This window comes from Bradyrhizobium sp. AZCC 1577, assembly GCF_036924575.1.
Lineage (GTDB): Bacteria > Pseudomonadota > Alphaproteobacteria > Rhizobiales > Xanthobacteraceae > Bradyrhizobium.
In genome coordinates this window covers 6,140,064-6,255,406 of sequence record NZ_JAZHRQ010000001.1, presented here as the reverse complement: position 1 = coordinate 6,255,406, position 115,343 = coordinate 6,140,064, and the positions used below count along the sequence as shown (strand labels likewise).

Sequence of the window (115,343 nt, the reverse complement as noted above, 5' to 3'; positions counted from 1 at the left end):
ACTCCGCCTAGCCAAGGGACACGCCGGTATGGTTCGTGTGATCAGGATAATGCCACGGTGGAAAAGGGTCGCTCAGATTGCGCCAGCTCTCCGGATCGAAGCCAAACTCCGAACGGGCAAGGCAGGCATCGAGCGAGGCTCGGATGTACCCTTCGTCCATGCCTGAACCGATGAACACGAGTTCCTGGCGACGGTCGCCCCAATTGCCATCCCACCGGCTGTTGAGATGTTCTTGAAATTGAGGATGGCTTGGCCAGCTCGGCTTCGGGACCGTCGCCCACCAAAAGCCCATGGGCTCGCACCGACGTTGTATCCCGGCAACGGAGAGAAGGCCCACCCAATCCGGACGCGTAGCAAGCCAGAAATGTCCTTTGGCACGTATGACACCCGGCCAGGGCTCGTTGAGAAACGACAAGAGTCTGGCGGGATCGAAGGGACGTCTTTCCCTGTAAACGAAACTGGATATCCCGTACTCCTCTGTCTCCGGCACATGAGAACCGGGGCTATATAGTTCCCTATACCAGAGCGGATGTGTCGCAGCCTTCGCTTCATCGAAAAGGCCGGTGTTCAGAATCGCCTGGAGAGGAATCTTGCCGAAGTCAGTCTCGACTTGGCGTGCCTGGGGATTGAGCGCGGTGATTACCTTGCGAATTTCCGCACGCGTCGCCTCCGTCGCTTCTGACGCTTTGTTGATCACCACCACATCAGCAAACTCGATCTGCTCAACCAAAAGATCGACGAGCGTCCGCTGGTCGTACGTATCGCGCAACTCGCCACGGTCGCGCAGCAGATCGCGACTGCCATAGTTGGCGAGCAGGCTCAAGGCATCCACGACGGTGACCATCGTGTCGAGTCTCGCAACATCGGAAAGGGAGACACCGGCCTCGTCGCGAAACGAGAACGTTGCCGCAATGGGAAGGGGTTCAGCAATCCCAGTTCCTTCGATCAGTAGATAATCAAAGCGCCGTTGTTCAGCCAATCGCCTGACCTCCACCAGGAGGTCGTCCCGTAACGTGCAACATATGCAACCATTGCTGAGCTCCACGAGCGACTCGGTCGTGTGTGAAAGATTGGCACCACCGTTGCGGACCAGATTCGCGTCTATGTTCAACTGACTCATGTCATTGACGATGACCGCAACGCGCAGGCCTTCGCGATTCGTCAGTACGCGATTAAGCAATGTTGTTTTGCCCGCGCCCAGAAATCCGCTGAGCACCGTTACTGGCAGCCGATCGGCCTCGCTCGGTCTGTCCTTCATGCGTCTTCCCGGCTCAAGACCTGCGGGCGGAACAGTACGCAGGCATGCAATTCTACTGCGTTCGCAGTTCGCTCCGCGATTAAATGTCGGAATTCATTTAATATGGCTCCTCCGATTATGTAAAGTTTAGTCGGCTCCCCCGGAAATTAAATAACAAGTAGATGCTTGGTGCCCTGCTGCGAGTCGATTTGGGTCATCAATTGCTTTTTTGACAAATCGCGAGCGGCCAGGTGGTGCAGCCGCATACGTGCGCATGGAGAGGCAGAACGCTGATTGCCGAATGCGTCGGAACACGCCAGCGGCGGAAATAATCGCTAGCAACGTCATTCTCAGTTTGAAGTGATTATGCATGTTTCCATGCATATGAGCGCAACGCAAAGCAGAAAGGCAACGGTTGCCACCGTCCTCTCCAACTCTTGCCAAGATTGCTGGTCAGCAGAGCAGACCAGTAAAGCAAAGGAGCATCGAGGACCTGGCCGTGACCATCAAGAATGCCGTGACCATCAAGAATATCGTCATCCCCTTGGAAGTTGAATATCTCCAGGCGGCTGCAAAGCAGCGCGGTATCTCGCGTACGCGACTTGTGCGGGCTGTGATGGAGAAGGTCGTTAAGGATGAACTGGTCGCAGATATTCTGGGAGAAAACGGAGTGCCGGCCGAGCCGGTCCCAACCAAGTATCGACGCTTTCGGGATCCGGCTACTTAGTAGGTTCTATCCCTTTCATGGACATGAATGCGTGCGCTGCCGGCAAGCTGGCTCTCTGCTATCGCGGTTGTAGTCGAGCCGCAGCGAAAGTTGCAGCGCCGACGACCGATTGATCCCGCAACGCTACTGACCGCGTGCGAAATCTAAATCCTGCGCAGTTGGCCGAAGATGATAGGCGGGGGCGATATCAATCAGGCAGGACAAGAGTTGCGTCGGACCGGCGGCAAACCGCGGTCGAACCACTGCTTGTCGCTTGATAAGCTTGAAGCCATTTGGCACTCTTCGGCGTGTGCGCTCCAGATCGGGGTTCTTATGAAAAAATCGTTCTTTGCAATTGCTGGCGCAGCCATTTCGCTCGTGGTCCTTTCAAGCAGCAGCGCTTACAGCGGTCCTTATCCCTTCGGGGATGAGCCTTATCGGCTGGATTGGGGATATGATTCTGCGGTGGAATCCGGATGCTTGAAGTGGAATTGGCAGTTGCAGCAGTGGAATGATCACTGTGCGCGCTATGTCCAGCCCAAAGCCTATATGCGCCCCAGCGCTTCGCACGTCGTAGTCCGCACAAAGGGGTAGGGGCTGGCCTATTCGGCCGCGATTTTACGTGGAGTCAGTGCGTGATCAGGAGCGCTGGATCGTGCATGCGACCTGGCTGTGCTTTCCGAAGTTGAGCAGCGCGTTCTCGCGGAAGCCGTCCAGCCATACTCCGCGCCCGGCATATCGGTAGCCGACGCCCATCGGGACCAACCGAACGTGAATGCCCCCGCGGTGGCCCGTGTGCAGCGATGCGGTAACGACTTCACCGACGACGCTCGTTGCAATCGGGCAGAGCGGATACTGCCTGCCATTCTCGCAAGTGAAAACGATTTCGGAGCAATTACCTATTGAGCCGGGCCCAGCGGTAATCAAACCGAGGTCCGCTGCGCCGGCCGGATGCGCGCTTGCCCATGCGGTGAATCCCAATGAAGCTGTGATCAAAACGAATTTGCCCAACGCGGCGCGCATGGCTGCCCCCGAGTAAAAAAGAGAATAAAGTCAACAGAGCAAGAATCAGCCGTACCGTCAAACTGATAATCCGCTGCGCACCGGCAGGACCGTGACGTTGGCGGTGGTTGCTGCTGGTCAACCTGGATCGACCCCGGCCCTTGCGATTTCCCGTTGCGGACAATCTCCCGACGAATCCGTCATCAGGGTCGGTGCTGACCAATCAAATCGCGGCGATTAGATTTTTTGCTCCCCGCCCGCCCTCATCACGTTCACAGTAATCTTCTGGACTTCCGTTCGGCCGCCGGCATATTTGACCTCGATCGTCAACACGTCATTACCGAGGAAATCCGCAGGCGACTTGTAGAACGCGACATAAGCCGGCACTTCCAGCGCAAGGCAGGCCTTGTAGTTGGTAGCCTTAACCTTCGCGTTCTTGACGACAACCTTGCCGGAGGCGGGCGGGCTGACCAGTCGAATCGTTGGCAGTGGCCCGGATGTGCAATCGGGTTGCACGTTGAGGTAGACCCCGATCCGGGTGTCCCTGTTCGGCACGCTTTTGACCGTTCGCTCGACCGTCCGGGACTGCTCCTGGGCCGAGGCGCAGCCTGCCAGGCCGGCGAAAAACAGGGCGCCGGTGAGCAATAAAACCTTCATCTGATGTCCCCGCTCGGCCGCCAATGTTGGTCAGTTCGAGGCAAGCCGCTCATTTCAAAGCCATTTTCAAGGCGATGGCCGCCGTTTCAAGTTTACCACAGAAGCAAAAAACGGAGGTTAACCAATTGATTTTGTTGACCCCATGGGCTGGTTAACAATAGCTTAATACGTCAAAAGTTTGGAATATTTTTTGCAAACTTGAATTAAACGCATTTTTTGGCGGAGTACTTAGACTAATGAACGCGCAATTTCAGGTCACTCAGCTTTCCGGTTCCACTCTCGCCAACAGTTCCGCACCTTCCCGAATTTTCAAGCTGACGAAGCCGATGGGCGACCAGGCGGTGGTCGTCAATCTCGGTTACGACCAGAAGGTCAAGGTCGATTTTTCAGGGATCGCGAATGAGAAGATCACGCTCGTCCATGTCGGCGATAGGTTGATCATCCTGTTCGACAACAAGTCGACCGTGACAGTCGAGCCGTTTTTCGATTCAAGGCATGATGCGCTGAAGAACCTGACTATCGAAGTGGCGCCGGGGCGCGACGTTTCGGTCAGCGAATTCGCAAGCCTGTTTCCGATCACCACGGACCAGTCGATTTTGCCGGCGGCCGGCGAGGGCGGCGGCAATGCCCAAGCCAGCGGCGCGAACTTCAGCAATAGCTCCGTCGATTCGCTGGCAACGGGCAATCCGCTCGACCTGCTCGGACAGGAGTCGCTCGGCACTTTCGCCCTTACTCCCGAGACTTTCAACGGCACCCCGAACGTCGCGCCCTCGGGCAGCTTCACGCTCGCGGGCGTCTTGACGGTTCATGACGAGACGCTCGGTGTACAAGTCACCGCAGATGATCAAGCCAATCCACTCTTGCCGGCCGTCTTCCAGCAGGCCGGACTGATTGGGTGGGCGCAGAGCGCCGCGTCCGAAATCGCCGCGGCGAACGTCAACTTCGGTACCAATGGTCCCGGTACGGTGGCCTATGTGCTGACTACGTCGGCCGGCGCCGCATTTGCCGGAGTCGATACCGGATTGAAAGCGACCGCAACCGGGAATGAGATCTTCCTGTTCACGGAAGGAAATCTCGTTGTTGCGCGTGAAGGGAACGGCACGACCCCCAACGCCGGCGGCGCAATCGCTTTTGCGCTCTATCTGGATCCCGTCTCCCTCAAGCTGAGCGTCGCACAATATGAGGCCGTTCAGCACAGCAACACGCTCGATCCGAATGATCGGATCGAACTCGCGGACGTTGTTTTCGTTCAGCAAGTCGTCACCGATGCGCTCGGCGTGGTCGTTACGCACGTATCGACAGATTCCATCGGCGTCGCATTCGACGATGACGGTCCGGCCATTTCCGTATCGGTGGTCGAGCCGGTAGAAGGTTCTGCGCAACTGGCGACTTTATCGCTCGATGAATCGATCGGCTTTGATCCCAATCCCGACGGCTTCCCGGGACCGCTTGATGATACCGGCTCGACAATGCCGGATCCGACCGGCTCCGTTCCGATCGGCGAAGTGAAGACGGCCGTTGGCGGCGAAGAGCAGGGACAGGGCGCCCTGCAGGCGCTGTTCAACGTGGTCAAGGATCCCGGAACTGACGGCGAGAAGTCGACCACCTATCAGTACAGCTTCTCGCTAACGGGGGGCTCCGGTCCGTCTGGCAGCGTCGCCAGCACACTGAAGGTGACCGATCCCAGCGGCCTGTACGGTGACGACACCATCTATCTGTTCAAGGTCAGTGACACAGAGATCGTGGGTCGTGTCGGCAACGATCCCAATGGTCCGATCGCGATCCGCGTCACGCTCGTCGACGCAGGCAGCCTGTCGGGCGGTCAACTCGTGATCGACCAATACATGGCAATCGACCATGGCCAGGACGGCAACAATTTCGATTCCAGCAAGGCGCTCACGCTGCTCAGTTCCAACCAGGGTGAGGGCGAGGTTGTATTTGCAAGCCTTGGCATTACGCTGACGGCGACTATCACCGACGTCGACAACGACACCGCGACGTCTTCCGCGACGATCCAGATCGCCGGCGGTGAAACGTCCAGCATCGTCTTCCAGGACGATGGTCCGGTGCTGATCGGCGAGGACGCAGTAATTGCACGTGTCGACGAGGACGGGTTGGTCGGTCACAATGCCGACGCTGCCCGCACGGGCGAGGTCACCGGGCCGGGCTCTGCCGTTGCCACCGGTTCGCTCACCTCCCTGGTCGATTTCGGAACCGATGGCGCTGGTGCGAACGCATTCCATCTGGCCACGCAGGCTACGCCGGTCAACTCGGGTCTAACGTCGCAAGGCGCCCAGGTCCTGATCGTGTCTGACGGGACCGCGCTGCATGGCTATGTCGAGACCGGCGCTGCCGGATCGGGCTTTGGGAACGGCGACCGCGAAGTCTTTACCCTGACGGTCGGGGTAGATGGCTCCTACACCTTCACGCTGAAGGATCAAATCGATCATCCATCGCTGAATGGCGCGGCCGGTGACAATAGCGAAAACGCGCTGACGACAGCGCTGGACCTATCGGCCTTTGTCATTGCCACCGACGGTGACGGCGACAGCATCACGCTTGGTGCTGGAACGTTCAAGATGGAGGTGCAGGATGACATTCCCGTTCTGACGGGCGCCTCCATTGCCCGCACGGTTGATGAGGACGACATCCTGACGCCGTGGTCGCAGGGCACCAGCCCGTATGACGGCGGCAATGTCGACGGCTCGACCACCGAGATCTTTACCGGTGCCGCGTTCGTGTCGGGCACGCTGGCTGGCCTGGTTTCGGTCGGTGCTGACGAGACGGGGACATTCGGCTTCTCGTCGGATGCCATTGCGAAACTGAGCGCGCTTGGCTTGTACTCAAAGCAATCCGCCCAGGGCGACGGCGAGAACGGCAAGCTGCTGACCTATGTGATTTCGAACGGCCCCGTTGGCTCCCACGAAATCATCATCACGGGCAACGAGCCCAATCCCAATGGCAACCCGGTTTTCTCGCTCACCCTGAACACCGAGACCGGCGCGTACGAATTCCGCCTCTATGACGAACTGATTCATACGGAGGGTAGCGGCCAGAACAGCGATCTGCGCTCCGGCCCGCTCGACAATGGCGTCCAGCATTCGATTCCCAACATCGACCTTGGCTCCATCGTCACCTTCACTGACAAGGATGGCGATACCATCTCCTTGACCGGCAAGTTCACGATCAACGTAACCGATGACGTTCCGCATGCCGATATCGATCTTGGTTGGGGTTCAGTCACCATCGACGAAACTCCAGGCAACCAGGCGGACGATACGACGGCAAGCAGCGTCAGGAATCTGTTCGCCAAGCTCGAAGCGACGGATGTCGTCGGCGATGATCCGGACGTGCCGGGCGACAACAATGGTGGCAATTCGGGCAACGGCGCAATCGCCTACGCGCGGTCGGATTTCGCTGTTGTTATTGACGATTCGACTATCGGCGCCGACTATCCGCCTTATCCGCACACGTTCTCATTGAGTGTGGCAGGCGGCAACGGAACGGATTCCGGCCTGTTCGTGACCGACGGTGGCAAGATCGTCCTTTCCGTCAATGCCGACGGCCTGATCCTTGGCACGGTTTCCGACGCCAACAGCGCCTTCAACGGCAATATTGCGTTCGCGATTGCCATCGCTTCCGACGGCAGAGTCAGCGTCGCTCAATATCTCTCGATCAAGCATGACGACCGCGGCGACTCCAACGAAACCAACGACAACGGCAACAATTGGAACGACGCCTCGCCAGACGACCCGCTGACGGTTCAGCAGAATCTCGACGGCAAGATCATTGCTACGCTTACCGTCACCGATTCCGACGGCGACAAGTCGTCCGACTCGGTCAATATCGGCAAGCTGATCACCTTGCTCGATGACGGTCCGTCGGTCGAAGTACATACCGCGAGCGGCTTCTCCGTTGTTCATGACGAGACGCCGGACGTTCAGTCATCCGACGACGATACGACGGTGCAGGCGGTCAGGGATTTGTTCGCCAATGTTCACCACAAGGGCTCGGATCCGCATCTTACGAACGCCCAAAAGGTCGATGGCGCGATCGGATTTGCGCAGAGCGAGGGCGCGGCGCTGACGGTTTCGACCAATTTCGGCGCCGACGGTGCGGCGAGCTCCACTTCCAAGGTGTTTTCGCTCACCTTAAATGGCGGAAACGGCACCAATTCCGGCCTCGAAACGACTGATGGCAAGGACATCTACCTGTTCAAGGAAGGCGATCTGATCGTCGGCCGCTACGACGGTCCGGACTCTGGATCGAGCTCGACCAACACCGGAAGCGATCCAGCGGCGTTTGCGATCGCGATCGATCCTGTCACCGGCAAGGTTTCAGTAGTCCAGTACGTCTCGCTGGAACACAATAATACGGGCGACGCGGACGAGTATGTTGCGATCGCAAGCAATAAGGTTTTTGCCACGGTTACGGTCACCGATGGTGACGGCGACTCCGCGACGGATTCGGCGGATATTTCCGGCAAGATCCGTTTTGAGGATGACGGCCCGACAATCACCGGGGCCACGATCTCGGTTGCCGTGGATGAAGACGGATTGCCCACGGGCAATCTCGATGCAAATCGTACTGGCGAAACCACCGGCACGGGTTCGGCCATTGCCGTGGGCGCCGCGGGCGCGCTGAATGCGCTGGTCAATTTCGGTGCGGATGGTCCGGCTTCAACGGCATTCGATCTCGTCGTTCAGAACAGCCCGATCAACACCGGCCTGGAGTCAAAGGGCGGCGACATATTGATCGTATCCGACGGCAATACGCTGCGCGGTTACGTCGATCAGGGCGGGAACTCCGGTTACCAGCCCGGCACCGATCGCGAGGTCTTCACGCTCACGGTTGGGTCCAACGGTTCTTATGTCTTCACGCTCAAGGACCAGATCGATCATCCGTCGCTGAACGGCCAAAACGGTGACAACACCGAAAACCTGCTGACGACAGCGCTTGATCTGTCCAAGTATATCATCGCCACTGACGGCGATGGCGACACGGTCAAGCTGGCGGCCGGTGCGTTTACGATCCAGATCCGCGACGATATTCCGATCCAGGTCAGCGGCGCGTCCGTTACTGCGACCGTTGAAGAAGACGATCTAACCAACGCCAACAGCGGCAATAATTCTGTCGGCAATAACGAAGACGGCTCGAGCGGCAAGGCAGTTGCGAACGGCTCGCTGACCTCGCTCTTCAAAGTGGGCGCGGACGAAAACGGAACGTTCGTTCTCGATAGCAGCGGCATCCCCGCTCTGCAGAACCAAAACCTGACGTCTCACAACACCGCACTGAGCTACAGCATCTCGGGTGACACGCTGACCGCCAAGGCGGGCAGCATCACCGTGTTCACGCTGCAGATCCAGTCCAACGGCAACTACACGTTCACGTTGAAGGACCAACTCGACCATGCCGCCGGCAATGGCGAGAACACCCTCAGCATCAATCTCTCGTCGGTGGTACGCTTCGTCGATTACGACAGTGACGGCGTGACGCTTTCCGGCGGCTTCACAATCACCGTCCAGGACGATATCCCGGTTCAGACCCAGAATTCGGTTTCCGGTGCGGTTCAGGAAGATGCACTGACCGACGCCAACTCGAATCTTCAGTCGATCGGCAATGCCGAAGGTGGCCAGACCACCGTCGCGACGGGATCGCTGGCGACGCTCGTTTCGGTCGGCGCCGACGAGCAGGGAACGTTCTCGCTGCTCGCCAATCCGTCCGGCCTGACAGCGGTGACGTCCAAGGGCGCTGCGGTGCTCTACAGCGTCTCGGGAACGGTGCTGACCGGTTATGTCGACAGCGATGGTACGGCCGGATTCTCCGGCGGCGACCGCGTGGTGTTCACACTCGACGTCCAGCCGAACGGCAACTACACGTTCACGCTGAAGGACCAGATCGACCATCTGCCGAACGCGCCGGCGAATGACGACAACCAGAAGCTGATCCTCAATTTTACGGGCGCGATCCAGTTCACCGATCAGGACGGTGATAAAATCCAGCTCCAGGGGCCGACCACCACAACGACGGTGACCACCCCGCTAACCCTGCAGCCCGGACACTACGACACCTATACGGTGGGCGGCGTGACGTTCGACGGCCTGACGTTCACCGGAACGGCTGCGAACAGCTTCGTCAATACGGCTGGTGACAATGCAGCCTCGTTCAACGTCTCCGGGCAGGGCGTCGGGATCGGCAATAACCTGATCCAGGACAACCAGGGCTTCATTGTTGAGCGAGCCGGCACCGACTCGTTCAGCTTCACCATCAATGGGAGCGGCACTGGAACGATTTCCTGGGTCGCCTATCACGGCGGCGTGCCGGTATCCGGCAGCGCGGGTTATGACAGCGGTACGCTGACGCTGCCCAGCGATGGAAGCGCGGTGACGATCGACCCGTCCGGGACGTTCGACCATCTCGTCATTCGCTTCGATCTTGCGGATGGCGACAAGATCCGCGTCAATAATTTCTCCTATGCCTCGACCACGACCACCAGTGGCGGCGTGTTCACGATCGGAATCGAGGACGATATTCCGGTCACCGGACCGAACGCGACGGTAACGGTCGACGAGGACGATCTGGCGTCCGGCAACCACGACACCGCGTCTGCGGGCGACGATGCCGCATCGGTGTCGCCGGCGACTGGCACGCTGAATTTCTTGGTCGGCGCGGACGAGGCAGGCACGATCAGCTTCGCGCCGCTGGGCGGATTTGCGGTTGTCGATGCCGGCAATCATGCGATTACGGCTGGCAACCAGGCGCTTCAGTACTTCTGGGATGCCGGGACTAACACCCTCTATGCCTCGACGCTGACCGATACGCCGTCGCATGCGTTCGCGACGGCTGCGTTCAAGATTCAGGTCAACCCGTCGACAGGCGCGTACAGCTTCTCGCTGCTTGGTCAGGTCGATCATCCTGTCCATGATGATCTGAACGTCGGCGGTACGCAGACGGCCTATGAAGACAACATCAAGCTCAATCTGACCTACACCGTCACGGACCGTGACGGCGATACCGTCAAGGGCACGCTCTCGGTTTCGATCGACGACGATATGCCGATCATTGGACCGGTGGCCGCGACGAACAATCTCGTCGTCAACGGCAGCTTCGAAGTCGGTCACGGTCTCGGCAACAATCAATGGTCGATCTACCACTCACTGGCTGGCTGGACCTCGGCCAATCTCGGCCCGGCCGGCCCACACGGTGATGTGCCGTTCGAAGTGCAGACCGGCAATGTCGGCGGCGTGTCCGCACAGGACGGCAACGCGCTGATCGAGCTCGATTCCGATCTCAGCAGCGGGAATCTGTCCGGCGGCGACCACTATAACGACTCCGGCCACACCAACACGATCATTCAGCAGGTGATCGCCGGTACGCATGCCGGCGAGGCCTATGAACTGACGTTCTATTATTCTCCGCGTTCCAACGAGGGTAACGCCGACAGCGGTAGCCTGAATGTGTTGTGGAACGGGCAGGTGGTGAAATCGATCGACTCGACGGGCATGACGGCGGGTGTCTGGCAACTGATCACCGTCAGCGTGATCGGGACCGGCCCGGGCGATGTGCTTGGCTTCCAAGGGGCCGGGCAGGAGAATTCGCTCGGCGCCTATATCGACAATGTCAGCCTCGTTCCCGTGACCTTCGTCGACGAGGACGGTCTGACAGGGCCGCTCGCGTTCGGTAGCCACGACACTCTCGCGGGCGACAACTACGTTGCCAACACGGATGGCGACGCCAATGAGACGACGTCAACAGGCTACCTCAACATCAAGTGGGGTGCCGATAACCTCGATAGCGGCGCGGACATCACTTCGGGTTCGTTCGGCACGCTGACCCAGGATCATCCGGATGGTGTCGGCGATCGCAGCCTGACGTTCACCAATGCGAGCGTCGGCGTGTCGGGCGTGTCCGCGCTCACCTCGAAGGGCGAGGCGGTGGTGTTCTCGACCAATGCCGATGGCACCATCCTGACTGGCGTCGCCGGCGGACGCACCGTCATTGAAGTATCGTTGTCCGATGAAGGCGCCGGTGCATTCCGCGTCGTGCTGAAGGATCAACTCGACCACGCTACAGGCAACAACGAGAACGACATCCGCCTGACGTTCAACTATACCGCCACCGATTCCGATGGCGACGCGGTGAACGGCAGCTTCACGGTCGGTGTCGACGACGACGTTCCGGTGGCGAACGCGGATATCGATTCCGTTTCAACTGCCGTGCAGACCCTGAATTTCGATGACGTCGTGCTTGGCGAGAATGGCGAGACGCCGATCGTGTCGCCCTATCATGGGTTCAATTTTATCCAGACGGGTATTCACAATCCGCCGGGCTCCGGGCCGTTCGCGACTTATGCTCCGCACTCGGGCAGCAACCTTGCTTTCGTCGGTGAAAAGAACGGCGTGGAGCAGCCGGGTTATACCGGAACTGCGGGCGATCCCATCACCATCGCCCACACCGATGGCAGCAGGTTCACGGCGCTCGGCGCCTGGTTTTCGTCGCACGGCTCTGAGCCGATGACGATTGCCATTTCCGGTTATGTGGATGGCATGCTGGTCAGCAGCTTTACCCAGGACATCCATCAGGGCGCAGCGGGCGGGCCCATCTATGTGAGTCTCTCCGTTCTGGGCAGCGTCGACAAGATCGTTGTGGACGGCCCCGGTTACTTTGGCTTCGACGATTTTGCATTCGCCGACAATTCAAGTGCCACGGGCAACGTCGTCACCGGGGTAGGCACGACCAATTTCGGCGCAGACGTGCTTGGCGCAGACGGCGCGAAAGTTACGGGCGTCGTCGGCGTCACCACTGTCACGACGCCGGACGGCTCGCAGAACTTCCAGGTCATCGGCCAGTACGGCACGCTCGTTCTCAACGAGAACGGCGACTACACCTATACCCGTTTCGACGGGTCGCCGGTTGTTGCGAACGACGTCTTTACGTATGCGCTGACCGACGGCGACGGGGATGTCTCGACCGCGACGTTGACGATCGGCATTTCCGACCACGGCGTCACGATCTCGGGGATCAACCGCGAAGACGGCGACATCACCGTCTATGAAGACGATCTGCTGGCGAGCCGTGGCGTAGGCGAGTCGGCCGGCTCCGGCCCGGACTCCGGAAACCTCTCGCAGAACGGAACATTTACTATTGCGGCGGCCGACGGGCTCAACAGCCTGATGATTGACGGTCACGCCATCGTCACGAACGGAGTTTTTACCGCCACTTCGTTTACGACAGCAACCGGAAATATCTTTGCAGTAACCGCGTTCAACGGCACCACCGTAAGCTACAGCTACACGCTTGTTGACAACGAGCAGCATGCTTCGCTGCAGGGTAACAACGGCCTGCCCGAAAACCTGAGCGTCGTAGCTACGGACAGCGACGGCGAAACTGCTACGTCGACGATCAAAATCAATATCGTCGACGACGTTCCAACAGCGGTGAATGACACCTGGGCAACGACCATCACCGGTGCGACGCTCTTGACCGGCCTGTTGGCCAACGATGAGTTCGGCGCCGATGGGGTCGATACGGATAATTCGCCGCTCATCGGCCAGGTCACCGTCACAAACGGCGCGCACGGCACCGTCGTGTACAACAGCAACGGCACCTTCACCTATACGCCGGAGGCTGGCTACACGGGTGCTGACAGCTTCACCTACACGATCAGGGACGGCGACGGCGATACCTCAACGGCAACGGTCACGCTTAGCAGCGTCCAGACAAACTCGTTGCCGACCGCAGGAAACACCTCGGCTTCGGTGGACGACGAAGGTTTTCCGAACGGTATTGCGGGCAGTACCTTCGGCGATGACCTGTCCGGGCAGGCCATCAGCGCCAGCGGTACCTTGCCGCACAACTACAACACGGACGGCAAGGCGGCCTCGGATCCGATCAACTTCGCGCCGATGAACGGCACGCCGGGTCTGGTTGGTTCCGAGAGCGTTACTTATAGCTGGAACGCTACCAACAATACCCTGACCGCATCGTCCGCTGCGCGCGGCGCGATCTTCACGGTCGTCGTGGATGGCGGGTCGGACAATGGCAACGGCAACTATGTGTTCACGCTGCTGAAGCCGGTTCTCCATGATGCGGGCAACAACGAGAACGACGCGACGGTCCACCTGACCTACCAGGTCAAGGACGCCACGTTGCCCGTCGGCGACACGGCTACCGGCACGCTGGCCATCACCATCGATGACGACATCCCGGTCGCAGCGCCGATCGTCAAGACCGTGACCGAGGGATCCTCGGACACCAACATCCTGCTGATCCTCGATCGTTCCGGAAGTATGGACTTCAATTCAGGCGTCTCCGGTTACACAACGCGCCTCGACCTGCTCAAGGCCGCCGCCAAGGAACTGTTGGACCAGTACGACGCTGCCGGCGACGTCAAGGTCCAGATCATCCAATTCAACGACTCCGCGCAAAAGCAGGGCGACGTGTGGCTCTCGGTCGCGGATGCAAAGACCTACATCGATGGCCTGACGGCGGATAACGGCACCGACTACGACGATGCCACAGCGCTTGCGCCGGACGCTTTCAACGATCCGGGCAAGCTGACGACGTCCGGCGTGCGCAACGTCGCCTACTTCATGTCGGACGGGCAACCCGATCCGACGAGCGAAGCGGTGACTGATGGCGAACTGACCGACTGGATCAACTTCGTCAACGCCAACGACATCGTATCGTTCGCGATCGGACTTGGTCCCTCTGCGCCGGATACCTACCTCGATCCGCTGGCCCATGACGGCCGGGGCGCGGGCTCCGGCACCGATACGGACGCCCTGATCGTCACCGACCTCAACCAGTTCCAGTCGACGCTGGCGGGCACGGTCAATCCGTCCATCTCGGGCTCGGTGATCGACGGCAGTATTCCGACTTCGTTCGGTGCTGACGGCGGATATGTGAAGTCGATCGAAATCGGCGGCAAGACCTACACCTACAACCCCGTGACCGATGCTATCATCGCGTCGGGTTCGGGTTCGAACGCCGGCACTTTCAACGCCACTTCCAACCAGCTGACGATCACGTTCACCGGCAGCGCCGGCGAAAGCTTCGTCATCGATCTTGATGACGGCACTTATGTTTACATGCCGCCGACCGCAATCGTGGCCGATTTCAGCCGCCCCTTCACCTACACCTTGACGGACAATGACGGCGACACCGCAACTTCGACGCTGACGATCAACGTCGATAACGTGAACGGCGCGCCGGTTCTCGATGCCACGGATTCACCGGTCGTTGCGGCCGTCAACGAAGATGCGGCTGCGCCGTCCGGCGCCGTAGGCACGCTTGTCTCCGCACTGCTCGATACGGCCGGCGGCGGCGGCTTCGACAACGTGACGGATGCAGATGGTCCCGGCCTCGGCATCGCTATTACGGCTACCAACAGCGCGAACGGTACCTGGTACTACTCGACCAACAATGGCGCCACATGGACTGCGGTGGGAACGGTCAGCAACGCCAATGCGCTGCTGCTCGAAGCCGACGCCAATACCCGGCTGTATTTCAAGCCGGCCGCCAACTTCAACGGCACGGTGACGGACGGCATCACGTTCCGCGCGTGGGATGCGAGCACCGGCACCGCCGGCACGAAGGTGGACACCTCGTCCAACGGCGGCAGCTCCGCGTTCTCGAGCGCCACCGATACGGCAGCGGTCACCGTCAATGCGGCGAACGACGCGCCGACGGCGACGATTACACCGGCGTCCTACAGTGCAACCGAGCAGACGAACCTGAACCTCCACAACACCGGCATGTCGGTGGGCGACATCGATGCGGGCAACAATGTCATCTCCATGACGTTGTCGGTCGGAACCGGAACCCTGACAGTGGGGGCCGGCAACAGTGGTGTCGACAGTATCACCGGCAGTGGGACTTCCTCTGTCACGGTCACCGGAACGCTCGCAGAGCTCAACAATCTGCTGGCCGGCACCGACACCAATGGCGGATGGTTCGGAAGTGGCGGTACGATCGTCTACAACGCCAATGTGAATGCGCCGCCGGCGAGTACGACGCTAACGCTGCTGGTCAATGACACCGGCGACACCGGCAGCGGTGGCTCGCAGACCGCCGCCGATGCAGCGACGATCAACATTACCGCGGTGAACGATGCACCGACTGCTGCCGCAGATACGGTCATTACCAATGTCGGCAACAATGCAGCCGTGGTGATCCCGGAATGGGCGCTGGTAGCCAACGATACCGACCTGGACAACGTACTGGATGTCACTGCGGTCAGCGCAGGCACCAGCGGTACGACCTCTCATGCGACCGGGACAGGCAATGGCGGGTCCGTCACGTTTACGGATGACGGGAGCAACTTGAACGGCGGTAACAACGGCTCGTTCACCTATAAGGCCACTGATGGCTCCGCCACGGCGGCGGCTGTCACAGTGACGATCGACAACAGATCGACGGGCACAACGACCCTGACCGGTGGTAACGCCAATGAAATTTTGATCGGTAGGTCTGGGGCTTCCAACGCGCTTAACGGCGATAACGGAAATGACGTTCTGATCGGTAACGATCTCGCCGATACACTTAACGGTGGCGACGGTCGCGACATCATGGTTGGTGGTGCTAGCGGGGATACGTTTAGCATCTTTAGCGGCGAATCTGCAGTTACTATCGGAGCCAGCGGAGACGGCGGAACGATTGCCGGCTACGATATTATCAAGGACTTCAATGTTACTGCTGACAAGCTCTCGCTCAACGGCACGCCTTTTGCCGCGTCGAATACGGCGGGTACGAACGGATCCAACTCGGAACTGACGATCGGCGGAAATCAGGTAAGATCGCACGCCATTTCGAACGGCATTATCACGTTTGATGATGCGGACTCCTTCAGTAGCGCGCTCACGCTTGATTCAATCCAGGATGTCGCTGCTGTAGTCGACTATCTACGGCAAAACGATTTGGGCAGCGGCGGCGCTACGGTGGCTTTCACGGCCACGATCGACGGCGTCAACCACACCTATGTTTACGAGCAGGTGGGCAATGGTCAGAGCAACGACAACGATATCCTGGTCGATCTGGAGAATGTTACCCTGACGAGTGGCGGGACCAGCCTCGCGACGTTGATCGGGAACGGGCGCGTCGATCCTGTAGTTCTTGATCTCGGAGCTCACGGCATTTCGTTCAGCTCCATCAGCGACGGGGTCCAGTTCGACATCAATGGCGACGGCGCACAAGACCAGATCGCCTGGACCGCCGGTGGCCAGGACGGCATCCTAGCTGTGGATCTCGACGGCTCCGGCAAGATCGAAAGCGGCAACGAGCTGTTCACGCCGAACTTCAATGGCGGTCACTTCGCCGACGGTATCGCCGCGCTGGGGAGCCTCGACGGTAACCATGACGGCGTGATCGACAGCAAGGATCAGGCGTTTGGCGATCTCGTGACGTGGCAGGACGCCAACCACAACGGCGTCAGCGAGGGCGGCGAACTGATCAAGCTCAGCGATCTCGGCATCAAGAGCATCGATCTTGCGACGACGGCTGGTGCTCCCATCGACGGACAGACGATTGCGGGGGTCGGTTCGTTTACTTATGCCGACGGCACCATCGGCACCTTCGTCGAGGTCGATCTCGATGCGTCGCTCGGGGCATCTGCTCCGGCCGATACGGCCTACCACGAGCTGCCGCATGGGTTCGACCAGATCCTCGACTTCGGGCCGGGCCATGGCGAGCTGAGCTTCCCGCCGGGGGGACTGGGCTCCCAAGGCGAAGGCGAGCTGACGCATTTCACGACCGTCGACCAGCCGCTCACGCACGACGCCTTCGGCGACACCTCGGCAGCGGCTGCGAAGATGGCTCTTGCCGTCATTCAGGCCGGCGGGACGGTGGATACGGCTCATCTGCAGCCGGGTCTCTGAGCTGACGCACCGAATTGAAGAAGCCCGCCGGATCGGTCCGGCGGGCTTTTTTCCTTGCCGCTCCGATGGGCGCGGAGCGTATGCGCTACATCAGCAGGGGCAGGGTGTTCAGGGCGGATGCGCTATCTGCTGGCGCACCGACGCCAATAGCCTTGCCGCTGACGGCCGCGGCCGGCGCGGCCTCGAGTTCGCCGCCTACAAGCGGGCGGTTCGCATAGGGCGTGGCGAAGAGGTGAACGCCCTGATGATCGATCGCGAACAGCGGCGTGAAGCGCGTGGCTTCGGAATCCGCCATCAACGTCGAGAACCGGTTGTCCAGCAACAGCCAGTGGCCGTCCACACGTGCCGCCAATAACGCATGGTCCTGACGGACCATGCGATCACGGACCAGCACGAGCTGCAGGTCGTTGCGGGGAAAGCCCGCGGCGCTCAGCGCGACATATTTGGCGACCGCATAATCTTCGCAGTCGCCTTTCGCCGAGGCGAACGTCGCAAGCGGCGTGCTCCATCGATCGGGCTCGCCGTGCTGGGAGAGGTCGCTGACGTAGCGGACGGCCGCGTTGACGCCCCGGTTGGCCTCATCAAGCTTGTCGCGTCCCAACTTCGCCCCGACCGCGTTGACGAGCCGCAGGAATTGGGCGGCGTGGGGCGGGACAATTGCCGGCGTCCGCCCGGCAATGATCGAGGATAGCCTGCTCCTTCACCATGGCGGCTTCGACTCCGCGCCATTTGCGCCAGAGGAGGCCGTCGGGCGCGCGGAATGTGAACAATCCGAACGGTTCGGCACCTACCGCGGGCGCTTCCCTAAGCGCAGGCGGCGCATCCGTTGCCGTGTTCGAAGGGGTGAGGGCGGCGAGGCGGACCGCATCGGTGATGCTCCGATCACGCTGACGATCATGCTTGGCAAGGACGGCATTGATGCTGAAGAATTTCGCCGGCGACGCCTGGTCGCCGCCCGGCGCGAGATCTGCCCTGGCCTCTTCCAGCGACGCATCCTCGGCAGCCAATGCTTCGGATGCAGCGCCAACACAGAGCGCGAGAATGATCCCCGCGGCCGCATGCAAGCGTGGGCTCCGCAGTTTTACGCGCGGCGTCATGACGTCCCCTTTTGTCAGGAGCGTCAGTCAACGTCTTTGCGTCGATCGGCCGGCCCCAATCTGTTATCGGGACGGAAACTGCGGCCTTCGCCGCTTATGGTGAGTTAAGGGGAGGCAAGGATAGAGGGAATGTCGGAAAAGGCTGTCAATCGCCGGTTTTCCGGATGCCTCAAAATCACTTCAAAGTTGAACGGGTGACAGCAACGTTCTGTTAAGCAAGATGCTCACCGCTCGCGCATGGCCTCGTCCCGCAGGGTACGGGCCGGCTTGAGAAGGTAATCGAGCACGGATTTCTCGCCTGTCAGGATCTCGACCGTGGCGACCATGCCGGGAATGATCGGCAAAGAGTTTTCGGTCGTGCCCAGATGGTTTTTATCGGTACGAACCATCACGCGATAAAAGGTTTCCTGGCGCTCCGACCGGTCGGCCGCCTTATCATCGACGATAGTATCGGCGCTTATCCGCTCCACCTTGCCCTTTAGCGAGCCGTATACCGACGAGTCATAGGCCGAGAGCTTTACCACCGCGTCCTGATTGGGGCGGATGAAGGCGATATCCTGGGGCCGTATGCGGCCTTCCACCAGCAGCGTGTCATCCAATGGGATGATATCCATCACATTGGCGCCGGGCTGAACCACCGCTCCGATCGTCGTCACGTTCAATTTATTAACGATGCCATGCACCGGCGCCTTCAGGTCAGTGCGTCGCACACGATCTTGCGCGGATTTGATGTTTTCATCGAGCACCGCAAGATCTCCCTTTGATTTGGCCAGATCTTCGTCTGCCTGCGATCGAAAGGACGCAAGGGTATTGGCGATCTTCGATTGTGCCTCTGCGAGCTGCCCGCGCATTTCGGTGGCCTGGCGGTCGAGCCGCAGCATTTCGATCTCGGGTACGACCTTCTGCTCATAGAGCTTGCGGGTGAGTTCGAGTTCGCGTTCCAGAAGCTTGAGCGTGCCCGTCAGTCTGGTTACCTGTTGCTTTAGGACGTCCACATCCTGCGCCAACTTTTGTCCACGCATCTTGAAGACGCTGGTCTCGGTAGCGACTGCCGCCGGAACCACTTGGTCGAGTTGTTCGGGGAACGTGATCTCGCTTCGTCCGCGCGCCTCTGCCTCTAGTCGTGCAACGCGCGCCGCCATCGCACCGCGTCGTTCCCTGATCTCACCAAACTCGGACGCGAATTTGGTGTCGTCGATTCGCATCAGCGACTGGCCCTGATTAACGATGGCGCCTTCCTGAACGAGGATGTCACCGACGATACCGCCTTCAAGGGTCTGGACGACCTGGGTCTGGCGGGAAGGCACGACGCGGCCATTGCCCCGTTTGACTTCCTCGAGGACCGCGAAATGCGCCCAGACCAGAAACGTCACGAGCAGGGCGAGGAAAGCCTGCAAGAGCATGCGCGAGGTTCGCGGCGTGCGCATTGCTGCTGCCGCACGGATGTCATTGGCGAAGGCAAAATCAGATGCCGGCATTAGGATTTTGCACCAGGGCTGCTGCGCGAGGCGCGACAGTGGGTTGCGCCACGGTTTCGGGCGGAGCTGTCGCAGGCTTGCCTTGCAGCAGAGCGAGGACCTTGTCCCGTGGTCCGTCTGCAACCAGCCGACCATTGTCAAACAGCAGCAGACGATCGACCATTCCGAGAAGCGAAAGGCGATGGGTGGAGATGATGATGGTCATCTGTTCTCCGCGCATGCCCTTGAGCCGTTCCAGGAATTCAGTTTCGCTGCGCACATCAAAATGCGCGGTGGGTTCATCCAGGAACAGCACGCGAGGCTTCCTGATGAGCACGCGCGCCAGCCCGATCGCCTGTTTCTGCCCGCCCGAAAGACTGCGGCCACCTTCGGCGATGGGCATGTCGTATCCCATGGGATGGCCGGCGATAAAGCTCTCGACGCCGGACAAACGTGCCGCAGCAAGCACCTCTTCGTCCGTCGCCTCGGGCTTGCCCAGCGCAATGTTGTCGCGCAGCTTCCCGAAGAAGAGGTCGGTGTCCTGCATCGCAAATCCGATGCCGGCGCGCAGGTCCGACGGGTCATATTGCCGGGAGTCGACGCCGTCGATGAGGATGCGTCCTTCTTCCGCCTCGTAGAAACCGAGCAGGAGACGTCCGACCGTTGTCTTGCCGGAGCCGACACGACCGATAATTCCAATTCGCTCGCCGGCCTCGATCTTGAAGGAAACCTTGTCGAGCGCTTTGCCGGGCGCGTTCGGATACGAGAAGCTGACGTTTTCGAAGCTGATGCGGCCCTGCTCGATTTTGCGGGCGACATAGGCGCGCTGCGGAGACCGCTCGCGTTCCAGCGACATGATACGGTCGATCGACTTGAGCGCAGACAATGTCTGGGTGCCGCGTGTGATGACGGACGCGATCCCGGCAATCGGCGCCAAAACCCTGCCAGCCAGCATATTGGCAGCAACGAGGGCGCCAACGCTGAGCTTGCCGTCGAGAATGAGAAACACGCCGACGATGAGCAGAAGGAGGCTGGTAAGCTGTTGCGCCGCATTCGCGCTCGTCAACGTCAGCGACGACCAGAAATGGACGTCTTCTCCCGACCGCGCGGTTGCTGCGACCGACCGTTCCCAGGCCGTTTGCATCCGGGCCTCGGCGCCTGTTGCACGGACCGTTTCCATCCCCGCGAGGGACTCCACCAGCACGCCATGGCGCGCCGCGGACTCGGCCTGCATTCGTTTTATGGCGCGGTCGAGCGGACGCTGCATGGTAAATCCGAGCGCGATCATGATCGGCAGCATCACGAGCGGAATCCACGCCAGCGGACCGGCAATCGTGAACAGGATGGCGATGAAGAGCACGGCGAAAACGAGGTCCGTTGCAGAGACCACGCTGCCGGACGTGAAGAACTCGCGAACCGAATCGAAGTCACGAAGCTGATTGGCGATGATGCCGACTGAGGTTGGACGCTGCGCCATCTTCACCGCCATCACGTGTTCGAAGATGTTGGCGGCGAGAACGACGTCTGCGGTCTTTCCGGTCATGTCGATGATACGGCTCCGCACGGTGCGCAGCACGAAGTCGAAAACGATCGCGATACCCATTCCGATCGCCAGCGCGACCAGAGAAGGGAGCGCGCCGTTCGGAATGACTCTATCGTACACGCTCATGGTGAACAGCGGCGTCGCCAGCGCGAGCATGTTGATCAGAAAGGCTGCGAGAGCGACGTGCCCGTAGCTGCGCCAATGCACCTTGACGACCGACCAGAACCAGTGGTTCCGGGGAAGATCTCCTGCGGCAACCGCTCGCGCATTGGCTTCGGCCGCGGCTCTCACCAGGAAGGTGTAGCCCGTGTAATCCGCATAAAGCGCTTTGATGCTCTGAACCTGCGGCGCGGCAGGCTTGTTCGTCGGGTCTAGGATCTTGGCGCTTTGGCTGGCCTGATCGATTCCCAGAAGGATCAGCGCCTTGCCGGTCTTCATGATCAGGACCGCAGGGAGAACGATGGCGGGAATGTCGAGGATGTCCCGCTTGATCGCCTCCGTTTCCAGTCCGGCGCGCCTCGCGGCACGGTCATAGAGGGCGACCGACAGCCGTCCATCAAGGATGGGCAGCCCGCCCAGTAACGCCTCGCGACTTACCGCTCGGCCATGATGGGCAGCCAGATAGGTCAGAGACGCTGCGAGGGGGTCCTGACCTGGCGGATGGACGTCGGCGGCGCTAACGACCCCGTCCGCCTCGTCTTTGGCCGGCCGGGCTTGCGCCTGTTTGGAGGTCCGGGAGAACAACCTAGTGCCTCTGATCATCAGTAAAGTAAATAAGACCCGCGCAACCGACGCGGCTAATAAGCCGTCAGAATATAATACATCGCCGTCCGAAGCATGGGCTGGATTCGGCTATTCTTTCAGACAGTTAATTAGCAGACACTTCCGGCGCCATTAACCGCGCCTTATATTAACTGCTCACTTCAGATAAACTGTCGTTTACTTCTTCTCGGAGGGGAAGGCCGACAGCAGCCAATACGGCTTGCCCTCATGCGCCGAAGCATATGACATCGATAGCTGCGCCGTCGGGTCGACGTGAGCGACGACCGCTTGGCTTGGGCTACGGCCATGCTTCTGGGCGAACCATTCCGGCGCTCCGAGCATCCTTGCTGCGACTGCCCCACGCGGCCAGCGATCGGTAAAGCCTTCCCGCGGTTCCGCGGCGGCAAAGGCCAAGGGAGTTGCGGAAGCGTCGATGGCCGCATTTGCGACGCGCAGCGGCTCCGATCCGGATTGCGGCAAGGTCACGCGTGGCGTCGAAAACTTGTAGACGGGCAGGCCAAGCGGCGCCAGATCGACCGGTGCTGCATCTACGGGGGGAGGAGCCTTGAGATATTCAAGCAGAGTCCCCATAGCCGCCAGCATCTGATAGTCGGCGAAGACAATGACGCCACGCGAAGAGGTCAGCGAGACGGCGGCATTGAAGTACTGGTTTTGCGCATTCAGCAAATCGATCAGCGAGCGTTGACCGAGTTCGTATTCCTTGTCGAACGCTGCGATCGTCTTGCGGTCCGCCTGTAATTGACGGGTCAGGGCCGCGACACGTGTCGCTGTTACCGTTCGCGCAGCCCAAGCCTTGTCGATGGATTCCAGCGCATCTCGCTGCAACCGCGCGTGACGCATGGTCGCTTCGGTGTGACGCTCGGCCATCTCGGTACGGCGCCAAGAATCCTGGCCGCCGCGGAAGACGTCCCAGGACATCACGACCTTGCCGCTGTAGTCGTCATGGGTGACGCCCAGATACGGATAGGTATTGTCGCTGTGGGTCGCGCGGCCCTCGAGCGAGAGGTTTGGCACGAAAGCGCCGTCCGTGACCCGGAAAGCGTGCTTGGCCGCGTCCACATCTGCCTGCGCGGCCCTGATGGTTGGATTGAAGCGAACCGCGATCGCCAGCGCTTCATCCCTGGTTGCCGGCAACCCAGCCAGCGGGGCGGGGAAGCGCAGATTATACGCCTCGAGTCCCACGACCTTGCGGTACTTGGCCCGGGCCTCCTCCAGATTCCTTCGAAACTCCGCGAGCGTCGCCCTCGCGTTTTCCACGCGCTCCCGCGCCTGTTCCAAGTCGCCTTCACCGGCCCGGCCGCCCGAGAAGCGGGATTGCACGTTGGAGAATATCCGCTCGTGGTTGGCAATGTTTTGCTGCCCGAGATCAACCAGCCTCATATACCGGACGACGTCGACATAGGCTTCCGCTGCATCCAGCGCGATGAGTTCTGTCCGTTCCCGGACCCGGAAGGCGGCCGCGTTAACCCTGGCCGTTTGCCGCCAGATATCATGAATGGAAGCAAATCCGTCGAACAGTACCTGTCGTACGACAACCGACCCCTGGGTTCCATTTCGCCAAGTGCCAGTTCCGGGCGCGGGAACCGGCAACGCCGAACCGCTCACGACTGCAGCGCTCTGGTCGAATTTTTCAGGACCGTACCGGGCCTCCACCCGAACCTGTGGCAGCAATGTGCTCTGTGTCTGGCGGAGTTCTGACTCTGTTGCGCGCCGATTTGCAGATGCCTCGCCGACGCCTGGATTGGTCAGGGTAGCCTGCTTCAATGCATCGTTAATGGAAAAGGGTTCCGCTGAAACAGGCGCGGTCGTCGCCAAAAGCACACTGGCGACCGCACAAAACCACGATTTCATTGCCCCCGTCCCCACCAACTAAAAAACTTGCCGTCAAATGACGCTTCAATTGCGTTAAATTAGGCACAAGCTAGCAAACGGAACCGGATTCCCCTATGACATTTCAGCCACAGGTTCGCCCAACTTAAGGCATCCTTAAATAACTGTGAGTTCCGTTAATTAGTAGCTTTAATTCCGACCAGCCCACGGGATCGGCGGGAACGGCTCGCAAGCATCTAGCGAAACGGCCCCAGTTTCTGGAAAGGAACTGGGGCCGCCTTCTTCCGGGTTGGGCTTGGGGGCTGGTCCCCGGAAGCCACGCTGGCTCAAAGAGCGGGATAGTAACGGCGGCCGATGACCGTGGCCCTTCGTTAGCGGTACTTGTCATCCTTGCCGTTTGGGCTGCCGTCGCCGCCGCCGTTGCCGTAGCCGTTGTTGCCCGAATTTGCGATTGCGTCGGATGTCAAAGAAGTAGACAGCAATAAGGTAATGGCTGGAGGAGTTACGGCTGCAAACCTGCCTGCCGAAATGAGAAAGTTCCGGCGGTCGTTGAGCTCTTCTTGTTCGGGGGTATCCATGACGGCCTCCGACCGGTTATTTTGACAAGGATTATCTCATTTAAATTCCGCCGAGTAGCAGTATTTAATTCGTTTTAATCACCATCTGTTGACACGTCTGCCCGGCAGGTGACGCACGCTGCGAAGGGCCTCGGTGTAGGCGTTGTCGTGTACGTGCGCCGCGCTGAATTCTTGAAGGCGCCTTCAGAGATACCAGGCGAGCACGGCCTTGAGCAGGGCGTTTTCGATCACTGGCAGCACAACGATCTGGTTCATGCCGGCTGCGCGCGCCTGCTGCGCCGCGATCGATTCGTCGACCTTCAGATGTTCGTTGATCGCGGGCATGCCTGTCGCCCAAGCGCCGCCGATACTGCCTTCGCCCTTGCGTATCGTCTTTTCGGCATAAAGCGAGGCCAGATCGGCATTCCTGCTACAATCGCCGGACTGAAACACCAATTCCGTTCGCGACGGATCCGGCACCCAGATCTCGAAACGTCTGGCGATCGGCGTTGCCTGCGCGGACAGGAAGGTCATGACCCAGGTCTGATCCGGCGGCGTCGTGTAGGGAATGCCGACGCCGCAATTGATTCCGATTTCGCTCGCTTCCTCCCAACGGAGGAAACTCCTGGCATTGTGCAGGTCCTTGATAATGAGCGGCATGCACGCCTTCCACGCACGGCCGGGCAGGCCAAACCCGCGCGGGAACTTTGTGTGCCGTGAATTGAACTCGAACATGTCGGCGGTGCCGTAATAGCCGTCGACCAGTCCCATTTCGTGGGACTTCTCGGGATCGTTGTGCCAGAGCTCGATCGCGCCGACGTGCTTGTCGTCGTCGCCGCAGAACAGCACCATCACAGCCATGAGGAATTCGCCGGCAAAAACCGGCAGCGCCACGCCGCAGGTCAATCCGGCTTCGATCGCCTCATCCGTGCGCTTGAAATAGGAGTTTGCAAATTTCGTGAGGATGACGGGATGGCCGCAAGCCCAGGCCTTGCCGGGCAGCCCTTCGTCATAGGCAAACAGCGCGTTCTCGCTGACAGCCTTGAACTCCGAATACTCGTTGCTGCAAAGACAGCCTCCGAACTCCAGGCGCGTGCGGGTTCGGTCGGGCACCCACAATTCAACGACGCGAATGAATGTCTTCATCGGACGCACCTGTCGCTACGCCTGACGTCAGCATCGGCGATCTGGCGACGATATGTGCGATCAAATTACAGGCAGGCGCCGCCCAAAGATCGTGCGGGGGTCTCGGCCCTTGTCTGCGATCTCACGTCCGGTGACGACTGCCGAGCGCCGTCGCGATCGATTCCGGATTCCGGATGCGCTCGATCAGCATGTCGATGCGATCGCCGCCCCAGAACAGTTCGCCGTTGAAGACCATGGTCGGCACGCCGAACACACCGAGCGCTTCCGCCTCGTCGATGATGCGGTCGTGTTCTGCCCGCGCGGGGCCGTGGACGTAAGCTTCGAATTCTTCTGACGACCCGCCGAGCGAGGCGATCACGCCGGAAATATCGGACAGCTCGTCGATTTCGAGATCATGACTCCAGAACCGGCGGAATACCGTGTCGTGATAGGGGCGGAACAAGCCATGGCGCTGCGCGAACAGCATGCCGGCGCTGGCATAGAAGGCATCATAGATGCGCCGCGGCCCCTTCATGGTAAGGCCCTGCGCGTTGGCATAGCGGCGCGCGTCCATATAGGCGTAGCGCACCTTGCGCCAGAAATGCGGTGTGCGCTCTTCCACCGTGCCCATGAATTCCGGAATGCGCAGCGTGTAGGGCAGCCATTCGAGTCCGACGCCGTAAATCTCCTCGAGCTCGAACAGCCGCTTGTTGGCGACGAACGCGTAGGGGCTCTTGTAGTCGGTGTAGATGCGGACGCGGGGGATATCCATGGCGTTTCCCTGTTCCATCGGATCAGTATCTCCGATCCGAATAGAGCATGGAACCATGCGACACGGTTTTGACATACCAAAATGAACGAGCCCGCCAAAACGAATGGGCCCCGGTGCATAAGAGCATCGCGGGGCCCTACATCTTCGTTATAGGCGAAGGATTTCTGGTAGACACCAGTATGTTCTCAGGATCCGGCTTGCGCGTGGCCTTTGCGCTCCAGTCCCGCGGATAGGTTTGGATTGTTGAAGGCGCGATGAGGCTGGCAGCTGCTTATGACCTCAACCGCACCTGGACCTTGCGCTGAGCAAGGTCACCGGTCTGATCCGGTGGCGTCATGCTCCTCTCCAAGAGTTGGCCCACGGACGATACGTCCGCTTCCGCTGCGTGTCGTCTCGATCATCGAACCGAGCCGCCAATGCCTACGAAGCGGGGAGCCCAACGCTCCGCGACTCCTACAGGTGCAGCGTGCTAAATGCTGCGGCAGATGAAGGCAGGTGTCAAGTAAACATCCGCCGGGTTCCCGCGGGCGCCGGATGTCAGGCCTTCGTGTGGCGGTAATCGTGTAAATCAGGCTCGTGGGTCATCGCCCAGTAGTCTACGAACCGCCATGGCATCGCCGAAAAAACTCTACCTTGCTTGTTGCGGTAATAGGTCGTCATCCCGGGATGCGTCCAGATCAGTTGCTCATGCTCGGCATCCACTTTCTTGATGTACGCATCGTGCGCTTCCGGATGAACGTCGATCGCAGCGATGTCTTGCTCGATCATCTCGACGAGGCACGCCGAGATGTAGCGGCTCTGGCACTCCGACTGGAAGATCACGCTGCCGCCATGTGCGGGACCTGAATTAGGGCCGAGCATCACGAAAAGATTTGGAAAGTCCGGCACCGTAAGCCCGAGATAAGCGGTCGGGTTGTCGTTGGCCCAGGCTGCCTTCAGATTTTTTCCATCGCGCCCCGTGATGTTGAGGCGAGCCGCCATTTCCGTGACCTTGAAGCCCGTCGAGATGACGATGATGTCCGCGGGCCGCAACTTGCCGTCGGAGGCGACGATGCCGTCGCGCGCGAAATGGTCGATCCTGTCGGTGACCAGTTCGACATTCGGCTTCGTCAGCGTCTTGTACCAGTTATTGTCGAGCAGGATACGCTTGCCATAAGGCGGATAGGTCGGCACGCATTTCTCGATCAGATCGGGGCGGTCCTTCAACTCCGAGAGAATGAAATTGGTCAGCTCTTCGCGATGCCGGTCATTACCTTTGTTGACGGCGCGCTCGGGATGCGGCCATTCGGGGTCCTTGCGCAGGAACGGCAAGAGGCCGTCGCCGTATCGCCAGAACATGTTGAAGCGATACCACTGCACATAAAACGGCAGGTGCGCGAGCAGCCATCGCGCGCCCTCGGTGATGGGATCGGAATAGCCCGCCACCGGGCGCGCCCATTGCGCGGTACGCTGATAAACGGTGACCGACGCCACACGGTCGGCGATCGACGGCACCAGTTGCATGGCGGTAGCGCCGGTGCCGATGACGGCGACGCGCTTGCCGTCGAGCTTGATGTCGTCGGACCACAGGGCGGAGTGCAGCATCACGCCCTTGAAATCTTTCTCGCCCTTGAAGTGCGCCGGGTGGGGGTCGTTGAGTTGACCGATCGCACTGACCAGCGTGGTCGACTCAAATATCTCTTCGCCGTTGGCCGTCTTCAACGTCGATATCCAGCGTCGCTTGCGCTCGTCCCAGCGCGACGATGTCAGCTCCGTGTTGAGCCGGAGATGCTTTCGGATGTCGTGTTCCAGCGCCACCTTCCTGAGGTAATCGAGCAGTTCCTGGCGCTGGGCGAAATAGCGCGTCCACGGATTACGCCGGCCGAATGAGAACGAGTACGAGTGGTTGGGCGTATCGACGCCGCAGCCGGGATAGCGATTCACATACCAGGTGCCGCCGAGTTCGTCGTTCTTCTCGACGATGGTGTAGGGGATGCCGAGGCGGCCAAGGGCGACGCCGAGCGCGATGGCGCAGACACCCGCGCCGACGATCAGCACGTGCTGCTGCGCCAGCTTTTCATCCGATGGCGGTTTGGTCCAGCGCGCTTCCCGGGGAATGAAGCCCATTTCCTCGCGCATCAGCGGCGCATATTCAGGTGCCACGTCTTCGCCGAGCGTCGCCCGCATCATCCTCAGCATCAATTCGTTGCCGGGATCGGTGATGACGGGCTTCGGTTCACCATTTGCGAACAGCTTCAAGACGGCCGCGCGGATCTTGGCCTGGATTTCCGGGGGCAGACCGGCTTGCGGATCCGGAATCAGGCGGACGTCGCGCTTGGGCCTGCAAGGCGGTTCCAGCCAACGCGCATCGCCGGTCATGTGGACCAGCACCATCAGCAGGACGCGGATATCTCCTTCGGCGATGGCCGATGACAGATCGAGTTTCTTGCGCGGCAGCTCGACATTCATGCTGGTGTCCTCGTTTACGCGCCTGGTGCTTCCGGCAAGCCGCCATAGGCGCCCCAAGTGGTGCCGGCGATATAACCGGCATCGACAGGAAGGTTGATTCCGGTGACGCCGCTGCTCATTGGTGAAAGCAGCCACGCGATTGCCTGCGCGACCTCGACTGGCTCGACCAGCCGGTTCATCGCGGTCGGACTTTCGAGCCACTTTTTGTTCAGCGCGCCCGAAGCGATGCCGGCTTCCAGCGCCGCCGTGCGGGTGAAGCCGGGCGAGACCGCATTGACGCGGACGCCACTGCGTCCCCATTCGGCCGCCAGCGTCTGCGTGATCTGGATGACACCGGCCTTCGCCGCGGTATAGGCGTGGATCGGGCCTGAGGTCATGCCGGCAACGGAGGCGACATTGACGATCGCGCCGCGCCGGCGCTCGGCCATCTTCAAGCCGACGCTGCGGGCCACCAGGAACGTGCCGCGCAGATCGATATTGATCTCGCGGTCCCATTGTTCCATTCGCACGCGTTCGATTTTGTGCATCTTGCCGAACACGCCGGCGGCGTTGACCAGCCCGATGATTGGGCCGTGGGCGGTCTCGATGTCGGCGATGCCGCTGACAACAGCGCTTTCGCTCGCGACATCGAAGGGCGCGGGCCACAGGATGCTTTGCGTTTCCGCGAGCGGTTCAGGCGCAATATCGACAATAACGACCTGCTGGCCTTGTCCGGCGAGAAGCGTTGCGGAGGCGGCGCCAATGCCGCGGCATCCGCCGGTGACGAGAACGATGCCGTCAGCGGTCATGGCTGTTGCCTTTATCCGGCGTGAACAGCCCGCGCGTGACGAGCTTTCGGTAGGCGGAGATGACATGGTCGGGCGCGGCCGTTACCGCGCCGCCGGTGTATGAGTATCGCCGGCTCAGGTAGCCGCGTGCGCCCATGAACATGTGAACGATGGCTTCGAACTCATCGTCGCTGAAGTCAACGATGGCGCCGGCCGTGCGGGCGCGCTTGAGAATGCGTACATAGGCGGTCGCGATATTATCGAGATGCTTCTGGTACCCGACCGGTGCGAAATACTCGGCCTCGTTGAGGATGCGCAGGAACTCCGGCACCTCGCGGATGAAATCGAAGAAGGCGCTGAAGCGCTCGATCTCCTGCCTCGCGGCATCTGCGGTGCCCGTGCGTTCGCGGATGAAGTGAACCATGTCGATGCCGATCTTCGGCAGCAATTGATCGAGCAGTTCCTGGCGGTTTTCGAAATGATTGTAGAACGTGCCTTGGGCCACGCCGGCTGCCTCGGTGATACGGGCGACGGAGGCTTCGGCGTAACCGTACTTGCCGACGATCTTGGTGGCGGCGTCGAATAATCTGCGCTTGGTCCAAGCGTTGCGCTCGACGCGATTCAACTTCGTGACCTTACCGGATGCAGCTTGCGATGATTGCGTCATGCGTGAGGTTCCAGTTCGGCGCGCAGTACGCGCTTGAGCACCTTGCCCGATGGATTGCGCGGTAGATGATCGCGGATGATGAGTTGCTTCGGTACCTTGAAGCTGGCGAGGCGCGTGCGGCAATGTTCGATGAGATCAGGCAATTCCAGCGTGGCGCCATCCGTGAGGACCGCGACCGCAACCGGCTTCTCGCCCCAGCGCTCGTCCGGCATGCCAATCACGGCGACTTCGCGCACCTGCGGCAGATCGTAGATGACGCGCTCCACCTCGGAGGAGGCGATGTTCTCGCCGCCGGAGATGATCATGTCCTTCTTGCGGTCGGTCAGGTAAAGGAAGCCGTCTTCGTCGAGATAGCCGATGTCGCCGGTGCGAAACCAGTCACCGAAGAACGCGGCCGCGGTTTTCTCGGGATCGTTCCAATAGCCCTGCGTGACCTTGGGGCCGCGGAGGCAGATCTCACCGTTCTGGCCTGATGGCAGCCGGTTGCCGGCGTCATCGCGAATTTCGATTTCGACATGGGCAATGGCGCGGCCCGTCGAGCCGATCTTTTCGATCTCGCGGCCGGCTTCCATGAAAGTGTCGCCGCCGCAGGTTTCCGTCAGCCCATAGGCGTCGATGTAGCGGGCATTCTTGAAATAATCGGAGAAGGCGCGAATGCGTGCTTCCGGGGTTTTCTCGCCGCCGCCGATCGCCCATCGCAGGCTGGAGACATCGTAGCGGTCGCGGGTCGGGCAGGTGAGGATCGCGGTCGTCATGACCGGTGCAAACCAGGCGGCGTTGAGCTTCTCGGCTTCGATCGCGGCGAGCGCCTGCTCGGGCTCGAAGTTGCGGTGGATGGAAAGCAGGCCGCCATGCCAGAGCACCGCAATACCCGGCAGGTCGAGCGCGCCGACGTGATAGAGCGGACCGACCACCAGCAGTCGCGTCTCCGCGCTTAATCCCAAGACAAGCGTCTGATCGGCCGATTTCCAATACAGGTTCTCGTAAGTGAGCATCACGCCTTTGGGGCGGTCGGTGGTGCCTGACGTGTACATCAGCCGCATCAGATCGCGCGGCCGCCGGACCTGCATCGGGGCGGGCGCGATGTCGGGCGCAAGCCGTGTGACCGTGGATTGCGCTGACGCATCGAGCAGCACCACCGGTGCGCCGCCTGCGGCAAACCTTGCGAGTTCTTCGTCCGCAATCAGGATGCGCGCACCGGAATTGAGGACGATGTAACCGACTTCATCTGCGGACAGGCGATAGTTGATCGGCAGAAACACCGCGCCGATGTGGCTGGTCGCAAATGCCAGTTCGAGAAAGGCCGTGCTGTTCTGCATCAGCACCGCGACGACGTCGCCGGGGCCGATGCCGCGCGCAGCGAGCCAGCCGCCGACCCGTCGGATGCGGTCATCGAACGCGGCGTAGGAGACATCCTCCCCGCGGTATTTCAGCGCACAGCGTTCCGGCGTCCGCCTGGCGTGAAAAGCGATGAAGCTCGAAAGGTTGATCATTTGCCGCTCGAAACGCCGCTTTCGGTCTGGCTTTCCCGATATATGAATTCTGACTCGTAATTCATCTTTGGCTTGACGTAACCCCCCTTGCTCTGAAACCCTTAAGGGCTACGGAGGCGTCACGATCTCCGGCAGGGATTGGGAACGCCAATCCACAGGGAGGAAGCAATGACGAGAACCCGCAAACCGGGCGTGAGCCGACGTGCGACGTTGGCGATGATGGGCGCCGGTGCCGTTTCATTCGCGACGCCCTGGGTGGCGCGCGCGCAAGCCAAGACCATTAAGGTCGGGATGCCGACCATTCTCTCCGGCCGCGTGGCGCAGCTTGGCACCTCTTCGCGCAATGGCGTGATGCTGGAAGTCGAGAAGGTCAACGCTGCCGGCGGTCTCGCTGGACGCCAGATCGAGATGGTGATCCGCGATTCAAAGGGACAGCCGCAGGAAGCCGCCCGCGTCGCACGCGAACTCGTCAACACCGACGGATGCGAAATCCTGATCGACGCGGAAGCGTCATCGGGCGCGTTCGCCGTGCACGAGGTGGCGCGCGATCTGGGCGTGCTCTGTCTTCACACCAATTCGGAAACTTCCGCGCTGACCGCCGATCCCAAGCAGCACATTCCGAACGCCTTCCGTACCGCGCGCCAGGGCGTGCATGACTCGATCGTCGGCGGCAGCTATGCGGCGGCGATTGCCAAGACCAAGGGGCTGAAAAAGTGGGCGACCTGTTCGCCCGATTACGCCTATGGCCGCGATACCACCGGCGAGTACGTGACATATCTGAAGCGCTTCGCGCCCGACATCGAGATCATCAGCGAGTCCTGGCCAAAGCTGTTCCAGCCCGATTACACCGAGGTCGTAACAAAGATCCTCCAGGCCAAGCCGCAGGCGCTGTATTCCTGCCTGTGGGGCGGCGACCTCACATCCTACATCGACCAGGCCAACATCTACGCGCTGTTCAGCCAGATGGAAGTGTTCGCAGTCAACATGGCCGACTACACCGCGCTGACTGTCGTGAAGAACCTGCCGAAGGGCATTCACTCCGGCAACCGCTACATCAAGACATATCCTGCAACGCCGGAGAACGCCGCGTGGGGCGACGCCTATAAGGCAAAATACAACGAATATCCTACCAACTGGTCGTGGGAGAATGCGACGGCGGTCATGCTGCTCGCGGAAGCGTCCAAGAAGGCGAATTCGGCCGACGGCAAGAAGATTGCGGAGGCGCTCCGCGGCCTGAAGATCAAGTCGCCGTTCGGCGCCGACGGCACCGTCACCATGCGCGCCGAGGACCAGACGCTGGTGGGCTATGCGATCGGCTGGGGAACCACGATTCCGCAGGAGCCCTACGTGCCGCAAGTTCAAGCGGGCGACTGGAAGACGATCTTCGAACTCGAAGCCGAGTGGAAGAAGAGCAAGGGCTACACCTGATTGACCGCGACGGCGGAGGTGGCGCAAGCTGCCGCCCGTTCGCCGCCGAATGATCTTCGCGTGCTGTTCCGGCGCGCTGGAATGGATGTGTTCCCTTGGACCTCGATGCGCTTACCGGCTGTCTCGCCAGCTCCGCCTGTCTGGTGACGCAAACCACCAGCGGCTTCATCATCGGCATGTTGCTGTTTCTCGTCGCCGTCGGGCTGACGCTGATCTTCGGCGTACTCAAGGTCGTCAACTTCAGCCACGGCGCCTTCTATATGTTCGGCGCCTATTTCGCCATGACGGCCTATCAGTTCTCCGGCAGTTTTGCGCTGGCGATGCTGTGTGGTGCGGCGGGTACCGCCGTCCTCGGTCTGATCTTCGAACGCGTCTTCATGAGCCGGGTCTACGGCGCTGACGTGTTGATGCAGCTTCTCGTCTGCTACGCCTTCGTGCTGATCTTTGATGACGTGGTGCGGATGATCTGGGGGCCCGAGTTCAAATCGATGGGCATGCCGGCGGCGTTCCAGGTGGCCCCGCTGTTCATCGCCGGCGGGGTGGTGCCACCATATTATCTGCTCCTGATCGGTGTTGCGCTCGCGGCCGCCATGATCCTCGGGCTCGGCCTTGCCCGCACCAGGATCGGCAAGGTAATCCGGGCGGCCGCCCATAACCCCGGCATGGTATCCGCGCTCGGCATCAACACCGGCCTGATCTACGGCGGCGTGTTCGCGCTTGGCGGCATGCTGGCGGGATTGGCTGGGGCGCTCGCGGCGCCGGTGCGTTCGCTGACGCCGGGCATGGGATTTTCGGTGCTGATCGAATCCTTCATCGTTACCGTGATCGGCGGCATGGGCTCGATCCTCGGCGCGTTGATCGGTGCGCTCTTGATCGGCCTGATCCGCTCGTTCGGCTCGCTCGGCTTTCCGCTGTTTACCGAAGGGCTGATGTACCTGTTCATGGTGATCGTGCTGGTGTCTCGGCCGACCGGCCTGTTCGGCAAGGAGGTCGCATGACCGAATTGCAGGCCGAGCAGGGCGCGCAGGCACTCGAGGCGCCCCATGAAGCAAAGACGCGGCGCAATCGGGATGCCCTGATCGCGCTTGCGGTCTTTGTCGTGCTTGCGCTGTTGCCGACGGTCTTCAGCAGCAAATTGCTGCTCGACTTCGTGATCCGCTGCGCCGCCTACGGGCTGTTTGCGACGTCGCTCAACCTTCTGGTCGGTTACACCGGCCTGATTTCGTTTGGCCACGGCATGTTCTTCGGCCTTGGCGCCTACGGCTTCGGGTTGATGATGCAGAAGACCGGCGTTCCCGTCCCGGTGGCTTTTGTTGCAACGCTGGCGATTACGCTTGTCGTCGCCCTCGTCATTGGTGCCATCTGCGTGCGGCTGAAGGAAATCTATTTCGCCTTTGTTACACTGGCGTTCCAGATGCTGATCCACTCGACGATCCTGTCCTGGGTATCGCTGACCGGCGGCGATCAGGGATTGCGTGGTGGCATTCCGCGACCGCCATTTTTGGGCATTGATCTATCGAATCAATTGCATCTCTATGTCGCGAGTTGCGCGTTGCTGGTGATCGGGCTGTTCTTGATGCATCAGATCGCGCAGTCGCCGTTCGGCTACACGCTGCGCATGATCCGCGACAATGCAACGCGTGCGAGCTTCATCGGCATCGACGTCTGGCGTGCCAAACTGACGATCTTTGTGCTCGCGGCGCTGTTCGCCTCGACCGGCGGAATCATCATGGCGCTATTCGTCTCCGGGGCCTATCCGGAATTCGCCTATTGGACCATTTCGGGCGAGGGCATCTTCATCAACATGCTCGGCGGCGTGACCACATTCCTCGGGCCCATGGTCGGCACCGTGCTGCTCCTGATCCTCAACGACACCGTCACCCGCCTGACCGATTATCACGGCCTCGTGCTGGGGATCGTGATCCTGTTCTTTGCGATCGGCCTGCGGAAGGGCCTGATGGATTTCGTCGTCGAATGGTACGCGCAACGCCGTAATGGTGCTGGGGAGCGCGGCTAGCCATGCTGGAGATACGTTCGCTTTCGAAGTCGTTCGGCGGCGTCAAGGCGACCGACAATATCACGCTGGATTTCGCGGACGGTTCGCTCAGCGCAGTGATCGGCCCCAACGGAGCCGGCAAGAGCACGTTCTTCAACCTGATCACCGGCGCGTTGAAGCCGGATTCCGGCCAGATCCTGCTCAACGGCACTGATCTCGCCGGTAGCTCGCCCCCGGAAATCGTTCGCCACGGCATCGGCCGCGCGTTTCAGGTTGCGAGCATCTTCCCATCGCTGACGGTGCAGGAGACGATGCTGGCAGCGGTCTGTGCCGATCAGCGCAAAGCCGGCGTCCTGCACCGTCGCTTCCCGCTGGCGGAGACCCGCGACCGCGCCGAGCATGCCATGGAATTGCTGGGACTGGCCAGCGAGCGAAACCGTACCGCGGCGACGCTGTCGCATGGCGACCAGAAGCTGCTCGATATCGCACTCGCGCTGGTACTCGATCCGAAGGTGCTGCTGCTCGACGAGCCAACCGCCGGCATGGGCACCGAGGAACGCTGGCGCATGATCGAGAAGGTGAGGGAGCTCTGGGAGACGCAGAAGATCACGGTGGTGTTCATCGAGCACGACATGGATATCGTGTTCAAGATCGCGCCCGAGATCGTCGTGCTCTGCTACGGCCGCATTCTTGCAACCGGCAAACCGGATGCGATCCGCCGGAATGAGGCGGTGATCGAGGCCTATCTCGGCACCGAACATCATGCGGGGATCACTGTATGAGGGCGCAGCCGGTCGTGCAGGTCGAGGACCTCGACGTCTATTACGGCACCAGCCAGATATTGTTCGGCGTCGGCCTGTCGGTGCGGCAGGGCGAGACGATGGCGCTGCTCGGCCGCAACGGCGCCGGCAAATCGACCACCATGAAGGCCATCATGGGGCTCGCGCCGGCCCGCCGCGGCACGGTCACCTTGCAAGGCAGGATTGTCTCCGGGTTGAAGCCGCATCACATCGCGCGCGCCGGCCTCGGCTTCGTGCCGGAGGATCGCCAGATCTTTCCCGAACACACGGTCGAGGACAATCTGGTCATCGGGGCCAAGAAGGGTCCCAATGGCGAGGATGAATGGCCGATCCGGCGCATCTATGATGTGTTTCCGCTGCTGGAGCCGCTGCGGCATCGGATCGCGGGAAGGCTGTCGGGTGGCGAGCAGCAGATGCTGGCGATCGCGCGCACGCTGATGGGCAATCCCGCATTGCTGCTGCTGGACGAGCCGAGCGAGGGGCTGGCGCCGATCATCGTGCAGCGGATCGGCGAACTCTTGCGGCAGCTCCGCGGCACCGGAGCCACCGTGCTGATCGCCGAGCAGAACATGCATTTTTGCCTTGGCCTTGCGAGCCACGCGACGGTTATCGACAAGGGCCAGATCGTCTACACATCCGGGATCGAAGAGCTGAAAGCCAACGAAAATATTCGGCAGCGCTATCTCGCGCTGTAGCTTTCGGCCCAGCACTATCGACGATCTGGTCGAGGCCGGCGCGGTGCGCCAGGTCAGGGGAGGCACGGCATGAGTACCGATCTGGTTCGTTATTCCGTATCTAGCAATATTGCCGAGATCGTGCTGGATCGCCCGCCGGTCAATGCGCTCAGCATGGACCTGATCGATGCGCTGCTGGCGGCGCTTTCGAAGGCGAGGGACGACGAAGCGGTGCGCGCCGTCATCATCGGCAGTGCGCACAAGGTGTTTTGCGCCGGGCTCGATCTGGATATTGTTCGCGGCAAGCCCGGAATCGAGACCAAGAAGTTTCTCGAACGGCTGTATTTTGCGCTCAACGATATCCAGTATCGCATGGGCAAGCCGACGATTGCTGCAGTCGACGGCGCGGTTCGCGCCGGCGGCATGACGATTGCGATCTCCTGCGACATGATCATCGCGGGCGAAGGCTGTACCTTCGGCTATCCCGAGATCGATGTCGGGCTGATCCCGGCCATTCACTTCGTGCAACTGCCGCGGCTGGTTGGCAAGCATCAGGCTTTTGGGCCGCTGTTCCTCGACGAGCCTTTCGATGCCGCAACTGCCTTTCGCATGGGGTTGTTGAGTGAGGTCGTTCCGAAGGGAACCGCGCTGGATCGGGCGCGGGGGATCGCGCGCAAGCTTGCTGCCAAATCCCCCATCGTCATGAAGATCGGGCGCGATGCTTTCATGCGAGCGGTCGACGCCGATTTCCGCCGTTCGGTCGAAAATGCCGCCGAGAGCTTTGCACTCGTTGCAACGACGGAGGACTGCCAGGAAGGCTTGAATGCGTTCGTCGAGAAGCGAACGCCGAACTACAGGGGGCGCTGATGGCTGGATTGTATTTCGAGGAGTTCGAGGTCGGCCGCGAATTCCATCACGAGTTCAGCCGCACGGTGACCGAGATGGACAACACGCTGTTCAGTCTCCTGACCATGAATCCGCAGCCGCTGCATATTGACGCGCATTTCGCCGAGAGTACCGAATTCGGCCAGCGGCTGTTCAACAGCCTCTATACGCTTGGCATCATGATCGGCATGAGTGTCTACGATACCACGCTCGGCACCACGATCGGCAACCTCGGCATGACCGATGTGAAATTTCCGAAACCGGTATTCCACGGCGATACGCTCAGGGCGCACACCAAGATCATTTCCAAGCGTGAGAGCAAGTCGCGGCCGAACCAGGGCATTGTGGAATTCGAGCACACCATGACCAATCAGCGCGGCGAGGTGGTGGCGAGCTGCCGCCGGACCGGCCTGATGCATTGCAAACCAAAGGCGTAAACTGATGCGATCGTTCCTGTTCGTTCCCGGTGACAGCCTGCGCAAGTTCGAGAGCGCCAAGAAGACGGCGGCTGACGCGCTGATCCTCGACCTCGAGGATTCGATTGCGCCGGATGAGAAAGTCGGCGCGCGGCGGATCGTGCGTGAGATGCTCGATGCCCGGAATCCGAACCAGAAGATGTATGTCCGAGTCAACGCGCTCGATACCGACCTGACGCTTGGCGATCTTGCGGCCGTCATGCCGAGCCGACCTGACGGCATCGTGCTGCCGAAATGCGCCGGCGCTGCCGACGTGAACTGTCTATCGCTGTATCTCGATGCCTTCGAGGCGGCTGCCGGGATTGAACAGGGATCGACGAGGATCGTCACCGTAGCGACGGAGACGGCGAGGGCGGTGCTCAAGTTGCTCGACTTTGAGAACATGAGCCCGCGGCTGTGGGGCATGATGTGGGGCGCCGAGGATCTCGCCGCGTCGCTCGGCGCGTCGCGCAACCGGACCGCCGGCCGCTTTCATGGTCCGTTCCTGCTGGCGCGCGATCTCTGCCTGATCAGCGCGGCTGCGGCCGGTGTCGTCGCCATCGATACCATCGCCACCGACATCAACGATCTCGACGCGCTCCGGGAAGAATCCATTGCCGCGCGACAGGATGGGTTCCTGGCCAAGGCGGTGATCCATCCCAAGCACGTCGATGTCGTCAATGCCGCCTTCATGCCGACGGATGAGGAAATCGCCTGGTCGGAGAAGGTCGTCAAAGCGTTCAACGACAATCCGACGTCAGGTGTCGTGAAGATCGACGGCAAGATGATCGACAAGCCGCATCTGCGCGCCGCGGAGAAGATTTTGGCGTTGCGAGGACGGTAGCGCGCTCATCTGCACCGTCCTTAACAAAGTGTTGCCATCGCGCCCTCAACGCATATCGGCATCCTGTTTTCGGACCTAGTCGCATTGGGCGAATTGGTGTTTTTTACAACCTCGCCCGATTCGAAAAATTGCTGCCTTCGAGATTGCCGTGACACCGCCCCCCGCCGCAGCCGCCAGGCTGGACAGCGCTCCAATACCTTTGCCATCGAAGGAAACCGCCACCGTCCGCAAGGCGCCCGCGCGCGCCGATCGGCCGTTCAAGGGCATCGTGCTGGTGCTGGCCTCGACGGTGTTTCTCGGCGCCTCCGACGTGACGGCGAAATATCTGTCCGCGACCCTGCCTTCGATCGAGATCGCCTGGATCCGCTTCCTGGTATTCGCGATGATCATGACGCCGGCGATGCTGCCGGGTTCCCCGCTCTATGCGCTGCAGACCAAACGCCGCGGCCTGCATCTGTTGCGCGGCGCGGCGCTGTTGGGCTCGTCGCTGTTCTTCATCTCCGGCCTGCGGTTCCTTCCCATTGCGGAGGCCTCCGCCACCGGCTTCGTCGCGCCGCTGTTCGTCACCGCGCTGTCGATCATCTTTCTCGGCGAGAAGGTCGGCATGCGCCGCTGGATCGCGACCGGCGTCGGCCTCGTCGGCGTGTTGATCATCCTGCGTCCCGGCACCGGCGCGTTTCACCCCGCGGCGTTCTTTCCGCTGGTCTCGGCGCTGGCCTGGGCCTGCACGCTGATCATGACGCGAATGATGAGCGGCACTGAGCGCGCCATCACCACCATGACCTATTCGTCGATTGCGGGCCTGTTCATTCTCTCCGCGCTGGTGCCGTTCGTCTGGGTGACGCCCACTTGGCACGATATCGCCTTCGGCATCCTGATCGGTGTCGCATCGACCGCGGGGCAGTGGATCGTGGTGCTGGCGTTCCGCTATGCCGACGCCTCCGTGCTGGCGCCGTTTTCCTACACTCAATTGCTGTGGGTCAGCGTGCTCGGCTTCCTGATCTTCGGCGAAGTCCCGGATGCCTACACGATCACCGGCGCCGCCTTCATCGTCGCCTCAGGCCTCTACACCGCCCATCGCGAACGGGTCCGCCGCTCGCAGCTTCTGACGGTCTCGGGCGAGTCGTCGCCGAACGCTTGATCCGGGTCACCCGCAAGAAGGCACCAGTTCCTGCGCCGGCAAGGGCGTTGTACGCTATTCGTGGTGATCCTCCCGCTAGCGTTTTCGAGCGAAAGCCTGCCCCGGACTTGATCCGGGGTGGCTCCCGGTTCGCGTGAAGAAAACGCGTCAAACAAAAAACCTAGCGCATCGGTTCTGATTTCAATCAGAACCGATAGTGCTCTAAGGTGAAAGAAAACCGCGGGAGAATCCTTCGTGCGCGCAGCCATTTTCCGCAACGGGGAAATTGTCGTCGACGAGATGCCGGAGCCGAAACCCGGTGCCGGGCAGGTGCTGGTGAAGTCGCTGGCCTGCGGCATCTGCGGCTCCGATCTGCATGCGCGCAAGCACGCGCACCGCATGGTGGAGCTCGCCAAGCATTTTCCTGGCCGCAAGCCGATGGACCTTTCGCGCGACGTCGTGTTCGGCCATGAATTCTGCTGCGAGGTGCTGGACTATGGTCCTGGCACCACGGGCAAGTTCAAGGCGGGCACCAGGGTTTGCTCGCTGCCGGCGCTGCTGACCCCGGAAGGCGCGACGGGCATCGGCTATTCCAACGACAATGTCGGCGCTTACGCCGAGCGCCTGCTGCTCAGCGAAGCCTTGCTGCTCGAAGTTCCGAACGGCCTCGCCGCCGAGCACGCCGCGCTCACCGAGCCGCTCGCGGTCGGCGTTCACGCCGTGGCAAAAGCCAACATCAGGGGAGGCGAGGTGCCCTTGGTGATCGGCTGCGGCCCGGTCGGGCTCGCCGTCATCGCAGCGCTGAAGATCAGGGGATTGCACCCGATCGTGGCCGCCGATTATTCGCCGGCACGCCGCGCGCTCGCCGAAAAGCTCGGCGCCGATGTCGTCGTTGATCCCGCACGCTCGCAGCCGTACGCGACCTGGGCCGAGCACGCCCAGATGTCGCCGGAGGAAAAGGCCGCGCGCCCGCCGCTGCAGGCGCTGTTGCCGGCGCTGAAACCCGCGCTGATCTTCGAATGCGTCGGCGTGCCCGGCCTGATCCAGCAGGTGTTCGAAGGCGCGCCGCGCGATGCGCGCATCGTCGTGGTCGGCGTCTGCATGGAGACCGACCGCTCCGAGCCGATGCTCGGCATCATGAAGGAACTCAACGTTCAATACGTGCTCGGCTACACGCCCGAGGAATTCGCCTATTCGCTCCGCCTGATCGCGGAAGGGCAGGTGGACGCCGCCTCGATGGTGACCTCCACCGTCGGCATCGACGGCGTCGCCAAGGCGTTCGCCGATCTCGCCAACCCGGAAGTGCACACCAAGATCATCGTCGAGCCGTGGCGGTGATCGTTGGAGCGCGGTCGCTTTGCCCACCCTACGGCGCCGCCCGATGTCTCGGATATTCAAGCTGCATCGCGACGAAGTCGGTTGTCTGCGTCCCGTAGCGCGCCGCAATTCCCTGTAGCGCATCGTCCAGCGCTTCCGCTGGCTTGCGATCCCCAACCGTCGACAGCAGTCGTTCGGCCGGCCAACTCGCCGCGACCTGATCGGGGTGGATACGAATGCCGCCACGACTTTGCTGCGCACCGGCGGCGCGTGCAAACGTCACCGCCTGTGAGCGATAGGTCCGCGACCAGGCATCGGTGACGAGCGCCAGTGACACCTCGTCGACGCCGCCCTTGAGTTCGATGCCGAGCTGCTCGTGCGCCCAGAACGCGGCCGTGTTGCGGATGGCCGTCAGCGCAAACGGGCGCGTGAACTTGAATGCGTCGCTCTCGTGGCGCGTATCCCACTCGGCGAGGCCGATGTCGCGGCCGACGGCGCGCGCCTTGTCGGGGCCGGCAATCGCCTCGATCAAGGTGAGCGACATCGGCATTGACGCCGTGATCCCGGTGGTCGTCGCCACGTCCTTGTCGACCACCAGCCGCCGGTCTTTGACATAGCGCATGGTGGGATGCCTGCCGCGCAACTCCTTGACGGAATACCAGTGCGTCGTGGCCTGCTTGTCGTGCAGCAGCCCGGCATCGCCGACCACCTTAGCGCCGGCGCAGACGCCGATCACGATTGCACGCTTGGCCGACTGGCTTCGGATCCATTGCAGCGCATCGGGATCGTCGTCGCGGCTCATGGCGGGGACGATGACATAGTCGGCGCCGTCAGAATGCTGCGCATCGAATTCCGCGACGGTCGCCTGCGGTTCGACCTTGAGCGTCGGATAGAGCGTCACCGGACCTGGTTTCGTCGCCAGCGTGACGACATCGGCGACGTCGGCGCGCTTGAGGATGCCATAGGGCATGAGATAGTCGGTGGTCTCGGTGGCGTCGTTGATCCCAATGATCGCGATCAGCGGGCGCTGCCGCTTCGGCGGCTTCAGCGCCGCGACCGTTGCGTCACGCTCGTCCGGCGCGATTGCCGGCGGGGCCGCGGCCGAGGGCGCCGGTGGCAACGAGAAAATCCAGGCTCCGCCGATCACGGCGACAAGCGCGACTGCGCCGAGCGCGCTCCACAATACACGTCGCGAATTCATCAGTTTGCCGGCACGCGCCTCACTCATATCGACCAACCGCAGCCTACAGCCGCAATGATCCGCCTGAAATGACGTAAATCCGGCGAAAACCGCCAAGCGCCGAGAGATGCGCTGCGCAGCGTCCGGGGAACGAGCGGCGATCGCTGCTGCCGGGATCCTCCCGGTTTTCGGGAATGTCCATCCGGCCCGGCGGCCATTGTCTCACGCGGGGTGAGGCCGCAGCTTTGCGGGCAAGCATCACGGCCTCTGGGCAAGGAGGGCTTCATGCCGTCGGACAGACGTATGTTCTTGGGCGCAGGCCTCGGCGTCACCGCCGCGCTCGCTTCGCGCGCCAGCGCCTTGGCAGCATCAGCGCAGGCGGTATCGGCAGACGGTCCGCCTCTGCCTGCCAATGTCCGCCTTGAGCCGGAGGTGCGCGCCGCCGCAGCCCATGATTTTGGCCGCCTCATCCACAAGCAACCGCGCGGCGTGCTCAGGCCCGCATCGAGCGCCGACATTTCGAGCCTGATGCGCTGGGCGAACGGCCGCGGCGTCAAGGTGGCGGCGCGCGGGCAGGGCCACTCGATCTATGGCCGCCCGCTGTCCGCGGACGGCGTTGTAGTCGATATGAGCGCGATCAACGCGATCCACGATATCCAGCACGATCGCGTCGTGGTCGACGCCGGAGCGACGTGGAAAGATCTGCTCGACGCAACCCTGGCGCAGGGACTTACGCCGCCAGTGCTGACCAACTATCTCGGCCTATCGGTCGGAGGAACGATCGCAGTGGGCGGCATCGGAGCGACGTCATCCCGGCATGGCATGCAAACCGACAACGTCATCGCGCTGGATGTGGTGACGGGCGATGGCAATGAACTGAGTTGCTCGGCGGCCAGTAACGCCGATCTCTTCGACGGCGTCCGCGCCGGCCTGGGCCAATGCGGCATCATTACACGGGCAACGCTGCGCCTGGTACGCGCTCCCGAGCGTATCAGGCGCTTTCAGCTCTTCTACCGCGATTTGCCGTCGCTGACAGCGGACCAGCGGCGCCTGCTGACGGAAGGGCGCTTCGACCAGTTGCAGGGGGCCATTCTTCCCGATGGCAGCGGCGGTTGGCGGTACCAGCTCGACGGCGCGATACCTTACGGCAGCAAGGCGGTGCTTTCCGGATTGTCGGATGAGCGCGGCGCCGCCGTCATCGCCGACCTGAGCTATCGCGAGGATGCCCTGGCGTTTGGAAAATTTGAAAATCTGCTCCGCTCCAAAGGCCAATGGACCAATCCGCAGCCCTGGCTTTTGACGTTCCTGCGCGGCAGCAACGCCGAACGGGTCGCCGGCGATATTCTGGCTGGCCTGAAGGGCGATGCTGTTGGTCCGTTGGGGCGGATAACTCTCTACCCTTTGCTCACGAGAGCGTTTCATACGCCGCTGGTTCGCCTGCCGGAGGAAGATGTTGTTTTTGTCTTCAACCTCATTCGCATCCCCGCATCGAACGATGCGGCGGCGGCGGAGCGGATGGTTGCGGCAAATCGTACGCTCTACGATCGCGTTCGCGAAGCCGGCGGCGTTCAGTATCCGGTCGGTGCCTTCGCCATGTCGCCTGGCGATTGGGAGGTTCACTTTGGATCAAGCTGGCCGCAGCTTCGCGAAGCCAAGCGGCGCTACGATCCACAACATCTGCTGGCGTCCGGATATAATGTATTCTGACGTGCTGAGCTAAAGCAGATCGGTCTTCAGGCTGCTCGTCAGAAAATCCGAGAAACGCCGGACACGCTCCAGCGGCGCCCGTGTCGGAGGCCAGACCAACTGGATCTGCATTCCCTCGGGTTCGAATTCCGGCAGAACGATCGTGAGCGCGCCCTGCGCGACAAGATCGCTGATCTGCCACAGCGGCAGCCGGGCAAGGCCGGCGCCTTCGCGCGCGGCAGCCCGGATCGAAGCGGCGCTGTTTGAACGAAAGCGGCCGTGCACCCTGATCGACTGCAGCCGGCCGTCGATCCGAAACGTCCATTTGTCGATGACCTCGGCGCCGGCCCGCAAGATGCAGGCGTGCCGCTCGAGATCGCCTGGATGCTGCGGCCGGCCATGTTCGGCGAAATAGGACGGCGCGCCGACGATGACCACGCGCAGCGTATGCAACCGCCGTGCGATCAGGGATTCATCGGCGGAGTCGCCGATCCGCACGGCGATATCGAGGCCCTCAGCGACGAGATCGACCTGCTCGTCGGAGGCGCGAAGCTCGACATCCACGTTGGGATAGAGCTTTAGAAAACGGCTGACGATTGGCGCCACGTAGGACGACGCGAACAAAATGGGCGCACCGATTTTCAACGGCCCCAGAATTTCGCCGCGCAGGTTGGCTGCCTCGGCCCGCGCCTCGATGATTTCTGCAACCGCCGGCTTGATGCGTTCGTAAAATACCCGCCCGGCCTCGGTTGGCTCCGACCGCCGCGTGGTGCGTTTGACGAGCTCGACGCCGAGCGCACGTTCCAGCGCCATCAGCGATCGGTTGAGGGATTGCAACGGGCGCCGAAGATGACGTGAGGCCGCCGCTTGGCTGCCCTTCTCGATGACTGCGAGGAAGGCTTCGAGATCGTCCAACCGTTCCAATTCGATATACCGTGTCTGATATACCGCCCCTTCTGATGCTGCATCGAACATCCAGCGATTGCAAGGTCGGCAGGGCCGACCAGGCAAATCACTTCTGATTTTCAGAAATCGTGTCAAGCCCAAGAATCAGAAATATTCCGCTTCACGCGAGAGGCAAATCAGCCGCATATTTCCGCCCGTCTCACCCATTGAGGGGCGCTCGCGATCGTCACGACCGTGCGGTGAGATGCGATGGACGCGGAAGGCGCAAGACGTAGGCGCCTGACGCGTACGGCGAAGTCGTGTGGTTCGGGCGCCGCGGTGCTGGCGTTAAGCTGCGTGAAACTATTTGCGCAGCGACGGAGGCAAAAGAGCCGTTCTCCGGGAAGCGCACGAAGTAAGCCGTAGAGCCATTGCGCAGGGAAGGCCGGGATGCTCCCGCTGTACCTGTATGCTCGTGTGCGCTTTTGCTATGCGCAATGGCACACGAGACCGCGGGTGCAGCCAGCACCCGGTCTTCCCTGCGCCCTCTGATCAGAGGGCGGGAAGTTGAGAGCAAACCTCGGGCGCATCGTGCCGCGAGAACGCGGAGTCATATTTGTATCGCGACTATCCCCATCTCCGTCGTCCCTGCGAACGCAGGGACCCATAGGCCGCGGCGGGTGTTGTCTTGGGAGGATGATCGACGGCTTTGCTTCAACAATGCAGATCTGTGGTTATGGGTCCCTGCGTTCGCAGGGACGACAGCTACACCGGCAGCGCAATCGAATACTTCACCTGGCTCAGTGCAAAGCTCGACTCGATCGAAGCGATGCCGTCGAGCCGCGTCAGCTTGGTCTTCAGGAACGCTTCATAGGAGGAGAGGTCGGCCGCCACGACGCGCAGGAGGTAGTCGCGATTGCCGGTCATCAGATAGCACTCCAGCACTTCGTCCCATTTCGAGATCGCTTTGGCAAAGCGGTTGAGGTCTTCCTCCTTCTGCCGCGCCAGCTTGATCGAGATGAAGACGCTGACATGGAGCCCCAACGATTTCTGGTCGACGGTCGCAATGTAGCGGGTGATGACGCCGCGCTCTTCCAGAAGCTTGACGCGGCGATGGCAGGGCGACACGGACAGGCCGACCTTGTCGGCGAGCTCCTGCATGGTCATGCGGCTGTCGGATTGCAGCAGGGCAAGAATCTTGCGGTCGATGGCGTCGAGGGAGGGCATTGGGATGAACTCAGGGTTTGGAGGCGGATTGTGGGAAACTATCCCAATATCGGGCGGTATGTCGCAGGAAATTGAGAATTTTGGTAGCCCACCGCCCGCTAAAATCGGCGCATACTGAACGCCTCCGGAGCATGGCCATGCCGATCGAGCCCGCACGCCTGGAAATGCTGACCGCGCTGGCGCGCAAGGTTTTGTGGTTGTCGTCATGGACCATCCATCACGCCAATCACGTCAGGCCTAACGTCGATGGTTTGAAGGTCGGTGGACATCAGGCGTCATCCGCCTCGCTCGCCAACATCATGTCGGCGCTGTATTTCTCAGTGCTACGGCCGCAGGACCGCGTCGCGGTGAAGCCGCATGCGAGCCCGGTGTTTCACGCCATCCAATATCTGTTCGGCCACCAGACCCGCGACAAGCTGGAAAATTTCCGCGGCTTCAAGGGCGCGCAATCCTATCCGTCGCGCACCAAGGACGCCGACGACGTCGATTTCTCAACCGGCTCGGTCGGCCTCGGCGTCGCGCAAACCCTGTTCTCCTCGCTGGTGCAGGATTACGTCACTGCCCACGGCTGGATGAAGGAGCGCCCCGAGGGGCGGATGATTGCGCTCGTTGGTGACGCCGAGATGGACGAGGGCAATATTTTCGAGGCGCTGCTCGAGGGCTGGAAGCATGCGCTGCGCAACACCTGGTGGGTGGTCGATTACAACCGCCAGAGCCTCGATGCGGTCGTCCGCGAAGGGCTGTGGGCGAAGTTCGAGACGATGTTTCGCAATTTCGGCTGGGAGGTTGTGATTGTGAAATACGGCCGCCTGATGCAGGCGGCATTCGCCGAGCCTGGCGGCGAGGCCTTGCGACGCTGGATCGATAGTTGCCCGAACCAGATGTACGCCGCGCTATGCTTCCAGGGCGGTGCGGCGTTTCGCAAGCACTTGCAGGACGACATCGGCGATCAGGGGCAGGTCTCGCAACTGATCGACCGCCGCAGCGACGACGAATTGCTGGCGCTGATGTCCAATCTCGGCGGACACGACATGGCCAGCATGATCGAGGCGTTTGAATCGATCGATCACGATCGGCCCGTCTGCTTCATCGCCTACACCATCAAGGGCGTCGGCCTGCCAATGCAGGGCCACAAGGACAACCACGCCGGCCTGATGACGGTGGCGCAGATGGAGAAGTGGCGCGCCGCGCAGAACATCCGATCCGGCCATGAATGGGACAAGTTCGAAGGCCTGTCACAGACGCCGGCCGAGCTCGAAGCATTTTTGGCGGCAGCGCCCTTCAACCAGGAAGGCCGCCGCCGCCTGACCGCGCCAGTGATCGAAGTGCCCGAGCGGCTTACTTTCAAGCCGGCGGCGCAGATGTCGACGCAGCAGGGTTTTGGGCTGGTGCTCAATGAGCTCGCGCGCGGCGATACCGAACTGGCCGCGCGCATCGTAACCGCATCGCCTGATGTCACCGTCTCGACCAATCTCGGCGCCTGGGTCAACCGCCGCGGGCTGTTCGCCAAAGCCGAAAACCACGACCTGTTCCGGCAGGAGAAGATCCCGTCCGCCTATAGTTGGGAGTTCTCGCCGAAGGGGCAGCACCTCGAGCTCGGCATCGCCGAGATGAACCTGTTCATCATGCTGTCGGCGCTCGGGCTGTCGCATCAGATTAACGGCGAGCGGCTGCTGCCGGTCGGCACGTTGTACGATCCTTTTATCGAGCGCGGCCTCGATGCGCTGAACTACGCCTGTTACCAGGACGCGCGCTTCATGGTGGTGGCGACGCCATCCGGCATCACGCTGGCGCCGGAAGGCGGCGCACATCAGTCGATCGCCACGCCCTTGATCGGCATGGCGCAGGACGGGCTGGCTTCGTTCGAGCCGGCGTTCGTCGATGAACTTGCCGTGATCATGGGGTGGGGCTTTCGCCACATGCAGCGCGAAGACGGTGAGGGCGGTTCGGTCTATCTGCGGCTGTCGACCCGCACGGTCGACCAGCCGCAGCGCATCATGACGCCGGCCTTGCAGAGCGACATCACCGCGGGCGCTTACTGGCTGCGCGAGCCAGGCGCCAATTGCGATATCGTGATCGCCTATACCGGCGCGGTCGCGCCCGAGGCGATCGAGGCGGTGGGCTTGATCGGCGAAAGCCACCGCGATGTCGGTTTACTGGCGGTAACCTCCGCGGACCGGCTGCATGCGGGTTGGTCCGCTGCGCGGAACCTGCGCCGTGACCGCCGTGGCATCCAGCATCTCAGTCATATCGAAAAGCTGCTGGCGCCGCTGTCGCGCGATGGCGGCCTCGTCACCGTGATCGACGGCCATCCGGCCGCGCTCGGCTGGCTCGGCAGCGTCCGCGGCCACCGCACTGAAGCGCTCGGCGTCGAGCAGTTCGGCCAGACCGGCACGATCGGCGACCTCTACCGCCACTACGGCATCGACGCCAACGCCATCATCGACGCCGCAGAAAGCCTGACGGTAGGTGCGCCGGTGCGGCATCGGAAGATGGCGGTGTAGCCGTCATCCCTGCGAACGCAGGGACCCATAACCACAGGGAGTAGTTGCGTCAGGAGGTATCTGCCAGCGTGCCCAGAGATAGGCCGCGGCGTATGGGTCCCTGCGTTCGCAGGGACGACGGTGAGGTACGCACCTTGCCACCCTCACACCGCCGTCCTTATATCCAGCGCCTGCCGCATTGCGGCACCCCGCATATGGCGGGTTCAACTGCCTTGGCTTTCGTGCAAGGATGCCTGCCGAACGCTTCCGTTCCTCCCTCCATTGCTCCGAGATTAAAGAGGTTTCCGATGGTCAATCGCATGCAATTCTACATCGATGGCGCCTGGGTCGATCCTGTCGTCAAGAAGTCCACACCCGTCGTCAATCCGGCGACCGAAGAAACGATGTATGAAGTTGCGCTCGGCTCCAAGGCCGACCTCGACAAGGCCGTTGCCGCCGCCAAGCGCGCCTTCGTGTCCTATTCGCAGACCAGCCGCGAAGAGCGCATTGCGCTCTTCGAAAAGATCATCGAGATCTACAAGGGCCGCATGAAGGAGATCGGCGCCGCCGTGTCCGACGAGATGGGCGCGCCGCTGCCGATGGCCGAACGGCTGCAGGCCGGCGCCGGCCTCGGCCACATCGCCTCCACGCTCGAGGTGTTGAAGAACTATCATTTCGAGGAGACGCTTCCTTCGGCCGTCGTCGTGCGCGAGCCGGTCGGCGTCGTCGGCATGATCACGCCCTGGAACTGGCCGCTCAACCAGATCGCCTGCAAGGTCGCGCCCGCGCTCGCCGCCGGCTGCACCATGATCCTGAAGCCTTCGGAATTCACGCCGACCTCGGCCCTGATCTTCGCGGAAATCCTCCATGAAGCGGGCGTACCGAAGGGCGTGTTCAACCTGCTCAACGGCCTTGGCCCCGAAGTCGGCGCCGCGATGGCCGAGCATCCGGACATCGACATGATCTCGTTCACGGGCTCGACCCGCGCCGGCGTCGACGTCGCCAAGCGCGCTGCGCCCACCGTGAAGCGCGTCAGCCAGGAACTCGGCGGCAAGTCGCCGAACGTCATCCTCGAAGGCGCCGACCTCACCAAGGCCGTCACCGGCGGCGTGATGCACATGTTCAACAACTCCGGACAGTCGTGCAACGCGCCATCGCGGATGATCGTGCCGCTGTCGAAGATGAAGGAAGTCGCCGCCATCGCCAAGGGTGTCGCCGACAAGACCAAGGCAGGTGATCCGCGCGCTGAGGGCACCACCATCGGCCCCGTCGTCAATCGCGGCCAGTGGGACAAGATCCAGGCGCTGATCAAGAAGGGCATCGACGAAGGCGCAACGCTGGTGGCCGGTGGTCCGGGGCTGCCTGAGGGCGTCAACAAGGGCTTCTATGTCCGCCCGACCATCTTCGCCGACGTCACCAACGAGATGACGATCGCGCGCGAGGAAATCTTCGGGCCGGTGCTGACGATCATCGGCGCCAAGGATGAAGCCGATGCGGTGCGCATCGCCAACGACACGCCCTATGGTCTCGCCGGTTACGTCTCCGGCGATACGGTAGAAAGCGCGCGTCGCGTCGCCCGCCAGATCCGCGCCGGCAACGTCAACCTGCAGGGCGTGCCGAACGACCGTACCGCGCCGTTCGGCGGCTACAAGCAGTCCGGCAATGGCCGCGAATGGGGCAAGTACGGCCTCGAAGAATATCTCGAGGTGAAGGCGGTCGCCGGCTACAACGCGGCGTAAATTGATGCGGCGCTCGCGCCGATCGTGAAAGATGCCGGCTGCGGAACCGCGGCCGGCATTTTTTTGACCAGAATCGTCGGCAAGCTGAAGCCAACGTCAATGCGCGCCGATACTGCGACGATCTAACAAGAAAAGTGTGGAGGATGCCCGTGAAGAAGATTGCCGTTGCGCTCGTCGCGCTGATGTCGCTGACTGTCGCCGCGGAGGCTCAGACGCCGAAGGACCTGATCGCGGCCCTCAAGGTAAAGTGGAACACGCCGACCGAGCCGTTCAAGATGATCGGCAACGTCTATTATGTCGGAACCGACGGCCTGGCCTCCTATCTGATCACATCGCCGCAGGGCCATATCCTGATCGATACGGTAATGCCGGAATCAACGACGCAGATCAAAGCGAACATCGAGAAACTCGGATTCAAGATCACCGACGTCAAATATCTGCTCAATACTCACGCGCACATCGATCACACCGGCGGCCTCGCCGAAATGAAGCAGGCCAGCGGCGGCCAGATGGTCGCCGGCGAAGCCGACAAGCCGCTGCTTGAAGGCGGCTACTATCCGGGCGCGCGGGAAGACACCTCGCTCGCGTTTCCGCCCGTTAAGGTCGATCGCACGGTTCGGGAAGGCGACACGGTCACCGTAGGTGACGTCACGTTGACCGCCCGCGAAACCCCCGGCCATTCGCCGGGCTGCACGAGTTGGTCGTTCTCGGTAAAGGACGGTGATGCCACGCGCTCGGTCCTCATCTTCTGTAGCGGCACGGTGGCGCTGAACCGCCTCGCCGGCAACCCGACCTATTCCGGAATCGTTACCGATTACCGGAAGACGTTCGTGCGGGCAAAGGACATCAAGCCGGACGTTCTGCTCGCGCCGCATCCGGAAATGTACAAGATGGCGGAGAAGCGCGCCAAGCTCGCTGAAGGTGGACCCAATCCGTTCGTCAGCCCCGGCGAGTTCAACACCTATGCGGCGACGCTGGAGAAGGCGTTTGAAGACGCGCTTGCCAAGCAAACCGCCGCCGCGCAGGAAAAGAAGGGGTGAACGAAGGCAGGGCTCTGCCCGCGTGGAACCGCGCAAGTGGTTAATGCAAAGCTGCCGAAGGACAGCCTCGGATCTCGCAGCCGCAAGGAGACGGTACGAAAGAACGCAATTCGAATGGATTTCGTCGATCGAATAAATCAATCGTTCGTCTTCTACCTTCACTATACCGCGTCAGTTGGGTCTGTTGTTGGGCAGGTATGAAGACTTTCCTCTGGATTACGCGGACAACGCTGCGCGCGACGCTTTGGCAGAGCACCGCCCCCGAGCGTTCGGTCTCGGTGTTCACCGTCCTCGTCTTCGCGACCTTAGCGATGGGTTCTGAGGCTGCGCGCCAATATCTTGCGATCGCTGGTCCGGCGGCCTTCAGCCTCTATGGCATCAATTCGATTGTCGCTGCGATGGCGGTCTTCGTCGCGGCCGCCTCGTTGTTTGTTTCAAGGGATCGTGCGGTCGTCCTGGCGCAGCTTGCGGCGCTGGCCGCGCTTCTGGAATGGCTGCTGATCGCTGCCAGCCGCGTACCGGTCCCTATCTATAATCCGATGCCGGGCATCTGGACCGAATCGGACAAGGTGGTCCTTGCCATCATTATCGTGGTGGTCTGGTGGATCGGTGCAGTTGCCGCCATCTTCCGCGGCGCTGGCATCAGACCTTATCAGAGTCCGGTGCTACGGGCCTTCTGGTTATGTGCGGTGGCCGGATCGGCGATTGTCGCCTTGCCAGCATACCCGACCTTCGTCGGCGGCGATTTCAACCTGTCATCCTACAATATCTGGGAATGGGGTTACGCGAGATTGTTCAAGCCTCCTTCAGCGGACGATTCGGCTCCAATCGACGCCGCGGCGGTCGAGCTCTCGCAGCCACATCTTGTCGAAGCCGAAATCAAGAAGCTGTTGCCCGAGCGCAAGGGCAGAACCGACATCTATGCCATCGGCATTGCAGGCTGGTCCGACCAGGACGTGTTTATCAAGGAATTGAACAGCGGTTTGTCGATCCTGAGCAGGTCGCTCGGCATGGATCGCGGTGCGATGCGGCTTGTGAACCATCGCGATACCCTTGCGACCACCCCGGTGGCTACACGCACGAACTTTGCCGCCGCCGCGCATGCCGCTGCTGGGATCATGAACAAGGACGAAGACATCCTGGTCGTCTTCATCACGTCGCACGGTGGGCCGATGGGCGTCGGACTCTTCCTGGGGAACGCCATGACCGCGGTGCTTGGGCCGGATCATGTCGCATCCGTTCTCGATCGTGAAGGCATCCGGAATCGGGTGGTGATCGTTTCAGCGTGCTATTCTGGCATATTTGCCAAGCGGCTTGCGTCGGCGGACAGCATCGTCCTGACGGCCGCGGACGAAAACAGCACGTCATTCGGCTGCTCCAACGAGCGCGAATGGACCTATTTCGGCGATGCCTTCTTCAATCAAAGCCTCGGCGAGAGCGTGTCGCTGGAACAGGCTTTCGAAGATGCAAAGGTGAAGATCTCGCAATGGGAGGCCCGCGACGAGCTGCCTCCGTCGTCTCCGCAGGGCCATTTCGGCGCGGCGATTTCCGAGAAACTTGCGAAGCTGAAGCTCGGCAAAAAGATGCAGGCGTCCACCGAGGACCGTTAGCTTTTCGGAGGGCTTATCGATCGCGTCAGCCGCCGGGCGCGCCTTGCGTGTTCACGTAGAGCGCGTAGATCGACTGGCTTGCGGCCATGAACAGTCGGTTGCGCTTGACCCCGCCGAAGCAGAGGTTGGCGCAGCGTTCGGGCAGTGCGATGCGGCCGATCATGACGCCGTCGGGAGCGAACACGACCACGCCGTCGAGTTCGGGATCGCCCATGCCCCAGCCGCACCACAGATTGCCGTCGATGTCTATTCGAAAACCGTCCGGCGTGCCTGGTCCCGCATCGACAAACACGCGCTTGTTGGACAGCTTGTCGCCGGAAGGCGAGACGTCATAAGCGAGGATCTTGCGGTTGGGCACACCACGGGACTCGATGATATAGAGGATTTTTTCGTCCGGCGAGAAAGCGAGCCCGTTCGGTCCCAGCACGCCCTCGGCGACGATGGTGGCTTTGCCGGTCGCGATATCCAGCCGATAGACATTGGCGTCGATCTCGGGTTCGGCCTTGTAGCCCTCATAGTTGCCGAGGAGGCCGAACACCGGATCGGTGAACCAGATCGAGCCGTCGGACTTCACCACGACGTCGTTCGGAGAGTTCAGCCGCTTACCGTCGAAGGAATCGATCAGCACCGTGATCGAACCGTCATATTCGGTGCGCGTCACCCGCCGCCCGCCGTGCTCGCAGGTGACCAGGCGTCCCTGCCGATCACGGGTGTTGCCGTTGGCGAAATTCGACGGCTTGCGGAAGATGCTGACCGCGCCGGTCTCCTCCTCCCACTTGATGATACGCTGGTTCGGGATGTCGCTGCACAACAGATATCGCCCGTCGCCGAACCACACCGGCCCTTCGGCCCAGCGCAACCCTGTGGTCAGCCGCTCCACCGCCGACAGCTTGAGCCAATACTTCTCAAAGCGCGGATCGAGCGCGCGGATGGCCGGATCGGGATAAGAAGTGGCCGGGCGCCAGCCGGCTGAATGCGATGCTGCATCGGACATTTGCTGTTCTCGTTGGTGCGTTCCCAGAGCGTTTGGGTTAGCTATCATTACCTGCTAATGACCGCAAATCGATCGCGAGACTAAGAGGAAACAAATGCCACGCATATTGATGACCGGCGCCGCCGGCGGGATCGGCACATCCTTGCGCAAGCTGTTGCCGCCGATCTATCCGGACCTGCTGCTGAGCGACTTGAAGCCGCCGGCCGATCTCGGCAAGGACGAGAAGTTCAAGCCGGCCGATCTCGCAGACATGGCGCAGGTCGAGGCGATCTGCGAAGGCATCGATGGCATCCTGCATTTCGGCGGCTACTCGGTGGAAGGTCCGTGGGATTCGATCCTGCAGTCCAACATTATCGGCGGCTACAATCTGTTCGAAGCGGCGCGGAAAAAAGGCGTCAAGCGCGTGGTGTTCGCCTCGTCGAATCACGCGGTCGGCTTCTATCCGCGCCATCACCGGATCGGCACCGATGTCACCGCACGGCCCGACAGCCGCTACGGCGTCAGCAAGGTGTTCGGCGAGGCGGTCGGCGCGCTCTATGCCGACAAGCACGGCCTTGGCGTCACCTGTATCCGCATCGGCAATTTCGGCGAGATGCCGCTCGACCACCGCCGCCTGTCAATCTGGCTGAAGCCGGAGGACCTGGTGCAGCTCTGCCGCATCGGGCTCGATCATCCCGACATTCACTTCGAAATCTTCTACGGCGCCTCCTACAACGAGCGCGCCTGGTGGGACAACCATCGCGCCTACGAGCTCGGCTATCGGCCGACCGGCCGGGCTGAGGATTTCCGCGAGCATGCGATGGCCGAGCAGGCCAAGTTAAAAGCGGATCCGGTCGGCGATTACTACCAGGGCGGCACGTTCTGCAGCATGGAGTTCGACGGCGACGAGAGCCGGATCGTGGATTGGAGCAAGCGCTAGCGCTTGCCCTCATCCTCGGCGATCCGCCCGAGATAATCCGACTTGCTGAACTGCATATGATCGACGCAGAGCTGCGCCAGCGCCCAGTTATCGCGGCCCTTCAACAGCTCGATCATCAATTCATGCTGCCGGCGTGACAGTGCCAGTCCCGCCCTGTCGGCGAGATTCTTGGCGCGCATCGGCAGCGTCAGGTTCATGTAATCCTGCAGCGAGCGCACCAGATACGGGTTGCCGCAGGCGGAGAACAGCGCGAGGTGAAACGCATCGTTGGTCTCGTGAATGCCGCGCAAATCCTGCGCGTCGGCCCTGGCGCAATATTGCCGCTGCAGCTCGTTCAACTGCTCGATCAGGCTGGCCGGGGCGGGCAGCGCAATCATCAGCGCCGCCTGCCGCGTCAGCATTTCCCGGACCTCGTAGATCTGGCGCACCTCCGCGGCCGAATAGAAACGCACGGTGGCGCCGATGTTTTTTTCGCGCCGCACGATGCCTTGGCGTTCGAGTTGGAATAGCGCCTGGCGGACGAAATGCCGGCTGGCGCCGTAGCGCTGCATCAGCGTGTCCTCGACCAGCCGCGAGCCTGGCGCGAAGCGGCCAAAGATGATGTCCTCTTCCAGCCGGCGGATGACTTCCGCCTGTTCCTCCTCGCGTGAGAGGGCAGGCGTTTCGGTGGACGTTTGCTGCGGCTTCATCGCAAGGCCTCCCAGCCCGACAGCCGATAGCAATCCTCGACGCGGGCTTGATCTGATATGCTCTCCCAGGCGATGAGATGATGGCGGCTCACCATCCGGCCCCGACGACGCCAGTGCGCAACGGTTGGTTCATGAGCGCGTTTCCAGTTGGACGGAAAGTCAGCACGCAAGCGCATTATTGTCAATAATACCGCGGTATATTGGGCGCCGTACCCCGCTGGCGGCGCCAAATGATCGAATATTGACAATAATCTGCCGGGCTCCTTAAGTGCCCATCGACGACGACAGGAAGAAGAAAATGGCCGATGGACTTCGCAAGGGACTGACGAGTTATGGCGATGCTGGCTTCTCGCTATTCCTGCGCAAGGCCTTCATCAAGGCCATGGGCTACTCGGATGATGCGCTGAACAGGCCGATCGTCGGCATCACCAATACCTACAGCGACTACAATCCCTGTCACGGCAATGTTCCGCAGATCATCGAAGCGGTGAAGCGCGGCGTGATGCTGTCGGGTGCGATGCCGATGGTGTTCCCGACGATTTCGATCGCCGAGAGCTTTGCCTATCCGACCTCGATGTACCTGCGCAATCTGATGGCGATGGACACCGAGGAGATGATCCGCGCGCAGCCGATGGACGCCGTGGTCGTGATCGGGGGATGCGACAAGACGTTACCGGCGCAGATCATGGCCGCAGTCTCGGCCGATCTGCCGACCGTCGTCATTCCGGTGGGCCCGATGGTGGTCGGGCATCACCGGGGCGAGGTGCTCGGCGCCTGTACCGATTGCCGCCGGCTCTGGGCGAAATATCGCGCGGGCGAAATCGATGACGTCGAGATCGAAGCCGTCAACGGCCGGCTGGCGCCTTCGGTTGGCACCTGCATGGTGATGGGCACCGCCAGCACCATGGCGTGCATCACCGAGGCACTCGGGCTGTCGCTGCCGATGAGCGCGACGATCCCGGCGCCGCATGCCGAACGTTTTCGTTCGGCCGAGGCGAGCGGCAGGGTGGCGGCCGGAATGGCGAAAGCCAAGGGACCGAGGCCGAGCGAGATTCTGACGTCGGCATCGTTCCGCAACGCGCAGGTCGTGATGCAGGCGATCGGCGGCTCGACCAATGGCCTGATCCATCTCACCGCGATCGCCCATCGCTCGCCGCACAAGATCGACCTCGAGACATTCGACAGGCTCGGCCGCGAGGTGCCGGTGCTCGTCGATCTGAAACCATCGGGCGAGCATTACATGGAGCATTTCCATCATGCCGGCGGCGTGCCGAAGTTGATGGCGCAACTTGGCGATCTCGTCGATCTCGACGCCAAGACCATCACCGGCCAAACGCTGCGCGACGTTGTCGCTGGCGCGGAAGATGTTCCGGGACAGGACGCCATCCGTCCGCGCGACAATCCGATCAAGGCCGAAGGCGCAATGGCGGTACTGCATGGCAACCTCGCGCCGCGTGGCGCCGTCATCAAGCAATCGGCGGCGAGCCCAAAACTGCTGCAGCACACCGGGCGCGCCGTGGTATTCGAATCGGTCGAAGACATGACGCTGCGGGTCGACGATCCCGATCTCGACGTCAACGCCGACGACGTGCTGGTGCTGCGCAACGCCGGCCCCAAAGGCGCGCCGGGCATGCCGGAAGCGGGCTATCTGCCGATCCCGAAGAAGCTTGCGCGTGGCGGCACCAAGGACATGGTGCGGATATCGGACGCGCGGATGAGCGGAACGGCGTTCGGCACCATCGTGCTGCACATCACGCCGGAGTCGGCCGTGGGTGGGCCGCTGGCGCTGGTGAAGAATGGCGACATGATCCGGCTCGACGTCGCCAAGCGTAGCATCGACCTGCTCGTCGACGAGGCGGAGCTGGAAAAGCGGCGAGCGGCGCTGGCACCGGCCGTGACGCCCGATTGGGCCAAGCGCGGCTATGCGCAACTGTTCAACGAGACGATCCTGCAGGCCGACGAGGGTTGCGATTTCGATTTCATGCGCGGGCAGGGGAAGGACTAGCTTGTCGAACCAAGCTGTCGTCCCTGCGAACGCAGGGACCCATACCGCGTTGCTCTCGCGGTTAGAACAAGACGGCTGACGCCTTCGAAAACAACGAACGCTTGTGGTTATGGGTCCCTGCGTTCGCAGGGACGACAGCTAGTTTACTTGCTCGGCGCTCTCATTTCGATTTGCTGGTGAACTTCTTCACCGCAACGCGAAATTCATCCGTTTGCATAGCATTGATGATCTTCGCCTCCTCGGCATCGAGCTGCTGCTTGGTCGGCGTGACCGCGGCCTGATAGACCAGCGACTTGGTGCCGCTGATCGCCGCTGGCGGGTTCTGTGCCAGCCGCTCGGCGAATTTGCGCGTTTCAGCCTTCAACTCTGCCGCCGGAACGACGCGGGCGACCAGGCCCCACTCATAGGCCTGCTGCGCGGTAAAACTGTCTTCGGCCAGAAAGATCTGCAGGGCTCGGCGGGTGCCGACGGTACCGACCATGCCGACCGTGCTGCCGCCATCCGGCGAGACGCCGATCTTCGCATAGGCCGGCGTGAAACGGGCGTCGTCGGCTGCGATGCACAGATCCGTGACGAAGGCGAGCCCCATGCCGGCGCCGGCGGCGGAGCCGTGGACGCTCGACAGCACGATCTTGGGCATCCGCCGCACGGCTTCGATGAAGGCGTGGTAGTGCTTCAACAGTTCCCCGACCACGGGCGCAACGGTGTCGTTCGCAGCGGCGGCGCCGATGGTCTGCAGGTCGCCGCCGGCCGAGAAGGCGCGGCCTTCGCCCTCTATCACCAGCACCCTTACGTCGTCATTGCCTTCGACCTCCGCGCCGAGTTGCTCGAGCTTTTGCGCGATCGACAGATTGATCGAGTTGAAAGCGGCGGGGCGATTGAGCGTGATCGTGGCAATCGGGCCCTCGATCCTGAGCAGGGCAGGGGCGGCGGTATCATCGGAAGTCGACATGGCAAGGCCTCCGTGGCGCGCGGATGGGCCGAACATTTAAATAGAGAAGGCAACAGGTGACAATCCCCGGCCAGGCCCGCAAAATGCGGCAAAGGCCGCCCTCAAGGCCGCCACCGCCCTTGCGTCTGTTCGTATCATGAGGTCAGATAGCGCCCGTCATCGTTCGGGACGGACACGAGCGCCGCTCCCAAGGGACGAGGCAGGCAAGCCAAAATCACTGGAGAGGAAACGACATGGGTCATTCCCGTGCGCTCGAACGTAGGATGTCCCTATGACGGCAGGAGCGGTTGTCATCATCGGCGCGGGCCACGCCGGCTATCAGGTTGCGGCCTCGCTGCGCCAGCACGGCTTTTCGGAACGCATCGTGTTGTTGAACGATGAAGGCCATCTGCCCTACCAGCGCCCGCCGCTGTCCAAGGCCTATCTGAAAGGAACCGGCGGGCCCGACAGCCTGATGTTCCGGCCGGAAAAATTCTATCTCGACCAGAAGATCGACCTGATCTCCGATCGCGCGGTGTCCATCGACCGCGCCGCCCGCAAGGTGGCGCTCGCCTCCGGCGCTTCGCTCGATTACGGCCATCTGGTGCTGGCGACCGGCGCGCGCAACCGCCTGCTCGACATTCCCAACGCCAATCTCGACAGCGTGCGTTACTTGCGCACGCTCGACGAAAGCCAGTCGCTGCGCGACTACATCACCGAAGGCCAGCGCGTCGTCGTCATCGGCGCCGGATTTATCGGGCTGGAGTTCGCAGCGACGGCCCGGGCCAAGGGCCTCGAAGTCGACGTCGTCGAACTCGCCACGCGCGTGATGGCGCGCGCGGTGACGGCAGAGATTTCGGAATTCTTCCAGGCGCGCCATACCGCGGCGGGCATTCGTATTCATCTGGGCGTGCAAGTCACCAGCATCGAGAGCGACGGCCACAAGGTCACGGGCGTCAGCCTCAGCGATGGCCGGCACTTGAAAGCCGACCTGATTGTGGTCGGCGTTGGCGTGTTGCCGAATGTGGAACTGGCGGCGGACGCCGGCCTTCCGGTCGCGTCGGGCATCATCGTCGATGAGCACCTGCTGACCGCCGATCCCAATATCTCGGCGATCGGCGACTGCGCGCTGTTTGCGAGCCCGCGTTTCGGCGGCTCACTGCGGCTGGAGTCGGTGCAGAACGCTACCGACCACGCGCGCTGCGTCGCGGCCCGGCTGACCGGCGATGCCAAGCCGTATGACGGCCTGCCCTGGTTCTGGAGCGATCAGGGGCCCGACAAGCTCCAGATTGCGGGACTAACCACCGGCTACGACCGTGTGGTGGTCCGCGGCGATCAAGCCAAAGCGGCATTCTCGGCTTTTTGCTACAGGGGCGGGCAACTCGTCGGCATCGAATCCGTCAATCGCGCGGGCGATCACATGTTCGGACGGCGCCTGCTTGCCGCCCATGGCTCGATCACGCCCGAGCAGGCTGCCGACGCGAGCTTCGACCTGAAGGGTGCACTGACTTAGCCCACCCTGCGAAGTCAGGCTACGAGCGCAAAACCGCCGCCACCTCCGCCGCCGTCGGCATCGACGGCGCGGCGCCCATTCGCTGCACGCAGATCGATGCGGCAGCATTGGCGTATTCAAGCGCGTCGCGGAATACCTTGCCGTTGGCAAGCTGCGCAGCGAGGGCGCCGACGAAACAATCGCCGGCGCCGGTGGTGTCCACGGCCTTTACGGCCCGTCCCGCAATCAGCGAGGGCTCGCCGCCGACAAGCGCGAGCACGCCGCGCTTGCCGAGTGTAACGCAGATGATTTTCTCGGAGCCCGTCGGCAGGCGCCGCGCCGCTTCGACGAATCGGGAAGGGTCGTCAGTGTCGTGAAGCTCGGTCTGCGCGAGAAGCCCCAGCTCGGTTTCGTTGAGAACAAGGATGTCGACGAGATCGAGCAGTTCGTGGCCGCAGACGGTCGCCGGCGCCGGATTGAGGATGGTGGTCGCGCCGGCCGCGCGTGCCCGTTTGAAGAAGGCGATGATCGTGGCTTGCGGAATTTCGAACTGACTCACGGCAACGTCGCCTTTGGCAAGCACGGGGGCTGTGACATCCCCGACGCTGACCAGCGCGTTGGCGCCGGGTACGACGACGATAGTGTTGTCGGCGTCGGCGATGGTGATCACGGCCGTTCCGGTATGGACATTCGCGGTGTCCTTGACCAGGGCGAGGTCGACGCCTTGGGCGGTGAGAAACTGCCGCAATTGCTGGCCGAACGCATCCGCGCCCAGCCGGCCGATCAGCGTTGACGGTGCGCCGAGTTTTGCGGCGGCCACGGCCTGGTTGGCGCCCTTGCCGCCTGGAAAATAATGCACCGCTTGGCCTGCGACGGTCTCGCCGACCTTCGGATGGCGGTCGGCCGTCGCCACCACATCCATGTTGATGCTGCCGGCGACGAACACGCGCCCCATGCGTACTAACCCCCGTTCGCTTCCTCAGGCGCTGACCTGAAACTCCCGCGTGATCGCCTCGATGTCGGCGAGCGTTGGCAGGCCGGCCTCGTTGCCGAGACGCTGGACCTTGAAGGTCGAGGCGGCGCGCGCAAGCTCGAAATGCTCCTGCCAGCTTTTAGCGGGATTGGCGAGATAGGAATAGACATAGGCGCCGTGGAAGACGTCGCCTGCGCCGTTGGTATCGATAACGCGTTCGGGTGTAACCGGAAGTGCGGGAAGGCGGCGGACGGCGCCGGTCTCGTCATACCAGAGCAGGCCCTTCTCGCCCATGGTGACGCCGCCGATCCGGCATCCGCGGCTCTTCAGATAATCCAGCATGGCCTCCGGCGTCTTGTCCATCTGTTCGCACAGCCGTTCGGCCACGATCGCGACATCGATGAATTCCAGCAGCTCATGGGTGTTGGTGCGCAGGCCGCCGCCGTCGAGCGATGTCAGAATGCCGTCCTCGCGGCAGAGTTTGGCATAATGGATTGCAGCGTCCGGCTGATGGCCGTCGACATGCAGCGCGCGGCAGCCCTTCAAGTTCAGCATCGGGAAGGGATGAATGTGCTCGTCGTCGCGGCAGCGTACGATGGCGCGTTTGCCGTCTTTCGGCATGATGAACGACAGCGACGAGGAGTTGACTTTGCGTGGATGGATCGAGATGCCGTATTTCGCGGCCATGTCCTGAAACATGCGGCCGAGCCAGTCGTTGGCCATGGTCGCGATCAGGTCCGGCACGATCCCGAGCTTGGCGCAGCAGAACGCCGCCGTCACGGCGTTGCCGCCAAACGATACCGCGTAGGCCGAGGCCACATGTTTTTCGTCGCCGGTCGGCATGTGGTCGGTGATGAAGGTAACGTCGATATAGGTCTGTCCGATGAAGAGGGCCTGCATGCGTTTTCCGTCATGTCCTGCAGAGTGTTGGGCGAAGATGGTCCCGGCGCGGCGCACACACATTAGCACTGGTTATCGGATGCATTCGCTGAAATTATTCGCAACCGTGCCGTCTTTGCTGCTTGAGATCGGAGTATAGAGGAGACTGCGACCGCCCTTAAGGGGGGCTTGGGCATACCGTCGTATAACGGCTGACGGCTGCCCGGGTTTCCCTACCGGCGCGACAAAAGTGGAGAAAATGATGACGGTTTATTCCGGTCCCGTGTTCGACATGGCGGTTAATCAGTTTGGCGTCATCGCCAACCATCTGGAAATCCCGATGGATGAGCGCGGCCGCATCCTGATGCCGAAGCGGGCGGTTACTGTCTCTTGCCCGATCCACCGCGACGATGGCACGGTCGCAGTATTTGAAGGCTATCGTGTCCAGCACCATCTCACCCTCGGTCCGACCAAAGGCGGCACGCGGTTTGCACCCTCTGTCGATATCGGCGAGGTCGCGGCGCTCGCGATCTGGATGAGCTGGAAATGTGCCCTTGTCGGTTTGCCCTATGGCGGTGCCAAGGGCGGCGTCAATGTCGATCTCTCCACCATTTCCAAGCGCGAATTGGAGGGGCTGTCGCGCCGCTACATGCAGGAGATGATCCCGTTCGTCGGTCCGCATACCGACGTGATGGCGCCGGACATGGGCACCAACGAGCAGGTGATGGCCTGGTTCATGGACACCTATTCGATGTACCAGGGCCAAACGGTGACCGAGATCGTGACCGGCAAGCCGGTCTCATCAGGCGGTACGCTCGGCCGTCGCGAAGCAACCGGGCGCGGCGTCGCCTATCTCGCCAAGCGGGTGCTCAAGGAGCTATCGATCAATCCGGGCAGCGCGACCGCCGTGATCCAGGGCTTTGGCAATGTCGGCTCCTACGCCGCGCTGGAACTGCAACAATATGGCCTGAAGATCATCGCGGTCAGCGATCACACCGGCGCGCTGCATGATCCGAAGGGACTGGATATCCCGGCATTGATGCGACATGCGGGCGCGCATGGAAGTATCGCCGGGTTCTCCAACGAGTTGACTTTCGATCCCGAGCAAATCTTCACGCTGCCCTGCGACGTGCTGGTGCCGGCGGCGATGGAGCGGGTGATCGATGCCAGGGTCGCCGAGAACCTGAAGTGCCGCGTGCTGGCCGAGGGCGCCAATGGGCCGACCACGCCGGAAGCCGATCTGGTGCTGGAGAAGCGCCAGGGTGAAGTGTTCCTGATCCCCGACATTCTCTGTAATTCCGGCGGTGTCGTGGTCAGCTACTTCGAATGGGTGCAGGACCTGCAGCAATTGTTCTGGGAGGAAGAGGAGGTGACGCGGCGCGAATATGCGATCCTCGATCGCGCCTTCGACCAGATGCTGCAGCGGGCCAAAGCCGACAAGATCCCGCACCGCACGGCGGCGATGGCGATCGGCGTCGAGAAGGTGCGCGCCGCCAAAAACGTCCGGGGACTGTTTCCGTGATCACCGGCCTAGATCACGTCGTCGTTCTCACCGGCGACATCAACGCAGCCTCCGCCGCTTACCAGACCTTGTTTGCCCGCGCACCGGCTTGGCAGAACAGCGGGGACGGCGCTGACCGCGTCCTGTTCACGCTCGACAACACCACGCTGGAATTGATGGCGCCGAGCGGCGAGGGTGCCAATGCCGAGCGCATTCGCAGCGTTCTTGCCGCGCAAGGCGGGGGGCTCGCAAGCATCTGCTTCAGAACCAGCGACATCGCCAAAATGCATCGCAGGCTCGACCGGCTGACGCTGAAGCCGGACGTGATCGCCGACGTCGAAAGCCGCGACGCGGTCTCGGGTGCTGTGTTGTCGTGGAAGCGCACGCGCGCGGCAACAGATGCCACGCGCGGCGTCCGCATGTTTTTCCTCGAGCGCGACAAGGAGCGCCCGCTGTCGGTTAGAACCACGCCCGGATCGATCACGGCGCTGGACCATGTCGTGGTCTCGACGTCGGACCCGGAACGGGCCGCAGCGCTCTACGGTGCGCGGCTCGGCCTCGACATGGCGCTCGACCGCTCGCACCACGATTGGGGCCGGCTGATGTTCTTCCGCTGCGGCGACCTCATCGTCGAGGTCACGCACCGGCCGGGCAAGGAGACGGATACGCCGCAGGACAAATTTCAAGACAAACTTCAAGACAAGCTTCGCGGCCTGTGCTGGCGTGTCACCGACATCGACGCCACCCATGCGCGGCTCGTACAGGCCGGCGTCGACGTCTCGGAAGTCCGCACCGGCCGCAAGCCGGGAACGCGGGTCATGACGGTGCGGAACGGCACATGCGGGGTCCCCACGCTGCTGGTGCAGCCGTCGGCGGGAAAGCCCGACTGAAGTTCACCCTCCCCTGGAGGGGGAGGGTCGACGCTCATGAAATGAGCGGCGGGGTGGGGTGAAGGTCTCTCCACATCCAACAGTGCCCGAGTGGAGAGATCACCCCACCCCGTCTCACGTTTCGCTGCGCTCAACGTGAGCCGACCCTCCCCCTCCAGGGGAGGGTGAAGGAAACGCCGCGCGATTCATTCTCAAACGCTTCCCTGCATGCTACAGCTTGCCCGATGCGACCAACGGGCGATTGATTTGGCAAAGGCAAAACGCGTTCAGAAATGGCAGCGCGACCCCGAGGGGATGCGGCTTCGCATTCTCGAGGCCGCCAAGCAGGAATTCGCCGCCCATGGCCTAGCCGGCGCGCGCGTCGATCGCATCGCGGCCAACGCCGGCGCCAACAAGCGCATGCTGTACTACCACGTCGGCAACAAGGAAGATCTCTACCTCGCGGTGCTGGAAGGCGCCTATGAGAAGATCCGTTCCGAGGAGCGCGGGCTCGATCTCGAACACCTCGATCCGCCCGAGGCGATCGAACGGCTGATCGATTTCACCTGGAACTATTTCCTTCGCAACCCGGAATTTTTGGCGCTGCTCAACACCGAGAACCTTGCAAAGGCGCGCCATCTGAAGCGCTCGACCAAGGTGAAGTCGATGCACTCGCCGTTCGTCGAGATGATCCGCACCGTGGTGACGCGCGGCGTCGAAAGCGGCGATTTCCGCGTCGCCGTCGATCCCGTCCAGCTCTATATCTCGATTGCCGCGCTGTGCTTCTTCTATCTCTCCAACAGCGCGACGCTTTCCGTGATCTTCGGCCGCGACCTCCTGAAGAAGGAAGCGAGGGACGAGCGCCTGGCGCATATGGTCGCGCTGGTGCTGGCGGCGCTGACGGGGAAATCGACCGCGGATTTCGGCAAGCCTGCGACACCGGGCGTGCGGCCGCCAGCGCATCAGCCGGTCTAACCGTCGTTCCTGCGAACGCAGGAACCCATAACCACCGATCTTGATTGTCGTGCCCGGGACGGCGGCCTCAGCCTTCGCAAAACAGTCGCCTGTGGTTATGGGCCCATGCGTTCGCAGGGGCGACGGGGTCGTGACGCCGGGGGCGTTTGCAAGGCGACGGAACAGGCCATTTCGCCGCACAAAAACCCGCTTGCCAGTATTTATCCAACGGGTTAATTTCCCGCCATAAGACGATGACCAGGGAGCGGGACGTTGGCCGAACTGAAGCGCGAGAGCGGTGTGTCGAAAGCGCTGAACGCGGCGTGGCTGCGGCCGTTTTTGTTCCTGCTGTTCATCGTGGTGATGTGGGACCTCACCATCCGCCTGTTCCAGATTCCGGCCTACCAGATCCCGGCGCCGGGCGATGTCGTGGCGGTGCTGCGGACGGATTGGCCGGAACTGCTGCGGCAGGCCTGGCCCACCACTTACGCCACCATCTGCGGCTTCCTGTTGTCGGCCGTGTTCGGCATTCCCGTCGCCATGCTGATCGCGGGATCGAAGACGGTAGAGAGCTATGTCTATCCGCTGCTGGTGTTCTCCCAATCGGTGCCGAAGATCGCGATCGCGCCGCTGTTCGTGGTGTGGTTTGGTTTCGGCATCATCCCAAAGGTGATCTCGGCGTTCCTGCTCGGGTTTTTCCCGGTGGTGGTCTCCGCCGTGCAGGGTTTTAAGTCGGTCGATCCTGACATGGTCGATCTCGCCCGCGCGATGCAGGGCAGCCGCTTCCAGGTGTTCCGCGCCGTCAACCTCCCGCACGCGATGCCGGCGATCTTCTCCGGCCTGAAAGTCTCGGTGACGCTTGCCGTCGTCGGTGCGGTCGTCGGCGAGTTCGTCGGCTCCAATTCCGGCATCGGCTATGTGATGCAGCGCTCGATCGGCACCTTCGACCTGCCGACGATGTTTGCGGCGCTGGTGATCCTGGCGCTGCTCGGCGTGGTGTTGTTCTGGGTCGTCGACCGGATCGAACGCCTCGTGATTCCCTGGCATGTCAGCCAGCGCGAGGACATCATTTTTGCTTCCTAAGCCAAACCAACAGGCGGCCTATCCAAGGGCTGCATCACCAAACGGGAGGATGACCATGATACGAGTGATAACGGCGATCTCCGCCGCCCTGATCTGGACCGCGCTTTCGGTGCTTCCGGCATCGGCCGCCGACAAGGTGGTGCTGATGCTGAACTGGTACGTCTATGGCGAGCACGCGCCGTTCTATTACGGCAAGGCCAAGGGCATTTATGCCGCCGAGGGCATCGATCTCGAAATTCAGGAAGGCCGCGGCTCGGCGGCGACCACGCAGGCCGTTGCGGCCAAGACCGCCAATTTCGGCTATGTCGACGTGCCCACCATGATGCGCGCGGCGGTCAAGGGTGCCCCGATCGTGGCCACCGGCGTGCTGCTGCAGACCAGCCCGATGTCGGCGATGGGCTTCGTCGAAAAGGACATCAAGAAGCCCGAGGACATCAAGGGTAAGACGGTGGCGATCACGCCTGCGGACTCGATGACGCAGATCTGGCCGCTCTTTTTGAAGAAGACCGGCCTGAAGGAAAGCGACTTCCAGACGGTGGCCGGCGACGGCCAGACCAAGCTCAACGCTGTCATCAACGGCCAGGCCGATCTATTGCTCGGCTATGTCATGGACCAGTCGATGAAGATCAAGGACGCGACCGGTAAGGACGTCAACGCGATCAAGTTCGCCGACTACGGCATCAACATGGTCTGCTCGGGCGTCGTCGCCAACACCGATTTCGTCAAGGCCAATGCCGATCTCGTCAAGCGCTTCATGTCGGCGACGACGAAAGCGGTCGAAGCCGCCGAGAAGGATCCGAAGGGGGCGGCGCAGTCGATCCTCGATGCCAATCCGAAGGGCGGCAAGATCGAGACGCTGACGAAGGGTTTTGAGCTGACGATCCCGCTGTACCGGACGGCTGAAACCAAGAACAAGCGGCCATTCCAGGTGACCGACCAGAACATGACCGACACGGTCAATCTGATGGTCGAATATGGCGGATTGGATGCCAAGGCCAAGGACAATCCGAAGGCGTTTTATACCAACGACTACCTGCCGCAGGGCGGTTCGTAAGCTATCGATGACGCACCTATCGTCGTCCCTGCGTTTGCAGGGACGACGGGCGGACAGGGCTTTCCTGAAATGGACTTTGCTGAATGAATCCTGCGACCAAACCAACCGAGGTCGACCAACCAGCCGCGCATCTGCGCCTGGTGTCCGATCGCGCCGGCTCCGCGGCACCTGGCATCACGCTATCGGGCGTCTCAAAAACCTATCGTTCGCGCGACGGCGACGTGCCGTCGCTGCGGCCGCTGGATTTCCATATCAACGAGGGCGAGTTCTTTGTCGTGGTCGGCCCGTCCGGCTGCGGCAAGTCCACGCTGTTGAAGATGATCTCCGGGCTGCTCGCGCCGTCGACGGGGGAGATTCTGGTCGAAGGCGAGCAAGTTACAAAACCGCACGGCAATGTCGGCATCGTGTTCCAGAACGCGCTGTTGCTGCCCTGGCGCAACATCCTGTCCAACGTGATGTTGCCGATCGACATGAAGAAATTGCCGCGCGACGAATATCTGCCGCGGGCGAAAGCGCTGTTGAAGCTGGTCGGCCTGGAGGGCTTTGAGAAAAAATTGCCCTGGCAATTGTCCGGCGGCATGCAGCAACGCGCCTCGATCTGCCGGGCGCTGGTGCATGACCCCAAGATCATGCTGATGGACGAGCCGTTCGGCGCGCTCGATGCCATGACGCGCGAGAAGATGAATGTCGAGTTGATGCGCATCCAGCGCGAGACCGGCAAGACCGTGCTGCTGATCACGCATTCGATTCCGGAAGCCGTGTTCCTGGCCGATCGCGTGCTTGTCATGACCGAGCGGCCCGGTGCGATCGCCGCGATCTACGACGTACCGCTGCCGCGCCCGCGCTCGCTCGACGCGATGGCCGATCCCGCCTTCACCGAACTGGTGCAGCGGATTCGCAAGCACTTTTTCACGCAAAGCGCGCTGGACTGAAAGCTGGCTCGATGCCGTTACGCTTAGCCGTACGAGACATCTCCTTTTTCGAACGTCCGGTCACCTTTGCCCGGCCGTTCCGGTTCGGCGCGGTCGTGATCAACGCAACGCCGCAGGCTTTCGTGCGGGTCGAGATCGAGGTCGAAGGCAGGGGAACGGCAACTGGCGCCAGCGCCGAATTTCTGGTTCCAAAATGGTTCGACAAGCGGCCGCATCTCGCGCCAGAGCAGACAGTCGAGGAGCTGCGTCGCTCGCTTCTGATCGCGCGCGGCATCTATCTGGCGCATTCCGGCTTCGAGACTGCGTTCGGCCTGCATGCGGCCTGCATCGGCGCGCAGATCGAAGCCTGCGCGCGAGAAGACATTCCGCCGCTGGCGGCGGCCTACGGGCCGGCCGAGATCGACAAGGCGATTCTCGACGCGCTGCTGCGTTGCACGGGAGCCAGCTTCTTCGACGGCATGGCCGACAACATCGCAGGCGTGGATGCACGCCTGTCGCGCGACCTCGGCGATGATGACGTGTCGCGCTTTCTCGCAGGCCGAAAACGGCTGGAGCGCGTCGCGATCCGGCACACGGTCGGCATGGACGACAAGGTCGAAGGCGAGGGCGGCGTTGCCGACATCAGAGAAAACGCCGGCGCGCGCTACTTCAAGCTTAAGCTGAACGGCGACCCCGCGCACGATGCCGATCGGCTGATCCGGATCGGCAATGAACTGGCGATGCTGTCGTACGATTACCGCGTCACGCTCGACGCCAATGAACAGTACGCCGACCTCACTGCATTGAATGCGCTTGTCGAGCAACTCGACCGCGATGTCGCGCTGCAGACGATCGCGCAGAAGCTCCTCTACATCGAGCAGCCGATGCCGCGCGACATCACACGCCAATCGCCGCTCGGCGCGCTGGCGCGGCGCGATTTCATCGTCGACGAGGCTGACGATTCTTACGACGCCTTCCCGGTGGCGCGGGCGCTCGGCTATCGCGGCATCTCCTCGAAATCCTGCAAGGGCATCTACAAGTCCATCATCAATGCTACGCGCGCGGCCAGATGGAGTGCCGCCGGCGAGAAATGTTTCATCGCCGGCGAAGACCTGACCTGCCAGGCGGGCCTTGCGTTGCAGCAGGATCTTGCGCTCGGTGCTTTGATCGGCGTCACCCATGCGGAGCGCAACGGCCACCACTATGTGGATGGTTTTAGCGATACGCCGGCCACTGAGGCGGAGGCGTTTATCGCGGGCCATCCCGATCTCTACGTCCGCGATGGCAATAAAGTTCGTCTCGCGATCCATGACGGCGATCTCCTGACGGGATCGCTGACCACACCTGGCTTCGCCACGGCCACGCATCCGGACTGGTCCGCGATGTCGCCGCTCGCGCAGCCCACAGCCAGAATTCCTTTGGAGAAAGCAGTATGACGACCAAACGCCTCGGCCTGATCATGAACGGCGTGACCGGCCGCATGGGGCTCAACCAGCATCTGATCCGCTCCATCATCGCGATCCGCGACCAGGGCGGCGTGCTGCTGTCGAACGGCGACCGCATGCTGCCCGACCCGATCCTGATCGGCCGCGATGCGGACAAGGTCGAGCGTCTTGCGAAGCGCTTCAACGTGGAGCGCTGGTCGACCGATCTCGACAAGGCGCTGGCCGACAAGAGCGATACGATCTTCTTCGACGCCGCGACCACGCAGGCGCGTCCGTCGCTGCTGACCAAGGCGATCGAGGCCGGCAAACACGTCTATTGCGAAAAGCCGATCGCGACCAACCTGGAGGAGGCGGTCGCGGTGCTGAAGCTCGCCAAGACCAAGGGCGTCAAGCACGGCACGGTGCAGGACAAACTGTTCCTGCCGGGGTTGAAGAAGCTCGCCTTCCTGCGCGATTCCGGCTTCTTCGGCCGGATGCTGTCGGTGCGCGGTGAGTTCGGCTATTGGGTGTTCGAGGGCGGCTGGCAGGAAGCGCAGCGGCCGTCATGGAATTATCGCAGCGAGGACGGCGGCGGCATCATTCTCGACATGGTCTGCCACTGGCGCTACGTGCTCGACAATCTCTTCGGCGAGGTCGAGAGCATCTCCTGCCTCGGCACCACCGACATCCCCGAACGTTTCGACGAAAAGGGCAAGAAGTACACGGCGACCGCCGATGATTCCGCCTATGCCACCTTCCGCCTCAAGGGCGGCGTGATCGCGCATATCAACATGAGCTGGGTGACGCGCGTCTACCGCGACGACCTCGTGACCTTCCAGGTCGACGGTACCCACGGCTCGGCGGTGGCGGGCCTGACCGACTGCGTGATCCAGGCGCGCCAGGCGACGCCGCGGCCGGTGTGGAATCCGGACGAGAAGCGCACCCATGATTTCTATGCCGACTGGCAGAAAGTTCCCGACAACGTTGTCTACGACAACGGCTTCAAGGAGCAGTGGGAAATGTTCATCCGCCACGTCTGCGAGGACGCGCCCTACAAATACACGCTGCTGGAAGGCGCCAAGGGCGTGCAACTCGCCGAATGCGCGCTGCAGAGCTGGCGCGAGCGGCGCTGGATCGACGTTGCCCCGATCAAGGTGTGAGGAGGCTTAAGCATGAACAAGCCAGTCCTGCCGATGTCGTCGCTGTCGCTGAAGCTGCCGACGGCGGATCGCAAAATCGAGGATTATCGCTTGGCGGCATCGCGGACGTTTCCGGCGAAGCTTGAAGGTGCGCTCAACCGCGTGGCCTTCTCGGCCGCGCACGTCGTGGCGGACCCACTCGCCGACAAAGACCCGTGGCTGACATCCGTCATCGACTGGGACCGCACCATCGCGTTCCGCGAGCATGTCTGGGATCTCGGCCTTGGCGTTGCCGAGGCGATGGACACCGCGCAGCGCGGCATGGGGCTGGATTGGCCGACTTCGCTGGAACTAATCCAGCGTTCGGTAAAGGCTGCGAAAGCGAAGGGCAATGCGCTGGTGTTTTCCGGCGCCGGCACCGACCACCTCGCAGTGGAAGACGCAAAGAGCCTCGACGATGTGATCCGCGCCTATGAGGAACAGATCGCGGCGGTCGAGAAGGCCGGTGGCCGCATCATCTTGATGGCCTCGCGCGCATTGGCAAAGCTTGGCCGCAGCGCCGACGACTATGCAAAGGTCTACAACCAGGTACTGTCACAGGTTCGCGAGCCCGTGATCATCCACTGGCTCGGCGACATGTTCGACCCGGCGCTATCGGGCTATTGGGGAACGGCCGATCTCGACAAGGCGATGGATACGGCGGTTGCCATCATCAACGCCAATGCCGCCAAGGTCGATGGCGTAAAAGTCTCGCTGCTCGACAAGCAGCGCGAGATCGACATGCGCCGTCGCCTCGATCCCAGGGTGAAGATGTATACCGGAGACGATTTCAACTACGCCGAACTGATCGCGGGCGACGAGCAAGGCTTTTCGCATGCGCTGCTCGGCATCTTCGATGCCATCGCTCCGGCGGCGTCCTATGCACTGTCGCGGCTGGCCGCCGGTGACGAGGCCGGTTTCCATGACGTATTGAGGCCGACCGTGCCGCTGTCGCGCCATATCTTCAAGGCGCCGACGCGGTTCTACAAGACCGGCATCGTGTTCATGGCCTATCTCAACGGCCACCAGGATCATTTCACGATGGTCGGCGGGCAGGAGAGCACGCGCTCGACGCTGCATCTGGCCGAATTGTTTCGCCTTGCGGACAAAGCTGGGCTGCTCTCCAACCCCGAACTGGCAACGCGGCGCATGAAGACGGTGCTGGCAACGCGCGGCATCGAACCCTGATGCGTGATTTCTCGAGCGATCATCGCTGGCTGTCGCTGAACACGGCAACCGTCCGCAAGCAGGGCGATCTCGTTGCCATCATCGATGCTTGCGCGCGGCATGGCATCCGCGCCATCGATCCCTGGCGCGACCAGGTTGCGGCCATTGGCCTCGAGCGCGCGGTGCGGGCGGTGCGCGACGCCGGGCTTGAATTATCCGGCTATTGCCGCGGCGGCATGTTCACGGCGGATGCGGCGCATCGCATCGAGGCACGCGACGACAACCGCCGCGCGGTGGACGAAGCCAAGGCGCTGGGTGCGCCCTGTATCGTGCTGGTCGTCGGCGGCCTGCCGCAATATTCGCGGCCGGGAAGCGCGGCCTCAAAGGACATTGCGGCCGCGCGGACGCAGGTCCATGACGCGATCGCGGAAATGCTGGAGTATGCGAGAGAGGCCAACATGCCGCTCGCGATCGAGCCTTTGCATCCGGCCTACGCCGCCGACCGTGCCTGCGTGAACACGACGAAGCAGGCGCTGGACATTTGCGATCAGCTCGACCCGCTGCGCACCGGTGCGCTGGGCGTTGCGCTCGACGTCTATCACATCTGGTGGGACCCGGAATTGATGCCGCAGATTGCGCGCGCGGGGAAAGATCGATTGCTGGCGTTTCACGTCTGCGACTGGCTGGTGCCGACAAAAGACATCCTCAACGACCGCGGCATGATGGGTGACGGCGTCATCGACATCACATCTGTGCGATCAGCGGTCGAGGCGCAGGGCTTTGCCGGCTATTCCGAGATCGAAATCTTCTCCAACGAGTGGTGGACAAGGCCGATGGACGAGGTCCTGCAGACCTGCATCGCGCGGCATCGGACGGTGGTCTAGCAGCCGTCACTCGAAGACGCCTGTTCCGCTGTCTCAATGACGGACGGTGTTGTCTCGTATGTGAACTGACGCGCGTTCTGGTCGTGATAGCGTCGCATGAAGAGACAGCGCGCGGTTCCAGATTTAACCTTTTCCGCGGGTATTTAGATTAACAAAGGGTTACCGTTGCGCCTCGATAAACTCCGGCGCTAGCTAGTCGCACGGAGAAAGTCTCCTCGAGCGATGAGCGACAACATGAAAATCCTTTACGCAATTGCAACACTGGCCCTGCTGTCGACATCGGCGCAGGCCTGGCAGGTCGTGGAACGCTGCACCTACAGCAAGTTCTACGGCAGGGTGTGCACGACATCCTATCTGGACGATCCGGTGCGCAGCGAGGCGCAGAATCAGGAAGACGCGAAGGCAAGGCGCGCCAGCATCGAGAAGTGGGAAGCGTTCTGCAAGCCGAAACGCACCTACGACAACGAAGGTGTCGTCCGCCTGGTGTACGCCCGCAAGGGCTGCGAGTTCGGCCGCAGCGAGTAGCAAGATTCTCCTCGCCGCGAGCGAGGAGAATTCCGAGCCCTACAGCTCGATGAACGGTGGGCAACGCGCGCCCGAAAGACCGCTAAACCTTTATCGATCAAATTGCGATCCGGTTAGTCACACAGCTTTACGCCGCCTCAATGCTTGTCGGTCATTCCTGACAGACGCATTCATCAAGGGGCAGTGTCCATGCGCGTCTTCATCGCAATCTCGATCGTCGTCGCTTCGGTATCGTCCGCGTCCGCGCAATTCGCGATGGACCACGGCCATGCCGCAGATGCCGCCCAGGCCGCCCGCGCGGAGCGGGCCGAAGCGAATGCCAAGGCCGCGGCCATTGCTTCGGGCGCGCCGCTGCTTCCCAGCCAGCAAACCAATTTCTACGTCGGCAGCCGCGGCACCGTGAAGATCACGCCCCGCACCGCGGAAGAACTGAAAGCCGATGAAGCGGCTCAGGCTGCCTGGAGGGAACGCTGCCGGCCGACCGTGGTCGAAGACCGCGAGGGCCTGCGGCGCGTGAAATATGCCGAACGGGATTGCGACCTTTCCCGCTTCAACACGGCCGGCAATTAGAACTTCCCGACACCTGTGGCGGAATCGAGCCGCGTCGAACGGCCTGCTCCAGGCCGGCAATCCGGGTTCCGGCTAGGCCCTCCCGGGCCGAAATGCTAGAGCTTCCCCAACCACCGTTGGGGCGGCATGACTTTCACATCCTGGCAGTTCGGCATTTTCGTCGCGATCGTATTCGCGGCGTATTATCTTCCGGCACTGCGAGCATTTCAGGTCCAACTGCTGGTCTTCGCCAGCCTGTTCTTTTACGGCTATGGCCAGCCGGAACTGCTGGCGCTATTGGCTGTCGCGGTTCTCGGAACATATCTTTTCCTGGTCCTGGCGTTGCGAAACCGGCAGCTCTGGCTGCCGGCCGGCATCGCCTTCAACCTCGCGCTGCTGGCGTTCTTCAAATATAAACTGCTGTTTATCGATCCGGCGTCCCCCAGCCTGGTCGATTTCGCGCCGCTCGATTTTCTTCTGAAGCTGCCGCTGCCGATCGGCATTTCATTTTTCGTCTTCCACAACATCAGCCTCTTGGTCGACTTGACCCGGCAGAAGGGCGCGCCGCCGACGCTGACCGGCGTCTTCCTCTACATCATCTTCTTTCCGCAGCTCGTTTCGGGTCCGATCACGCGCGCGGAAATGTTCATGCCGCAGATCAAGCCGAAATACTTTGCGGACATTCCGTTCGTCGAGGCCGCGAAATGGATCCTGACCGGGTTTTTCTTCAAGCTCTACGTTGCCAACAACCTCAATGAAATGACGTCTTACATGAGCTTCCCGCTCTACGAGACGCTGCAGACCCAGGATCGCTGGCTGCTGGTTTTCCTCTATAGCTATCAGATCTATGCGGACTTTTTCGGCTATTCCGCGATCGCGATCGGCCTTGCCCTGCTGTTCGGATATCGTTTGCCGATCAACTTCAATCTTCCCTACATCTCGACCTCGTTCTCCGAGTTCTGGACGCGTTGGCATATCTCGCTGTCGACCTGGTTGCGGACCTATCTTTACGTCCCGCTCGGCGGCAATCGTCATGGCGTATGGCGCACCTATTTGAACCTGATGATCGTGATGGGGTTAGGCGGCCTCTGGCACGGCGCCGGCCTCAGCTATCTGATCTGGGGGCTGTTGCACGGCCTGTTGCTGGTGGTCGAACGCCCCTTGTTGGCGCGTTTGGCGTCGATCGACTTTGCGGTATTTCGAGCGGCCCGGATGACCGTCGTTTTCGTCTGCGTCACCATGCTCTGGATCTTCTTCAAGCTACCGAACTTCGATCATGCGGTCGGCTACCTCACGGGTATGTTTACGCCGAGCACGAATCCCAACCCGACGAAGCTGTTCTACAACCTGGCGCTGCTCTATTCGCTGCCGGTCATGATTCAGCACCTCGGTCTTCGTCCGCTGTCGGAGGGAAAGCTTCGCTGGGCGGAGCCATATCTCTACGGCTCGATGGCCGCGCTGACGTATCTGGAAGCCGGCCCGGAAACGTCGTTCATCTACTTTCAGTTCTAGGGAGCGAGGAAGACGTGTCTGCCGTTCGGTGGTTGATAAAATGCGGTGTCGGCGCGGCGATTGTCTTGAGCGCCTGCGGCTTCGCTACCATCCGCTTCGGCAGCGGGCTGCAAATGCCGGCAACGACAACGCGGGACGGTACGCTGATTACGCTCAGCCGTTACCTGCGCGAGCCGTTGCCTGACGTCGTGCTCGTGGGCAGCTCGATCACGCTCCGCCTCAGGGAGGAATATTTTGTAACGCCCAAGCTGAGAAATCTGGCGCTTTCGGGCGGCTCGCCGCTCACCGGGCTGGAGATCGTTGCGAACCAGCCGCAGCTTCCGAGCTTCATTCTGGTCGAAGCGAATGTTCTCGTCCGTCAGACCGATGCCGCGCTGGTTGAACGTTACTCACGCGGCGATGCCGAGCCATTGTTCTTTCGCCCGATCAGGGCCGCGGTAGCCGCTTATGAGCAGCGGCTTCACGCGCCGCTGACGCATGAGCAGGTTTCGCTCGAACTGCGCAGATTGATCGGGCAGCGGCCGAGCGATTTCGACAACCGGGTCTACACGGATCGAGCGCTGCAGCAATCCAATGCGGAGGATCCGACGGATGCGGTGCAGATTAGCGCGAAACGGATTGGGAAGCTGATCCGGATCATGGAACAACGCGGTGCGCGCGTTTTGCTGTTCGAGCTACCCTATTCCGAGCCGATCGAAGGCTCGCGGCATGCGGCGATCACGCGGGAAATTATTCACGCCGCGTTTCCGGATTCCAATCGATGGCTATCTATCGAAGTGAACCGGGGCGAGCTACGCTGGGCCGATGGTGTTCATCTCGACGAGCGCTCTGCGGTCATCGTAGCGCAGGCGATGGAGCGCGCTTTGGCATTGGCGCGCGCGGTGAAATGACGGGGGCTTTTCTCGAAAAGGCGGGCTACGGCGCTATCGTGATTGAGCAAGAAAGGCGATGATCTTTTTTCTATCCTCGCTCGATGAGAGGCCGCCATACGGCTTCATGCTGTTGCCGGGCACGACCTCATCGGGGTTGGCAATGAAGCGATCGAGCTTCTCCTCATCCCAGACGAATCCTGCCTCCTTCATTGCGCTGGAAAACCCATAGTCTGGTAGCGATCCCGCTTTGCGTCCGACAATCTTGTGCAGGTTGGGGCCCAGCCGATTGTCGCCCTCTCTCATGATGTGGCACGTTCGACAGGCATTGTTGAACGCCTGTTGTCCTGAGACGCCCTCCGCGCCTTGCGGCGCCTGGGGCAGGGCGGAAGGCGAAGCAAGCATATACGCTAGTCCGCTCAACGCGCCTATCAGGAACGTCCGACCGTGCCGTAAACGTGCGTCTCGCCGGCTGGATTTCGGCCGGGCGAGCAGCATGACAAAATGCGATTGCCTCATTCGATCCTCGTCAAGAAGGATGCCGGGCATGTTTCGGTCACTGGCCTGCGACCTGCGGCATCGTATTGAAGCGCGCCTTCTGCTCGTTGCTCAGCGTGGCATAGAACTTATCCAACGCCTCCTGCACCCAATCGGCTGCCTCGAGCATGGCCTTGAGCCGCTTCTCCATCGCATCCAGCCGCCCGACCGGCGTAAGCGGCACGTCGTCCGGGCAGACAGCTTGCAGCCCTGCAACCGCCTTCTTGGTCACGTCGCTCAAGCGGTCAAGCGCCTCCTTTTGCTCGCCCGCCGGCCGTACGACAGCCTCGATCCGATCAATCGGTAGCCGCGTGAGGCTGGATTTCGGATCGCCGCAAGCCTCGGCTTGCGCATTTGCTTCCTGCTGCGGCTGTTGCGAGCGGTCGCCGACGTTCGGGCCGAGTGCGTTGAAACGCGCTTTTTGCTCATCATTTAGCGAATTGTAAAATCGCTCAAGCGCCGGACGCACGATCCTTACCGCGTCGAGCGTAGCCGTCACGCGGTTCGTCATCGCCCGCAGGCGACCAGGCGGCGTCATGGCAAAGGAGTCGGCGCAAGTATCCTTGAACACGTCGGCGGCCTTTGCCGCGGCGGCCTTCAACTCGTCGAGCAGGGCGCGCTGCTCGGGCGTCGGCTGCACTGCGCGCACGATCGATGCAATCGGCCAGGCGGTCACGCCCTCGTCCGGTTCTCTGCACACCTGCCGAAGCGTCTGCTGGCTCACGCTTGCGCGCTTGCCCGCTCGGAAATCGGTGACCGCCGCCCCGGGATCAGGATATCTGGCGTAGGCGGAATAGGGGCTGTCCGTACCCCAAAACACGGTGTCGACGAAGTCGTCGTAGGCATACGCCCAATAGCCCGGGTCGTAGGCGTGGGGCCAGAACGTGTAATTGAAGATGTCGGAATAGGCGTAAGGCCAGAAGACCGGGCCGAGCCAGGCCACGAACGCGGCGCGATGGCCGTGCCGCCAGGCGTGGCGCGGAGCCCAGCGGTTCTCCCGGGCGGTCAGCGCCGCGCGGGCTTGCAGGGCATCATTGCTGCGGAACTGCGCGGAAAATCGCCCGCGGGCGGCGGCCTGCATGGCCGCGGCAGAGGCGGATCGTTCAGCCGAGGGCTGTGGCCCCAGCCGCTGCAGGCGTGCCTGGTCACGTTCCTGGATGCGCTGCTCGCGCTGGAGCAGGCGGTTTTGAGTCTGCAGCGATCTTTGCTGCTCGCGTTGCGCCCGGAGACCTTCCGGCTTTTGCGACTGCAACTGCTGGACGCGCTGTTGCAAGCGATCGATGCGGCTCTGCCGCTCCGTGCTCTGGCGCGACAGGACATCGCGCTGGCGCTCCTGCACCATTTGCTGCCGCTGCTGGAGGCGCTGCTCACGCTGCTGCGCACGCGTTTCGATCTGTTCCCTTCGCGACGGGGCTTCGCCTACGACAGGCGATGCGCCGGCCCGCGAAGGTGCGGTTATGCGCGGTTCGGGCTGCCTCGCCATGGCCGGTCGCTGCGACGGCGCGGCACGATGAATCTCAGGCCGCGGTGCTACGACACGCGGCGCAGCCGGCCGCGGTGGCGCGGCGATGCGCGGTGGTGCGGCCTGTGGGGCCATCGCTGGACGTTGCGGCGAAGGAGCTGCACGGATCGTCGGGGCGGCGGGTCGCGCCATGGCCGGAGGCGCTGCCGGGCGAGCCATCGCGGGTGGCGCCGCTGGGCGGGCCATCGCCGGTGGCGCCGCCGGGCGGGCCATCGCCGGTGGCGGTGCAGCCGGTCGGGCCGCTGGCGCAGCTCCGCCGGCGGGACCAACCGGACCAACGCCACCTCGATGTTGGGCGGACGAGCCGGTGCTCACCGCTATCGCGGAGATACCGAGCAAAAATGCTGCGATGCGAGCGCTGCTCGAAAGCATGATCTCACTCCCTCGCTTCGTCGCCCAGGAGCATCAACGCGCAAGCGCAGGAATCGTTCGTCGCGGCTATGGCTTACGTTGCGATTTTACGGCGCAGGACTGATACAGTTCGCTTGCGCCTTAGCTGACCGTGCAAGGCACGCTCAGAAATCCACGGAAGCGCACGCGGCCGCCGCGTACCGGTTCGCCGTCGAGCGCATAATCCGGAAAGCGCGCGAGGAAACGCGAGATCGCGATGGCGCCCTCGAGCCGCGCCAACGCCATGCCGGCGCATTGATGCGCGCCGGTGCCGAAGGCCAGATGCCGGTTCGGCGTGCGGCCGACATCGAAACGTTCGGGATCGGCGAACTGGGCGGGGTCGCGGTTGGCGGCGCCGATGCACAGCGTCACTGGTGTGCCCGCCGGCATCGCGACGCCGCCGAGTTCGAACGGCTCGACGGTCATGCGGTTGCCGAGTTGGTTGGAGCTCTCGAAACGCAGCATTTCCTCGACCGCGGTCTTGATCAGCTCGGGATTTTCAATCAGCCGGCGTTTCTCGCCTGCGTGGTTCAGTAACGCGACGAGTCCGTTGCCGATCAGGTTGGTAGTGGTCTCGTGCCCGGCATTGAGCAGGAAGATGCAGTTGTGCAGCAGCTCCTTTTCGGTCAGCCGCTCGCCATTGTCTTCGCCCTGAATCAGTCGCGTCAGCACGTCGCGGTCGGGATTGCCGGGCTTGGCCCGTCGCCGCGCCACCAGCCCTTCGAGATACGCCAGGAAATCCTTCACCGCCGTGTTGCCGCGGGCGAAGGCGTCCGGGCCGATCACCGGCTCCAGCGCGCCGAGAATGGCCAGCGACCAGTCGCGCAAGGGATCGCGCTCGCTCTCCGGCACATCGAGCAGATTGCCGATCACTTCGATCGGAATGGCAGCAGCGAAATCGTCGATCAGGTCCACCTTGCCCTTGGCGGCGATGGCGTCGAGCAGGCGGTCGACCAGCCGGACCAGGTTGGGCTCCATGCCGGCGATCGCGCGCGGCGATAGTGCGCCCATGATCAGCCGGCGGACGCGGGTGTGGGCGGGAGGATCGTTGAACACGAGGCTCGTGGTGTGGTGCTCGTAGAGCAGGGAGTCGCCATACTTCGGCGAGAACTCCTTCTTCTTGTCGGACGAGAAGGCCTTGGTGTTCTTGTAGGCTGCAACCAGGTCGTCGTAGCGGGTCAGGAAATACGACCCATTCGGCAACCGCTTGACCGGTTCGCTCTCGCGCAGCGCGCGATAGGTCGGGTAGGGGTTGGCATAGAACTCGGGCGTCAGCTTTTCGAGGTCGAATGTGGCCGCCAGTTCGCGCGCATCCAGATTCATGGCTCGCCGTACTCGTTGGGACGGAAAGGTAAGCGGCCGTCAAATTAGTCGCATTTGCAACTATCTTAGACGTCGGTTTCAAAGCGTCAAGTCGGCGCAGCTTTCAGTCCACACCATCCAAGCGCCTGGATCCAAGCGCCTTGGGGTTGCGACCAATTCGGGATAAGTCTGCAACGCGAGGACCGTTTTCCAGAAAAAGCGTGCTTAAACAAAGTGATGAGGCCGTGTCTTTGATGCCACCCGGTGGCAGAATCCGCCTGGTGCGCTGCAATGTATCCTTGACTCCGCAAAGGTGAGTGATTACTCACGCCCCCATGTCTACCCTGCGCATGACCAGTGACTTGCGGCGGCAATTGATCTTGAGCGCCGCCAAGCGGTGCTTTGCCCGTCACGGCTTTGCCGGCACCACCACCAAGAGCGTGGCGGCGGCTGCAGCCATTTCGGAAGGGCTGTTGTTCAAGCATTTCCCGTCCAAGGCAGCGCTCTATGCCGAAATCCTCGCCGAAGAGTGCGAGGCCGATCCTGATTTCGCGCACCTGCTGGGCCAGGAGCCTTCAAGTGCCACACTGGTTGAGCTGGTCAAGAGCATGGTTGGCCATTTCATGGAGGTGTCGGACGGCTCGGATCAGGAGGAAGCGCAGCGGCTGCGGCTGATGACGACCAGCCATCTCGATGACGGCGAGTTCGCGCGTTTGCTCTATGACAAGGTCGCCGGCCTGATCGGGCCGGTGTTCACCGCGTCGATCGAGCGCGCTGTAACGGCCGGCGACGCGGCGCGGATCGGCAGCGATCCGCTCAACCTGTTCTGGTTCGCGCACCACACCGTGCTGATGGCGGCGCTGACGAGGCTTCCGCCCGTGCCCTGTCTTTCTTACGGCAACGCCGCCGACCTGGAGCGGCAGTTGTGTCAATTCATCCTGCGCGGCATCGGACTTACCGAAGCCGCAATTGCTTCTCATCTGGACGGCGAGCTGTCACCGAATTCGGGACAATCGGTAACTGCAGAAAGTGCATGACATGAATATCGTGACCGAACACAAGATTTCGGGCAAGCCGATAACGGAAAAGCCGCACAAGCGGCCGGTCCGCATGGTGCGGTGGCTCATCATCGTTGGAACGCTGCTGGCCTTGCTGGTTGGTGGCCTGGTCTGGTTCAACTACTTCCGCGGCAAGATGATCGCGCAGTTCTTCGCGACCATGAAGCCGCCGCCGACCAGCGTCAACATCGCCACAGCGAAGTCCGAAACGATTCCGAATCTTCTGACCGCGGTCGGCGATCTTGCCGCCGTGCACCAGGTCAACGTGACCTCCGACGTCAACGGCCGCATCACCGATATCCAGTTTACGGCGGGCGCCAGCGTGAAGGAGGGCACGCCGCTGGTGCAGTTGTTCGACGGTCCCGAGCAGGCGGATCTCGCCAACTACAAGGCGCAGCAGCGGTTGGCGCAGCTCTCGCTCGATCGCGCCAAGCAGTTGGCCGAGCGTCAGGTCGGACCACAGGCGACGGTGGATAACGCCCAGGCTGTGTTCGATCAGGCCAGCGCCGGCATCGCCAGGACCGAGGCGATCATTTCGCAGAAGCTGGTGCGGGCGCCGTTCGATGGCGAACTCGGCGTGCGCAGGGTCGAAGTCGGACAATATCTGACGGCGGGTACGCAGATCGTCTCGCTGACCGATCTGTCGATGCTGTATGCGAACTTCACCGTGACGGAAAAGGACTCCGGCCAGCTCAAGGTCGGCCAGATCGTTCGGATCGCGGTCGACGCCTATCCGGGCCGCACCTTCGAGGGCAAGATCACCACCATCGAGCCGCAGATCGCGGCGGACACGCGCAACATTCGCGTGCAGGCGACGATCCAGAATCCGGACAAGATCCTCAAGCCCGGCATGTTCGCGACCACCACCGTCGTGCTGCCGGACAAGCCGCCGGTCGTCACCGTGCCCGAAACCGCGGTCGACTACACGCTCTATGGTGACTCGGTCTACCTCCTCAGTGAAAAGAAGGAGGAGGACGGCAAGACCAGCCTGATCGCGACGCGCACCTTCGTGCAGACCGGAAAGCGCCTTGAGGGCCGCGCCGAAGTCCTGAAGGGCTTGAAGGAGGGCGACCGCGTCGTGGCGGTGGGCCAGCTCAAGCTGCAGTCCGGAGCCGCCGTGACGATTTCGAACGATCCGGTGCCGGCGATTCCGGCGAAGCCGCCGCGCTACTGATAACGCGCTACTGATAAATGGTGCGGCTCCCTTGAGGAGCCGCGGCGAAAGAAAGATGGGCGGCGGTCTTATGGCTCGACCGCCCCACGGAAATGCTGAATTCAGCGGGATATTTTACGATGGTCTTCACCGATATTTTCATCAAGCGCCCGGTTCTTTCGGTCGTCGTCAGCCTGCTGATCCTCCTGATCGGTCTGCGCGCCGCCAGCGTATTGCCGATCCGGCAATATCCGAAGCTGTCGAACACGGTGGTCAACATCACCACCTCATATCCGGGCGCGTCGGCTAACCTGATTCAAGGCTTCATCACCACGCCGATCGAGCAGGCGGTCGCTTCCGCCGAGGGCGTCGACTACATCACTTCCTCGTCGGTGCAGGGCACCAGCACGATTCAGGTCTACATCAAGCTGAATTTTGATCCGAACCAGGCGCTGACCGAGGTTCTCGCCAAGGTGAACTCGGTCAAATACCTGATCCCGAAGGAATCGAACGACCCGGTCATAACCAAGACGACCGGCCAGACCACGGCCGTGATGTATCTGGGCTTCTCCAGCGAAGAACTCTCGGGGTCGGCGATTTCAGACTATCTGACACGCGTGGTGCAGCCGGTGCTGTCGACGGTCGACGGCGTCGCATCCGCCGACATCCTCGGCGGCCAGACCTTTGCGATGCGGCTGTGGCTCGATCCGGTGCGAATGGCGGGCCGCGGCGTGTCGCCGAGCGACGTTTCCGCGGCGATCGCCGCCAACAACTTCCAGGCAGCAGCCGGCCAGTCCAAGGGCTATTTTATCGTCTCGAACGTCCAGACTAATACCGACCTGCGGAACCTCGAGCAGTTCAAGAAGATGATCGTCAAGTCCAAGGACGGCGGCTTCGTGCGGATCGAGGATATCGCAACCGTCGAGCTTGCGGCGCAAAGCTCGGACGCAAGCGTCGCGTTCAGCGGCGAGCGCGCGATCTTCATCGGCGTGCAGGCGACCCCGCAAGGCAACCCGCTGACGCTGGTCAAGGGCGTGCGCGCGTTGATGCCGGAGATCGAACGCAACCTGCCGCCGTCGATGAAAATGAAAGTGGCCTACGATTCCACCAAGTTCATTCAGTCGTCGATCGACGAGGTGAAGAACACGCTGATCGAGGCCGTGCTGATCGTGGTGGTCGTGATCTTCCTGTTCCTGGCCTCATTCCGCTCGGTCATCATTCCCGTGGTGACGATTCCGCTGTCGCTGATCGGCGTGTGCAGCCTGATGCTGATGATGGGATTCAGCTTCAATCTTCTGACGCTGCTGGCAATGGTGCTGGCGATCGGGCTCGTGGTCGACGACGCCATCGTGGTGGTGGAGAACATCCATCGCCATCTGGAGGAAGGAAAGACGCCGGTGCAGGCGTCGCTGCAGGGCGCGCGCGAAATCGTCGGCCCCGTGATCTCCATGACGATTACGCTTGCCGCCGTGTACGCGCCGATCGGCTTCCTCGGCGGCCTGACGGGCTCGCTGTTCCGCGAATTCGCCTTCACGCTGGCGGGCTCAGTGATCGTGTCGGGCGTGATCGCGTTGACGCTGTCGCCGATGATGTGCTCGGTCCTCCTGAAGAGCGCGGACGAGGGGCGGTTCTCGAGGCTGGTCAACAGGGTGTTCGGCTCAATGACACGCTGGTACGGCCGCCAGCTCGACCGCTCGCTCGACTATCGCCCGATCACCGGCCTGTTCGCGCTGACGATCCTGGGTCTGGTCGGTTTCCTCTACATGAACACCTCCAAGGAGCTCGCGCCCGAGGAGGACCAGGGCATCGTGTTCTCGGTGACCAAGGCGCCGAAATACGCCAACATCGATTATGTCGACTTCTACGGCGACAAGCTCGACAAGGCTTTCGCCAAGTTTCCGGAAACGGACCTGCGCTTCGTCCTCAACGGCATCAACGGCCCGCAGGGCGGCATTGCCGGCATGCTGCTCAAGCCGTGGGACGAGCGTGAGCGATCCTCGATCGCGCTGAAGCCGCTGGTGCAGGCGGAGATCAGCAAGATCGAAGGCGTCCAGGCCTTTGCGTTCAACCTGCCGCCGTTGCCGGGCGGACCGGGTGGCCTGCCGATACAGATGGTGATCAATTCGACCGCCGGCTTCCAGGCCGTCTATGACCAGATGGCGAAGCTGAAGGATGCCGCACGCAAGAGCGGTATGTTCATCGTCTCCGACAGCGACCTCGAATTCAATCAGCCGGTGGTTCGCGTCTCGATCGACCGCTCCAAGGCGAGCGACCTCGGCATCAACATGTCGCAGGTTGGCGCTACCTTACAGACGCTGTTGGGCGGCAATTACGTCAACCGCTTCAACCTCGAGGGACGCTCATACCAGGTGATCCCGCAGGTGTCGCGCGACAAGCGACTGTCGCCGGAATCGCTTGGCGGTTACTACGTCCCGACCAACACCGGGCAGCTAGTGCCGCTGTCCACCATCGTGTCGATCGAAACCGCCACCGATCCGAATGCGCTGACGCATTACAACCAGCTCAATTCAGCGACGTTCTCCGCGGTGCCGATGCCGGGCGTGACGGTCGGGCAGGCGGTGGATTTCCTGGAGGGCGAAGCGAAGAAGATGCCTGCCGGTTTTGGCCACGATTATCTGGCCGATTCCCGGCAATATGTGCAGGAAGGCAATCAGCTCGCGATCACCTTCGGCTTCGCGCTGATCATCATCTTCCTGGTGCTGGCGGCGCAGTTCGAAAGCCTGCGCGATCCGCTGGTGATCATGATCAGCGTTCCCATGGCGATCGTCGGTGCGCTGATCCCGCTGTTCTTCGGCGTGGCGACCATCAACATCTACACCCAGGTCGGATTGCTGACGCTGGTCGGCCTGATCACCAAGCACGGCATTCTGATGGTGGAGTTCGCCAACGAACTGCAGCTCAAGGAAGGCCTCGACAAGCGTTCGGCGATCGAAATGGCTGCTCGCATCCGGCTGCGGCCGATCCTGATGACGACGGCGGCGATGGTCACGGGTCTGATCCCGTTGCTGACCGCCACGGGCGCAGGCGCTGCCAGCCGGTTCTCGATCGGTCTCGTGGTGGTGGCCGGCATGTCGATCGGCACGCTGTTCACGCTGTTCGTGCTGCCGGCGGTCTATGTCTGGTTGGCCACCGATCACCAGGCCAAGGTCGGCTCCAAGCGGACCAAGGAGATCGCGGATTTCGATCTTGGGAGGCCGGCGCTCAAGCCGACCTGAGCCTTTGTAACCGCAGAATAGCAAGCGGCGGCAGCGGGAAACCGTTGCCGCCGCTTTTTCATGCCGGGATGCGACGCCGGTGTGTCTCCATGCTAAAAGATAGAAAAACAGGGAGGCAACATGACAAGCGACTTTCCCGCCGGCAATTACCGCTTCATTCCCGCCGTGTTCCAGTATTCGGGCGGTGTCGCAGCAAATCCCGGATTTGAGATCGAGCGGGTGCGGTTCGACAAATGGCTGCCGCTGGCCGAGGGCTTTGCGCGGATCGCAAGGTACATCGAGGCGGCGGGCAGGCCGCTGACGTCGTTCTGCGCCTGCGAGCTGCGCTCGCCGGCGGCATTCACCGACGAAGGGTTCCGCAATTTCAACCTGCATTACGTCAAGACGCTCAGCGAATGGGGCGTCTATGACGGCACGATCAATCCGGTGGCGCGCAGCAATGTCTGTCCGGAGATCGATCCGCCGGCTGAACCGTCATTCTACGCCTTTTCATTCACGCGGCCGAGTCAAAGCACGGCGCCGAGCTTCGTGATCGCGGGCAGCGGCGAGTCGCAGGAGGGCAATGCGAGCTATGCTGAACGCACCGTGCGTTACCGCGATGTCAGTCCCGAGGGTATTGCGGACAAGGTCCGCTACGTCGCCGGCGTGATGGAGCGGCGCATGGGCGAGTTCGGGTTCGGCTGGAAAGACGCGACTGACGTGCAGACCTACACCATCCACGATTTCCACCACGTCTTTGCGGATGCACTGGTTCGCCGCGGCGCCGCGCGTTCGGGTTTGACCTGGCATTTTGCCCGGCCGCCGGTGATTGATCTGGAATATGAGATGGATTGCCGAAGGGTGCTGCGGGAGATCGTGATCTAGAGAGGCCACCGGCGGGCCTCATGGTTCGAGACGCGCGCGAGCGCGCTCCTCACCCATGAGGGTCTCAACTACCGCTCCCTCGGATCGAGCGCGTCGCGCAAACCATCGCCGACCAGGTTGAACGACAGCACCACGAGAAAGATCGCCAGTCCCGGCCAGACCGCCATCCACGGCGCATTGGTCAGGAAGCGCTGCGCGGCATTCAGCATGCTGCCCCAGGACGGCGCGGGCGGCTGCTGGCCGAGGCCGAGGAACGACAGCGCGGCTTCGGCGATGATGGCAGCAGCTATCGACAGCGTCGCCTGCACCAATAGCGCCGGCATGATGTTCGGCAGGATGTGAAACAGCGCGATGCGCCAGCGCGGATTGCCCATGGCGCGCGCGGCCTCGACATAATCCTCGACCTTGACGCTCATCACCTGGCCGCGGGTCAGCCGCACGAAGATCGGCGTTGCCGAGATGCCGATCGCGATCATGGCGTTGCCGAGGCTGGGCCCCAAGAATGCCGCGAGCGCAATCGCCAGGATCAGGAACGGGCAGGCCAGCATCGCATCCGTGATGCGGCTGATCAGCGCGTCGATGAAGCCGCCGCGATAGCCAGACAGGAGGCCGAGCGGCACGCCGATCGACAACGCGATCCCGACCGATATGGCGCCGGCCAGAAGCGAGGCCCGCGCGCCGTAGATCACGCGGGCGAGAATGTCGCGGCCGAGTTCGTCGGTGCCGAACCAGTGCAGCGCGGAAGGCGGCTTGCGCACCAGCGACCAGCTTGTCGCGATCGGCTCATAGGGCGAGATTAGCGGCGCAAACACGGCGAGCGACATGAAGGTTGCGATCACGACAAGCCCGGCCACCGCGCCCTTGCGCTTGAAGAGCCGGCGCAGCGCGCGCCGCGCCGGGCTCTCCAGGTCGTCGGAAACAGCAATCGGTAATGCATTGAGCGTGGTGTCGGCCATGGCTTTAAGCCCTCAGCCGCGGATTGACGAGGACATAGGCGATATCGGCAATGAGATTGAGCGTGATGTAGATCGTCGCCGTCGTCAGCACGACGCCTTGCACGACCGCATAGTCGCGGTTGAAGACCGCGTCGACGATCAGCTTGCCGAAACCGGGAATCGAGAAAATCTGCTCCGTCAATACCGCGCCCGACAACAGCGTGCCCAGCTCGAGCGCGCCGAGCGTGATCACCGGCGTCAGCGCGTTGCGCATGGCGTGCTTGAGAATGACCGAGCGCTCGAGAAGCCCCTTGGCGCGGGCGGTGCGGACATAATCGCTTTCCAGCACCTGCAGCATGGCGCTGCGGGTATGCCGCATCAGGATCGCGGCAATCGCGTTGCCGAGCACGAAGGCCGGCATGATGGTGGAGGCGATGCTGGCGCGCCAGTTTTCGGTCAGCGGTACATAGCCCGACGCCGGCAGCCAGCCGAGCTGGATCGAGAACAGGAAGATCAGCATGATGCCGAGCCAGAAATTCGGCGTCGAGATCCCCCATAGCGCAAAGAAATTGGCGCCATAGTCCCAGGCCGTGCCTTTCTTCACCGCCGATATGATTCCGGCCGGAATGCCGATCAGGAAAGCGATCACGATCGCCATCGACGCAAGCTGCATCGTCACCGGCAGCTTCTGAGCGATCAATTCGCGCACCGGCACCTTGTTGCGAAGCGACTCGCCGAAATCGCCCGACAGCACGCCCTTGACCCAGTAGACGTATTGCACCGGCACCGGCTGATCGAGCCGGTACTGCTCGCGGATCTGCGCGATCACATCAGGATCGCGTTCCTCGCCGGCCATCACCAGCGCCGGATCGCCCGGCAGCAATTGCTGCAGCGAGAAGATCAGGATCGAGACGAAGAACAGCGTCGGGATGAGCTGGACGATACGCCGCGCGAGGAAGTTTAGCATGGTATTATTCGTGTCCCGGGCGCAGCGCAGCGTGCAACGCTGCGCTGCAGAACCGGGACCCACCTCGTTGAGATCGGGAGCGTCGGATCGATGGGTGTCCCGGCTCTGCGGAGCAGCGCTGCCGCGCTGCACCGCGTCCGGGACACGAGAGCGTGTAGGCGCGCCTCACTTCAGCTTCAGCCCGACCACCCGCACCAGCCCGTCCGGCATCTGCTTGTAGCCTTCGAGCTTCGTCGTATGCGCGATCAGGATGCGGCGGTGGTAGATGTAGAGCAGCGGCTTCTCCTCCAGCACGATCTTGGCCAGCTTTTCGTAAATCGCCTTGCGCTGCGCCTGATCGGTGACGAGGCGGCCGTCATCGAGTGCCTTGTCGGCCTCCTTGTTGGACCAGCCGCTGTAGTTCTGCGGCGCGTCGCTCTTCTGGAAGACATAGGAGTTGCCGTCCGGGTCGATCCGACCGCTCCAGGCCAGGAGAAAGGCCTGGTATTCTCCGGCCTCGGCCTGCTTCAACGACGTCGCGAACTCTGTGACCCTAAGCTTCATGTCGAAGCCGGCTTCCGCCGCCATCGATTGGATCACCTGAGCCGCCGCTTCGGTTTCCGCGCCCTTCGAGACCATGAAGTCCACGCTGACCGGTGGCGTGACGCCGGCTTCCTTCAACAGCGCCTTGGCCTTGGCGACGTCGCGCTTCGGTATCGGAAAGGCTTTCTGGTAATAGGGATGATCCGGGTTGATCCACTGATTTCCAGGCTTGAACTCGCCGTTGGATACCACCTGGCTGATCGCGTCGCGGTCGAGCGAGAGGTCAAGCGCCTGCCGCACCTTGGCGGACTGGCTGAGCGGCCCCTTGGCTTTGTCCTTGCCGACGTTCAGCGTCACGCCCTGATAGCCGAGCTCGATTGCGCTGGACAATTTCAGCTTCGAGTCCGCCTGCACTTCCTTGAGGTCCGTCGCGAGCACGCGTTCGATCAGGTCGAGCCCGCCGGATTTCAAATTGGCCAGGCGGACGGTCGCGTCCACCAGCGGCAGATAGACGATACGGTCGATATGGACACTGTCTTTGTTCCAATAGTCGGCGAATTTCTCGAACACCATGCGGTCCTGCTGCACGCGCTCGACGAATTTGTAGGGACCGGCGCAAACCGGACGCAGGCCGAATTTGTCGCCGGCCTCTTTGGCCGCCTTCGGCGACACCATCATCCCGGCGCGATCGGTAAGCTGCGCGACCAGAGGGGAATAGGGCGCCTTCAATGCCAGCTTGATGGTGAGGGGATCGACGACGTCGATATGATCGACGGCTGCCAGTTCCGGTTTGCGGAACGAGCCCTGCATCGTCAGGTGGCGCTCCAGCGAAAATTTTGCGGCCTCCGCATTGAAGGCCTCGCCATCGTGAAACTTGACGCCTGGCCGGAGCTTGACGGTGACTTCCTTGCCGTCGGCCGAGGTCTCGTGACTCAGCGCGAGCTGCGGCACGATGTTGAGCTTGTCGTCGATGTCGAACAGCTTGTCGCAGAATGATGCGAATACGATGCGGCCGACATAGGTGCGGGCCATGGTCGGGTCGAGGATATCGGGATCCTCGGCGAGCCCGATCCGCAGGGTGGTCTGGGCCTGAACTGTTGCCGGAAGCGACAGCAGCAGCGCCGCCGCGGTGACTGCCAAACGAAAGATTATCATGCTGCCATCCCTTATCCTCGATTACACCGCATTTGGCCGTGTCCTTGATACATCAACCCCGACGCGGCCTGCACCTTCCGTGCCACCGCTGAAGGCCGCGACCAACTTTTCCAGCACCGGCGAAAATCCGCCATCGGCGGGAACGATGGCCCCGGGTGACGGCAATTCGGCGGTGCGGTGACACGCCGTCGCGTGTCCCGTGCCGTCGGCGAGCAGGGGCGGAATTTCGGTGCGGCAGCGCTCGATGACGTAAGGGCAGCGGGTATGAAAGCGGCAGCCGGAAGGCGGATTGAGCGCGCTCGGCATCTCGCCTTCCAGCACGATGCGGCCGCGCCGGGCCTGCGGTTTGGGTACGGGAATGGCCGACAGTAGCGCACGGCTATAGGGATGCCGGGGCGCGGCGAACAGCGCTTCGGCGTCCGCCGTCTCGACGATACCGCCGAGATTCATCACGGCGACGCGGTCGGCGATGTGCTTCACGACCGCCAGATCGTGGGAGACGAAGATGTAGGCGAGGCCGAGCCGGTCCTGCAGGTCGCGCAGCAGATTGAGAATTTGCGAGCGGATCGAGACGTCGAGCGCGGAGACCGGCTCGTCGCAGATGATCAGTTTCGGCTCTACCGCCAGCGCCCGCGCAATCGCGATGCGCTGGCGCTGGCCGCCGGAAAATTCGTGCGGGTAGCGCCGGGCAAAGCGCGGCTCGAGCCCGACTAGGCGCAACAGCTCCTCGACGCGTTCGCGACGGCGCGGGGCCGGCACCAGATCGTGCAGTGCCAGCGGCTCGCTCAGAATCTGGCTCACCGTCATGCGCGGATTGAGCGACGCATAGGGATCCTGGAAAATGATCTGCGCATCGCGGCGGAAGGCGCGCAATTCGTTGGCGCCGAGCGCGCCGAGGTCGCGGCCCTCGAAGCGAACGTTGCCCGCATCCGGCTCGATCAGCCGCAGCACCAGCCGGCTGACGGTGGACTTGCCGCAACCGGACTCGCCGACCAGCGCCAGCGTCTTGCCGGCCTCGACCGTGAAGCTGACGCCGTCGACTGCCTTTACGTAGGCCGTGGGCCGGCCGAAAACCGACCGCGTGGCGACGAAATGCCTTACCAGGCCTTCGACTTCGAGCAGCGCGGTCATGATACCAGCCGCTCCAGCGGCGCGCGGATGCAGCGCGAGGCGTGGTCGGGGCTTACCGTCGCAAGCGGCGGCGGTGCGGCGATGCAGGCGTCGAGCACGAAGGGACAGCGCGCGGCGAAGCGGCAGCCGGCGGGCGGGTTCGCCATGTTCGGCACCATGCCTTCGATCGTCGCCAGGTGCTGGGTACGGCGGCCGAGCCGCGGGATCGAGCCGAGCAGGCCGACGGTGTAGGGATGCTGCGGGCTGGCAAAGAGTTCGTCGACCGGCGCGCGTTCGACGATCTCGCCGGCATACATCACCGCGACTTCGTCGCAGACTTCGGCGACCACGCCGAGATCGTGGGTGATCAGAATGATCGCGGCGCCGCTGGCGGCCTTCAGCTCGCGCATCAGATCGAGGATCTGCGCCTGCAGCGTGACGTCGAGCGCGGTGGTCGGCTCGTCGGCGATCAAGAGGCGCGGGTCGCAGGCCAACGCCATCGCGATCATCACACGCTGGCGCATGCCGCCCGACAGCTTGTGCGGATATTCGTCGACACGTCTCTCAGGCGAGGGGATGTGCACCCGGCGCAACAGCTCGATCGCGCGCTCGCGCGCCTGCCGCCGCGACCCGCCGCGATGGCGAAGGATGGTCTCGATGATCTGATCGCCGATGGTGAAGCTCGGATTGAGCGAAGTCATCGGCTCCTGAAAGATCATCGCGAGCCGATTGCCGCGCAGATCGCGCAGCGTATCGTCGGGAATGTCGAGGAGATCAAAACCGTCGAAACGGATCGAACCCGACACCTCAGCGGAACGCCTTGGCAATAATCCCATGACGGCGAGCGAGGTCACGCTCTTGCCGCAGCCGGATTCGCCGACGAGGCCAAGCGTCGCGCCATTGGCCACGCTGAGATCGACACCGTCGACCGCGTGCGTGGTGCGGCCATCATCGCCGTGGAAGACCACGCGCAGGCCCTCGATTTCGATCAACGGGTTTGCCGTCATGCCTTGCCCGCCGTGGCCGCTTCGATGCGGGCATCGATGACCATGCGGTCGGTGATCCCCGCCGGATTTTTGCGCGTCGGCAGGAAGGGACGGAAATGCACCCAGCGTTCGCGGCTCACTTGTTCCAGTCGTTCGAGTTCGGCCAACGGATCGGTATGGTCGTCGACACGCAGGTCTAGATCTGACCATTCTTCCTCGCCGTGGATCAACAGCGCCGCCGATTGCTTGCCGCGCTTGTCGCCGCCGGCGGCTTCGCCGGCCTTCATCGCTAAGATCAGCCGCTGCGCAAAGGGCAGGCTGGCATTGGCGATAAAGGCTTTCGCCGTGTCATCGAGCACGGCCGCGCCCGCCAGCATGTTGCCGGCGAGGGAGAAGCCGTCACCCTGGATATGCCCACACCAGTCGATGCATTCGCGGCCGGTATGCGCTGCGATGCGGCCCTTGATATCCATGACATGAAGTTGGCGGGCCTCGTATCCATCGTCGGTAACGAGCAGAATGTCCACCACCTCGCGGGGGCTGCGGCCTTCGCGCAACAGCTTCACGCCGTCGATGCCGTAATAGGGATTGACCAGCGCCTGCGTCGCGATGCCGCCGATGCCGGGCGCGATATGCGGCACGCGCGCGCCGACCGCAAAAAATCGGGTCGCGACGGCGATGCCGATCTGGCCGGTTGAGGAATCACGGGCAATGATCGACCAAGTCATCTCAAGTCGCCTCTACCGGCCCGCCGCGTAGCCCTGCATGCCCCTCGGATTGGCGGCGGCGCGGCGACGACGACCGACCTTGGAGGCCGCGGTGAGGCGGCCTTCCGACCATTCGGGACCGATCTCGACGACATGTCCGCGGCTCTTCAGCGTGTCGACAGTCGCGTTCGGTACGCGGCTTTCGAGCACGAGCACGCCGGGACGCGCGGTGCGCGGCCAGAACGAAATCGGAAAATGTTCGGAGTGCCAGGCCGGCGCATCGATCGCTTCCTGCAGGTTCAGTTTGGCGTGGACATGCCGCAGGAAGAACTGCGTGGTCCATTGATCCTGCTGGTCGCCGCCGGGCGATCCCCAAGCCATGTAGGGCTCGCCGTCGCGCAGCGCCATGGTGGGCGAGAGCGTGGTGCGCGGCCGTTTGCCGGGCGCAAGTGCTGCCGGGTGATCTTCCTCCAGCCAGAACATCTGCGCGCGGCTGCCGAGGCAGAAGCCGAGTTCGGGAATGACCGGCGAGGATTGCAGCCAGCCGCCGGACGGCGTCGCCGAGATCATGTTGCCGGCCTGGTCGATGATGTCGAAATGCACGGTGTCGCCGCGCACCTCGCCGAACCGGCCGACGGTCGGCTCGCCCGCGCCCATGGCGCCGACCGCTTCGCGATGGCCTTCCGCACGGCGCAGCTTGACGATCGACCCGAAACCTTCGACCGATCCCGGGATGAAATTGAGCGAGGCCTTATCCCCAGAGATCAGCTTGCGGCGCTCGTCATTGTAGGCATCCGACAACAGCGTCGCGATCGGGATATCGGTAAATTTCGGGTCGCCATAAAACTTCTCGCGGTCAGCGAAGGCGAGTTTCGCGCATTCGATCTGCAGATGGATGAAGTCGGGCCCGGCAGGATCGAGCCCGTCGAGCTCAAAACCCTTGAGCAACGCTAGTTGCTGCAGCATTACCGGGCCCTGGCTCCAGACGCCGGGCTTGCAGACGGTGTAGCGGCCGTAATCATAGGTCAGCGGCGCCTCGACGGTCGGCTGCCAGCGTGCCATGTCGTCGGCACTTAGCACGCCGCGATGCGGTGAGCCGCTGACGTCCATCACGTCCTGGGTGCTGCAGAACTTGTCGATCGCTTCCGCCACGAAACCCTGCGACCAGGACTTTCGCGCGCACTCGATCTGTGCGACGCGGTCGCCGCCCGCGCTTTCCGCCCCGTTGAGGATGCGGGCGTAGGTTTCGGAGAGCTGCTTGTTGGTGAACAGCGTGCCGGGTCTTGGCACTTCATTGTTCGGCAGGTAGACCGCCGCCGATGTCGTCCAGTGCTTCCTGAACAACTGCTCGACGACCTGGATCGTTGCGGAAGCGCGCTCGACCAGCGGATAGCCGTCGCGGGCGTAGGCGATCGCGGGCTCCAGCACATCGCGCAGCCGCATCGTGCCGTAATCGCGCAAGAGCAGCATCCAGGATTCGAATGTGCCGGGCACGCACGCGGCGAGGAGCCCGGTGCCGGGCACCATCTCCAGCCCCTCGCTCTTGTAGTGCGCAATGGTTGCCTTCGCAGGCGCCGGACCCTGGCCGCAGATCACCTCGGTGCGGCCGCGCCTGGTGTCATGCACGATGATCGGCACGTCGCCGCCCGGGCCGTTCAGGTGCGGCTCCACCACCTGCAGCGTGAAGGCCGTGGCAACGCCGGCATCGAATGCGTTGCCGCCCTTTTCCAGGATGCTCATCCCGACGGCGGTCGCGATCCAGTGGGTCGACGTGACGACGCCAAAGGTGCCTTCGATTTCCGGCCTTGTGGTGAACGGATCGGGATTGATGTTGCTCATGGGAATCCAATGCCGTGCTGGTATCCTAGAGCATGATCCGGAAAAGTGGACACCGGTTTTTCCGAAAAGATCATGCTCAAACAAGAAGATGATCTACGAGCATGCTTCAACTCAGTTGAAGCATGCTCTAGTGCGCGCACTTGATCACAGGCGAGGCTGGATGCCAACCGCTGGGATGCCACGCATTGCACCCATCTCCGTGATCATACCGCGGCGGCAGCCTCAACCGGTTGGTTGACGGCGTGGCAGGCAACCCCGTTGATCAGCTCGGGCGTTTGCCGCCGGCACAGATCGAAGGCGAGCGGACAACGCGGGTTGAAGGCGCAGCCGGGCGGCGGATCGATCGGATTCGGGATCTCGCCCCTGACCGGAATCCGCTGCCGGCCGGACATCGCGAGATCAGGAACCGCGCCGAGCAGCATTTTGGTGTAGGGCATCCGCGGATTGGCGAACAATTCGCGGCCCTCGGCGATTTCAACAATACGACCGAGATACATCACGCCGATGCGCGTCGCCATGTGGCGGACCACGGCGAGGTTATGGCTGATGAGGAGATAGGTGAGGCCGAATTTGTCCTGCAGGTCGCGCATCAGATTGAGGATCTGCGCCTGCACGGAGACGTCGAGCGCCGAGGTCGGCTCGTCGCAAACAATAAACTCGGCATCTGACGCCAGCGCGCGCGCAATCGCGATGCGCTGGCGCTGGCCGCCGGAGAATTCATGCGGATATTTCAGGCCGTCATCAGGATGCAGGCCCACGAGATTCAACAATTCGCCGACGCGAAACTGAATATCGCGCTCGCCCTGGATCAGGTCGAAGGCGCGGATCGGCTCGGAGACGATGGCATCGACCCGGAAGCGGGGATTGAGGCTCGCGTAGGGGTCCTGAAAAATCATCTGGATGCGGCGGCGCAGCCGCTGCCGCGCCTGCGCCTGCCTGGCATTGGTCATCGAGACGCCGTCGATGACGACTTCGCCCGAAGTCGGCGGCAGAAGTCCCACGACCATCCGCGCCACGGTCGTCTTGCCCGAGCCGGATTCCCCGACGAGAGCAAAAGTCTCGCCCTTCCTGATGTTGAACGTCACGCCATCGACGGCTTTCAGGAATTCCGGACGGCCGCCTTCCAGCACGCGGTTGAGCCACGGCTTCGAGACGTCGAACACGCGGCGCAAATTCCTCACATCGACAAAAGGCGGGCTCATGCCACGGTCTCCTTCGCCGCTTCATGGGGCGCGGTGTCGAAGAGATGGCAGGCCACGGCGTGCGAACCGTGCTTGAGCGGCTCCGGCCGATCGACGCGGCAACGGTCGAATGCAAATGCGCAACGCGGATTGAACGAGCAGCCCGGCGGGATCGCCGACAGCCGCGGCATCGAGCCCGGTATTTGCACCAGCCGCTTGTCTTCGCCCGCGAGCGTCGGGATCGCGCCCATCAGGCCCTTGGCATAGGGGTGCAGTGGGTTCTGCACCACATCCTGCACCGGGCCGATCTCGGCGATCCGGCCCGAATACATCACCGCGACCCGGTCGGAAGTCTCGGCGATCACGCCCATGTCGTGGGTGACCAGCATCACCGCCGTGCCATGGTCGCGCCCGAGGCGCTTGATCAGCGAGATGATCTGCGCCTGCACGGAGACGTCGAGCGCGGTGGTCGGTTCGTCGGCGATGATCAGCTCCGGCTCGGCGCAGATCGCCAGCGCAATCACGACGCGCTGGCGCATGCCGCCGGAGAATTCGTGCGGATAGGCGTCGATGCGTTTGTCCGGTGCGGGGATGCCGACCTCGGCCAAGAGATCGATGGCGCGCTTGCGCGCGGCGGTCTCCGACAGGTTCAAGTGGGTTCGGATAGTCTCGACGATCTGGTCGCCGATCCGGTAGAGCGGATTGAGGCTTGTCAGCGGATCCTGAAAGATCATCCCGATCCGTTTGCCCCGGATACGGCGGATTTCTTCCGGCGGCAGGTGATCGATCCGCGTTCCCGACAGATAGATCTCGCCGCCCGAAATGCGGCCGGGAGGATCGATCAGTCCGATCACGGCTAGTCCCGTGACCGATTTCCCGGCGCCGGATTCGCCGACCACGCCGAGCACTTCGCCCTTGGCGATGTCGAAAGAAACGCCGTTGATCGCGCGCAGCGTGCTGCGGCGGGTGAGGAATTCCACCTCGAGGTCACGCACGGAGAGGACGGGAACGGTCATCGGAGCTTTGGATTGAGCGCGTCGCGCAGCCAGTCGCCGAGCAGGTTGATGGAAAGGATTAGCCCCGCCAGCGCGATGCCGGGGAACGCGACGATCCACCATTCGCCGGCAAACAGATAGTTGTTGCCGATCCGGATCAGGGTACCGAGCGAGGGCATGGTGTCGGGCATGCCGGCGCCCAGGAACGACAGCGTCGCCTCGGTGATGATGGCAAGCGCGAGGTTGATGGTTGCAATCACCAGGATCGGACCCATGGTGTTGGGCAGCACGTGGCGCAGCATGATCTTCGGCGCGGGAAGGCCGATCAGTTGCGCGGCTGCGACATAGTCCTTGTTCTTCTCGACCATGACCGAGCCGCGCACGGTGCGAGCGTATTGCACCCAGAAACTGAGGCCGATCGCAACCACCAAGACTGCCAGCGTGCTCACGGCGTCGAGCCGGTTGTTGAACACCGATTTGGCGACGCCGTTGACCAATAGCGCGATCAGGATGGCCGGGAAGGTGAGCTGCACGTCGGCGATGCGCATGATCAGCCCGTCGACCGCACCACCGACATAGCCTGCAATGAGGCCAAGCGTGATGCCGAGCGTGCCGGCGAAGATGACGCCGAGCACGCCGACGACGAGCGAAATCCGCAAGCCGTAAAGGATCGCAGAAAACACGTCGCGGCCCTGTTCGTCGGTGCCGAGCAGGAACGGACTTTGGCCCTCGGCGGTCCACAGCGGCGAGATCCGCGAATTCATCAACTGCAGTTGCGCCGGATCGAACGGGTTTTGCACGGCGAGTTGCGATGCAAAGATCGCCAGCAGGAAGAACAGGACCGTTACTGCCGCCGCCACCATCGTCATCCGGGAGCGGCGGAACGAGTAAAAGATGTCGCTGTCGAGCACGCGCTTCAGCCAGCTCGCGTTCGAGCGTGCCCGCTGCGGGCTCGACTCTATTCGGTGTGGTACTACGGCGTCAGACATATCAGTCTCGCTTATGCCGGACGGCGGATGGTCGAGCGCAGGCGCGGATCGACGACGGTGTAGAGGATATCGACCACCAGATTGATGGTAACGAAAATCAGCGACACCATCAGCAGGTAGGCGGCCATGATCGGGATATCGACATTTTGCACGGCCTGCACGAACAACAATCCCATACCCGGCCACTGGAAGACGGTTTCGGTGATGATGGCAAATGCAATTACCGAGCCAAACTGCAGGCCGGCGACGGTGATGACGGGAACCAGCGTGTTCTTCAGCGCGTGGCCGAAATGTATCGCGCGCGTGGTCAGGCCGCGGGCGCGGGCGAAGCGGATGTAGTCGGTGCGGAGCACTTCGAGCATTTCAGCGCGCACCAGCCGCATGATCAAGGTCATCTGAAACAGGCCCAGCGTAATCGAAGGCATGATCAGCGCCTTCAGGCCGGAAAGCGTGAGCAGGCCGGTGGTCCACCAGCCGATCCGCACCACTTCGCCGCGGCCGAATGAAGGCAGCCAGCCCAGCGTCACCGAAAACAGATAGATGAGAAGGATGCCGATCAGGAAGGTCGGCAGCGAGATTCCGATCAGCGACACCGCCTGGAAGAATTTTGTCAGAATCGTATCGCGCCGCAGCGCCGAATAGACCCCCATCAGGATGCCGAACACCATGGCGAGAACGGTGGCGCAGGCGGCCAGCTCCAGCGTCGCCGGCATTCGTTCCATCAACAGGTTCGAAACCGGCTGGCGGAACTGATAGGAGACCCCGAACTTGAATTGCGCGGCATTGGCGAAATAGCGTGCGAACTGCACCGGCACGGGATCGTCGAGCCCGAGCGACTTGCGCACCGCCTCGCGTTCGGCGGCCGGCGTATCCAATGAGACGATCTGGTTGACGGGATCGCCGGCGAAACGGAACATCGAGAACGCGATCACGCCGACTGCGATCATGACGCCGATGGCCTGGATTGCGCGGCGAAGAGTGAAAGCGAGCATGTATTCCTTTCACTGCTCTCTTGGTGCGGCGGCGGACGTCGCTGTCGCCTGGAAACGAAAGGTCCCGGAAGCACCAAGCCGCCGGGACCTCGTTTGACGCCCGACTAGTCCTGTTTGGTCGCCCAGTACAGCAGAACCTGATTGTCGGCGCGCTGCGTCAGCTTCACCTTTTTCGACACACCCCAGGCCAGCGCCTGCTGATGCAGCGGGATATAACCGAAATCCTTGTCGAGGATCTGGTAAGCGCTCTTGATCAACTGATCGCGCTTGGTGGTGTCGGCTTCCTGCAATATCTTGTCGGTGAGGGCGTCGATTTCCTTGTTGCAATACCCGCTGAGATTGTTCTCTCCGCGCGAACTCTTGGGATCGTCGCGACAGCCGATAACGTCGTAGAGCACGTTATGGGAATCGAGAGTTCCGGGAGTCCAGCCCAACAGAAAGAACGACGTCTGATAGCCGCCCGCCTTCAGAACCTTGGCGAAGTACTGCGCCTTGGGTTGCGCGAGGAGGTCAACCTTGACGCCGATCCGGGCCAGCATGCTGACTACCGCCTGGCAGATCGGGGCGTCATTGACGTAACGGTCGTTGGGGCAGTCCAGGCTGACTTCGAAACCGTCGGGGTAGCCAGCCTCCGCCAGCAGCTTCTTGGCCCCATCCGGATCGGCTTTCGGCCGCGTGAAATCCTTTGACAGCGCAAATAATTGCGGTGCGATCATCAGCGCCGATGGCGTGGAAAGTCCGCGCATCACTCGGGTCTTGATCAGCTCGACATCGATTGCCTTGTAGAAGGCCTCGCGAACGCGAACGTCCTTGAAGGGGTTCTTGCCCTTGATGTTGGAATACAGCAATTCATCGCGAACCGTGTCCATGCCGAGAAAGATGGTGCGAAGTTCCGGTCCCTTCAGCACCTGGGCGTTGGGGCTGGAATCCACGCGTGTGATATCCTGGATCGGAACCGGCTCGATGACGTCGACTTCGCCCGACAGCAGGGCGGCCACGCGCGTGGCGGCGGAGCCGATCGGCGTGAAGACGATCTCTTTCAGATTGTGCTCGGGCTCGCGCCACCAGTTCGGATTTGGCTTGAACACCGTTTTCACCCCGGGCTGATGGCTCTCGATGATGAAGGGACCGGTGCCATTAGCGTTAAGCGAGGCAAAACTCGGCGAAGTTGCCGCCACTGGAGTCGGGGCGATCGAGTTGTTCGCCTCGGCCCATTTCTTGTCCATGATGTACCAGGTATCCCATTGCGAATGCAGAATGGGATTTGGCGAGGTCAGGATGAAATCCACGGTGTAGTCGTCGACCTTGACGACCTTGGCATCGGACGGAATGCGGGTGGGAAGGTTCGAGCCCTTGGCACGAACGCGCTCTGCCGAGAAAACGACATCGTCGGCAGTGAAGGGGTCGCCGTTGTGGAATTTGACGCCCTTGCGTAGATGAAAGCGCCAACGGGTCGGTTCTGGGGTTTCCCAGCTTTCCGCCAGGGCAGGGACGATTTTCAGGTCCTTGTCGCGAGCGATCAGACCCTCATAGGCGTGGCCGAGATGGGCGTGGGTGGTGGTTTCGTTCAGTGTATAGGGGTCGAGCGACTTGAGGTCACCCTGATTGGCATAGCGCAGGCTCTGAGCCGATGCCGGCGCCATTGCCACGGCAAGGATGGAAGCCGTGGCCGCTGCAAGCAAAGTCTGACGTACCGACATTTGTCGATTTCCCCGATTTTGATCAGCAATTTCCGCCGGATATTGCCGAGCCATGTTGCCAGAGTCCAGCCACCGCGCAAGCTTCATTATCCCGCACTGCGTGCCGGTTTGCGCGGCGGTGCGGCAATGACTAGTCTCACCTCAAGTCTCACCTTAAGACGCATGCGCAAGCACGTTACATTGAACTTTCGGAGTTGTGGATGGCGGAACTGAAGGCCGACGTTCTCGTCCTGGGTGCGGGCATGGTCGGCGTCAGTGCCGCTTTGCACCTGCAAAAACGCGGCCGGAACGTAGTTCTGATCGACCGCCATGATACGGCCGGCGAGGAAACCAGTTACGGCAATGGAGGGCTGATCGAGTGCGCTTCGGTCTTTCCCTATATGTTTCCGCGTGACGTGGGCCAGATCCTGCGCTACGCGTTTCTTCGCGCGCCGCAGGTGCATTACCACTTCAGGGATTTGCCGATCTTCCTGCCGTGGCTGGCACGGTATTTTCTCGCCTCTTCACCGGAGCGTGCACTGCACAGCGCAATGGCCGAATTGCCGTTGATCCAGCGCAGCCTGATCGAGCATGAGGCGCTGATTGCGGACGCCAATGTGCCGGAGCTGTTGCGGCGGACCGGCTGGATCAAGCTGTTTCGTTCCGAGACGACCCTTGCGAATGCGGTGCAGGATCTCAAGCGTGCCGGGGAGCACGGCGTCGCCGGCGAGGTGCTGGATCGGCCGGCGATATCAGCGCGCGAGCCGCATCTGACGGGTGATTTCAGCGGCGCGATCCATTTTCCCGCGCCGGGATTTGTGCCCGATCCCGGTGGGCTGGCCAAGGCCTATGCGGCGCTGTTCGGCCGCAAGGGCGGGCGTTATCTGGTCGGCGACGCCCGAACGCTCGAACAGGCGAGCGGACGGTGGCGGGTGGCGACGCTGGAAGGCACTATTGCAGCGCGCGAAGTGGTGGTGGCGATGGGGCCGTGGTCCGACCAGATCCTCGCCCCGCTCGGCTATTCGATCCCGCTTCAGGTCAAGCGTGGTTACCATTTGCATCTCAAGCCGCGCGGCAATGCGATCTTGAATCATCCGGTGCTGGACACCGATCTCGGCTATCTCCTGGCGCCGATGAACCGCGGCATTCGGCTCACGACCGGCGCCGAGTTTGCCCACCGCGATGCACCACCAACGCCGATCCAGGTCGAGCGGGCCCTGCCGCGGGCGCACAGACTGTTCCCGCTCGGCGAGCCGGTCGACACCAAGCCCTGGATGGGTGCGCGGCCCTGTCTGCCGGATATGCTGCCGGTGATCGGCAAGGCCCCCCGCCACGGCGGGCTATGGTTCGATTTCGGCCACCAGCACCACGGCCTGACGCTCGGACCCGCGACCGGCCGCCTGCTGGCCGAAATGATGACCGGCGAGACGCCGTTTGCCGATGTCAGGCCGTTTGCCATCGAACGCTTTGGTTGACCATATCGGGAGTTGAAGGGACGGGGGACCGGCTCTGGTCCTTGCATGACTCGGTCCGTCGTGTCGATACTGCAGCAAGGGCAGCGCGATAAGGAGCGGTCATGAAAGTTAACGTCGAAATCGATTGCACACCGCTGGAGGCCAGGCAGTTCTTCGGATTGCCCGACGTCTCGCCGATGCAGACCGCCGTGATGGACAAGATGCAGCAGCAGGTGATGGCCAACATCGAAAAGGTGTCGCCGGAATCGCTGATCCAGAGTTGGTTCACGTTCGATCCCAAGATCGCCGAGCGATTCCAGGATATGTTCGTGACCATGGCCGGGCTCGGCGGCATGGCCAAGAAGGACAAGTGAGAGTGGCCATTGCGGAAAGCGGCGCAGCAACAGAAGAGCAGCGGCTTCGGCCGCCTAGCCTGTTTCTGATGCTGGCCGAGACGCGGGCGCTGTTCGAGCTGAATTCGAGCCTGTTACTGTCGCCGCTCTTGTTGCGTGCGCCGAGGGGCGACGGGCATCCGGTGCTGGCGCTGCCGGGATTTCTCGCCAGCGATCTGTCGATGGCGCCGATGCGGCGCTATCTGAAAGAACTCGGCTACGATACCTATGCCTGGGACATGGGCCGCAATTTCGGCGGCATCGCTTCCAAGCGCGGGGCACTGCAAGCTCTCCTGAGGCGCATCTATGAAGCCACGGGCCGAAAGGTCAGTCTGGTCGGCTGGAGCCTCGGCGGCGTCTATGCGCGCGATCTCGCGCTGCAGATGCCGGACATGGTGCGCTCGGTGATCACGCTCGGCAGCCCGTTTGCCAGCGATGTCCGCGCGACCAACGCCACGCGGCTCTATGAGGTGCTGTCGGGGGAAACTGTCGACGACAATCCGGAAATCCGCTTGGCCATTGCCGGGGACCTGCCGGTGCCGGCGACCTCGATCTATTCGCGGACCGACGGCATCGTGAACTGGCACACCAGCCTGTTGCGTCCCTCCGCAAACGCCGAAAACATCGAGGTCCACCTTGCCAGCCATATCGGGCTCGGCGTCAACCCCGCAGCGTTGTGGGCAGTAGCCGACCGCCTGGCGCAGGCGGAAGGCGAGTTTAAGCATTTTGACCGATCAGGACCATTTGCCATTGCCTATGGGCCCCCTGAAAATGCACAATCCTGAATCCACGCCCTGAGCTAAGGGCATGATCGCGAAAGATCCCGCCCTGCAATTGATGCAGGATGGCTGTCGGTTTTCGGATATGCTCCAATAACAAAGACATTCCAGACGCCAGAAGCGCCGCCAAGGCGCCGCGTTTTCTACTGCGGGAGGAAAATATGGCGGACGCCAAGAAGCTGTCTTCGCTGGACGCGTCGTTTCTGTATCTGGAAACCCCGGAAATGCCGATGCATGTCGGCAGCATGGCGATCTTCCGCCTGCCCGAAGGCTACAAGGGCGACTTCTTCGAAGAGTTCAAGGCGATGATCGCCTCGCGGCTGCACATCGCGCCGATCCTGAAAGCCCGCCTGGAGAAGGCGCCGCTCGACATCGATCATCCGTCCTGGGTCGAGGACGACCAGTTCGACATCGACCGCCACATCTTCCGCGCCAGCCTGCCGGCGCCGCGCGACCGCGCGACGCTGGAGCGCATCGTCGGCTGGATGCATGCCAAATTGCTCAACCGCGCCCGCCCGCTCTGGGAGTTCTATGTCTTCGAAGGCATGAAGGACAACGAGATCGGGCTTTACTCCAAGATGCACCATGCCTGCATTGACGGCGGCGCCGGCGCCGCACTCACCAGCATGATCTACGACATCACCCCGGTGCCGCGTCAGGTCGATCCACCGACGGCACGCAAGGTGGCACCGGAGCCACGCGACATCGCCGCCAACCTGATCGATTCCTACCAGCAGCTCTGGACCCAGCCGTTCGACCCGAAGGCGGCGCCAAAGAGCCTCGAGCTGCCGCGCTCGGGAAAAAGCGATCTCGGATCGATCCTGTTCGACAACGCCATGTTCCAGATCGAAAGCGCGGTGAAATTCGCCAGCAGCATTCCGACGATGCTCAAGAGCGTGTCAGATGTGGTCGGCAAGATTTCGGATCCCAAATCGCGCGACAGCCTGGCCAGCATGGCCTCGCCGCCGACCATCCTGAACAAGGCGATATCGTCAGAGCGCAGCTTTGCCGGCGTCTCGATCTCGCTGTCGCGCGCCAAGGCTCTGGCAAAGACGTCCGGCGGCAAGCTCAACGACGTCGTGCTGGCGCTGTCTTCAGGCGTGGTGCGCCGCTATCTGATCAGCCAGGGCGCGCTGCCCAGCAAATCGCTGACCGCAGCGGTGCCGATCTCGCTGCGCGAGGAAGGCAACGCCGAGGCCAACAACCAGGTGTTCGGCATGATCTGCGCGATCGCCACCAACGTCGACGATCCCAAGACGCGGCTGGAAACCATCATCGCGCAATCCACCAAGTCGAAGGAGATGTCGCATCCGCTGCGGGCGCTGATGCCGCAAGTCTCCAACCTTTCGATGCTGGGCGCGCCGATCGTGACCCAGATCCTTGCGCTGCTCTACAGCCGCTCCAACCTCTCCGACGTGCTGCCGCCGGCAGCCAACATCACCGTGTCAAACGTGCCCGGGCCGCGGCAGACGCTGTATGCCGCCGGCGCCGAGCTGCTGCACATCTTCCCGGTGTCGATCTCGACGCATGGCATCGCGCTCAACATCACCGTGCAGAGCTACCGCGACCAGCTCGATTTCGGCTTCATCGCCGGCGCCAACATCATTCCGCATGTCCAGGTTCTCTGCGACATGCTCCCGGTCGAATTTGAAGCGCTGGAGGCGGCGTTCGTGCCGCCGCCGAGCATGACCCGCGCCGCTGAATAGGGGGCCGCCATGATTGAAATGCCGCCGCTGCAATTCGCCGAGGTGAACGGTATTCGCATGGGCTATTACGAGGCGGGGCCGAAGTCCGACAAGCCGCCGGTCATTCTCTGCCATGGCTGGCCGGAGATCGCGTTCTCCTGGCGGCACCAGATCAAAGCGCTGAGCGAGGCCGGCATCCGGGTGATTGCGCCGGATCAGCGCGGCTATGGCGCGACCGACCGCCCCGAGCCGGTCGAGGATTACGACATGGAGCATCTGACCGGCGATCTCGTCGGTCTGCTCGATCATCTCCAGATCGACAAGGCGATCTTCGTTGGCCACGATTGGGGCGGCTTCGTCGTCTGGCAGATGCCGCTGCGTCATCCGGGTCGCGTTGCCGGTGTCGTCGGCGTCAACACCCCGCATTGGGATCGCATGCCGGCCGATCCGATCGAGCTGTTTCGGCAGCGCTTCGGCGACAAGATGTACATCGTGCAATTCCAGGACCCTGGCCGCGAGCCTGACAGGATTTTCGGCAGCCGGGTCGAGCAGACCTTTGACGCATTCATGCGCAAGCCGGTGGCGCGGCCCGCGGGTACGCCGGAGGAGCAGCCGATTGCGGGTGTCGGCGCATCGGCGCGACTCAATCTGGCGTTTCCACAGATGATCGCGAATTACGATGCCAAGCACGATCCGCGCACGCCGATCCTGTCGGCGGAAGAAAAGCAGGTGTTCGTCGACACCTTCACCAAGACCGGCTTCACCGGCGGCATCAACTGGTACCGCAATTTTTCCCGCAACTGGCAGCGCTCGGAAGGGCTCGACCATACCGTCCGCGTGCCGTCGCTAATGATCATGGCCGAGAACGACGCGGTGCTGCCGCCGTCGGCGACCGAGGGCATGGAGAAGCTGGTGCCCGATCTCGAGAAGTATCTCGTGCGCGACAGCGGCCATTGGACGCAGCAGGAAAAGCCGGACGAGGTTAGTAGCAAGCTGATCGAGTGGCGCAGGAAAAGATTTGGGTAGGTCCGCATAACCAGCCGTCATTGCGAGGAGCGCAGCGACGAAGCAATCCATTCTTTCGTTTTGCCGAGCGATGGATTGCTTCGCATCGCTCGCAATGACGGTTGAGGCAGGCAGGGGAGACACTTCGACAATGGCGTCCAGCAATAAACTCAGTCCGATCCCGCATCCGCCGAAGAAGCCCGTCGTCGGCAACATGCTGTCGCTGGATCCCAACGCGCCGGTGCAGCATCTGGTCAAGCTGTCCAAAGAGCTCGGGCCGATCTTCTGGCTCGACATGATGGGCGCGCCGATCGTGATCGTCTCCGGCCACGATCTGATCGACGAGCTCTCCGATGAGAAGCGTTTCGACAAGACGGTGCGCGGCTCGCTGCGCCGCGTCCGCGCCGTCGGCGGCGACGGGCTGTTCACGGCCGATACGACAGAGCCGAACTGGAGCAAGGCGCACAACATCCTGCTGCAACCGTTCGGCAACCGCGCGATGCAATCCTATCACCCGAGCATGGTCGATATCGCCGAGCAGCTCGTCAAGAAATGGGAGCGGCTCAACGCCGACGAGGAGATCGACGTCGTGCACGACATGACGGCGCTGACGCTCGACACGATTGGTCTCTGCGGCTTCGACTACCGTTTCAATTCGTTCTACCGCCGTGACTACCACCCGTTCGTGGAGTCGCTGGTGCGCTCGCTCGAGACCATCATGATGACCCGCGGCCTGCCGCTGGAAAATCTGTGGATGCAGAAGCGACGCAAGACGCTGGCCCAGGACGTCGCCTTCATGAACAAGATGGTCGACGAGATCATCGCCGAGCGCCGCGGCAATGCTGAAGCCGCCGAGGCCAAGAAAGACATGCTGGGCGCGATGATGACCGGCATCGACCGCTCGACCGGCGAGCAGCTCGACGACATCAACATCCGCTACCAGATCAACACCTTCCTGATTGCAGGCCACGAGACCACCAGCGGACTTCTCTCGTGCACCATCTACGCGCTGCTCAAGCATCCCGAGGTGCTGAAGAAGGCCTATGAGGAAGTCGATCGGGTGCTCGGGCCCGATATCAACGCCAAGCCGACCTATCAGCAGGTCACGCAGCTCACTTATATCACGCGAGTGTTGAAGGAAGCGCTGCGGATGTGGCCGCCGGCGCCGGCCTACGGCATCACGCCGCTTCAGGACGAAGCCATCGGCGGTGGCAAATACAAGCTGAAGAAGAATACGTTCATCACCGTTTTGGTGATGGCGCTGCACCGCGACCCCAGCGTCTGGGGTCCGAACCCGGACATCTTCGACCCTGAGAATTTCAGCCGCGAGGCCGAGGCCGCGCGTCCGATCAATGCCTGGAAGCCGTTCGGCAACGGCCAGCGCGCCTGCATCGGCCGCGGCTTTGCGATGCACGAGGCGGCGCTGGCGATCGGCATGATCCTGCAGCGCTTCAAGCTGATCGACGTGCATCGCTACCAGATGCACCTGAAGGAAACGCTGACGGTCAAGCCGGACGGTTTCAAAATCAAGGTGCGCCCGCGCGCGGACAAGGACCGTGGCGCGTTTGCCGGCCGCGCGGCTATCGCGGCCGCTGCCTCAAGCGCGGCGGCGCCACAGGCGCGGACCCGCCCGGGCCACAACACGCCGCTATTGGTGCTCTATGGTTCAAACCTAGGCACCGCGGAAGAGCTGGCGACGCGGGTAGCTGACCTCGCCGAGGTCAACGGCTTCGCGACAAAACTCGGCGCGCTCGACGATTACGTCGGCAAGCTGCCGGAACAGGGCGCGCTGATGATCTTTTGCGCTTCCTACAATGGCGCAGCCCCCGACAACGCCACGCAGTTCGTCAAATGGCTGGACAGCGGCCTGCCAAAGGACGCATTCGCCAAGGTGCGATACGCCGTGTTCGGCTGCGGCAACAGCGACTGGGCCGCGACCTACCAGTCCGTGCCGCGCATGATCGACGAGCAGTTGGCGGCGCACGGCGCGCGCAGCCTCTACAGCCGCGGCGAGGGCGATGCCCGCAGCGATCTCGACGGCCAGTTCGAAAAATGGTTCGCGGCGGCAGCACCCGCGGCCATGAAGGAGCTGGGCGTCGATTCCGGCTTCGCCCGCAGCGCCGATGACGCGCCGCTTTATTCGATCGAGCCGGTGGCGCCATCGGCCGTTCACACTATCTTGGCGCAGGGCGGCGTCGCGCCGATGAAGGTGCTGGTCAATTCCGAACTGCAGAACAAGGCCGGCGCCAGTCCTTCCGACCGCTCGACCCGCCACGTCGAGGTGGAATTGCCGCCCGGCGTCACCTTCCGCGTCGGTGACCACCTCAGCGTGGTGCCGCGCAACGATCCGGCGCTGGTCGATTCCGTCGCGCGCCGCTTCGGTTTTCTGCCCGCCGACCAGGTCCGGCTGCACGTCGCCGAGGGCCGCCGCGCGCAATTGCCGGTCGGCGATGCCGTGTCGGTCGGGCGGTTGTTGACCGAGTTCGTCGAGTTGCAGCAGATCGCGACGCGCAAGCAGATTCAGATCATGTCGGAACACACGCGCTGTCCCGTCACCAAGCCGAAGTTGCTGGCCTATGTCGGCGACGACGATGTTTCCACCGAGCGTTACCGATCGGACGTGCTGGCCAGGCGCAAGTCGGTGTTCGATCTCTTGGAAGAGCATCCGGCCTGCGAACTGCCGTTCCACGCCTACCTGGAAATGCTGTCGCTCTTGGCGCCGCGCTATTATTCGATCTCATCGTCGCCTTCGACCGATCCGACGCGTTGCAGCGTCACGGTCGGCGTGGTGGAATCGCCCGCGAGTTCGGGACGTGGCGTGTACAGGGGCGTCTGTTCGAACTATCTCGCCGGACGCCGCGTCGGCGATACCGTGCATGCGACCATACGCGAGACCAAGGCCGGCTTCCGGCTGCCGGACGATCCGGCCCAACCCGTGATCATGATCGGTCCTGGTACGGGGCTGGCGCCGTTCCGCGGGTTCCTGCAGGAGCGCGCGCACCGCAAGGCGCAGGGCGCAAAACTCGGTCCTGCGATGCTGTTCTTCGGCTGCCGACATCCCGAACAGGATTTTCTCTACGCGGATGAATTGAAGGCCTTCGCGATCGACGGCATCACCGAACTGCACACCGCCTTCTCGCGCGCCGAGGGGCCGAAGACCTATGTGCAGCATCAGGTGGCGGCGCAAAAGGACCGCATCTGGAGCCTGATCGAGCAGGGCGCGATCGTCTATGTCTGCGGCGACGGCGGCAAGATGGAGCCAGACGTCAAGGCCGCGCTGGTTGCGATCTATCGCGAAAAGTCCGGCGCCGACGCTGATGCCGGCCTGCGCTGGATCGACGATCTCGGCACCAAGAACCGCTACGTGCTGGACGTCTGGGCGGGCGGGTAAGGCTCTCGCCGTCGTCCCTGCGAACGCAGGGACCCATACTCCGCGGCCCCTCATTGAGACAACAGCGCCGGAGGCTCTGCCCATAACCACAACATCCGGTGGTTATGGGTCCCTGCGTTCGCAGGGACGACGACTATTGAAACCGCATGCTACAACCCTCCACATGATTCCCTGGGAAAAGCTCGACACCGCCCGCATTCCTGGCACCGGCAGCGAACTCCGCCTGATGCGCCGCGGCACGGAGTTTTCCATCAAACTCGGCAGCAACGAGCTGATGAACAGCCGCCTGTCGGGCTCGGAAGCCGCACTCGCGACGCTCGCTGCGAAGAAGATCGAGAAGGTCGCCAAACCGCATGTACTGATCGGTGGACTGGGCATGGGCTTTACGTTGCGTGCGGCGCTCGCCAGGCTCGGCAATGAAGCGCAGATCGTGGTGGCAGAGCTGGTGCCGGCGGTGGTCAGTTGGGCCCGAGGCCCGATGGCAGAAATCTTCGGCGACAGCCTGGACGATCCCCGCGTCAGCATTCGAGAGACGGATGTCACCGACATCATCCGGTCGCATCGTTCGAAGTTCGATGCCATTCTGCTCGATGTCGACAATGGACCGGAGGGGCTTACTCGTGAGGCCAACGATGCGCTCTACAACGCGGCAGGCCTGCGTGCGACGCACGCCGCACTGCGACCGGGCGGCATCCTGGCCATATGGTCTTCGGGGCCAAACGCGGCGTTCGCAAAACGTCTTCGTGGTGCAGGCTTCGAGGTGAACGAAGTCAACATCCGCGCCACCGGCAAAGGCCGCGGCGTGCGCCACGTAATCTGGATTGCGATGAAGAGCTGACTGGCCACCATCTCCGCTGTCGTCCCTGCGAACGCAGAGACCCATAACCACAAATGCTGATGGCGAGACTGGGCTGGAGCCACAGCGCTCGCAACGACGCACGCCGGTGGTTATGGGTTCCTGCTTTCGCAGGAACGACGAGATAGATCACGCCGCCTTTGCGGCCGCACCCTGCGCGTGCCCGGCGATCGCGTTGATGATTTGCGGCCACATCGGGATCGGCAGCGCGTGGCCCATGCCTTCGATCATCAGGAGCTTTGCGCCGGGGATTGACGCCGCGGTATCCTTGCCGCCTTCCGGGCGCACCAGCGGATCGACGGTGCCGTGAATGACGAGCGTCGGGATTTTCAGGTGATGCAGCCGTTCCTTGCGGCTGCCGGAGGCAAGCACCGCCCGCAACTGCCGGCCGACGCCGTTCGGATTGAGGCCGCGTTCATAGGTGCGGGCAGCGCGGGCAGGGTCGAGGGCCTCGTCTTCCGGGAACGAGCCGACGCGCAGCACTTTCCAGGTCTGGGCGAACCGTTCGAAATACTCCTCCTTCGTCCGCGGCGGCGGCGCCATCAGCACCGCCGAAGCCTCGCGCGTCGGCGGCGGCACTTTTGGATTGCCCGTGGTCGACATGATCGAGGTCAGCGAACGCACCCGCTGCGGGAACGAGAGCGCGACTTCCTGCGCGATCATGCCGCCCATCGAGGCCCCGACCAGATGCGCCGAGTGGATGCCGAGCACGTCCATCAGGCCGACGGTGTCCTTGGCCATGTCGATCAATTTGTAAGGTGCGGCCACCGGTATCTTCAGGAACCGCAGCTTCAGCAGTTCGAACGGCGTCAGCCGTTTGCCGCCGGACATGTGAGAGGACTTGCCGATGTCGCGATTGTCGAAGCGGATGACGCGAAAGCCGCGCGCGGCGAGCTGGCGGCAGAAATCGTCATCCCAATGGATCATCTGGGCGCCGAGCCCCATGATCAGCAGCATCGGTTCCGCGGCCGGATCGCCAAAAATCTCGTAGCAAATATCGATGCCGTTGGCGCGGGCGATCTGAGGCGGCTGATGGGCGAGCATCACGTGTCTTCCCTCAAGTGTTATCTGGCTTCAGTAACTATGGCACGGTTTCCCGCACCGCAGAAGACGTCGCAGCGGTTGACCGGCCCGCTGCAACGGTGTGGTATGGGCCAAATACAAGCGAAGCGTGGCAAGCGCTCGTAATCTTTCGGGAGAGGGCGCCTATGGCCGACAAAGGCAACGATCCTGCCGTGATCTGGCAGACCATGATCGGGGAGATGGAGAAGGGGTTCAACTCCTTTGCCAACCAGGCGATGGCCTCGCCCGAATTCTCGAAAATGATGAATCAGGTCGGCGGCGTCAGCGCAGGCGCGCAGAAGCAGCTCGGCGAACTGATGGAGAAATACCTGCTGGCGATGAACCTGCCGAGCCGGGCGCAGCTTGTCGGCATGGCGGAGCGGCTGCAGGCGATCGAGGGCCAGCTCAACGAGATCAAGGCACTGTTGCATCAGGTGCACCACAATTCGCTGGCGCCGGAGAGCGGCTACGGCACGCCGCGGCCGCCGCGCACCAAGCGTCCGCCGGCGGAGGGAGAGCAGAAATGAACGCTCCCGCGGGTCTCGATCTCGCTTCCATTTCGGAGCGGGTCCAGTCCGAGGTGCAGCGCGCGATCCAGCGTAGCATCAAGGGCGTCGAATATTTTTCTACCTCCGGCCCGTCGCTCGGCTCGACGCCAAAGGACATCCTGGCCGCCCGCGGCACCATGAACCTCTATCACTATCGGCCGATAGCGGATGAAATCTACCGCGTGCCGATCCTGATCGTGATGGCCACCACCAACCGCGGCTACATCCTCGACATGGTGCCGGGCCAGAGCTTTATCGACTTTCTGCTGAAGCGCGGCTACGACGTCTACATGCTGGACTGGACCGCGCCGAAGCCGGAAGAAAAATCGTTGCGGATGGAGGATTACGTCCTCGACTTCATCCCGGACTGCGTCCGCCGCGTGCAGCGGGATTCCGGCGAGCAGGACGTTACCGTGATCGGCTATTGCTTCGGCGGCGTGCTGTCGCTCTTGTACGGCTCGATCTTCCACGACGGGCCGATGAAGAATTTGATCTGCTTCACCACGCCGATCGATTTCCGCGAGATGAAGCTGTTCCAGAACTTTTCGGACCGCCGCTATTTCGACGTCGATCGCCTCGTCGACAGCGTCGGCAATGTGCCGCCCGAAATGATCCTGTCCTCGTTCGAAATGCTGCGGCCGGCGTCGCGCACCGTCAGCCAGGTGCAATTGTGGGAAAACATCTGGAACGACGAGTTCGTGAAGTCGTACCGGATGTTCGACCGGTGGGCGACGGATACGCTGCCACTAGCGGGCGAGTATTTCCGCGACATCACCAAGAACCTGATGTGGGACAACAAACTCTATAACGGCACCATGTCGGTCGGCGGGCGTGCGGCGGATATTTCCAGGATCAAGGTGCCGATCCTGCATGCGGTCGCCGAACACGATCACATCGTGCCCTATGATGCGGCCAAGCACCTGATCGCCAAGGTCGGTTCGACCGACAAGGAAGAGGTGATGCTGAAGGGCGGTCACGTCAGCCTCGTCGCCGGCGCCAATGCGATCAAGCGGCTGTGGCCGAAACTGGATTCCTGGCTAGGTAAGAGATCAACATGAGCGAGACACGTTCCTATCCGCGCCACGTCAAGACCGATGCCGGCGAGATCGAATTCCGCATGATGGGGCGGGCGGACGAAGCCGCCGTGCTGGCATTTGCGCAAAAGCTCCCGACGCATGATCTGCTGTTTCTGCCGCGCAACATCAGCCAGCCAAAAGTGCTCTCGGCCTGGATCAACGAGATCGAGCGCGGCCAGATCGTCAGCCTGCTGGCAGTGAAGGATGGGACGGTGGTCGGCTGCGGCACGCTGGTACGCGACCCGCATTCATGGTCGCCCCATGTCGGCGAGATCCGGATGGTGGTCTCGCTTGACGTCCGCGGGCAGGGGGTCGGCCGGGCGCTGTCGCAGGAAACGTTTGCGCTGGCGCTGGGCGCCGGGCTGGAAAAGCTGTCGGTGCAGATGACCGTCGACCAGCAAGCGGCGATCGCGCTGTTCGAGAGCCTTGGCTTCCGGGCCGAGGCCCTGCTGCGGGACCACGTCCGGGATGTCGACGGCAAAAAGCACGACATCGTCGTGCTCGGGCACAATGTGGCGCAGGTTCGGGCACAGATGGAAGCCTATGGGCTCCCGGGGGCCGTGCAGCACTAGCTAGCCAGACACAAAATCGCGAAAACAACCCCATGCAAAGTAGATGGGGCGGCTCCGGCATTAGCCTAAAGTGGAACTTTTGCCGGTTCTCTGGGCGGACCGCTCATCCATCGGGCTGTTCACGAATTCGTGATATCGCGCTGCAACATTAATGTTGCGACGCACCATTAACTATGGCACAACACACGCGCCCCGGGCCAATCGGACGGGGTGAGCCCATAGCTCAAACCGAGGATGGAGAGACCCCCAATGACCACCGAAACCAATTCCGTGCTGAACACCGTCAAGGAAGCCTTCGCGCCCGTTACCGAGGCGTTCACCAAGCTCCAGAACCTGGAAGTTCCGGAAGCCGCCCGTGAGTTCGTGAAGAAGCAGACCGAGACCGCCAAGGAGCGCGCCGCCGACTTTTATGCCGGTTCGGAGAAGGCGACCGCTGCGATCGAGACCGCCGTTGCCGGTTCGGTTTCCGAGGCCGCCAAGATCAGCCGCAACATCCAGCAGGCGCTCTACCAGGACGCGGAAGCGTTCTTCGCCGGCATCGACAAGCTCGCTTCGGCGAAGTCGCTGAGCGAAGCTGCCCAGATCCAGTCGGACCTGGTCCGTGCGCGCGGCGAAGTGCTCGTCACGCGGGCGAAGGCCACCACCGAATATCTCGGCAAGCTCGTCACTGAGGGCGCCAAGACCGCGCAGGACAACTTTGCCAAGGTCTACTCCAAGACCGCCTGATCGCGATCGCCTGACAACTGCCGTTTTCGAAGGCCCGCTTTTGCGGGCCTTCTTTTTGTCCTCATCCTCGTCATGACCTGTTGCCGTCATTGCGAGGAGCGATAGCGACGAAGCAATCCATCCTTCCGGTGCGGCGACATGGATTGCTTCGCTTCGCTCGCAATGACGGCTAGTCTGATGCGGACGCGAACCGTTACTCGAAAGCCGTCATGACGCTTCCCGCCACCTTCGTCATCGACTCTCCCGGCGACGCCATCCGCGCCGCCGAGTTGCGGCGCGTGAAGATTTTGGCGACGTCGGTGCTGGCGGCGACGTTTGCGATCTTCCTCGCCGCACGAGCGCTGCTGCCGATGCATCCGGCCTTCGGCTTCATCGCGGCGTTTGCGGAAGCTGCCACCATCGGCGGCCTGGCCGACTGGTATGCCGTCGTGGCGCTGTTCAAACGGCCGCTGGGACTGCCGATTCCGCACACCGCAATCATCCAGAGCAACCAGCACCGCATCGCCGACAAGCTCGGCGAATTCATCGAGAAGCATTTCCTGGAAGCAGCTCCCGTCGAGGCCAAGCTGCGGCAGATCGATTTCGGCGCGTTCATCGCCGACTGGCTGCGCGACCGCAAGCGCAGCGAGGACCTTGCGCGCTTTGCGCTGCGGCTGTTGCCCGAAGCGGTGGCGGCGACGGAGACCTCCGGGCTGATGACGTTCGTCAGCCGCCGCATCACCGCGCAACTGATGTCGATCGATCTCGCGCCGCTGGCGGCCGGAACGCTGCGCGCATTCGTGAAGGAGGGGCGGCATTCCGGCCTGCTCGATGACATCCTGCGCGCGGTGCATCAGACCATGACGCAGGCCGAAACCATGGCGATGATCCGCGAAAAGATCCGCGCCGAATTGCCGACGCTGCTAAAGCTGTATCGCGCCGACAAGTTCCTG

89 protein-coding genes (1 of these 89 only partly in view) are annotated in these 115,343 nt (G+C 62.2%); 51 read left to right on the top strand and 38 right to left on the bottom strand.

Going from position 1 to position 115,343, the window contains the following annotated elements:
• Positions 1 to 7: 7 nt before the first annotated feature.
• Entirely contained in the window at positions 8 to 1,258 is a 1,251-nt protein-coding gene (locus V1278_RS29585; protein ID WP_334383137.1) for a GTP-binding protein, read from the bottom strand.
• 478 nt (positions 1,259 to 1,736) lie between these two features.
• Here V1278_RS29585 and V1278_RS29580 point away from each other — a divergent pair, with 478 nt between their 5' ends.
• Complete coding sequence (locus tag V1278_RS29580; protein WP_334367663.1) at positions 1,737 to 1,964, top strand: hypothetical protein; 228 nt, start codon at positions 1,737 to 1,739, stop codon at positions 1,962 to 1,964.
• 618 nt (positions 1,965 to 2,582) lie between these two features.
• Here V1278_RS29580 and V1278_RS29575 read toward each other — a convergent pair.
• Together V1278_RS29575 and V1278_RS29570 are read right to left on the bottom strand one after the other, a co-directional pair.
• Positions 2,583 to 2,966, bottom strand: a complete 384-nt coding sequence (locus tag V1278_RS29575; protein ID WP_334367664.1) for a hypothetical protein — start codon at positions 2,964 to 2,966, stop codon at positions 2,583 to 2,585.
• Between the two features lie 216 nt (positions 2,967 to 3,182).
• Positions 3,183 to 3,602, bottom strand: coding sequence for a hypothetical protein (locus tag V1278_RS29570; RefSeq protein WP_334383136.1), 420 nt, complete (start codon positions 3,600 to 3,602; stop codon positions 3,183 to 3,185).
• Positions 3,603 to 3,838: 236 nt separating this feature from the next.
• Between V1278_RS29570 and V1278_RS29565 the strand changes: the two genes are divergently transcribed.
• Positions 3,839 to 17,476, top strand: coding sequence for a T1SS-143 repeat domain-containing protein (locus V1278_RS29565; protein WP_334383135.1), 13,638 nt, complete (start codon positions 3,839 to 3,841; stop codon positions 17,474 to 17,476).
• Positions 17,477 to 17,561: 85 nt separating this feature from the next.
• Here V1278_RS29565 and V1278_RS29560 read toward each other — a convergent pair whose 3' ends face one another.
• Positions 17,562 to 18,077 (bottom strand): transglutaminase-like cysteine peptidase, encoded by a 516-nt coding sequence (locus V1278_RS29560; protein ID WP_334383134.1) that lies wholly within the window; start codon positions 18,075 to 18,077, stop codon positions 17,562 to 17,564.
• A 76-nt stretch (positions 18,078 to 18,153) separates the two neighbouring features.
• On the opposite strand from V1278_RS29560, the gene V1278_RS29555 reads away from it, so the two are divergent.
• Positions 18,154 to 18,681 carry a hypothetical protein gene (locus V1278_RS29555; protein WP_334383133.1) on the top strand — a complete coding sequence of 176 codons (528 nt, stop codon included), beginning with the start codon at positions 18,154 to 18,156 and terminating at the stop codon, positions 18,679 to 18,681.
• Positions 18,682 to 18,797: 116 nt separating this feature from the next.
• Here V1278_RS29555 and V1278_RS29550 read toward each other — a convergent pair whose 3' ends face one another.
• The 10 genes from V1278_RS29550 to V1278_RS29505 all read right to left on the bottom strand — a co-directional run bounded on the left by V1278_RS29550 (position 18,798) and on the right by V1278_RS29505 (position 32,015).
• Positions 18,798 to 20,051 (bottom strand): HlyD family type I secretion periplasmic adaptor subunit, encoded by a 1,254-nt coding sequence (locus tag V1278_RS29550; RefSeq protein ID WP_334383132.1) that lies wholly within the window; start codon positions 20,049 to 20,051, stop codon positions 18,798 to 18,800.
• The gene (locus tag V1278_RS29545; protein ID WP_442893812.1) at positions 20,038 to 22,203 is read right to left on the bottom strand and encodes a type I secretion system permease/ATPase; all 2,166 of its coding nucleotides are present in this window, start codon (positions 22,201 to 22,203) and stop codon (positions 20,038 to 20,040) included. The genes V1278_RS29550 and V1278_RS29545 overlap by 14 nt, the downstream gene beginning before the upstream one ends.
• Before the next feature lie 309 nt (positions 22,204 to 22,512).
• Positions 22,513 to 24,207 (bottom strand): TolC family outer membrane protein, encoded by a 1,695-nt coding sequence (locus V1278_RS29540; protein ID WP_334383130.1) that lies wholly within the window; start codon positions 24,205 to 24,207, stop codon positions 22,513 to 22,515.
• Positions 24,208 to 24,557: 350 nt separating this feature from the next.
• Positions 24,558 to 24,764: a hypothetical protein gene (locus tag V1278_RS29535; protein WP_334383129.1), complete on the bottom strand. Its 207-nt coding sequence runs from the start codon at positions 24,762 to 24,764 to the stop codon at positions 24,558 to 24,560.
• 183 nt (positions 24,765 to 24,947) lie between these two features.
• Positions 24,948 to 25,889 carry a GAF domain-containing protein gene (locus V1278_RS29530; protein WP_334383128.1) on the bottom strand — a complete coding sequence of 314 codons (942 nt, stop codon included), beginning with the start codon at positions 25,887 to 25,889 and terminating at the stop codon, positions 24,948 to 24,950.
• Between the two features lie 121 nt (positions 25,890 to 26,010).
• The gene (locus V1278_RS29525; RefSeq protein ID WP_334383127.1) at positions 26,011 to 26,640 is read right to left on the bottom strand and encodes a 2-hydroxychromene-2-carboxylate isomerase; all 630 of its coding nucleotides are present in this window, start codon (positions 26,638 to 26,640) and stop codon (positions 26,011 to 26,013) included.
• A gap of 537 nt (positions 26,641 to 27,177) precedes the next feature.
• On the bottom strand, positions 27,178 to 29,088 hold the full coding sequence (locus V1278_RS29520) for a flavin-containing monooxygenase (protein ID WP_334383126.1): 1,911 nt from the start codon (positions 29,086 to 29,088) through the stop codon (positions 27,178 to 27,180).
• A gap of 14 nt (positions 29,089 to 29,102) precedes the next feature.
• Positions 29,103 to 29,876, bottom strand: coding sequence for an SDR family NAD(P)-dependent oxidoreductase (locus tag V1278_RS29515; protein WP_334383125.1), 774 nt, complete (start codon positions 29,874 to 29,876; stop codon positions 29,103 to 29,105).
• Positions 29,866 to 30,522: a TetR/AcrR family transcriptional regulator gene (locus V1278_RS29510; protein WP_334383124.1), complete on the bottom strand. Its 657-nt coding sequence runs from the start codon at positions 30,520 to 30,522 to the stop codon at positions 29,866 to 29,868. Before V1278_RS29510 ends, V1278_RS29515 begins: the two co-directional genes overlap by 11 nt.
• Positions 30,519 to 32,015 (bottom strand): AMP-binding protein, encoded by a 1,497-nt coding sequence (locus V1278_RS29505; RefSeq protein WP_334383123.1) that lies wholly within the window; start codon positions 32,013 to 32,015, stop codon positions 30,519 to 30,521. Before V1278_RS29505 ends, V1278_RS29510 begins: the two co-directional genes overlap by 4 nt.
• A 168-nt stretch (positions 32,016 to 32,183) precedes the next feature.
• Here V1278_RS29505 and V1278_RS29500 point away from each other — a divergent pair, with 168 nt between their 5' ends.
• The 10 genes from V1278_RS29500 to V1278_RS29455 all read left to right on the top strand — a co-directional run bounded on the left by V1278_RS29500 (position 32,184) and on the right by V1278_RS29455 (position 41,555).
• The gene (locus V1278_RS29500; RefSeq protein WP_334383122.1) at positions 32,184 to 33,443 is read left to right on the top strand and encodes an ABC transporter substrate-binding protein; all 1,260 of its coding nucleotides are present in this window, start codon (positions 32,184 to 32,186) and stop codon (positions 33,441 to 33,443) included.
• Positions 33,444 to 33,538: 95 nt separating this feature from the next.
• Positions 33,539 to 34,441 (top strand): branched-chain amino acid ABC transporter permease, encoded by a 903-nt coding sequence (locus V1278_RS29495; RefSeq protein WP_334383121.1) that lies wholly within the window; start codon positions 33,539 to 33,541, stop codon positions 34,439 to 34,441.
• Positions 34,438 to 35,460 carry a branched-chain amino acid ABC transporter permease gene (locus tag V1278_RS29490; RefSeq protein WP_334383120.1) on the top strand — a complete coding sequence of 341 codons (1,023 nt, stop codon included), beginning with the start codon at positions 34,438 to 34,440 and terminating at the stop codon, positions 35,458 to 35,460. The genes V1278_RS29495 and V1278_RS29490 overlap by 4 nt, the downstream gene beginning before the upstream one ends.
• A gap of 2 nt (positions 35,461 to 35,462) precedes the next feature.
• The gene (locus V1278_RS29485; RefSeq protein ID WP_334383119.1) at positions 35,463 to 36,221 is read left to right on the top strand and encodes an ABC transporter ATP-binding protein; all 759 of its coding nucleotides are present in this window, start codon (positions 35,463 to 35,465) and stop codon (positions 36,219 to 36,221) included.
• Positions 36,218 to 36,934, top strand: a complete 717-nt coding sequence (locus V1278_RS29480) for an ABC transporter ATP-binding protein (protein WP_334383118.1) — start codon at positions 36,218 to 36,220, stop codon at positions 36,932 to 36,934. Before V1278_RS29485 ends, V1278_RS29480 begins: the two co-directional genes overlap by 4 nt.
• Before the next feature lie 69 nt (positions 36,935 to 37,003).
• Positions 37,004 to 37,780, top strand: coding sequence for an enoyl-CoA hydratase/isomerase family protein (locus V1278_RS29475; RefSeq protein WP_334383117.1), 777 nt, complete (start codon positions 37,004 to 37,006; stop codon positions 37,778 to 37,780).
• On the top strand, positions 37,780 to 38,235 hold the full coding sequence (locus V1278_RS29470; RefSeq protein WP_334383115.1) for a MaoC family dehydratase: 456 nt from the start codon (positions 37,780 to 37,782) through the stop codon (positions 38,233 to 38,235). The genes V1278_RS29475 and V1278_RS29470 overlap by 1 nt, the downstream gene beginning before the upstream one ends.
• Positions 38,236 to 38,239: 4 nt before the next feature.
• Positions 38,240 to 39,097 carry an HpcH/HpaI aldolase/citrate lyase family protein gene (locus V1278_RS29465; protein ID WP_334383113.1) on the top strand — a complete coding sequence of 286 codons (858 nt, stop codon included), beginning with the start codon at positions 38,240 to 38,242 and terminating at the stop codon, positions 39,095 to 39,097.
• A 193-nt stretch (positions 39,098 to 39,290) separates the two neighbouring features.
• Positions 39,291 to 40,238: a DMT family transporter gene (locus V1278_RS29460; RefSeq protein WP_442893813.1), complete on the top strand. Its 948-nt coding sequence runs from the start codon at positions 39,291 to 39,293 to the stop codon at positions 40,236 to 40,238.
• 234 nt (positions 40,239 to 40,472) lie between these two features.
• Positions 40,473 to 41,555: a zinc-binding dehydrogenase gene (locus V1278_RS29455; RefSeq protein WP_334383111.1), complete on the top strand. Its 1,083-nt coding sequence runs from the start codon at positions 40,473 to 40,475 to the stop codon at positions 41,553 to 41,555.
• 28 nt (positions 41,556 to 41,583) lie between these two features.
• Here V1278_RS29455 and V1278_RS29450 read toward each other — a convergent pair whose 3' ends face one another.
• The gene (locus V1278_RS29450; protein WP_334383110.1) at positions 41,584 to 42,735 is read right to left on the bottom strand and encodes a DJ-1/PfpI family protein; all 1,152 of its coding nucleotides are present in this window, start codon (positions 42,733 to 42,735) and stop codon (positions 41,584 to 41,586) included.
• A gap of 264 nt (positions 42,736 to 42,999) precedes the next feature.
• Here V1278_RS29450 and V1278_RS29445 point away from each other — a divergent pair, with 264 nt between their 5' ends.
• A complete protein-coding gene (locus V1278_RS29445; RefSeq protein ID WP_334383109.1) occupies positions 43,000 to 44,421 on the top strand; it encodes an FAD-binding protein in 1,422 nt (473 codons plus the stop codon).
• 9 nt (positions 44,422 to 44,430) lie between these two features.
• Here V1278_RS29445 and V1278_RS29440 read toward each other — a convergent pair whose 3' ends face one another.
• Positions 44,431 to 45,324 carry a LysR family transcriptional regulator gene (locus tag V1278_RS29440; RefSeq protein ID WP_334383108.1) on the bottom strand — a complete coding sequence of 298 codons (894 nt, stop codon included), beginning with the start codon at positions 45,322 to 45,324 and terminating at the stop codon, positions 44,431 to 44,433.
• 726 nt (positions 45,325 to 46,050) lie between these two features.
• Positions 46,051 to 46,512: an Lrp/AsnC family transcriptional regulator gene (locus tag V1278_RS29435; RefSeq protein ID WP_057844495.1), complete on the bottom strand. Its 462-nt coding sequence runs from the start codon at positions 46,510 to 46,512 to the stop codon at positions 46,051 to 46,053.
• Positions 46,513 to 46,649: 137 nt separating this feature from the next.
• On the opposite strand from V1278_RS29435, the gene V1278_RS29430 reads away from it, so the two are divergent.
• From V1278_RS29430 to V1278_RS29415, 4 genes are all read left to right on the top strand, one after another.
• The gene (locus V1278_RS29430) at positions 46,650 to 49,016 is read left to right on the top strand and encodes a transketolase (protein ID WP_334383107.1); all 2,367 of its coding nucleotides are present in this window, start codon (positions 46,650 to 46,652) and stop codon (positions 49,014 to 49,016) included.
• Between the two features lie 287 nt (positions 49,017 to 49,303).
• Positions 49,304 to 50,734, top strand: a complete 1,431-nt coding sequence (locus V1278_RS29425) for an aldehyde dehydrogenase family protein (RefSeq protein WP_334383106.1) — start codon at positions 49,304 to 49,306, stop codon at positions 50,732 to 50,734.
• A gap of 149 nt (positions 50,735 to 50,883) precedes the next feature.
• The gene (gene bla / locus V1278_RS29420) at positions 50,884 to 51,774 is read left to right on the top strand and encodes a subclass B3 metallo-beta-lactamase (RefSeq protein WP_334383105.1); all 891 of its coding nucleotides are present in this window, start codon (positions 50,884 to 50,886) and stop codon (positions 51,772 to 51,774) included.
• A gap of 197 nt (positions 51,775 to 51,971) precedes the next feature.
• Positions 51,972 to 53,384 carry a C13 family peptidase gene (locus V1278_RS29415; protein ID WP_334383104.1) on the top strand — a complete coding sequence of 471 codons (1,413 nt, stop codon included), beginning with the start codon at positions 51,972 to 51,974 and terminating at the stop codon, positions 53,382 to 53,384.
• Between the two features lie 25 nt (positions 53,385 to 53,409).
• Here V1278_RS29415 and V1278_RS29410 read toward each other — a convergent pair whose 3' ends face one another.
• Positions 53,410 to 54,378, bottom strand: coding sequence for an SMP-30/gluconolactonase/LRE family protein (locus tag V1278_RS29410; RefSeq protein WP_334383103.1), 969 nt, complete (start codon positions 54,376 to 54,378; stop codon positions 53,410 to 53,412).
• Positions 54,379 to 54,472: 94 nt separating this feature from the next.
• Between V1278_RS29410 and V1278_RS29405 the strand changes: the two genes are divergently transcribed.
• Positions 54,473 to 55,297: an NAD-dependent epimerase/dehydratase family protein gene (locus V1278_RS29405; RefSeq protein WP_334383102.1), complete on the top strand. Its 825-nt coding sequence runs from the start codon at positions 54,473 to 54,475 to the stop codon at positions 55,295 to 55,297.
• Here V1278_RS29405 and V1278_RS29400 read toward each other — a convergent pair.
• Positions 55,294 to 55,986: a GntR family transcriptional regulator gene (locus V1278_RS29400; RefSeq protein WP_334383101.1), complete on the bottom strand. Its 693-nt coding sequence runs from the start codon at positions 55,984 to 55,986 to the stop codon at positions 55,294 to 55,296. The two genes, V1278_RS29405 and V1278_RS29400, sit on opposite strands and share 4 nt — an antisense overlap.
• A gap of 298 nt (positions 55,987 to 56,284) precedes the next feature.
• Here V1278_RS29400 and V1278_RS29395 point away from each other — a divergent pair, with 298 nt between their 5' ends.
• On the top strand, positions 56,285 to 57,991 hold the full coding sequence (locus V1278_RS29395; protein WP_334383100.1) for an IlvD/Edd family dehydratase: 1,707 nt from the start codon (positions 56,285 to 56,287) through the stop codon (positions 57,989 to 57,991).
• Positions 57,992 to 58,151: 160 nt separating this feature from the next.
• Here V1278_RS29395 and V1278_RS29390 read toward each other — a convergent pair whose 3' ends face one another.
• Complete coding sequence (locus V1278_RS29390) at positions 58,152 to 58,943, bottom strand: enoyl-CoA hydratase/isomerase family protein (protein ID WP_334383099.1); 792 nt, start codon at positions 58,941 to 58,943, stop codon at positions 58,152 to 58,154.
• Between the two features lie 271 nt (positions 58,944 to 59,214).
• Between V1278_RS29390 and V1278_RS29385 the strand changes: the two genes are divergently transcribed.
• Entirely contained in the window at positions 59,215 to 60,435 is a 1,221-nt protein-coding gene (locus tag V1278_RS29385; RefSeq protein ID WP_334383098.1) for an NAD(P)/FAD-dependent oxidoreductase, read from the top strand.
• 19 nt (positions 60,436 to 60,454) lie between these two features.
• On the opposite strand, the gene V1278_RS29380 is transcribed toward V1278_RS29385, so the two are convergent.
• Together V1278_RS29380 and V1278_RS29375 are read right to left on the bottom strand one after the other, a co-directional pair.
• Entirely contained in the window at positions 60,455 to 61,369 is a 915-nt protein-coding gene (locus V1278_RS29380) for a ribokinase (protein WP_334383097.1), read from the bottom strand.
• Between the two features lie 24 nt (positions 61,370 to 61,393).
• Positions 61,394 to 62,287: a sugar kinase gene (locus V1278_RS29375; protein ID WP_028350106.1), complete on the bottom strand. Its 894-nt coding sequence runs from the start codon at positions 62,285 to 62,287 to the stop codon at positions 61,394 to 61,396.
• A 241-nt stretch (positions 62,288 to 62,528) separates the two neighbouring features.
• Between V1278_RS29375 and V1278_RS29370 the strand changes: the two genes are divergently transcribed.
• From V1278_RS29370 to V1278_RS29305, 14 genes are all read left to right on the top strand, one after another.
• The gene (locus V1278_RS29370; protein ID WP_334383096.1) at positions 62,529 to 63,788 is read left to right on the top strand and encodes a Glu/Leu/Phe/Val family dehydrogenase; all 1,260 of its coding nucleotides are present in this window, start codon (positions 62,529 to 62,531) and stop codon (positions 63,786 to 63,788) included.
• Positions 63,785 to 64,657, top strand: a complete 873-nt coding sequence (locus tag V1278_RS29365) for a VOC family protein (RefSeq protein ID WP_334383095.1) — start codon at positions 63,785 to 63,787, stop codon at positions 64,655 to 64,657. The genes V1278_RS29370 and V1278_RS29365 overlap by 4 nt, the downstream gene beginning before the upstream one ends.
• 246 nt (positions 64,658 to 64,903) lie before the next feature.
• Positions 64,904 to 65,611 (top strand): TetR/AcrR family transcriptional regulator, encoded by a 708-nt coding sequence (locus tag V1278_RS29360; RefSeq protein WP_334367703.1) that lies wholly within the window; start codon positions 64,904 to 64,906, stop codon positions 65,609 to 65,611.
• A gap of 252 nt (positions 65,612 to 65,863) precedes the next feature.
• Complete coding sequence (locus V1278_RS29355) at positions 65,864 to 66,673, top strand: ABC transporter permease (RefSeq protein ID WP_334383094.1); 810 nt, start codon at positions 65,864 to 65,866, stop codon at positions 66,671 to 66,673.
• A 55-nt stretch (positions 66,674 to 66,728) separates the two neighbouring features.
• On the top strand, positions 66,729 to 67,727 hold the full coding sequence (locus V1278_RS29350) for an ABC transporter substrate-binding protein (protein WP_334383093.1): 999 nt from the start codon (positions 66,729 to 66,731) through the stop codon (positions 67,725 to 67,727).
• A gap of 83 nt (positions 67,728 to 67,810) precedes the next feature.
• A complete protein-coding gene (locus V1278_RS29345) occupies positions 67,811 to 68,659 on the top strand; it encodes an ABC transporter ATP-binding protein (RefSeq protein ID WP_334383092.1) in 849 nt (282 codons plus the stop codon).
• An 11-nt stretch (positions 68,660 to 68,670) separates the two neighbouring features.
• Positions 68,671 to 70,074, top strand: coding sequence for a hypothetical protein (locus V1278_RS29340; protein ID WP_334383091.1), 1,404 nt, complete (start codon positions 68,671 to 68,673; stop codon positions 70,072 to 70,074).
• Complete coding sequence (locus V1278_RS29335) at positions 70,071 to 71,222, top strand: Gfo/Idh/MocA family protein (RefSeq protein ID WP_334383090.1); 1,152 nt, start codon at positions 70,071 to 70,073, stop codon at positions 71,220 to 71,222. Before V1278_RS29340 ends, V1278_RS29335 begins: the two co-directional genes overlap by 4 nt.
• A 12-nt stretch (positions 71,223 to 71,234) precedes the next feature.
• Positions 71,235 to 72,428: a dihydrodipicolinate synthase family protein gene (locus tag V1278_RS29330; RefSeq protein ID WP_334383089.1), complete on the top strand. Its 1,194-nt coding sequence runs from the start codon at positions 71,235 to 71,237 to the stop codon at positions 72,426 to 72,428.
• Complete coding sequence (locus tag V1278_RS29325) at positions 72,428 to 73,291, top strand: sugar phosphate isomerase/epimerase family protein (RefSeq protein WP_334383088.1); 864 nt, start codon at positions 72,428 to 72,430, stop codon at positions 73,289 to 73,291. The genes V1278_RS29330 and V1278_RS29325 overlap by 1 nt, the downstream gene beginning before the upstream one ends.
• A 234-nt stretch (positions 73,292 to 73,525) precedes the next feature.
• Complete coding sequence (locus V1278_RS29320; RefSeq protein WP_334367710.1) at positions 73,526 to 73,816, top strand: hypothetical protein; 291 nt, start codon at positions 73,526 to 73,528, stop codon at positions 73,814 to 73,816.
• A 189-nt stretch (positions 73,817 to 74,005) separates the two neighbouring features.
• Entirely contained in the window at positions 74,006 to 74,386 is a 381-nt protein-coding gene (locus tag V1278_RS29315; protein WP_334383087.1) for a hypothetical protein, read from the top strand.
• 126 nt (positions 74,387 to 74,512) lie between these two features.
• The gene (locus V1278_RS29310) at positions 74,513 to 75,877 is read left to right on the top strand and encodes an MBOAT family O-acyltransferase (RefSeq protein WP_334383086.1); all 1,365 of its coding nucleotides are present in this window, start codon (positions 74,513 to 74,515) and stop codon (positions 75,875 to 75,877) included.
• Positions 75,878 to 75,891: 14 nt separating this feature from the next.
• Positions 75,892 to 76,767, top strand: coding sequence for a hypothetical protein (locus V1278_RS29305; RefSeq protein ID WP_334383085.1), 876 nt, complete (start codon positions 75,892 to 75,894; stop codon positions 76,765 to 76,767).
• Between the two features lie 33 nt (positions 76,768 to 76,800).
• Here the strand turns inward: V1278_RS29305 and V1278_RS29300 are convergent, their stop codons facing one another.
• From V1278_RS29300 to V1278_RS29290, 3 genes are all read right to left on the bottom strand, one after another.
• A complete protein-coding gene (locus V1278_RS29300) occupies positions 76,801 to 77,295 on the bottom strand; it encodes a c-type cytochrome (RefSeq protein WP_334383084.1) in 495 nt (164 codons plus the stop codon).
• A gap of 7 nt (positions 77,296 to 77,302) precedes the next feature.
• Positions 77,303 to 78,625: a Spy/CpxP family protein refolding chaperone gene (locus V1278_RS29295; protein ID WP_334383083.1), complete on the bottom strand. Its 1,323-nt coding sequence runs from the start codon at positions 78,623 to 78,625 to the stop codon at positions 77,303 to 77,305.
• 672 nt (positions 78,626 to 79,297) lie between these two features.
• The gene (locus V1278_RS29290; protein ID WP_334383082.1) at positions 79,298 to 80,518 is read right to left on the bottom strand and encodes a cytochrome P450; all 1,221 of its coding nucleotides are present in this window, start codon (positions 80,516 to 80,518) and stop codon (positions 79,298 to 79,300) included.
• 314 nt (positions 80,519 to 80,832) lie between these two features.
• Here V1278_RS29290 and V1278_RS29285 point away from each other — a divergent pair, with 314 nt between their 5' ends.
• From V1278_RS29285 to cnbZ, 4 genes are all read left to right on the top strand, one after another.
• The gene (locus V1278_RS29285) at positions 80,833 to 81,534 is read left to right on the top strand and encodes a TetR/AcrR family transcriptional regulator (protein ID WP_334383081.1); all 702 of its coding nucleotides are present in this window, start codon (positions 80,833 to 80,835) and stop codon (positions 81,532 to 81,534) included.
• A 1-nt stretch (position 81,535) separates the two neighbouring features.
• Positions 81,536 to 82,729, top strand: coding sequence for an efflux RND transporter periplasmic adaptor subunit (locus V1278_RS29280; protein ID WP_334367718.1), 1,194 nt, complete (start codon positions 81,536 to 81,538; stop codon positions 82,727 to 82,729).
• 119 nt (positions 82,730 to 82,848) lie between these two features.
• Complete coding sequence (locus V1278_RS29275) at positions 82,849 to 85,944, top strand: MexW/MexI family multidrug efflux RND transporter permease subunit (protein WP_334367719.1); 3,096 nt, start codon at positions 82,849 to 82,851, stop codon at positions 85,942 to 85,944.
• Between the two features lie 120 nt (positions 85,945 to 86,064).
• Positions 86,065 to 86,808 carry a 2-amino-5-chloromuconate deaminase CnbZ gene (cnbZ, locus tag V1278_RS29270; protein WP_334383080.1) on the top strand — a complete coding sequence of 248 codons (744 nt, stop codon included), beginning with the start codon at positions 86,065 to 86,067 and terminating at the stop codon, positions 86,806 to 86,808.
• 68 nt (positions 86,809 to 86,876) lie between these two features.
• Here the strand turns inward: cnbZ and V1278_RS29265 are convergent, their stop codons facing one another.
• The 12 genes from V1278_RS29265 to V1278_RS29210 form a co-directional block, all read right to left on the bottom strand.
• A complete protein-coding gene (locus V1278_RS29265) occupies positions 86,877 to 87,764 on the bottom strand; it encodes an ABC transporter permease (RefSeq protein WP_334383079.1) in 888 nt (295 codons plus the stop codon).
• Between the two features lie 4 nt (positions 87,765 to 87,768).
• Positions 87,769 to 88,710, bottom strand: coding sequence for an ABC transporter permease (locus V1278_RS29260; RefSeq protein ID WP_028350083.1), 942 nt, complete (start codon positions 88,708 to 88,710; stop codon positions 87,769 to 87,771).
• A 165-nt stretch (positions 88,711 to 88,875) separates the two neighbouring features.
• The gene (locus tag V1278_RS29255) at positions 88,876 to 90,387 is read right to left on the bottom strand and encodes an ABC transporter substrate-binding protein (RefSeq protein WP_334383078.1); all 1,512 of its coding nucleotides are present in this window, start codon (positions 90,385 to 90,387) and stop codon (positions 88,876 to 88,878) included.
• A 21-nt stretch (positions 90,388 to 90,408) separates the two neighbouring features.
• Positions 90,409 to 91,518, bottom strand: a complete 1,110-nt coding sequence (locus tag V1278_RS29250; protein ID WP_334367723.1) for an ABC transporter ATP-binding protein — start codon at positions 91,516 to 91,518, stop codon at positions 90,409 to 90,411.
• The gene (locus V1278_RS29245; RefSeq protein ID WP_334367724.1) at positions 91,515 to 92,504 is read right to left on the bottom strand and encodes an ABC transporter ATP-binding protein; all 990 of its coding nucleotides are present in this window, start codon (positions 92,502 to 92,504) and stop codon (positions 91,515 to 91,517) included. Before V1278_RS29245 ends, V1278_RS29250 begins: the two co-directional genes overlap by 4 nt.
• Positions 92,501 to 93,211: a DUF1028 domain-containing protein gene (locus V1278_RS29240; protein ID WP_334383077.1), complete on the bottom strand. Its 711-nt coding sequence runs from the start codon at positions 93,209 to 93,211 to the stop codon at positions 92,501 to 92,503. Before V1278_RS29240 ends, V1278_RS29245 begins: the two co-directional genes overlap by 4 nt.
• Positions 93,212 to 93,223: 12 nt before the next feature.
• Positions 93,224 to 95,029 (bottom strand): gamma-glutamyltransferase family protein, encoded by a 1,806-nt coding sequence (locus tag V1278_RS29235; protein ID WP_334383076.1) that lies wholly within the window; start codon positions 95,027 to 95,029, stop codon positions 93,224 to 93,226.
• Between the two features lie 203 nt (positions 95,030 to 95,232).
• Positions 95,233 to 96,231: an ABC transporter ATP-binding protein gene (locus tag V1278_RS29230; RefSeq protein ID WP_334383075.1), complete on the bottom strand. Its 999-nt coding sequence runs from the start codon at positions 96,229 to 96,231 to the stop codon at positions 95,233 to 95,235.
• Positions 96,228 to 97,226 (bottom strand): ABC transporter ATP-binding protein, encoded by a 999-nt coding sequence (locus tag V1278_RS29225; protein ID WP_334383074.1) that lies wholly within the window; start codon positions 97,224 to 97,226, stop codon positions 96,228 to 96,230. Before V1278_RS29225 ends, V1278_RS29230 begins: the two co-directional genes overlap by 4 nt.
• Positions 97,223 to 98,194, bottom strand: coding sequence for an ABC transporter permease (locus tag V1278_RS29220; RefSeq protein ID WP_334367729.1), 972 nt, complete (start codon positions 98,192 to 98,194; stop codon positions 97,223 to 97,225). The genes V1278_RS29225 and V1278_RS29220 overlap by 4 nt, the downstream gene beginning before the upstream one ends.
• Positions 98,195 to 98,205: 11 nt before the next feature.
• The gene (locus V1278_RS29215; protein WP_028350075.1) at positions 98,206 to 99,186 is read right to left on the bottom strand and encodes an ABC transporter permease; all 981 of its coding nucleotides are present in this window, start codon (positions 99,184 to 99,186) and stop codon (positions 98,206 to 98,208) included.
• A gap of 104 nt (positions 99,187 to 99,290) precedes the next feature.
• The gene (locus V1278_RS29210) at positions 99,291 to 100,886 is read right to left on the bottom strand and encodes an ABC transporter substrate-binding protein (protein ID WP_334383073.1); all 1,596 of its coding nucleotides are present in this window, start codon (positions 100,884 to 100,886) and stop codon (positions 99,291 to 99,293) included.
• Between the two features lie 200 nt (positions 100,887 to 101,086).
• On the opposite strand from V1278_RS29210, the gene V1278_RS29205 reads away from it, so the two are divergent.
• From V1278_RS29205 to V1278_RS29175, 7 genes are all read left to right on the top strand, one after another.
• Positions 101,087 to 102,340: an NAD(P)/FAD-dependent oxidoreductase gene (locus V1278_RS29205; protein WP_334367731.1), complete on the top strand. Its 1,254-nt coding sequence runs from the start codon at positions 101,087 to 101,089 to the stop codon at positions 102,338 to 102,340.
• A gap of 101 nt (positions 102,341 to 102,441) precedes the next feature.
• The gene (locus tag V1278_RS29200) at positions 102,442 to 102,693 is read left to right on the top strand and encodes a DUF6489 family protein (protein ID WP_065744106.1); all 252 of its coding nucleotides are present in this window, start codon (positions 102,442 to 102,444) and stop codon (positions 102,691 to 102,693) included.
• Between the two features lie 68 nt (positions 102,694 to 102,761).
• Complete coding sequence (locus tag V1278_RS29195; RefSeq protein ID WP_334384287.1) at positions 102,762 to 103,496, top strand: esterase/lipase family protein; 735 nt, start codon at positions 102,762 to 102,764, stop codon at positions 103,494 to 103,496.
• A 155-nt stretch (positions 103,497 to 103,651) separates the two neighbouring features.
• Positions 103,652 to 105,196, top strand: coding sequence for a WS/DGAT/MGAT family O-acyltransferase (locus V1278_RS29190; protein WP_334383071.1), 1,545 nt, complete (start codon positions 103,652 to 103,654; stop codon positions 105,194 to 105,196).
• A 9-nt stretch (positions 105,197 to 105,205) separates the two neighbouring features.
• Positions 105,206 to 106,201 (top strand): alpha/beta fold hydrolase, encoded by a 996-nt coding sequence (locus tag V1278_RS29185; protein ID WP_334383070.1) that lies wholly within the window; start codon positions 105,206 to 105,208, stop codon positions 106,199 to 106,201.
• A gap of 130 nt (positions 106,202 to 106,331) precedes the next feature.
• Positions 106,332 to 109,571, top strand: coding sequence for a bifunctional cytochrome P450/NADPH--P450 reductase (locus V1278_RS29180; RefSeq protein ID WP_334383069.1), 3,240 nt, complete (start codon positions 106,332 to 106,334; stop codon positions 109,569 to 109,571).
• A 163-nt stretch (positions 109,572 to 109,734) separates the two neighbouring features.
• On the top strand, positions 109,735 to 110,409 hold the full coding sequence (locus V1278_RS29175) for a spermidine synthase (protein ID WP_334384286.1): 675 nt from the start codon (positions 109,735 to 109,737) through the stop codon (positions 110,407 to 110,409).
• 147 nt (positions 110,410 to 110,556) lie between these two features.
• On the opposite strand, the gene V1278_RS29170 is transcribed toward V1278_RS29175, so the two are convergent.
• Positions 110,557 to 111,471 (bottom strand): alpha/beta fold hydrolase, encoded by a 915-nt coding sequence (locus tag V1278_RS29170; RefSeq protein ID WP_334383068.1) that lies wholly within the window; start codon positions 111,469 to 111,471, stop codon positions 110,557 to 110,559.
• Between the two features lie 164 nt (positions 111,472 to 111,635).
• Here V1278_RS29170 and V1278_RS29165 point away from each other — a divergent pair, with 164 nt between their 5' ends.
• From V1278_RS29165 to V1278_RS29145, 5 genes are all read left to right on the top strand, one after another.
• The gene (locus V1278_RS29165; protein WP_028350065.1) at positions 111,636 to 112,016 is read left to right on the top strand and encodes a hypothetical protein; all 381 of its coding nucleotides are present in this window, start codon (positions 111,636 to 111,638) and stop codon (positions 112,014 to 112,016) included.
• Positions 112,013 to 113,095 carry an alpha/beta fold hydrolase gene (locus tag V1278_RS29160; RefSeq protein WP_334383067.1) on the top strand — a complete coding sequence of 361 codons (1,083 nt, stop codon included), beginning with the start codon at positions 112,013 to 112,015 and terminating at the stop codon, positions 113,093 to 113,095. The genes V1278_RS29165 and V1278_RS29160 overlap by 4 nt, the downstream gene beginning before the upstream one ends.
• Entirely contained in the window at positions 113,092 to 113,685 is a 594-nt protein-coding gene (locus V1278_RS29155; RefSeq protein WP_334367737.1) for a GNAT family N-acetyltransferase, read from the top strand. The genes V1278_RS29160 and V1278_RS29155 overlap by 4 nt, the downstream gene beginning before the upstream one ends.
• 249 nt (positions 113,686 to 113,934) lie before the next feature.
• Positions 113,935 to 114,411, top strand: coding sequence for a phasin (locus tag V1278_RS29150; protein ID WP_334367738.1), 477 nt, complete (start codon positions 113,935 to 113,937; stop codon positions 114,409 to 114,411).
• Positions 114,412 to 114,620: 209 nt separating this feature from the next.
• A protein-coding gene (locus tag V1278_RS29145; RefSeq protein ID WP_334367739.1) for a DUF445 domain-containing protein crosses the window boundary here: on the top strand, positions 114,621 to 115,343 show its 5' portion. The gene runs 564 nt beyond the window's last position; 723 of the gene's 1,287 nt are visible here — the first part of the coding sequence; it begins with the start codon at positions 114,621 to 114,623; its stop codon lies off the right edge, out of view.

Bases quoted from the DNA above. Each gene is read 5' to 3' on its own strand.
- V1278_RS29585 (WP_334383137.1), bottom strand. From the start codon at position 1,258: ATGAAGGACAGACCGAGCGAGGCCGATCGGCTGCCAGTAACGGTGCTC.
- V1278_RS29575 (WP_334367664.1), bottom strand. From the start codon at position 2,966: ATGCGCGCCGCGTTGGGCAAATTCGTTTTGATCACAGCTTCATTGGGA.
- V1278_RS29570 (WP_334383136.1), bottom strand. From the start codon at position 3,602: ATGAAGGTTTTATTGCTCACCGGCGCCCTGTTTTTCGCCGGCCTGGCA.
- V1278_RS29565 (WP_334383135.1), top strand. From the start codon at position 3,839: ATGAACGCGCAATTTCAGGTCACTCAGCTTTCCGGTTCCACTCTCGCC.
- V1278_RS29555 (WP_334383133.1), top strand. From the start codon at position 18,154: ATGATCGAGGATAGCCTGCTCCTTCACCATGGCGGCTTCGACTCCGCG.
- V1278_RS29550 (WP_334383132.1), bottom strand. From the start codon at position 20,051: ATGCCGGCATCTGATTTTGCCTTCGCCAATGACATCCGTGCGGCAGCA.
- V1278_RS29540 (WP_334383130.1), bottom strand. From the start codon at position 24,207: ATGAAATCGTGGTTTTGTGCGGTCGCCAGTGTGCTTTTGGCGACGACC.
- V1278_RS29535 (WP_334383129.1), bottom strand. From the start codon at position 24,764: ATGGATACCCCCGAACAAGAAGAGCTCAACGACCGCCGGAACTTTCTC.
- V1278_RS29530 (WP_334383128.1), bottom strand. From the start codon at position 25,889: ATGAAGACATTCATTCGCGTCGTTGAATTGTGGGTGCCCGACCGAACC.
- V1278_RS29525 (WP_334383127.1), bottom strand. From the start codon at position 26,640: ATGGATATCCCCCGCGTCCGCATCTACACCGACTACAAGAGCCCCTAC.
- V1278_RS29520 (WP_334383126.1), bottom strand. From the start codon at position 29,088: ATGAATGTCGAGCTGCCGCGCAAGAAACTCGATCTGTCATCGGCCATC.
- V1278_RS29515 (WP_334383125.1), bottom strand. From the start codon at position 29,876: ATGACCGCTGACGGCATCGTTCTCGTCACCGGCGGATGCCGCGGCATT.
- V1278_RS29510 (WP_334383124.1), bottom strand. From the start codon at position 30,522: ATGACGCAATCATCGCAAGCTGCATCCGGTAAGGTCACGAAGTTGAAT.
- V1278_RS29505 (WP_334383123.1), bottom strand. From the start codon at position 32,015: ATGATCAACCTTTCGAGCTTCATCGCTTTTCACGCCAGGCGGACGCCG.
- V1278_RS29500 (WP_334383122.1), top strand. From the start codon at position 32,184: ATGACGAGAACCCGCAAACCGGGCGTGAGCCGACGTGCGACGTTGGCG.
- V1278_RS29490 (WP_334383120.1), top strand. From the start codon at position 34,438: ATGACCGAATTGCAGGCCGAGCAGGGCGCGCAGGCACTCGAGGCGCCC.
- V1278_RS29485 (WP_334383119.1), top strand. From the start codon at position 35,463: ATGCTGGAGATACGTTCGCTTTCGAAGTCGTTCGGCGGCGTCAAGGCG.
- V1278_RS29480 (WP_334383118.1), top strand. From the start codon at position 36,218: ATGAGGGCGCAGCCGGTCGTGCAGGTCGAGGACCTCGACGTCTATTAC.
- V1278_RS29475 (WP_334383117.1), top strand. From the start codon at position 37,004: ATGAGTACCGATCTGGTTCGTTATTCCGTATCTAGCAATATTGCCGAG.
- V1278_RS29470 (WP_334383115.1), top strand. From the start codon at position 37,780: ATGGCTGGATTGTATTTCGAGGAGTTCGAGGTCGGCCGCGAATTCCAT.
- V1278_RS29465 (WP_334383113.1), top strand. From the start codon at position 38,240: ATGCGATCGTTCCTGTTCGTTCCCGGTGACAGCCTGCGCAAGTTCGAG.
- V1278_RS29450 (WP_334383110.1), bottom strand. From the start codon at position 42,735: ATGAATTCGCGACGTGTATTGTGGAGCGCGCTCGGCGCAGTCGCGCTT.
- V1278_RS29445 (WP_334383109.1), top strand. From the start codon at position 43,000: ATGCCGTCGGACAGACGTATGTTCTTGGGCGCAGGCCTCGGCGTCACC.
- V1278_RS29435 (WP_057844495.1), bottom strand. From the start codon at position 46,512: ATGCCCTCCCTCGACGCCATCGACCGCAAGATTCTTGCCCTGCTGCAA.
- V1278_RS29430 (WP_334383107.1), top strand. From the start codon at position 46,650: ATGCCGATCGAGCCCGCACGCCTGGAAATGCTGACCGCGCTGGCGCGC.
- V1278_RS29425 (WP_334383106.1), top strand. From the start codon at position 49,304: ATGGTCAATCGCATGCAATTCTACATCGATGGCGCCTGGGTCGATCCT.
- V1278_RS29415 (WP_334383104.1), top strand. From the start codon at position 51,972: ATGAAGACTTTCCTCTGGATTACGCGGACAACGCTGCGCGCGACGCTT.
- V1278_RS29410 (WP_334383103.1), bottom strand. From the start codon at position 54,378: ATGTCCGATGCAGCATCGCATTCAGCCGGCTGGCGCCCGGCCACTTCT.
- V1278_RS29405 (WP_334383102.1), top strand. From the start codon at position 54,473: ATGCCACGCATATTGATGACCGGCGCCGCCGGCGGGATCGGCACATCC.
- V1278_RS29400 (WP_334383101.1), bottom strand. From the start codon at position 55,986: ATGAAGCCGCAGCAAACGTCCACCGAAACGCCTGCCCTCTCACGCGAG.
- V1278_RS29395 (WP_334383100.1), top strand. From the start codon at position 56,285: ATGGCCGATGGACTTCGCAAGGGACTGACGAGTTATGGCGATGCTGGC.
- V1278_RS29390 (WP_334383099.1), bottom strand. From the start codon at position 58,943: ATGTCGACTTCCGATGATACCGCCGCCCCTGCCCTGCTCAGGATCGAG.
- V1278_RS29385 (WP_334383098.1), top strand. From the start codon at position 59,215: ATGACGGCAGGAGCGGTTGTCATCATCGGCGCGGGCCACGCCGGCTAT.
- V1278_RS29380 (WP_334383097.1), bottom strand. From the start codon at position 61,369: ATGGGGCGCGTGTTCGTCGCCGGCAGCATCAACATGGATGTGGTGGCG.
- V1278_RS29375 (WP_028350106.1), bottom strand. From the start codon at position 62,287: ATGCAGGCCCTCTTCATCGGACAGACCTATATCGACGTTACCTTCATC.
- V1278_RS29370 (WP_334383096.1), top strand. From the start codon at position 62,529: ATGACGGTTTATTCCGGTCCCGTGTTCGACATGGCGGTTAATCAGTTT.
- V1278_RS29350 (WP_334383093.1), top strand. From the start codon at position 66,729: ATGATACGAGTGATAACGGCGATCTCCGCCGCCCTGATCTGGACCGCG.
- V1278_RS29345 (WP_334383092.1), top strand. From the start codon at position 67,811: ATGAATCCTGCGACCAAACCAACCGAGGTCGACCAACCAGCCGCGCAT.
- V1278_RS29340 (WP_334383091.1), top strand. From the start codon at position 68,671: ATGCCGTTACGCTTAGCCGTACGAGACATCTCCTTTTTCGAACGTCCG.
- V1278_RS29335 (WP_334383090.1), top strand. From the start codon at position 70,071: ATGACGACCAAACGCCTCGGCCTGATCATGAACGGCGTGACCGGCCGC.
- V1278_RS29330 (WP_334383089.1), top strand. From the start codon at position 71,235: ATGAACAAGCCAGTCCTGCCGATGTCGTCGCTGTCGCTGAAGCTGCCG.
- V1278_RS29325 (WP_334383088.1), top strand. From the start codon at position 72,428: ATGCGTGATTTCTCGAGCGATCATCGCTGGCTGTCGCTGAACACGGCA.
- V1278_RS29320 (WP_334367710.1), top strand. From the start codon at position 73,526: ATGAAAATCCTTTACGCAATTGCAACACTGGCCCTGCTGTCGACATCG.
- V1278_RS29315 (WP_334383087.1), top strand. From the start codon at position 74,006: ATGCGCGTCTTCATCGCAATCTCGATCGTCGTCGCTTCGGTATCGTCC.
- V1278_RS29310 (WP_334383086.1), top strand. From the start codon at position 74,513: ATGACTTTCACATCCTGGCAGTTCGGCATTTTCGTCGCGATCGTATTC.
- V1278_RS29300 (WP_334383084.1), bottom strand. From the start codon at position 77,295: ATGCCCGGCATCCTTCTTGACGAGGATCGAATGAGGCAATCGCATTTT.
- V1278_RS29295 (WP_334383083.1), bottom strand. From the start codon at position 78,625: ATGGTGCAGGAGCGCCAGCGCGATGTCCTGTCGCGCCAGAGCACGGAG.
- V1278_RS29290 (WP_334383082.1), bottom strand. From the start codon at position 80,518: ATGAATCTGGATGCGCGCGAACTGGCGGCCACATTCGACCTCGAAAAG.
- V1278_RS29285 (WP_334383081.1), top strand. From the start codon at position 80,833: ATGTCTACCCTGCGCATGACCAGTGACTTGCGGCGGCAATTGATCTTG.
- V1278_RS29280 (WP_334367718.1), top strand. From the start codon at position 81,536: ATGAATATCGTGACCGAACACAAGATTTCGGGCAAGCCGATAACGGAA.
- V1278_RS29275 (WP_334367719.1), top strand. From the start codon at position 82,849: ATGGTCTTCACCGATATTTTCATCAAGCGCCCGGTTCTTTCGGTCGTC.
- cnbZ (WP_334383080.1), top strand. From the start codon at position 86,065: ATGACAAGCGACTTTCCCGCCGGCAATTACCGCTTCATTCCCGCCGTG.
- V1278_RS29265 (WP_334383079.1), bottom strand. From the start codon at position 87,764: ATGGCCGACACCACGCTCAATGCATTACCGATTGCTGTTTCCGACGAC.
- V1278_RS29260 (WP_028350083.1), bottom strand. From the start codon at position 88,710: ATGCTAAACTTCCTCGCGCGGCGTATCGTCCAGCTCATCCCGACGCTG.
- V1278_RS29255 (WP_334383078.1), bottom strand. From the start codon at position 90,387: ATGATAATCTTTCGTTTGGCAGTCACCGCGGCGGCGCTGCTGCTGTCG.
- V1278_RS29250 (WP_334367723.1), bottom strand. From the start codon at position 91,518: ATGACCGCGCTGCTCGAAGTCGAAGGCCTGGTAAGGCATTTCGTCGCC.
- V1278_RS29245 (WP_334367724.1), bottom strand. From the start codon at position 92,504: ATGACGGCAAACCCGTTGATCGAAATCGAGGGCCTGCGCGTGGTCTTC.
- V1278_RS29240 (WP_334383077.1), bottom strand. From the start codon at position 93,211: ATGACTTGGTCGATCATTGCCCGTGATTCCTCAACCGGCCAGATCGGC.
- V1278_RS29235 (WP_334383076.1), bottom strand. From the start codon at position 95,029: ATGAGCAACATCAATCCCGATCCGTTCACCACAAGGCCGGAAATCGAA.
- V1278_RS29230 (WP_334383075.1), bottom strand. From the start codon at position 96,231: ATGAGCCCGCCTTTTGTCGATGTGAGGAATTTGCGCCGCGTGTTCGAC.
- V1278_RS29225 (WP_334383074.1), bottom strand. From the start codon at position 97,226: ATGACCGTTCCCGTCCTCTCCGTGCGTGACCTCGAGGTGGAATTCCTC.
- V1278_RS29220 (WP_334367729.1), bottom strand. From the start codon at position 98,194: ATGTCTGACGCCGTAGTACCACACCGAATAGAGTCGAGCCCGCAGCGG.
- V1278_RS29215 (WP_028350075.1), bottom strand. From the start codon at position 99,186: ATGCTCGCTTTCACTCTTCGCCGCGCAATCCAGGCCATCGGCGTCATG.
- V1278_RS29210 (WP_334383073.1), bottom strand. From the start codon at position 100,886: ATGTCGGTACGTCAGACTTTGCTTGCAGCGGCCACGGCTTCCATCCTT.
- V1278_RS29205 (WP_334367731.1), top strand. From the start codon at position 101,087: ATGGCGGAACTGAAGGCCGACGTTCTCGTCCTGGGTGCGGGCATGGTC.
- V1278_RS29200 (WP_065744106.1), top strand. From the start codon at position 102,442: ATGAAAGTTAACGTCGAAATCGATTGCACACCGCTGGAGGCCAGGCAG.
- V1278_RS29195 (WP_334384287.1), top strand. From the start codon at position 102,762: ATGCTGGCCGAGACGCGGGCGCTGTTCGAGCTGAATTCGAGCCTGTTA.
- V1278_RS29190 (WP_334383071.1), top strand. From the start codon at position 103,652: ATGGCGGACGCCAAGAAGCTGTCTTCGCTGGACGCGTCGTTTCTGTAT.
- V1278_RS29185 (WP_334383070.1), top strand. From the start codon at position 105,206: ATGATTGAAATGCCGCCGCTGCAATTCGCCGAGGTGAACGGTATTCGC.
- V1278_RS29180 (WP_334383069.1), top strand. From the start codon at position 106,332: ATGGCGTCCAGCAATAAACTCAGTCCGATCCCGCATCCGCCGAAGAAG.
- V1278_RS29175 (WP_334384286.1), top strand. From the start codon at position 109,735: ATGATTCCCTGGGAAAAGCTCGACACCGCCCGCATTCCTGGCACCGGC.
- V1278_RS29170 (WP_334383068.1), bottom strand. From the start codon at position 111,471: ATGCTCGCCCATCAGCCGCCTCAGATCGCCCGCGCCAACGGCATCGAT.
- V1278_RS29165 (WP_028350065.1), top strand. From the start codon at position 111,636: ATGGCCGACAAAGGCAACGATCCTGCCGTGATCTGGCAGACCATGATC.
- V1278_RS29160 (WP_334383067.1), top strand. From the start codon at position 112,013: ATGAACGCTCCCGCGGGTCTCGATCTCGCTTCCATTTCGGAGCGGGTC.
- V1278_RS29155 (WP_334367737.1), top strand. From the start codon at position 113,092: ATGAGCGAGACACGTTCCTATCCGCGCCACGTCAAGACCGATGCCGGC.
- V1278_RS29150 (WP_334367738.1), top strand. From the start codon at position 113,935: ATGACCACCGAAACCAATTCCGTGCTGAACACCGTCAAGGAAGCCTTC.